Origin of the sequence: Mesorhizobium sp. M1365, from assembly GCF_040317865.1 — a bacterium.
In the GTDB taxonomy this organism is placed as follows: domain Bacteria; phylum Pseudomonadota; class Alphaproteobacteria; order Rhizobiales; family Rhizobiaceae; genus Mesorhizobium.
Genome location: NZ_JAMYLG010000004.1, coordinates 1 through 112,815, shown reverse-complemented (window position 1 = coordinate 112,815; position 112,815 = coordinate 1). Strand labels below are relative to the sequence as shown.

The 112,815-nt window shown below is 63.3% G+C and carries 104 protein-coding genes and 1 pseudogene (1 of these 105 only partly in view); 55 read left to right on the top strand and 50 right to left on the bottom strand.

Annotated features, from left to right (window positions below; translation table 11 throughout):
- Both NKH04_RS06655 and NKH04_RS06650 read right to left on the bottom strand, forming a co-directional pair.
- A protein-coding gene (locus NKH04_RS06655; RefSeq protein ID WP_023674116.1) for a histone deacetylase family protein crosses the window boundary here: on the bottom strand, window positions 1-661 show its 5' portion. 266 nt of this gene lie to the left of the window's left edge; 661 of the gene's 927 nt are visible here — the first part of the coding sequence; its start codon is at window positions 659-661; its stop codon lies beyond the left edge, outside the window.
- Between the two features lie 196 nt (window positions 662-857).
- Window positions 858-1,448: pseudogene (locus NKH04_RS06650) on the bottom strand (TetR/AcrR family transcriptional regulator); the annotation flags it as partial.
- A gap of 118 nt (window positions 1,449-1,566) precedes the next feature.
- On the opposite strand from NKH04_RS06650, the gene NKH04_RS06645 reads away from it, so the two are divergent.
- The gene (locus NKH04_RS06645) at window positions 1,567-2,790 is read left to right on the top strand and encodes an MFS transporter (protein WP_353044103.1); all 1,224 of its coding nucleotides are present in this window, start codon (window positions 1,567-1,569) and stop codon (window positions 2,788-2,790) included.
- Between the two features lie 58 nt (window positions 2,791-2,848).
- Here NKH04_RS06645 and ribB read toward each other — a convergent pair whose 3' ends face one another.
- Window positions 2,849-3,949 (bottom strand): 3,4-dihydroxy-2-butanone-4-phosphate synthase, encoded by a 1,101-nt coding sequence (ribB, locus tag NKH04_RS06640; protein WP_352449900.1) that lies wholly within the window; start codon window positions 3,947-3,949, stop codon window positions 2,849-2,851.
- A 197-nt stretch (window positions 3,950-4,146) separates the two neighbouring features.
- The gene (gene aroC, locus NKH04_RS06635) at window positions 4,147-5,247 is read right to left on the bottom strand and encodes a chorismate synthase (protein ID WP_353044102.1); all 1,101 of its coding nucleotides are present in this window, start codon (window positions 5,245-5,247) and stop codon (window positions 4,147-4,149) included.
- A gap of 275 nt (window positions 5,248-5,522) precedes the next feature.
- Here aroC and NKH04_RS06630 point away from each other — a divergent pair, with 275 nt between their 5' ends.
- A complete protein-coding gene (locus NKH04_RS06630; protein ID WP_353044101.1) occupies window positions 5,523-5,786 on the top strand; it encodes a DUF1344 domain-containing protein in 264 nt (87 codons plus the stop codon).
- Between the two features lie 63 nt (window positions 5,787-5,849).
- Here the strand turns inward: NKH04_RS06630 and NKH04_RS06625 are convergent, their stop codons facing one another.
- Both NKH04_RS06625 and fabI read right to left on the bottom strand, forming a co-directional pair.
- Window positions 5,850-6,437 (bottom strand): histidine phosphatase family protein, encoded by a 588-nt coding sequence (locus tag NKH04_RS06625; RefSeq protein ID WP_353044100.1) that lies wholly within the window; start codon window positions 6,435-6,437, stop codon window positions 5,850-5,852.
- A gap of 31 nt (window positions 6,438-6,468) precedes the next feature.
- A complete protein-coding gene (gene fabI, locus NKH04_RS06620; RefSeq protein WP_352449903.1) occupies window positions 6,469-7,290 on the bottom strand; it encodes an enoyl-ACP reductase FabI in 822 nt (273 codons plus the stop codon).
- Between the two features lie 566 nt (window positions 7,291-7,856).
- On the opposite strand from fabI, the gene NKH04_RS06615 reads away from it, so the two are divergent.
- The 4 genes from NKH04_RS06615 to NKH04_RS06600 all read left to right on the top strand — a co-directional run bounded on the left by NKH04_RS06615 (window position 7,857) and on the right by NKH04_RS06600 (window position 12,976).
- Window positions 7,857-9,443, top strand: a complete 1,587-nt coding sequence (locus tag NKH04_RS06615) for a hypothetical protein (RefSeq protein WP_353044099.1) — start codon at window positions 7,857-7,859, stop codon at window positions 9,441-9,443.
- Between the two features lie 84 nt (window positions 9,444-9,527).
- The gene (locus NKH04_RS06610) at window positions 9,528-10,550 is read left to right on the top strand and encodes a phosphatase PAP2 family protein (RefSeq protein WP_352449905.1); all 1,023 of its coding nucleotides are present in this window, start codon (window positions 9,528-9,530) and stop codon (window positions 10,548-10,550) included.
- Window positions 10,551-10,559: 9 nt separating this feature from the next.
- Window positions 10,560-12,107 carry a S8 family peptidase gene (locus tag NKH04_RS06605; RefSeq protein ID WP_353044098.1) on the top strand — a complete coding sequence of 516 codons (1,548 nt, stop codon included), beginning with the start codon at window positions 10,560-10,562 and terminating at the stop codon, window positions 12,105-12,107.
- 167 nt (window positions 12,108-12,274) lie between these two features.
- Window positions 12,275-12,976: an adenylate/guanylate cyclase domain-containing protein gene (locus NKH04_RS06600; protein ID WP_353044097.1), complete on the top strand. Its 702-nt coding sequence runs from the start codon at window positions 12,275-12,277 to the stop codon at window positions 12,974-12,976.
- Window positions 12,977-13,111: 135 nt separating this feature from the next.
- On the opposite strand, the gene NKH04_RS06595 is transcribed toward NKH04_RS06600, so the two are convergent.
- Together NKH04_RS06595 and NKH04_RS06590 are read right to left on the bottom strand one after the other, a co-directional pair.
- Window positions 13,112-14,038, bottom strand: a complete 927-nt coding sequence (locus NKH04_RS06595; protein WP_353044096.1) for a DnaJ C-terminal domain-containing protein — start codon at window positions 14,036-14,038, stop codon at window positions 13,112-13,114.
- A gap of 100 nt (window positions 14,039-14,138) precedes the next feature.
- Window positions 14,139-14,600 (bottom strand): RT0821/Lpp0805 family surface protein, encoded by a 462-nt coding sequence (locus NKH04_RS06590; RefSeq protein WP_352849875.1) that lies wholly within the window; start codon window positions 14,598-14,600, stop codon window positions 14,139-14,141.
- A gap of 39 nt (window positions 14,601-14,639) precedes the next feature.
- Here NKH04_RS06590 and pdxH point away from each other — a divergent pair, with 39 nt between their 5' ends.
- On the top strand, window positions 14,640-15,257 hold the full coding sequence (gene pdxH / locus NKH04_RS06585; RefSeq protein WP_352470672.1) for a pyridoxamine 5'-phosphate oxidase: 618 nt from the start codon (window positions 14,640-14,642) through the stop codon (window positions 15,255-15,257).
- A gap of 182 nt (window positions 15,258-15,439) precedes the next feature.
- The gene (locus tag NKH04_RS06580) at window positions 15,440-15,799 is read left to right on the top strand and encodes a hypothetical protein (protein WP_352681146.1); all 360 of its coding nucleotides are present in this window, start codon (window positions 15,440-15,442) and stop codon (window positions 15,797-15,799) included.
- A 72-nt stretch (window positions 15,800-15,871) separates the two neighbouring features.
- On the opposite strand, the gene NKH04_RS06575 is transcribed toward NKH04_RS06580, so the two are convergent.
- Window positions 15,872-16,624 (bottom strand): crotonase/enoyl-CoA hydratase family protein, encoded by a 753-nt coding sequence (locus NKH04_RS06575; protein ID WP_353044095.1) that lies wholly within the window; start codon window positions 16,622-16,624, stop codon window positions 15,872-15,874.
- Between the two features lie 53 nt (window positions 16,625-16,677).
- Window positions 16,678-18,441: an acyl-CoA dehydrogenase family protein gene (locus tag NKH04_RS06570; protein ID WP_353044094.1), complete on the bottom strand. Its 1,764-nt coding sequence runs from the start codon at window positions 18,439-18,441 to the stop codon at window positions 16,678-16,680.
- A gap of 123 nt (window positions 18,442-18,564) precedes the next feature.
- On the opposite strand from NKH04_RS06570, the gene NKH04_RS06565 reads away from it, so the two are divergent.
- The 3 genes from NKH04_RS06565 (at window position 18,565) to NKH04_RS06555 (ending at window position 20,741) form a co-directional block, all read left to right on the top strand.
- Window positions 18,565-18,945, top strand: coding sequence for a type II toxin-antitoxin system TacA family antitoxin (locus NKH04_RS06565; protein ID WP_353044093.1), 381 nt, complete (start codon window positions 18,565-18,567; stop codon window positions 18,943-18,945).
- Window positions 18,942-19,445 (top strand): GNAT family N-acetyltransferase, encoded by a 504-nt coding sequence (locus NKH04_RS06560; protein ID WP_353044092.1) that lies wholly within the window; start codon window positions 18,942-18,944, stop codon window positions 19,443-19,445. The genes NKH04_RS06565 and NKH04_RS06560 overlap by 4 nt, the downstream gene beginning before the upstream one ends.
- Before the next feature lie 138 nt (window positions 19,446-19,583).
- Entirely contained in the window at window positions 19,584-20,741 is a 1,158-nt protein-coding gene (locus NKH04_RS06555; protein ID WP_502913366.1) for a glycoside hydrolase family 25 protein, read from the top strand.
- A 20-nt stretch (window positions 20,742-20,761) separates the two neighbouring features.
- Here the strand turns inward: NKH04_RS06555 and purD are convergent, their stop codons facing one another.
- Complete coding sequence (purD, locus tag NKH04_RS06550) at window positions 20,762-22,039, bottom strand: phosphoribosylamine--glycine ligase (protein ID WP_353044091.1); 1,278 nt, start codon at window positions 22,037-22,039, stop codon at window positions 20,762-20,764.
- 156 nt (window positions 22,040-22,195) lie between these two features.
- Here purD and ubiA point away from each other — a divergent pair, with 156 nt between their 5' ends.
- Window positions 22,196-23,179, top strand: a complete 984-nt coding sequence (gene ubiA / locus NKH04_RS06545; protein ID WP_353044090.1) for a 4-hydroxybenzoate octaprenyltransferase — start codon at window positions 22,196-22,198, stop codon at window positions 23,177-23,179.
- A 258-nt stretch (window positions 23,180-23,437) separates the two neighbouring features.
- Here the strand turns inward: ubiA and NKH04_RS06540 are convergent, their stop codons facing one another.
- The 3 genes from NKH04_RS06540 to NKH04_RS06530 all read right to left on the bottom strand — a co-directional run bounded on the left by NKH04_RS06540 (window position 23,438) and on the right by NKH04_RS06530 (window position 26,620).
- Window positions 23,438-24,004 carry a DUF6101 family protein gene (locus NKH04_RS06540; protein WP_023674094.1) on the bottom strand — a complete coding sequence of 189 codons (567 nt, stop codon included), beginning with the start codon at window positions 24,002-24,004 and terminating at the stop codon, window positions 23,438-23,440.
- Between the two features lie 186 nt (window positions 24,005-24,190).
- Window positions 24,191-25,621, bottom strand: a complete 1,431-nt coding sequence (locus NKH04_RS06535) for an FAD-binding oxidoreductase (RefSeq protein WP_353044089.1) — start codon at window positions 25,619-25,621, stop codon at window positions 24,191-24,193.
- A gap of 18 nt (window positions 25,622-25,639) precedes the next feature.
- Complete coding sequence (locus NKH04_RS06530) at window positions 25,640-26,620, bottom strand: L-threonylcarbamoyladenylate synthase (protein WP_352470681.1); 981 nt, start codon at window positions 26,618-26,620, stop codon at window positions 25,640-25,642.
- Between the two features lie 159 nt (window positions 26,621-26,779).
- Here NKH04_RS06530 and NKH04_RS06525 point away from each other — a divergent pair, with 159 nt between their 5' ends.
- On the top strand, window positions 26,780-27,211 hold the full coding sequence (locus NKH04_RS06525) for a hypothetical protein (RefSeq protein WP_353044088.1): 432 nt from the start codon (window positions 26,780-26,782) through the stop codon (window positions 27,209-27,211).
- Between the two features lie 29 nt (window positions 27,212-27,240).
- On the opposite strand, the gene glyS is transcribed toward NKH04_RS06525, so the two are convergent.
- Complete coding sequence (gene glyS / locus NKH04_RS06520; RefSeq protein ID WP_353044087.1) at window positions 27,241-29,916, bottom strand: glycine--tRNA ligase subunit beta; 2,676 nt, start codon at window positions 29,914-29,916, stop codon at window positions 27,241-27,243.
- A gap of 260 nt (window positions 29,917-30,176) precedes the next feature.
- Here glyS and NKH04_RS06515 point away from each other — a divergent pair, with 260 nt between their 5' ends.
- The gene (locus tag NKH04_RS06515) at window positions 30,177-30,350 is read left to right on the top strand and encodes a hypothetical protein (protein ID WP_352501982.1); all 174 of its coding nucleotides are present in this window, start codon (window positions 30,177-30,179) and stop codon (window positions 30,348-30,350) included.
- Here the strand turns inward: NKH04_RS06515 and NKH04_RS06505 are convergent.
- Both NKH04_RS06505 and NKH04_RS06500 read right to left on the bottom strand, forming a co-directional pair.
- Window positions 30,347-31,384 (bottom strand): glycine--tRNA ligase subunit alpha, encoded by a 1,038-nt coding sequence (locus NKH04_RS06505; RefSeq protein WP_502913374.1) that lies wholly within the window; start codon window positions 31,382-31,384, stop codon window positions 30,347-30,349. The genes NKH04_RS06515 and NKH04_RS06505 overlap by 4 nt on opposite strands.
- Window positions 31,385-31,651: 267 nt before the next feature.
- Window positions 31,652-33,427 carry a tetratricopeptide repeat protein gene (locus tag NKH04_RS06500; protein ID WP_352470709.1) on the bottom strand — a complete coding sequence of 592 codons (1,776 nt, stop codon included), beginning with the start codon at window positions 33,425-33,427 and terminating at the stop codon, window positions 31,652-31,654.
- A gap of 322 nt (window positions 33,428-33,749) precedes the next feature.
- Between NKH04_RS06500 and NKH04_RS06495 the strand changes: the two genes are divergently transcribed.
- From NKH04_RS06495 to NKH04_RS06485, 3 genes are all read left to right on the top strand, one after another.
- Window positions 33,750-34,844 carry a helix-turn-helix transcriptional regulator gene (locus NKH04_RS06495; protein ID WP_353044086.1) on the top strand — a complete coding sequence of 365 codons (1,095 nt, stop codon included), beginning with the start codon at window positions 33,750-33,752 and terminating at the stop codon, window positions 34,842-34,844.
- Between the two features lie 123 nt (window positions 34,845-34,967).
- Window positions 34,968-36,317: a YadA-like family protein gene (locus tag NKH04_RS06490; RefSeq protein ID WP_353044085.1), complete on the top strand. Its 1,350-nt coding sequence runs from the start codon at window positions 34,968-34,970 to the stop codon at window positions 36,315-36,317.
- A 10-nt stretch (window positions 36,318-36,327) separates the two neighbouring features.
- Complete coding sequence (locus NKH04_RS06485) at window positions 36,328-36,960, top strand: hypothetical protein (protein WP_353044084.1); 633 nt, start codon at window positions 36,328-36,330, stop codon at window positions 36,958-36,960.
- Window positions 36,961-36,979: 19 nt separating this feature from the next.
- Here NKH04_RS06485 and NKH04_RS06480 read toward each other — a convergent pair whose 3' ends face one another.
- Window positions 36,980-37,585, bottom strand: coding sequence for a TetR/AcrR family transcriptional regulator (locus tag NKH04_RS06480; RefSeq protein WP_353044083.1), 606 nt, complete (start codon window positions 37,583-37,585; stop codon window positions 36,980-36,982).
- A 104-nt stretch (window positions 37,586-37,689) separates the two neighbouring features.
- Between NKH04_RS06480 and NKH04_RS06475 the strand changes: the two genes are divergently transcribed.
- Entirely contained in the window at window positions 37,690-39,123 is a 1,434-nt protein-coding gene (locus NKH04_RS06475) for an MFS transporter (protein WP_353044082.1), read from the top strand.
- 37 nt (window positions 39,124-39,160) lie between these two features.
- Here the strand turns inward: NKH04_RS06475 and NKH04_RS06470 are convergent, their stop codons facing one another.
- Window positions 39,161-40,177 carry a polyprenyl synthetase family protein gene (locus NKH04_RS06470; protein WP_352612355.1) on the bottom strand — a complete coding sequence of 339 codons (1,017 nt, stop codon included), beginning with the start codon at window positions 40,175-40,177 and terminating at the stop codon, window positions 39,161-39,163.
- A 426-nt stretch (window positions 40,178-40,603) separates the two neighbouring features.
- On the opposite strand from NKH04_RS06470, the gene NKH04_RS06465 reads away from it, so the two are divergent.
- The 6 genes from NKH04_RS06465 (at window position 40,604) to moaB (ending at window position 44,298) form a co-directional block, all read left to right on the top strand.
- Complete coding sequence (locus tag NKH04_RS06465) at window positions 40,604-40,828, top strand: putative signal transducing protein (protein ID WP_023674082.1); 225 nt, start codon at window positions 40,604-40,606, stop codon at window positions 40,826-40,828.
- A complete protein-coding gene (locus NKH04_RS06460; RefSeq protein ID WP_353044081.1) occupies window positions 40,828-41,628 on the top strand; it encodes a tRNA1(Val) (adenine(37)-N6)-methyltransferase in 801 nt (266 codons plus the stop codon). Before NKH04_RS06465 ends, NKH04_RS06460 begins: the two co-directional genes overlap by 1 nt.
- A gap of 87 nt (window positions 41,629-41,715) precedes the next feature.
- Window positions 41,716-42,573, top strand: a complete 858-nt coding sequence (locus NKH04_RS06455) for a S49 family peptidase (RefSeq protein ID WP_352501988.1) — start codon at window positions 41,716-41,718, stop codon at window positions 42,571-42,573.
- Window positions 42,574-42,654: 81 nt separating this feature from the next.
- A complete protein-coding gene (locus NKH04_RS06450) occupies window positions 42,655-42,840 on the top strand; it encodes a membrane protein (protein ID WP_023674078.1) in 186 nt (61 codons plus the stop codon).
- Window positions 42,841-42,866: 26 nt separating this feature from the next.
- The gene (locus NKH04_RS06445) at window positions 42,867-43,769 is read left to right on the top strand and encodes a 4-(cytidine 5'-diphospho)-2-C-methyl-D-erythritol kinase (RefSeq protein WP_352540158.1); all 903 of its coding nucleotides are present in this window, start codon (window positions 42,867-42,869) and stop codon (window positions 43,767-43,769) included.
- Window positions 43,756-44,298 (top strand): molybdenum cofactor biosynthesis protein B, encoded by a 543-nt coding sequence (gene moaB, locus NKH04_RS06440; RefSeq protein ID WP_352540121.1) that lies wholly within the window; start codon window positions 43,756-43,758, stop codon window positions 44,296-44,298. The genes NKH04_RS06445 and moaB overlap by 14 nt, the downstream gene beginning before the upstream one ends.
- 33 nt (window positions 44,299-44,331) lie before the next feature.
- On the opposite strand, the gene NKH04_RS06435 is transcribed toward moaB, so the two are convergent.
- A complete protein-coding gene (locus NKH04_RS06435) occupies window positions 44,332-45,306 on the bottom strand; it encodes a phytanoyl-CoA dioxygenase family protein (protein ID WP_353044080.1) in 975 nt (324 codons plus the stop codon).
- Window positions 45,307-45,494: 188 nt separating this feature from the next.
- Window positions 45,495-45,998 (bottom strand): glycosyltransferase, encoded by a 504-nt coding sequence (locus NKH04_RS06430; protein ID WP_352612343.1) that lies wholly within the window; start codon window positions 45,996-45,998, stop codon window positions 45,495-45,497.
- A gap of 151 nt (window positions 45,999-46,149) precedes the next feature.
- On the opposite strand from NKH04_RS06430, the gene NKH04_RS06425 reads away from it, so the two are divergent.
- Together NKH04_RS06425 and rnhB are read left to right on the top strand one after the other, a co-directional pair.
- A complete protein-coding gene (locus NKH04_RS06425) occupies window positions 46,150-47,304 on the top strand; it encodes a PA0069 family radical SAM protein (protein WP_254818651.1) in 1,155 nt (384 codons plus the stop codon).
- Between the two features lie 168 nt (window positions 47,305-47,472).
- Entirely contained in the window at window positions 47,473-48,168 is a 696-nt protein-coding gene (gene rnhB / locus NKH04_RS06420) for a ribonuclease HII (RefSeq protein WP_352470693.1), read from the top strand.
- Window positions 48,169-48,417: 249 nt separating this feature from the next.
- Here rnhB and NKH04_RS06415 read toward each other — a convergent pair whose 3' ends face one another.
- From NKH04_RS06415 to NKH04_RS06385, 7 genes are all read right to left on the bottom strand, one after another.
- Complete coding sequence (locus tag NKH04_RS06415) at window positions 48,418-48,909, bottom strand: F0F1 ATP synthase subunit B (protein WP_023674071.1); 492 nt, start codon at window positions 48,907-48,909, stop codon at window positions 48,418-48,420.
- A 10-nt stretch (window positions 48,910-48,919) separates the two neighbouring features.
- Window positions 48,920-49,495 (bottom strand): F0F1 ATP synthase subunit B, encoded by a 576-nt coding sequence (locus NKH04_RS06410; RefSeq protein WP_352969382.1) that lies wholly within the window; start codon window positions 49,493-49,495, stop codon window positions 48,920-48,922.
- A 64-nt stretch (window positions 49,496-49,559) separates the two neighbouring features.
- Complete coding sequence (locus tag NKH04_RS06405; RefSeq protein WP_320232093.1) at window positions 49,560-49,784, bottom strand: F0F1 ATP synthase subunit C; 225 nt, start codon at window positions 49,782-49,784, stop codon at window positions 49,560-49,562.
- Window positions 49,785-49,851: 67 nt separating this feature from the next.
- Window positions 49,852-50,610: a F0F1 ATP synthase subunit A gene (locus NKH04_RS06400; RefSeq protein WP_352969384.1), complete on the bottom strand. Its 759-nt coding sequence runs from the start codon at window positions 50,608-50,610 to the stop codon at window positions 49,852-49,854.
- Window positions 50,611-50,679: 69 nt separating this feature from the next.
- Entirely contained in the window at window positions 50,680-51,078 is a 399-nt protein-coding gene (locus NKH04_RS06395; RefSeq protein WP_352969468.1) for an AtpZ/AtpI family protein, read from the bottom strand.
- A gap of 255 nt (window positions 51,079-51,333) precedes the next feature.
- Window positions 51,334-52,518: a cell wall hydrolase gene (locus NKH04_RS06390; protein ID WP_353044079.1), complete on the bottom strand. Its 1,185-nt coding sequence runs from the start codon at window positions 52,516-52,518 to the stop codon at window positions 51,334-51,336.
- A 107-nt stretch (window positions 52,519-52,625) separates the two neighbouring features.
- Entirely contained in the window at window positions 52,626-53,945 is a 1,320-nt protein-coding gene (locus tag NKH04_RS06385) for an MFS transporter (protein WP_353044078.1), read from the bottom strand.
- A gap of 120 nt (window positions 53,946-54,065) precedes the next feature.
- On the opposite strand from NKH04_RS06385, the gene NKH04_RS06380 reads away from it, so the two are divergent.
- Window positions 54,066-54,983, top strand: a complete 918-nt coding sequence (locus NKH04_RS06380; RefSeq protein ID WP_353044077.1) for a LysR substrate-binding domain-containing protein — start codon at window positions 54,066-54,068, stop codon at window positions 54,981-54,983.
- Window positions 54,984-54,997: 14 nt separating this feature from the next.
- Here NKH04_RS06380 and der read toward each other — a convergent pair whose 3' ends face one another.
- Both der and NKH04_RS06370 read right to left on the bottom strand, forming a co-directional pair.
- Entirely contained in the window at window positions 54,998-56,431 is a 1,434-nt protein-coding gene (gene der, locus NKH04_RS06375) for a ribosome biogenesis GTPase Der (protein WP_353044076.1), read from the bottom strand.
- Between the two features lie 6 nt (window positions 56,432-56,437).
- Window positions 56,438-57,103 (bottom strand): tetratricopeptide repeat protein, encoded by a 666-nt coding sequence (locus NKH04_RS06370; RefSeq protein ID WP_023674063.1) that lies wholly within the window; start codon window positions 57,101-57,103, stop codon window positions 56,438-56,440.
- 204 nt (window positions 57,104-57,307) lie between these two features.
- Between NKH04_RS06370 and NKH04_RS06365 the strand changes: the two genes are divergently transcribed.
- A complete protein-coding gene (locus tag NKH04_RS06365) occupies window positions 57,308-58,300 on the top strand; it encodes a polysaccharide deacetylase family protein (RefSeq protein WP_353044179.1) in 993 nt (330 codons plus the stop codon).
- Window positions 58,301-58,328: 28 nt separating this feature from the next.
- On the opposite strand, the gene sbmA is transcribed toward NKH04_RS06365, so the two are convergent.
- From sbmA to NKH04_RS06350, 3 genes are all read right to left on the bottom strand, one after another.
- Complete coding sequence (sbmA, locus tag NKH04_RS06360) at window positions 58,329-59,606, bottom strand: peptide antibiotic transporter SbmA (RefSeq protein ID WP_353044075.1); 1,278 nt, start codon at window positions 59,604-59,606, stop codon at window positions 58,329-58,331.
- A 115-nt stretch (window positions 59,607-59,721) separates the two neighbouring features.
- A complete protein-coding gene (locus tag NKH04_RS06355; protein WP_353044074.1) occupies window positions 59,722-60,876 on the bottom strand; it encodes a YbfB/YjiJ family MFS transporter in 1,155 nt (384 codons plus the stop codon).
- 113 nt (window positions 60,877-60,989) lie between these two features.
- Entirely contained in the window at window positions 60,990-61,199 is a 210-nt protein-coding gene (locus NKH04_RS06350) for a hypothetical protein (RefSeq protein WP_353044073.1), read from the bottom strand.
- Between the two features lie 97 nt (window positions 61,200-61,296).
- Here NKH04_RS06350 and NKH04_RS06345 point away from each other — a divergent pair, with 97 nt between their 5' ends.
- The 3 genes from NKH04_RS06345 to NKH04_RS06335 all read left to right on the top strand — a co-directional run bounded on the left by NKH04_RS06345 (window position 61,297) and on the right by NKH04_RS06335 (window position 63,971).
- Window positions 61,297-62,211 (top strand): LysR substrate-binding domain-containing protein, encoded by a 915-nt coding sequence (locus NKH04_RS06345; RefSeq protein WP_353044072.1) that lies wholly within the window; start codon window positions 61,297-61,299, stop codon window positions 62,209-62,211.
- A gap of 80 nt (window positions 62,212-62,291) precedes the next feature.
- On the top strand, window positions 62,292-63,548 hold the full coding sequence (locus NKH04_RS06340) for an aminopeptidase (RefSeq protein ID WP_352981278.1): 1,257 nt from the start codon (window positions 62,292-62,294) through the stop codon (window positions 63,546-63,548).
- A gap of 57 nt (window positions 63,549-63,605) precedes the next feature.
- Window positions 63,606-63,971, top strand: a complete 366-nt coding sequence (locus tag NKH04_RS06335) for a DUF488 domain-containing protein (RefSeq protein ID WP_353044071.1) — start codon at window positions 63,606-63,608, stop codon at window positions 63,969-63,971.
- Window positions 63,972-64,127: 156 nt separating this feature from the next.
- Here the strand turns inward: NKH04_RS06335 and NKH04_RS06330 are convergent, their stop codons facing one another.
- The 8 genes from NKH04_RS06330 to NKH04_RS06295 form a co-directional block, all read right to left on the bottom strand.
- Window positions 64,128-64,481 (bottom strand): ArsC family reductase, encoded by a 354-nt coding sequence (locus NKH04_RS06330; protein ID WP_352502008.1) that lies wholly within the window; start codon window positions 64,479-64,481, stop codon window positions 64,128-64,130.
- Window positions 64,482-64,777: 296 nt separating this feature from the next.
- Entirely contained in the window at window positions 64,778-66,205 is a 1,428-nt protein-coding gene (locus NKH04_RS06325) for an aldehyde dehydrogenase family protein (protein WP_353044070.1), read from the bottom strand.
- Window positions 66,206-66,239: 34 nt separating this feature from the next.
- Complete coding sequence (locus NKH04_RS06320) at window positions 66,240-67,325, bottom strand: ABC transporter ATP-binding protein (RefSeq protein ID WP_352540135.1); 1,086 nt, start codon at window positions 67,323-67,325, stop codon at window positions 66,240-66,242.
- A complete protein-coding gene (locus NKH04_RS06315; protein WP_352540136.1) occupies window positions 67,315-67,923 on the bottom strand; it encodes a cupin domain-containing protein in 609 nt (202 codons plus the stop codon). Before NKH04_RS06315 ends, NKH04_RS06320 begins: the two co-directional genes overlap by 11 nt.
- A gap of 179 nt (window positions 67,924-68,102) precedes the next feature.
- Window positions 68,103-69,173 carry an ABC transporter substrate-binding protein gene (locus NKH04_RS06310; RefSeq protein WP_352540137.1) on the bottom strand — a complete coding sequence of 357 codons (1,071 nt, stop codon included), beginning with the start codon at window positions 69,171-69,173 and terminating at the stop codon, window positions 68,103-68,105.
- Window positions 69,158-70,036 carry an ABC transporter permease gene (locus NKH04_RS06305; RefSeq protein ID WP_352612327.1) on the bottom strand — a complete coding sequence of 293 codons (879 nt, stop codon included), beginning with the start codon at window positions 70,034-70,036 and terminating at the stop codon, window positions 69,158-69,160. Before NKH04_RS06305 ends, NKH04_RS06310 begins: the two co-directional genes overlap by 16 nt.
- On the bottom strand, window positions 70,033-70,920 hold the full coding sequence (locus NKH04_RS06300; protein WP_353044178.1) for an ABC transporter permease: 888 nt from the start codon (window positions 70,918-70,920) through the stop codon (window positions 70,033-70,035). Before NKH04_RS06300 ends, NKH04_RS06305 begins: the two co-directional genes overlap by 4 nt.
- Before the next feature lie 84 nt (window positions 70,921-71,004).
- Window positions 71,005-72,288 carry an NAD(P)/FAD-dependent oxidoreductase gene (locus tag NKH04_RS06295; protein WP_353044069.1) on the bottom strand — a complete coding sequence of 428 codons (1,284 nt, stop codon included), beginning with the start codon at window positions 72,286-72,288 and terminating at the stop codon, window positions 71,005-71,007.
- Between the two features lie 225 nt (window positions 72,289-72,513).
- Between NKH04_RS06295 and NKH04_RS06290 the strand changes: the two genes are divergently transcribed.
- The 6 genes from NKH04_RS06290 to NKH04_RS06265 all read left to right on the top strand — a co-directional run bounded on the left by NKH04_RS06290 (window position 72,514) and on the right by NKH04_RS06265 (window position 78,701).
- A complete protein-coding gene (locus NKH04_RS06290; protein ID WP_353044068.1) occupies window positions 72,514-73,671 on the top strand; it encodes a fumarylacetoacetate hydrolase family protein in 1,158 nt (385 codons plus the stop codon).
- Between the two features lie 78 nt (window positions 73,672-73,749).
- Window positions 73,750-74,544, top strand: a complete 795-nt coding sequence (locus NKH04_RS06285) for an SDR family oxidoreductase (RefSeq protein WP_353044067.1) — start codon at window positions 73,750-73,752, stop codon at window positions 74,542-74,544.
- A gap of 250 nt (window positions 74,545-74,794) precedes the next feature.
- Window positions 74,795-75,727, top strand: a complete 933-nt coding sequence (locus NKH04_RS06280; RefSeq protein WP_352473388.1) for a substrate-binding domain-containing protein — start codon at window positions 74,795-74,797, stop codon at window positions 75,725-75,727.
- Window positions 75,728-75,834: 107 nt separating this feature from the next.
- Window positions 75,835-76,821 carry an ABC transporter permease gene (locus NKH04_RS06275; RefSeq protein ID WP_352473389.1) on the top strand — a complete coding sequence of 329 codons (987 nt, stop codon included), beginning with the start codon at window positions 75,835-75,837 and terminating at the stop codon, window positions 76,819-76,821.
- 3 nt (window positions 76,822-76,824) lie between these two features.
- Window positions 76,825-77,619, top strand: a complete 795-nt coding sequence (locus tag NKH04_RS06270; RefSeq protein WP_352473390.1) for an ATP-binding cassette domain-containing protein — start codon at window positions 76,825-76,827, stop codon at window positions 77,617-77,619.
- A 59-nt stretch (window positions 77,620-77,678) separates the two neighbouring features.
- Window positions 77,679-78,701: a LacI family DNA-binding transcriptional regulator gene (locus tag NKH04_RS06265; RefSeq protein WP_352473391.1), complete on the top strand. Its 1,023-nt coding sequence runs from the start codon at window positions 77,679-77,681 to the stop codon at window positions 78,699-78,701.
- A gap of 548 nt (window positions 78,702-79,249) precedes the next feature.
- Here the strand turns inward: NKH04_RS06265 and NKH04_RS06260 are convergent.
- Window positions 79,250-79,831 carry a TetR/AcrR family transcriptional regulator gene (locus NKH04_RS06260; protein WP_031211029.1) on the bottom strand — a complete coding sequence of 194 codons (582 nt, stop codon included), beginning with the start codon at window positions 79,829-79,831 and terminating at the stop codon, window positions 79,250-79,252.
- Between the two features lie 253 nt (window positions 79,832-80,084).
- Here NKH04_RS06260 and NKH04_RS06255 point away from each other — a divergent pair, with 253 nt between their 5' ends.
- The 7 genes from NKH04_RS06255 (at window position 80,085) to NKH04_RS06225 (ending at window position 89,918) form a co-directional block, all read left to right on the top strand.
- Window positions 80,085-80,357, top strand: coding sequence for a hypothetical protein (locus NKH04_RS06255; RefSeq protein WP_031211028.1), 273 nt, complete (start codon window positions 80,085-80,087; stop codon window positions 80,355-80,357).
- On the top strand, window positions 80,351-83,530 hold the full coding sequence (locus NKH04_RS06250; RefSeq protein ID WP_352473392.1) for an efflux RND transporter permease subunit: 3,180 nt from the start codon (window positions 80,351-80,353) through the stop codon (window positions 83,528-83,530). Before NKH04_RS06255 ends, NKH04_RS06250 begins: the two co-directional genes overlap by 7 nt.
- 16 nt (window positions 83,531-83,546) lie before the next feature.
- Window positions 83,547-84,701: an efflux RND transporter periplasmic adaptor subunit gene (locus tag NKH04_RS06245; protein WP_352466107.1), complete on the top strand. Its 1,155-nt coding sequence runs from the start codon at window positions 83,547-83,549 to the stop codon at window positions 84,699-84,701.
- A 294-nt stretch (window positions 84,702-84,995) separates the two neighbouring features.
- Window positions 84,996-85,721: a GntR family transcriptional regulator gene (locus NKH04_RS06240; RefSeq protein WP_353044066.1), complete on the top strand. Its 726-nt coding sequence runs from the start codon at window positions 84,996-84,998 to the stop codon at window positions 85,719-85,721.
- Between the two features lie 50 nt (window positions 85,722-85,771).
- Complete coding sequence (locus tag NKH04_RS06235; RefSeq protein WP_352821837.1) at window positions 85,772-86,878, top strand: mandelate racemase/muconate lactonizing enzyme family protein; 1,107 nt, start codon at window positions 85,772-85,774, stop codon at window positions 86,876-86,878.
- A 203-nt stretch (window positions 86,879-87,081) separates the two neighbouring features.
- Entirely contained in the window at window positions 87,082-88,404 is a 1,323-nt protein-coding gene (locus NKH04_RS06230; RefSeq protein ID WP_353044065.1) for an NAD(P)H-dependent oxidoreductase, read from the top strand.
- A gap of 20 nt (window positions 88,405-88,424) precedes the next feature.
- Complete coding sequence (locus NKH04_RS06225) at window positions 88,425-89,918, top strand: xylulokinase (protein WP_353044064.1); 1,494 nt, start codon at window positions 88,425-88,427, stop codon at window positions 89,916-89,918.
- On the opposite strand, the gene NKH04_RS06220 is transcribed toward NKH04_RS06225, so the two are convergent.
- Complete coding sequence (locus NKH04_RS06220; RefSeq protein WP_031211026.1) at window positions 89,915-90,877, bottom strand: sugar-binding transcriptional regulator; 963 nt, start codon at window positions 90,875-90,877, stop codon at window positions 89,915-89,917. The genes NKH04_RS06225 and NKH04_RS06220 overlap by 4 nt on opposite strands.
- 308 nt (window positions 90,878-91,185) lie before the next feature.
- Between NKH04_RS06220 and NKH04_RS06215 the strand changes: the two genes are divergently transcribed.
- From NKH04_RS06215 to NKH04_RS06195, 5 genes are all read left to right on the top strand, one after another.
- Window positions 91,186-92,169, top strand: coding sequence for an ABC transporter permease (locus tag NKH04_RS06215; protein WP_502895673.1), 984 nt, complete (start codon window positions 91,186-91,188; stop codon window positions 92,167-92,169).
- A gap of 133 nt (window positions 92,170-92,302) precedes the next feature.
- Window positions 92,303-93,241, top strand: a complete 939-nt coding sequence (locus NKH04_RS06210; RefSeq protein ID WP_023674026.1) for a sugar ABC transporter substrate-binding protein — start codon at window positions 92,303-92,305, stop codon at window positions 93,239-93,241.
- A 33-nt stretch (window positions 93,242-93,274) separates the two neighbouring features.
- Entirely contained in the window at window positions 93,275-94,783 is a 1,509-nt protein-coding gene (locus NKH04_RS06205; RefSeq protein WP_353044063.1) for a sugar ABC transporter ATP-binding protein, read from the top strand.
- A gap of 127 nt (window positions 94,784-94,910) precedes the next feature.
- Window positions 94,911-95,675 carry an SDR family oxidoreductase gene (locus tag NKH04_RS06200; RefSeq protein WP_353044062.1) on the top strand — a complete coding sequence of 255 codons (765 nt, stop codon included), beginning with the start codon at window positions 94,911-94,913 and terminating at the stop codon, window positions 95,673-95,675.
- An 8-nt stretch (window positions 95,676-95,683) separates the two neighbouring features.
- Window positions 95,684-96,469, top strand: a complete 786-nt coding sequence (locus tag NKH04_RS06195) for an SDR family oxidoreductase (protein WP_353044061.1) — start codon at window positions 95,684-95,686, stop codon at window positions 96,467-96,469.
- 59 nt (window positions 96,470-96,528) lie between these two features.
- Here the strand turns inward: NKH04_RS06195 and NKH04_RS06190 are convergent, their stop codons facing one another.
- On the bottom strand, window positions 96,529-97,611 hold the full coding sequence (locus NKH04_RS06190) for a D-alanine--D-alanine ligase family protein (RefSeq protein WP_353044060.1): 1,083 nt from the start codon (window positions 97,609-97,611) through the stop codon (window positions 96,529-96,531).
- A gap of 469 nt (window positions 97,612-98,080) precedes the next feature.
- Here NKH04_RS06190 and NKH04_RS06185 point away from each other — a divergent pair, with 469 nt between their 5' ends.
- The 4 genes from NKH04_RS06185 (at window position 98,081) to NKH04_RS06170 (ending at window position 103,892) form a co-directional block, all read left to right on the top strand.
- Window positions 98,081-99,052 carry an ABC transporter substrate-binding protein gene (locus NKH04_RS06185; protein WP_352473408.1) on the top strand — a complete coding sequence of 324 codons (972 nt, stop codon included), beginning with the start codon at window positions 98,081-98,083 and terminating at the stop codon, window positions 99,050-99,052.
- A gap of 74 nt (window positions 99,053-99,126) precedes the next feature.
- On the top strand, window positions 99,127-100,206 hold the full coding sequence (locus tag NKH04_RS06180; RefSeq protein ID WP_353044059.1) for a quaternary amine ABC transporter ATP-binding protein: 1,080 nt from the start codon (window positions 99,127-99,129) through the stop codon (window positions 100,204-100,206).
- Complete coding sequence (locus NKH04_RS06175) at window positions 100,203-102,185, top strand: ABC transporter permease (RefSeq protein ID WP_353044058.1); 1,983 nt, start codon at window positions 100,203-100,205, stop codon at window positions 102,183-102,185. Before NKH04_RS06180 ends, NKH04_RS06175 begins: the two co-directional genes overlap by 4 nt.
- Window positions 102,186-102,344: 159 nt before the next feature.
- Window positions 102,345-103,892 carry an autotransporter outer membrane beta-barrel domain-containing protein gene (locus NKH04_RS06170; RefSeq protein ID WP_353044057.1) on the top strand — a complete coding sequence of 516 codons (1,548 nt, stop codon included), beginning with the start codon at window positions 102,345-102,347 and terminating at the stop codon, window positions 103,890-103,892.
- A 123-nt stretch (window positions 103,893-104,015) separates the two neighbouring features.
- Here NKH04_RS06170 and NKH04_RS06165 read toward each other — a convergent pair whose 3' ends face one another.
- The 5 genes from NKH04_RS06165 to NKH04_RS06145 all read right to left on the bottom strand — a co-directional run bounded on the left by NKH04_RS06165 (window position 104,016) and on the right by NKH04_RS06145 (window position 108,809).
- Window positions 104,016-105,197, bottom strand: a complete 1,182-nt coding sequence (locus NKH04_RS06165) for a M20 aminoacylase family protein (RefSeq protein ID WP_352821868.1) — start codon at window positions 105,195-105,197, stop codon at window positions 104,016-104,018.
- A 45-nt stretch (window positions 105,198-105,242) separates the two neighbouring features.
- On the bottom strand, window positions 105,243-106,016 hold the full coding sequence (locus tag NKH04_RS06160) for an amino acid ABC transporter ATP-binding protein (protein ID WP_023674014.1): 774 nt from the start codon (window positions 106,014-106,016) through the stop codon (window positions 105,243-105,245).
- Window positions 106,003-106,923: an amino acid ABC transporter permease gene (locus NKH04_RS06155; protein WP_352746205.1), complete on the bottom strand. Its 921-nt coding sequence runs from the start codon at window positions 106,921-106,923 to the stop codon at window positions 106,003-106,005. Before NKH04_RS06155 ends, NKH04_RS06160 begins: the two co-directional genes overlap by 14 nt.
- 8 nt (window positions 106,924-106,931) lie before the next feature.
- Window positions 106,932-107,762: an ABC transporter substrate-binding protein gene (locus NKH04_RS06150; RefSeq protein WP_502913373.1), complete on the bottom strand. Its 831-nt coding sequence runs from the start codon at window positions 107,760-107,762 to the stop codon at window positions 106,932-106,934.
- A 72-nt stretch (window positions 107,763-107,834) separates the two neighbouring features.
- On the bottom strand, window positions 107,835-108,809 hold the full coding sequence (locus tag NKH04_RS06145) for a substrate-binding domain-containing protein (protein WP_353044055.1): 975 nt from the start codon (window positions 108,807-108,809) through the stop codon (window positions 107,835-107,837).
- 109 nt (window positions 108,810-108,918) lie between these two features.
- Between NKH04_RS06145 and NKH04_RS06140 the strand changes: the two genes are divergently transcribed.
- Window positions 108,919-110,256, top strand: a complete 1,338-nt coding sequence (locus tag NKH04_RS06140; RefSeq protein WP_353044054.1) for an aminotransferase-like domain-containing protein — start codon at window positions 108,919-108,921, stop codon at window positions 110,254-110,256.
- A gap of 25 nt (window positions 110,257-110,281) precedes the next feature.
- Here the strand turns inward: NKH04_RS06140 and NKH04_RS06135 are convergent, their stop codons facing one another.
- Window positions 110,282-111,640 (bottom strand): trimethylamine monooxygenase, encoded by a 1,359-nt coding sequence (locus NKH04_RS06135; RefSeq protein WP_352473418.1) that lies wholly within the window; start codon window positions 111,638-111,640, stop codon window positions 110,282-110,284.
- A 259-nt stretch (window positions 111,641-111,899) separates the two neighbouring features.
- Between NKH04_RS06135 and NKH04_RS06130 the strand changes: the two genes are divergently transcribed.
- Window positions 111,900-112,622, top strand: a complete 723-nt coding sequence (locus tag NKH04_RS06130) for a helix-turn-helix domain-containing protein (protein ID WP_352473419.1) — start codon at window positions 111,900-111,902, stop codon at window positions 112,620-112,622.
- Window positions 112,623-112,815 lie beyond the last annotated feature (193 nt).

The window sequence follows — 112,815 nt, the reverse complement described above, 5'->3', positions numbered from 1 at the left end:
CGTCGCGGAAACTATCGCTGCCGCTCTGCGGCGCCAGCGGCGCGTTGACAATGTTGCCGGCGCCGGTTTCGCTCACGGCCCCGGTTCCCGGGTAAAGCGGCATCTGGTGTGTCGAGCAATAGAGCACCGATGGATCGTCCCAGAAAATGTCCTGCGTGCCGTTGCCGTGATGCACATCCCAGTCGACGACGGCGACGCGGTCGGCGCCATGGTTCTTCTGCGCGTAGCGTGCCGCGATCGCGGCGGTGTTGAACAGGCAAAAGCCCATTGAGGTGGTCTTTTCGGCATGATGGCCGGGCGGCCGTGCGGCGACGAAGACGTTTTCGGCACGGCCGGTGAAGACGTCGTCGACCGCGGCGTTGGCTGCGCCGATCGCGGTCACGGCCGCCTGCCAACTCTTCGGGCTGGCGGTGGTGTCGGCATCGATACGGGCGATGCCGGTGTCCGGAATCGCTGCGCGGACACGTTCGACGAATTCGGGCGGATGCGCGTAGAGGATGGTTGCCTCGTCGCCTTCGGGCGCCTGGACGCGATCGAGCGCCGCGAAGGCCTCGTCGTCAAGCACACGCTCTATGGCGCGCAGACGGTCCGGTCGCTCCGGATGACCGGGCGGTGTTATGTGCTCGAGAAAAATCGGGTGGGTGTAAAGTCGCGTGACCATGCCCCGATATAGGCGCGCCTCGCCGCTTTGGCCATGTTTTCGCGCGCTGGTGAGGCGATGTTCAACAGGGTTTAGGCAACCGGCGTCGGCTGAGCCCACCGCGAGCCGCCTGGGATCGGCGAAAAGAATGACCTCGGGCCGGTGATCGGTCAATCTGGGGCTGCTTCGCTGACGATCGATCAGGCTTAGGCAGCTTGCCGGTGCGATTGAGCAGCCCTTCCAGAAGAACCTTGAACGCCTTCACTGCCTTCTTCGACGTCGCTTCGGGATCGTTCGAATTTGCGATCCACTGCGCCCCATGCAACGAGGCGCCGCTGACCAGCCTTGCCGCGGCTTCGGGATCGACGGCGAGAATTGTCCCCTCGTCGCTCAGTCTTTGCAGGCTCTCCGTCATCGAGCGGATGCATGTGCTCTGGCTTGGCCATTGCGATGGATCGCCGAGCACCGCCGGCCCGTCACGAAGCACGATACGCTGGATCTCCGGCTCCAGTGCCATCTCGATATAGGCGGTGCATTCGTCGACAAAGCCCTGCCAGAGATTGCCCGGCTTGGCCGAAACGACCTTCAGCCGGGCTGCCATTTCGGCGTCGATCTCGGCGATAACCGCCTGGAGCAGGCCCTTCTTGTCGCCGAAGTGATGATAGAGCGCACCGCGCGTCAGCCCGGCCGATGCCGTGAAGTCATCCATCGAGGCTTCGGCATAGCCGAGCGTGCCGAAGGCCTGGCGCGCCGCTCCGATCAGCTTGGCGCGGGTTTCGGCAATCATCTCCTTGCGTGGTCTATGCATGCTCTGGCCCTATTAACATACGTCTCGTATGCCAATTGACATACGCCGCGTATGATCTATTTAAACTCATACGCCACGTATGTAATCGCCGAACCGGCCGTTGTCGAGGAACCAGACCATGCAAAATCCCTATTCCCAGATCTTTCGCGCGCCGGGCGCCAAGGGCTTTGCCGCCGCCGGCTTCGTTGCCCGGCTGCCGATGGCCATGGCTCCGATCGGGATCGTCGCGATGCTGTCGCAGACCGATGGCGAATACTGGCTGGCCGGTGCCGTCTCCGCGACATATGCGCTGGCCAACGCTTTCGTCGCCCCGCAGGTATCGCGACTCGTGGACCGCCTGGGCCAGACGCGGATTGTGGTGCCGACCACCATGATTTCCACGCTCGCTTTTGCGATCCTGATTGCAGCGGCCAATCAGCATTGGCCGATATGGACGCTATTCGTCTCGGCGCTGCTCGCCGCCGTCATGCCCAGCATACCGGCAATGGTGCGCGCACGCTGGACCGAGATTTTTCGCAACCGCCCCGAGTTGAACACGGCGTTCGCCTTCGAGTCGGCGGCGGACGAACTGGTGTACATCGCCGGCGCATCGCTGTCGGTCGGACTGAGCGTCGCGCTTTTCCCGGAAGCAGGAGTGCTCGCGAGCACATTGTTCCTCGCCTTCGGTTCGACGGCCTTCATCCTGCAGCGCACGACCGAACCGCGAGCCCGACCGGTGGAACACGGTTCGGGCGGCTCGGCAATCCGCCTGCGGCCGGTCCAGATCATCACCTTGGCCCTGATCTTCATCGGCGCGACCTTCGCCACCACGGAGGTGAGCACCGTGGCGATCACCAAGGAGCTTGGCCAGCCGGGCGCCGCCAGCTTCGTCATCGGCGTCTACGCGCTCGGATCGTTCGTCGTCGGCATCATCATCGGCGCCCTGAACCTGAAAGTGCCGCTGCAGATTCAGCTTGCCATCGCAATCGCCATCATTGCGCTTACCACGCTGCCGCTGCTCGTCGCCGACACCGTGCCGCTGCTGGCACTGGCCGTCTTCGTCAGCGGCGTGGCAATCTCGCCGACCTTCATCACAGCATTCGGCCTGATCGAGCGGCGCGTGCCCGAGGCGGTGCTGACCGAAGGCGTGACCTGGGTGATGACCGGCATCGGCATCGGCATGGCGCTCGGCTCGTTCGCCGCCGGCTGGGTGGTGGACGCTTTCGGCGCGCAGAACGGGTTCTGGGTATCGGTGGCATCGGGCACAATCGCGCTGGTCATCGTGCTCGCCGGCCAGCGCAGCCTTGCCGCGCCGGACTGCGACATGGCTGCATGCGACGCAGCCGCGGTCGCTGCGGAATAGTTTCCGGTGCGTCCGGCCCGAGCCGGGGCCGGACGCATACCAGCACCGTGAGCATGGCCTAAAGAATCTCGGTCTTGGCGATGTGGATGCCAAAACCTTCGAGGCCGACATAATGGCGCTCGCGCGAGGCGATCAGATTGATCGAGGAAATGCCGAGATCCTTGAGGATTTGCGCGCCGAGGCCGATCTCGCGCCATTCGTTTTCGCGGCGACGAGCCTCTTCGTGATCCTCGCGGTCGCCGGCAGCCGGGCGCTTGCGCTCCTGATGGGCGACGCCGACCGAGCCTTCGCGCAGATAGACGATGACGCCGCGCTGGCGCTCGCCCATTGCCTTCATGATGGCGTCCAGCCTGTGGCTGGTGCCGAAGACGTCGCTGACCACGTCCTCGGAATGAAGGCGCACCGGCACCTCGACGCCGTCGCGGATATCGCCGAAGACGACCGCCACGTGATGCATGGAGTCCCAGGGCAGCGTGTAGGTGAAGACCTGCGCCTTGCCGCCCGGCGTCTCGATGTCGGAGCAGGCGACGCGCTCGACCAGCGTTTCCTTGCGTTGCCGGTAGCCGATAAGGTCGGCAACCGAGATCTGCTTCAACCCGTGCTTTTCGGCGAAGGCCTGCACCTGCGGGCCACGCATGACGGTGCCGTCATCATTGACCAGCTCGGAAATGACGCCGACCGGCGGCAGGCCGGCGAGCTTGCAGAGGTCGACAGCGGCTTCGGTATGGCCCGAACGCATCAGCACGCCGCCTTCACGCGCGATCAGCGGAAAGATGTGGCCGGGGCGGACGAAATCGGAGGCGCCGACATTGCCGTTGGCCAGATTGCGCACCGTCAGCGTGCGGTCGTCGGCCGAAATACCGGTCGTGGTGCCGTGCTTGAAGTCGACGCTGACGGTAAAGGCGGTGGTGTGGGCGGAATCATTGTCAGCCACCATCGGCGACAGGTTGAGCCGCTTTGCTTCCTCGCGCGGCATCGGCGTGCAGACGATGCCTGAGGTGTTGCGGACGATGAACGCCATCTTTTCCGGCGTGCAATGGACGGCGGCGACGATCAGGTCGCCCTCGTTCTCGCGGCCGTCATCGTCCATGACGACGACGATCTCGCCGCGCTCGAAGGCGCGCAGGGCTTCGACGATCTTCTTCTGGTCGTAAGGCATGGGTGCTCGCTTCGCTCGCGGGAACAGGGGAGTAAGGGAGTAGGGCAGTACAGGAGTAGGGAAAAGGAAAAAATGCTGTCGTGGGAGCTGCGTAACCTACTCCCCTACTCCCCTACTCCCCTACTCCCCTACTCCCCTACTCCCCTACTCCCCTACTCCCCTACTCCCCTACTCCCCTACTCCCTACTCCCTACTCCCTACCCCCCTCCCGTTTGTCCCCGATGACGCAGATAATGATCCGCAATGGCGCAGGCAACCATCGCCTCGCCGATCGGTACGGCGCGGATGCCGACGCATGGATCGTGCCGGCCCTTGGTCATGATCTCGACGTCGTTACCGTCCTTGTCGATCGACTTTCGCGGCGTCAGGATCGACGAGGTCGGCTTGACGGCGAAACGCGCGACGATCGCCTGGCCGGTCGAGATGCCGCCGAGGATGCCGCCGGCATTGTTGGACAGGAAGACCGGCTTGCCGTCATTGCCCATGCGCATCTCATCGGCATTCTCCTCGCCGGTGATGCGGGCGGCCTCGAAACCGTTGCCGATCTCGACGCCCTTGACGGCGTTGATCGACATCAGGCCGGCGGCGATGTCCTGGTCGAGCTTGGCATAGATCGGCGCGCCAAGCCCCGCCGGAACGCCGTCGGCGACGATCTCGATGACCGCACCGACCGAGGAGCCCGCCTTGCGGATACCGTCCAGATATTTGGTGAAGACGGCGACGGACGCCGGATCAGGCGTGAAGAACGGGTTTTCGGCGTCGCCGACGAAATTCCAGTTCCAATTGGCGCGATCGATCGATTTATCGCCCATCGACACCAGCGCGCCGCGCACCGCCATGCCGGGCACGACTTTGCGGGCAAGCGCTCCGGCCGCCACCCGCGCCGCCGTCTCACGCGCCGAGGAGCGGCCGCCGCCGCGGTAATCGCGCAGGCCGTATTTGACCTCGTAAGTGTAATCGGCATGGCCCGGCCGGAACTGACGGGCGATGTCGCCATAATCCTTGGAGCGCTGGTCGACATTGTCGATCAGCATCGACACCGGCGTGCCGGTGGTGATCATCGTCTCACCGTCCTCGTCGAGGATGAAGCCGGACAGGACCTTCACCTCATCCGGTTCGCGACGTTGCGTCACAAAACGTGACTGGCCCGGGCGGCGCTTGTCGAGTTCGGCCTGGATCTCGTCGCGAGTGAAGCGGATGCCTGGCGGACAGCCGTCGACGACGCAGCCCAGCGCCGGCCCGTGGCTTTCGCCCCAGGTGGTGACGCGGAAAAGATGGCCGAACGTGTTGTGCGACATGGAACCAGCCCTGCCGGCGTCGGAGCCGGCTCAGCGCATGAGCCCGAAAATCGGAGCGATTTTCGGAAAGGATCATGCACAAAATCAAAAGTGCTACAGCGTCCCTTGCGCGTCCAGGAGGACGCGCGGCGCTGTCGCCTGCCTTCTATTGGCGTTTTCCACAGTGGTCAAACTGTGATCCCGCGGATTTAGTTTTGACACATTCGATTGGTTTCTGCTCAGTTCCGTTCCGTTGGACCGAGTCGCTGTACCGGCAATGATTAAAGAGGACGATGATGCGTATCCTGATTGGCGCTGTTGCCGCCACGCTGTTGATTTCCACCCCCGCCTTCGCCGGCCAGACCGAAGGCCTGATCAAGAAGGTCGACAAGGATGCGCTGACGCTGACGCTGGACGACGGCAAGTCCTACAAGCTGAACGCCGAAACCGACCTCGATGCGCTGAAGCCAGGCATGGACATCGTCCTCGCCTACGACGTGACCAATGGCGAGAACGTCGTCACCGATATGGAACTGCCGGACACCGGATCGACCGAGTAGGACGCGTCGATATTCAGCTGATGCCGGCCCGACCTGATCTCAACATACGCTACGTCATCGGTCTCAGAGCCACTCCAGGCGCCGGCCGTCCAGTCTGAGCACGCGATCCTGCGGCACTTCCATGCTGACCGCATCTTGTTCGGACATCCCAAGTACCAAGCGGAACATTACGCGCATGATGCCACCATGGGTCACGCAGACCGTCTGGCGATCGAGCGCGTCGACCCACGGCTTCACCCGTTCGAGCAGCATCTGGTAGCTTTCGGCGCCCTCGCCGGGCGGCTGGAAATTCCATTTATCGAGGCGGCGGCGCCTGGTCGAACCGGGATTGTTCGCCTCGAGTTCGGCAAAGGTGAAACCCTGCCAGTCGCCAAAGCTCAATTCCACGAGCAGCGGCTCGGTGCGATAGGCGTGCGGATCGAGCTTCATCGCCGCGCGCAGGCGCTCCATCGTCTCGCGCGTGCGCCGCATCGGGCTGGCGACAAAGTCGAAATCTTCGGGCTTGTCGATGAGTTCGGCCAGCCTGCGCCCGTTGCGGCTAGCCTGCTCGCGGCCGAGCTCGTTGAGGTCGGTATCGGCCTGCCCCTGCAGCCGGGCCTCGGCGTTCCACGCCGTCTGGCCGTGGCGCACGATATAGACGAGCGGGTACATCAGGTCTTCCGGAAGAGGTCAGGCGGTGGCGTCAGTCCTTGACCGTCGAAATATCCGGCGCGTCGACCGCCTTCATGCCGACGACATGATAGCCGGAATCGACATGATGGATCTCGCCGGTGACGCCGCGCGAAAGGTCGGACAGGAAATAGACGCCGGAATCGCCGACCTCCTCCTGCGTGACCGTCTGCTTCAACGGCGAATTGTATTCGTTCCATTTCAGGATATAGCGGAAATCGCCGATGCCGGATGCGGCAAGCGTCTTGATCGGGCCGGCGGAGATCGCGTTGACACGGATCTTCTTGGCGCCGAGGTCGACGGCCAGATAGCGCACGCTGGCTTCGAGTGCCGCCTTGGCGACACCCATGACGTTGTAGTGCGGCATCACCTTTTCCGCGCCGTAATAGGTCAGCGTGAGCAGCGAGCCGCCGTCGGTCATCAGCGCCTCGGCACGTTTGGCGATGGTGGTGAAGGAATAGACCGAAATATCCATGGTGCGCAGGAAATTGTCGCGCGTCGTCTCGACATAGCGGCCGGTCAGTTCGTCCTTGTCGGAAAAGGCGATGGCGTGGACGAGGAAATCGAGCTTGCCACCCCAGTGCTTGCTGACATTTTCGAACACCGCATCGAGGCTGGCCGGGTCGGTCACGTCGCAATGGCCGGCGACATGCGCGCCCAGTTCCGCCGCAAGCGGCTCGACGCGTTTCTTGAACGCCTCGCCCTGATAGGTCAGCGCGATCTCGGCGCCGTGGTCGACACAGGCCTTGGCGATGCCGTAAGCGATCGAGCGATTGTTGGCGATGCCAAGGATAAGGCCGCGCTTGCCGGCCATAAGGCCCCGTCCACCCGCCATGTCAGCGCTCTCCGCAAGGTTCTCTACGTTGTGGAGTGCCTATCGCACAGCCACAGTGCCCCTTCAAGCGTTCAAAGCGGACAGTTCGCGGGACAAAGCGGTTGCTCAGCAGTGCCGCGCGTCCTTTGGACGTGCAAAGGACGCTGTAGCGCTTTGACCTTGCGGTCGTGGGCCGGTGGGCAAACGCGACACCTGGTGTCCGTGTGGCACGGCGGAAGATGACCCTTTTGGCGGAAGTTCGTTGGCCAGCGGCCGAAGTCACGCTCATGACCCCAAGCCGACAATGGGACCGCTTACATCGAACGACCGCTTGATGTCGCTACCGAGTCCTTCCGTCACAGCAGAAATCCCGTCTCGAATCCTTTGCCACGTGTAGGTTTGACCTCACGGAAGCCGAGAATTACAGATAGACTTATATTAGTGGATGCTATATTAGGGTGCGGGGACGCGAGGGGCCGCTAGTGTACTCGGATTGCCGTCCTTTCCTTAGATTGATTGGGCCATTCGCGATTGAGAGCGCGGATGGCGCGGACGTCACGCCGCATGGCAGACGGTCTAAAGCGCTCTTGGCCATGCTCGCCCTGGCACCCAACGGTACGCGGAGCCGAAAATGGCTGCAAAGCAAGCTCTGGAGCACTCGCGGCGAGGAGCAGGGTGCAGCAAGCTTGCGGCAGGAGCTGTCCGAGGTTCGGAAGTCGCTCCGCAGCGCCGGCATTGATCTAATCTCGACCGATCGTGATGTGGTTCGACTCGACGTCACTTCGATCGGCATCGATTTGAACGATCCACCCGAAGGCTCTGCCACGCGTGATCTGCTTGAGGGCCTCGATATTCGCGATCCAGAGTTCGAGGATTGGCTTCGTGAGCAAAGAAGCCAATGGCCCCGGCCTCGCACAGTGCCAGCAAACGTCTTTCCTGTTGCCGCGGCAGATCAGTTGTCCGGACAGCGAAGCGCCTCACTTCTGAATTCGTCGCGGCTATGCTTGGGCCTAGTTCGCGATGCCAGGTGGACGGAGGGCTCCGCTAACAGGGCCGTCAGCGACCTTGTCCTGGATCTGGTGGTTCGATCGATCCTGAATTTCGAAGTGGTCGACGTCGTGGATTTTCAAGCGCAGGGACCGCTGACCCAAGCGCCTGACACAGCGCTACCAGACTGGCTGTTGCAAACCAGGGCAACGGTGGTGGGCGACAGAGTGGGCCTGACATTTGCATTAATTGCGCCCGGTGACAGCCGGCTCTTGTGGTCGCATACGGATTTTCTCGAGCCGGCCGACCTGACTGGCCCGGCGAGCCTGAAGCTGATGTCGTTGGTCAATCAGATCGTGTTTTCGATCCTCGAATTCGTTCTCGATCCTAAGTCCATCCGCGACGAGCCCCGACACCGGGCGTCTCGGCTTGCATTGACAGCGCTGCGACAGGTATTCCGCATGCGCGATGCGGACCTGGATTCGGCGGAGCGCATGCTCGCCGAAGCATATGAGCTCGACCCGCGTAGCACGTATCTGGCGTGGCAGCTGTTTGTGTTTGTCACCCGCTTTGGCGAGAGACGGGTCGGCCGCTCGGGCACCTTTCACGATCAGGTTCGGGAATGCGCCAGTCGCGCCGTCGAAGTGGCCCCCTTCAATCCTATCACCCTGGCGTTGGCCGCTCATGCCCATTCGTTCGTCTTTCGTGAATACGCACAGGCACTGGAACTCGCCGATCGAGCGATAGCCGCTAACCCGCTACAAGCCATTTGCTGGGACATGCGTGCCTTGACGCTCGGCTATCTCGGCGAAGTGAAGCGTGGCTATGAGGATGCGATGCGCGCACGTGCACTGGGCGGGCCTCCCCTGTATCGTTACTGCATCGATACCACGTGCTGCATCTTGGCAACTCTGAACGGGCGCTTCGAGGAGGGGATACGTCACGGCGAGCGTGTCCTTGCGCAGCAACCCACATACCTACCCGCTTTGAGATACTCGGCTGCCTGCCACGGGCATTTGGGGCAGACTGTGGAGGCAGTTCGAACTATCGAACGCCTGCGCGCCTGGGAGCCGGATTTCTCGCTCGAGCTGCTTTCGGAGGAGAATTATCCAATTGCAGGCGTACTCGGAGTTTCGGTTATCAAGAGCGGGTTGTCGCGGATAACGCTGCCAAGGTACGCACCCTAGCGCTGCGCACCGCAGGCGTTACGTCGAGGCTCCGACCACCAGTTGGCGCGGATCAAATTTGGAAGCTTTAGTTGAGGGGTGGACATGATGTCGACAATTGATCTCAATAACAAGTTGTTTAGCGCCCGATTCTTAGTAAGTGGATCGGCCATAAGGCAATATCCGCTGATATTGGGTGACGCAAGTCCTGAAAAATCTCTTGAGGAATACATCAAAAATAGAGGCGGCGAAAAACTGCATCCTTTCGCGTCTATGATGACCAAGAGCAGCGTTCTGTCGATTCAAGAAGAGCAGATCGTGATAACGATTTCTGATGACCCTGTGGAGGGTGCCATGCGCCTTTCGCCAGCCTTCCTGGCGGGGCCGAGCGCAGGTCGAGGTCGAGGCAGGGGCAGAGGGCGCGGACGAGGACGGGGACGCGGCAGGGGGCAAACGGCTTTCGAAACTGGCGAGGAGGCTTTGCCGGCGTGGCACGACAAGCGTGCCTTGCACAGGATCGGACTAAGCGTCGCCAACAAATATCTCGGTGCGATCTGGGAGGACATTCTTATCGATCCCCCGCCCGGACCTTCAGAGAGCCTCAGGGAGACAGAAGCGCTTATCGATCTGCAGAAGAGAAGGGAAGGTGACCCGCTGCGGCGCGAGGAGATCGTCCGCCAAGCATCGTTCGGGATTTTGGACTACACGGCGCCGCTCGGAATAGACACTCTCGCGGGCTTCGAGGGGACATGCGCATTGATCGTTGCGATCCTCGAACTCACGGAGGAGATCGGGCTCAACTACAAAGATCGATTCAATCGGCCACGGCCCAACATCATTGAGCCGAGGCTGCGGCCGGCGCTTCCGGTTCCCTCGCACGCTTCCTACCCGTCCAACCATTCATTTCAGTCATTTGCAGTGGCGAACGTTCTGCAACGGATGCTGCCTGAGCACGCCGGCGTAACCGCGGTTTATGAGCGCGCCCGCCGGGTGGCCGAGAACAGGGAATGGGCCGGGCTGCACTACGCCAGCGACACCGATGCCGGCGAGGAACTGGCTGCGCGCATTTCTCCGTACTTGGTGGACGCGATGGATGAAACGATCCGACGCGCCCAGAGCGAATGGTAGGTGGGTGCCATGATGGACGACATCAAGAAGGGCGAAGGCCATCTTTGTTATGACTGGTATCACTACCTGTGGCACCTGATCGCAATCGGCGCCTTACGCGATCGTCCGCGCATCCCTGAAGCGCGGTTGCCGCACGAGGCCGCATACCTGCTGGAGGCCGACGCCTGGGATTTGTTGGGTACTGACAAGCCCGGTTACGGCGAGGTCATTGCCCAGATCGATACGGGAGTGAACTCAAGCCATCCCAATCTCGAGCCTCGTATCCTTTCTGCGGTCAGCTTCGCCGCTCACCCTTTCGGGTTGAGTTACGTCACACCCAAGCAGCAACCGCTCGTCTTGCGAGGGCCGGAAAAAAAGCAGAGCAAGAGCTTTGTGGGCGACGATACCTGGGCGTGGGCGGCAAGCCTGATCAAATCGAGGAACAATGCGCAGGAAGTCGAGGTTCAGAAATCGCTGCTTCGAGCACTGAAAGATGGGCGCGGCGTAATTCAGGAGACTGCTGAGACCTCGCGTATGCGCTACTCAGCGCACGGGACCGCCTGCGCTGGGCTGATGGTCGGCGCCCCTGCGGCCCCGCCCACGAAGTTGAGGCAATTTAGCAACGGTGAAGGCGCAATACCTTATTGGGGGGTCGCCCCAGGCGCTGAACTCCTGCCGATCGAGATTTCAGCACGGCCCGACGCAGCGCAGCTCATTCTGGCGTTCCTCTATGCCCGCGACCAGAAGGTTTCAGTCATACACTTTCCCCGGGAAGTACCCGATCCATGGCGAGCGCACCGTTCCTATCCTGGATATGGCGACAGCAGATATACTTCGGTCGAACAGGCAAAGCCAATTTGGGATTATTTCGAGACGCTTTTCGAGGCGATCAGCGAGGAAATCCCCATCATCTGCGCAGCCGGCAACGATGGCTACGACCATCTGATTTACCCGGCGAGCAAGGCCGGCGAAAGCAATGGCGTGGTTGCGGTGGCGGCCGCCACTTATCGGGCGAGACGTTCAGCATATTCCAACTACAGCGGCGATCCGACCGACAATTCCGTCACCATTTCCGCGCCGTCCGACGACCAGGAGGTGTGTACACGCTGCCAAATACGACTGGACCGTGAGTCGCTGCGTTCACGTGACCACAATTTCGAGATCTACGAGAAGCTCCCCCAGGTTGAATACGCGCCGCAGGGCGTGCTCACCACGGACATCCCGGGCCACCACGGCTATTCCGGCGGACAGCTGGAAGGAATCCAGCCACCGGGCGTCGAAAGCAGAGACCGCGCCGGGCTCTACACAGTATTTGGCGGAACATCTGCAGCCTCGGCCATCGTCGCGGGAGCAGCCGCTTTGTTGCAGTCGAAACATCGCTCCACCGGTAGGCCGCTCAACGGCATAGAGGTTAAGGCGAAGATGACCCAGTCAGGCGCAAAGGAGGTTTCATGGCCTTGGCTTAAAAAAGCTGACGTTCCGATTCTACCGGACAGCCCTAATTGCGAGAGAAGGGTGCCTTCGTTCGATCAGCAGTTTGGATCGGGGCTGCTTGACCTCCGTAAGTTGCTGAGCTGAGGGTCCCGCCGAATTTTGACTAAAAGGTCGGCTGCAAGCCGCCAAAGCCGAGCCCGAATGGATTTCTGACGTAATTCTGACGTGCCCGCCACGGCGGGCTTACGATCCGCCTACGCCGTCCAGTCATATTCGAGCGACATTTGAAACCGCTCGGGGGCCGGACTCCAATGCATCCGATCACTGCCTATACGAATCCACAGACTGACCGCGTGCTCCCGTCATTCGGCATGGGTGAAACGAAATTCCAGCGCGCCATCGCCACGATCATGTTTACCGACGTGGAGGACTCGACCGGCTTGGCGAGCGCACTTGGCCTGATCGAAACCACGCGGTTCATGATCGAGCACTTCACGTTGACCCGCCAGGTCGTGGTGGCCAATGGGGGGATCGTTCAAAACTTTACAGGCGACGGCGTGCTAGCTCTCTGGCTGGGGAGCGAAATGACGCCCAGCGAAACGGCGCTAAAGGCGCTGGCCGCCGTCGCGGAACTGGTACCGGAAATCTCGCTCGGCAACGCTTGGAAGCGTTCAATGGGCTCCCTGTCGCGCCGCATCAGGATCGGCTTACACTCCGGCGAGGTGATGTTCGTCAACGATCGCCAGCGGGATTTCTCTTTTCTGGTCGGCTCGGAGGTAAATTTCGCCCGCCACGTCGAGCAGGCTGGCAAGAGGGAGAATGGCGCAGGCGTCGATGCGCTGGTGATGGTCAGCGGTGCGACCCTCCACCTTGCTGGCCTGGCGACTGCATCGATCGACCCCTACAAGCTTGTGCGGCTAACCCCCGCCGAACTGGCTCATCGCCAGTCGGAGGACTGGCCTCGACCGTGTTCGCGAAGCGGAACTATGGCGCGTGCAAATGTCGGCCTTTGAGGCGTTAGCTGACGTTGAACCTACTTCGGCCAAATGGCGGCTCCTGGCGCTGGTTGCTCGTTTCCTGTCAATAACCGACGCGGCATGAAACCACTCACGCCCGCTTACGACGTCAAGCGCCAGCCTTTTCGACCGTCAGCCCTTTCGCCTGCGCATCAGTGACTCGAGCTCGGCGTCGCCGCCCTCCGGCAGCATCAGCCGCACGTGTGCGTAGAGATCGCCGTGACCGCCGGCCTTTTCCGGCAGGCCCCTGCCCTTCAGCCGCAGAACCTTGTCCGAGCTCGACCAAGGGGGAACGTTGACCGCAATCCTGCCGGTCGGGGTTTCGACCGCCACCTTGGCGCCATGCACCGCATCGGCCAGTTCCACCGGCAGGTCGACATGCAGGTCGCGGCCTTCGACGCGGTAGCGCGGGTGCCGGCGGAAACGGATCTTGACCAGCGCATCGCCCGGCTGCCCCGGTCCTTGCTCACCCTGGCCTTTCAACCGGATGGTCTGGCCGTCCTCGACATAGGCCGGCAACTTGACCGCCATCTTGCGGCCGTCGGGGAACATCGCCGTCACTTTCTCGGCGGTTGCGGCCTCCTCGATGGTGACGTCCAGCGTCACGTTGAGGTCGGCTGCAGTCGGCATCCGCCGGCCGGCGCCCATGCCGGCACCGCGCTGCTGGCTGAAAGCATCGCCGAAGATCTGGCTGAAGATGTCGCTGTTGCCGTCGAACGGGTCACCACCGGGACGGCCCGTGCGGAATTCGAAATGCGCGCCGCCCGGCCCTTGCTGCCGGCGGAAACCGGCGAAAGGATCGGCGCCGCCGGCCGCACTCTCGAAACCCTGAAACCGCGGTTTGCCTTCGGCGTCGATCTCACCGCGATCGAAAGCCGCCCGGTTCTTCTCGTCGCCGACGATCTCGTAAGCCTGATTGGCGGCGGCAAAACGCTCCTTTGCCTTGGGATCCGGATTCTGGTCCGGATGATACTTCTTGGCGAGCTTCCGGTACGCCGATTTTATGTCCTTGGCCGATGCGTTCTTGGCAACGCCCAGCACCTCATAGGGGTCGCGCATGCTTACTGCCCTGGAGAAGGAGTGAGTCCATAATCGCCTCCTATATGCGCTCGCATAGGAAGGAATTCCAGTGGCTTACCACCATGTCGCCGGCGGAAAATCAGAGCGCCTTGAAGTCCTGTATGCGCCAGATGCTGCCGCCGGCCAGGCATATTTCGCCTTTGAACAGCGCGACGCCGTCGAAGCTTTCGCGCGATGCGGTGAAGCGACGACATGTCTCACCGTTAGCCCTGAATTCTGCGAGCTCGGTGATGGAGCCGCGCGAGCCGGTGTCGGCATTCGCCCAGGGAATGGCCTGCCCGGCCAGTTGCTCGACGTCGGCGGAGGACACGGCGTTGCGGATCGTAGCCTGGTCGGAAGCGCGGTCCTGATCGAGCGGCGTGACTGAGGCCGGCGTGCTCGAGGTCAGTATCGAGCGGTCCACCTCCGCCTGCTCCAGGCTGAAGCCGCCCCCGCCACAGGCGGCAAGCGGCAGGATGATTGTCACGATCATGGCTTTGGCGCTGGCCGAAGCGATAACGCTCCATTGCCCACTGTCAAAAGCTTGCGCGATACGCGACAATCGGCAATCTCCCCAGCCGGCGACAAATTTGGGAAAACTATGAGCGAAACCGGGTTAACAAGCGGTGACTTTACCGAGGCGGCGGAGCCGTTCCGGCTTTTTGCGGCGTGGCTCGACGACGCTACGAAGAGCGAGATCAACGACCCCAACAGCGTCGCACTGGCGACGGTCGATGCCGAGGGCATGCCGAATGTGCGAATGGTGCTGCTCAAGGGGTTCGATGAGGGTGGTTTTGTCTTCTACACGAATTTCGAGAGCGCCAAGGGCCGCGAGATCCTTGGCAGCATGAAAGCAGCGATGTGCTTCCACTGGAAATCTCTGCGCCGGCAGGTGCGGGCGCGGGGCCCGGTGGAGATCGTCACCGACGCCGAAGCCGACGCCTATTACGCGACCCGTCCGCGCGGCAGCCGCATCGGCGCCTGGGCCTCCAAGCAGTCGCGGCCGCTGGAAAGCCGCTTCGCGCTGGAAAAGGCGGTTGCCGAATACACGGCGCGCCATGCGATCGGCGAGATCCCGCGGCCAAAACACTGGTCGGGCTTTCGCATCGTGCCGCAGAGCATCGAGTTCTGGCACGACCGTCCGTTCCGGCTGCACGACCGTGTCGTGTTTTCGCGCAACGCCGAGGGCGGCTGGGACAAAATGAGGCTTTATCCGTAGGGCACGACGGTGGAGCGCCGATCTCCCCCTTGTGGGCCCTTGTGGGGCAGATCGGCAGCTTCCGCACCGGCGCCCATTTTTTCAGCCCTTCTTCCTGGTCATGAAGGCGGCCAAGGCCGGGCCGCTTCTGGCGGATTTCCAATTCCCACGATCACGATCTCGTGTGCGTGAAACGTTCCAGCTTGCCGGAACGAACCAGGAAAGGGCTCAACGCGCCGCTGGCGCAAATTCAGGAGGAAACAATGCATTCACTCAGGTTGGTCACGATGGCCGGTCTTGCCTGTCTCTTCGCTTCGCAGGCCTTTGCGGAGGATGCGATGGGGACAATGACGGTGATGAAGGGTGGGGAGGTCATGGCGATCATGCCCGATGGGCATATGGGCACCATGATGCCCGACGCGAAGATGAGCGCCGAAATGATGAAAATGGCGAAACCGATCAAGCATTGCATGATGTTGATGACCGACGCCAAAGGCAAGACATTCATGATCGACACGTCTTCGGCAAAGGCCCAGGCCGAATGTAAAAAAATGGCGATGTGACAAAGAGATCATGGCAAGAAAACCCGCCGGTTGCTGCCGGCGGGTCCACGATGCGAGACAAGGCCAGAAGGTCTAGGCCTTCTTCCTGGTCATGAAGGCCGTCAAGGCTGCGCGGGCCTCGTCGGATTTGAGCCGCTCGCGGAAATGCTGGCTTTCCTGGCCGATGCGCTCGACAAGGGCGTCGCGCGAGCCGCGCATCAGGTCGCGCGCGATCTTCAGCGCTTGCGGCGGTTTGGCAGCGATCTGGCCCGCCGCCGCCAATACCGATGCTTCGAGTGCCTCTTCCTCGACCACCTCGTAGATCAGCCCGGCGGCCTTCGCCCGCTCGGCCGAAAAGCCCTCGCCGAGGCCAAGCAGCGCGAAGGCGCCTTGGCGGCCGAGGATCTGCGGCGCGAGCAGGCTCGAACCGGCCTCCGGCACAAGGCCGAGATCGACGAAGGGCGTTCGGAATAGTGTGTGCGGCGTGGCGAAGGTCAGGTCGCAATGCAGGTTGAGCGTGGTGCCGATACCGACCGCAATGCCGTCGACACCGGAAACCATCGGCTTTTCCACCTTGGCCAGCGCCATCAGGAAATCCCAGACCTCGGAACCGCCTTCGCCGCCCGAGGCGAAGACCATGAAATCGGCAAGGTCGTTACCGGACGAGAAGGCACCGGGCACGCCGAGAAAGACATGGACGCGGATCGCCGGATCCGCGTCGCCGCCGGCAAGAGCCGCCGACATCGTCGCGTACATGGCGCGGGTCAGGGCGTTCTTCTTGTCCGGACGGTTGATGCGGATGATCTGGATGGCGCCCTGGCGTTCGACGAGGATGTGGTCTGTCACGGATTGGTCCTTTGTGAATTTCGGGCCTTTGTGAATTTCGGCGCGTGCGAACGTCAGGCTGAGATCAGCGCCTTGCCGGCAACGGCAAGGCTGTCGGCGCCGCCGACGACGCGCTCTTTGAGCGCGGCCACTTCGCCAAGCAGGTTCTCGGCGAAGAACCGGCAAAGCGCGATGCGGTTTTGGTCGGCAAGCGCGCCGCGCGCCAGATAGGCCCCGCCTGCGGCAAGCGAGATCAGCCTGAGATAGGGTGTGGCGCCGGCCAGCGCCTCGTCCGAACGGCCTTCGGCCTGCAGGTCTTGCAGGAAACGGGTTGCCTGGGAGAGCTCGTCGAGCGCCTGGTCGAGGCGATCGGCGGTGCGGCCGAAGCCTTCAAGGTTCGACGCTCGCACCGCAACGGCGACGGCGTTGATCTCGGCGATGTAGCCATGCACATGCCGACCGCCGCCGAGCGGCAGCTTGCGTGTCACCAGATCGATCGCCTGGATGCCATTGGTGCCTTCGTAAATGGGCGCGATGCGCGCGTCGCGATAAAGTGCTGCGGCCCCTGTCTCCTCGATGAACCCCATGCCGCCATGCACCTGCAGCCCAAGCGAGGCGACCTCGACGCCGACGTCGGTCGAAAAGGCCTTGGCCAGCGGCGTCAACAGATTGGCGCGTTCCTGCCAGTGCTTTGCATCTTCGCTCTGCGACGCAAGATCGATGGCGTGGGCGCAGGAATAGCAGATGGCACGGGCAATCTGGGTCAGCGCCTTCATGGTCAGAAGACTGCGCTGGATGTCGGGGTGATGCACGATCGGCGCCATGCCGGCACCGCCATAGCTTGCCGCCTTGCCTTGCCGGCGATCGTTTGCATAGGCGAGCGCCTTCTGCGTCGCCGCCTCAGCGACCGCGACACCCTGAATGCCGACGGCAAGGCGCGCATTGTTCATCATGGTGAACATGCAGGCGAGGCCCTTGTTCTCCGCGCCGACCAGCCAGCCGATCGCGCCGGGCCTGCTGCCTTCGAAGCCATCGCCATAAATCATCGTGCAGGTCGGCGAAGCGTGGATGCCCAGTTTGTGCTCCAGCCCGGAGCAGAAGACGTCGTTGCGCCTGCCCAGCGCGCCATCGTCTCCGACGAGGAATTTCGGCACCAGGAACAAAGACAGGCCGCGCGTGCCGGCCGGCGCGTCCGGCAGCCGCGCCAGCACCAGATGGATGATGTTGTCGGTGAAATCGTGCTCGCCATAGGTGATGAATATCTTTTGCCCGAAGATGCGGTAAGTGCCGTCGCCGGCCGGCTCGGCGCGGGTTCGCAAGGCATTCAGGTCCGAGCCTGCCTGCGGCTCGGTCAGGTTCATGGTGCCCATCCATTCGCCGGAGACCAGCTTTTCCAGATATTTGGCCTTGAGTGCCTGCGAGCCATGCTTGTCGAGTGCTTCGACCGCGCCCATGGTCAGCGTCGGGGCGATGCCGAACGCCATCGAGGCGGAGTTCCACATTTCGAGCGCGGCGACGCCGAGCATGGCCGGCAGCGCCTGGCCGCCATACGCTTCAGGCGCCGACAGCGCATTCCAGCCGCCGCCGATCCAGCGGCGATAAAGTTCCTTCCAGCCGGGCGGGGTAGTGACGGCAGCACCGTCGAGCACCGCGCCGTGCTGGTCGCTGATCGTGTAGAGCGGCGCCACCTCCTCGCTGGCGAAGCGGCCGGCCTCGGCCAGAATGGCGTCGACGAGGTCCTCACCGAGATCGGCAAAAGTGCCGGCATCGAGCGCCGGCTTCAAGCCGGCGACATGCTTCAGGGTGAAGGCGATTTCCTCGACCGGTGCCCGATACATGGCGCTCGCTCCTCCTCTGTCCGGCTCTCCTCAGTCCGGCAGGTCAACTCAAGATCCGTGCCGACGCTCCCCGTCCACCTTCGTTTTACGTAAACGTCAAACTTTGTCACGCGGATTTTGCAGTTGCTGGCTCGTCTGCAAAATTATTTAGAGCCGGACGACGCACTTGATTTGTACGGCTATTTCCCGTACAAGGCAGCATCAGGGGTGACGATAATGCCAAACCAACAGACCCGCACCGCCCGTCTCGAAGCCCGTATTTCGCCGGATATGCTGGACGTTGTGAAACGTGCCGCCGAAATCCAGGGCCGCAGCGTCAGCGACTTCGTGGTCGCCGCCGCTCAAGAGGCGGCGCAGCGCACTATCGAGAACACCACCATCATGCGTATCTCCATCGAAGATCAGCGCGCCATGATGGAGGCGATTCTCAATCCGCCCGAGCCTAATGAGGCACTGCGCAAAGCTGCCGACGCCCACAAACGGCTGGTCGTCGAAACCCGGTGACTTTCGCCGTCATTATCGAACCGCTCGGCGGATCGCATGATCGCAAGGCGTTCAGCTGCGGGGTACCGGCGCTCGACCGCTACATTCGGGAGCAAGCCAGCCAGGATGTCAAACGCCGAGTCGGCAATTGCTTCGTTGCCGTGGATCGCGATGGCGGCGCGATCGCCGGATATTACACTTTGGCGGCGTCGAGCATACCAATCGCGTCCTTGCCTGACGAACAGACAAAACATCTGCCACGCTACCCGGTTCTGCCCGCGATATTGGTCGGCAGGCTGGCCGTCGATGCCCGATACCAGCGGCGGCGGGTCGGGTCGGCGCTGATCGTGGATGCGCTACGATGTAGCGTTAGCGCTGCCCCAGCAGCCTTCGCGTTGATTATCGATGCCAAGGATGACCAGGCGGTCGCGTATTATCGCAGGCATGGCTTCACCTCGTTTCAGAGCCGCCCGCTATCACTGTTCCTGCCCATAGCAACAGCGTTGAAGCTATTTGGCTGACAATCGCAACCATCGCTTTGCTCTTGAGGAGCACCAAGGATCGCTTCTCCAGCGCTCCAACTCGCCCACTCGGCACCCGAAGCATTTCCTTAACCATGGCGGTTCAGGATTTGGCTTTGGCCAGCAAGGATCTGCTGTTTGAAAACGCCGGCGCGCCCCCTTGTCCGCTCAGCGCTTCTCCTTGTCGCGGCCGCGATGACCCTGATGCTGACGCCGGCAAAGGCCTCGGATTTCTCCGAACCGTGGAAGGATGCCGACCGGGCGCTGGTCGTCGACGCCTACGAATACAATTCCATCGACTGGACCAGGCTTGCCACCGACAAGCGTCTTGTCGGCTTCATCAACAAGGCATCCGACGGAATGCCGCCACCCTATTTCTGTTTCGGCGACGAGACCGAGACGCGGCTGTGCAAGACGCTCTGGAAACGCCATGCGATGGCACAGGAACTGTTCCAGACGCGCAAGGTGGTGGCCAAGGCGCTGGGCCTGAAATGGGGTGCCTATCATCTCGCCCGCCCCGGCAACCCCGTGGGACAGGCCAATAATTTCATCAATTTCGTGAAACCCGGGCCGGATGACCTGCTTGCCCTCGACATCGAGGACGATGATCCCACCCAATGGATGTCGCTCGATGATGCCGAGGAATTCGTGCGCCATGTGCATCGTCGGGTTGGCCGCTTTCCAGTGCTCTACACCAACGGCACGACAGCCCGGCATATCGCCGACAACAAGTATAAATACCCGCTCCTGTCCCGGCTGCCGCTGTGGTATGCGCGCTACAAGCCAGACATCGGCGTGCATTTTCCGATGGGCAACTGGCAGGGTTATGCGCTCTGGCAGTTTTCGGCGGGAGCAAATTGCGGCCGGTTCCGCTGCCCTTACAGGGTCGTGGGCACACCCAACGATATCGACGTCAGCGTCGCGCCGATGAACGCCACGGAATTGCGCGCGCAGTGGCCGTTCGGCGGCCTGATCGACGTGCAGCCGGATTATCTCGCCTCGATACCGGTGCCGCTCTCACGCGAGGCGGGGCTCGCCGGCGGCACCATCACTTACGCAAGCGTGACGCCAGCAAGCTTCGAGGAGATGGTCGCGGTATTCAGGGCGCGCCTGGCCAGGTTCAGCAGCGGCTTTCAAATGGCTGCGGTGAAGGCGGCGCCGGCCCTGCCGCGCGGGATTGCCGAATATGTCGCCTGGACGCGAAACGAAAAGCGTGCGGCATCGGTGCCAGGATTTGTCTCCACCGCCGATGCGGTCAGCAGCGTCTCGACCGAATTCGACCACGGCTTGCGCTGAGGCCGAAGGCCGCCCGAGCATCAGTCCGCCTGCTCGCGCGCCACCGCCAGCCAGCCAATGTCGCGGCGGCAAAAGCCTTGCGGCCAGTCGATCCGCTCGAGCGCGGCGTAAGCCTTCTTCTGCGCCTCGCCGACCGTGCGGCCGGTCGCCGTGATGTTGAGCACGCGACCGCCATTGGCGACGAGGGCGCCGCCGTTGATGGCGGTGCCGGCATGAAATATCTCGACGCCCTCACCCGCCGCCGCCTCGACGCCGCGGATGACCGAGCCCCTTTCCGGCGTGCCGGGATAACCCCTGGCTGCCATCACCACGGTGAGCGCCGCCTCGTCGCGCCAGCGCACCGAGGTGTGCGCCAGCTGGCCGTCGGCGGCTGCGTTGAGCAGGACGAGCAGATCGTCCTTCAGCCGCATCATCAGCACCTGGCATTCCGGGTCGCCGAAACGGGTGTTGTATTCGATCAGCTTCGGCCCCTTGTCAGTAATCATCAGCCCGGCAAACAGCACGCCGGAAAACGGAGCGCCTGTTTCAGCCATGCCGCGCATGGTCGGCTCGACGATCTCGCGCATGGTTCGGTCGATCATTTCCGGCGTCATCACCGGCGCCGGCGAATAGGCGCCCATGCCGCCGGTGTTGGGGCCGGTGTCGCCGTCACTGAGGCGCTTGTGGTCCTGCGCGGTGCCGAAGGGCAGCGCGGTGGTGCCGTCGCACAGGCAGAAGAAACTTGCTTCTTCGCCGACGAGAAACTCCTCGACCACCACTTCCGCGCCGGCCTGGCCGAAGGAGCCGTCAAAACAGGCGTCGAGCGCGGCCAGCGCCTCGTCAAGCGTCATGGCGACGGTGACGCCCTTGCCGGCAGCGAGGCCGTCGGCCTTGATGACGATCGGCGCACCCGTCTTCTCGACATAGGTCCTGGCCGAAGCCAGATCGTCGAAGCGGCCATAGGCGGCGGTCGGGATGCCGTATCTGGCGCAGAGGTCCTTGGTGAAACCTTTCGAGCCTTCCAGCCGTGCCGCTGCCTTTGACGGTCCGAAGACACGGATGCCCTCGGCGCGCAGGTCGTCGGCAATGCCGGCGACCAGCGGCCCTTCCGGCCCGACCACGACTAGGCCTATTTCATTCTCGAGGCAAAACCGGGCAACCGCCGTGTGATCCGCAATATCGAGCCTCACCAGCTCGGCTTCGCGGCCGATGCCCGGATTGCCGGGCACCGCGTAAAGTTTGGTCAGCAGCGGCGACGCCGCGATCTTCCAGGCAAGCGCATGCTCTCGTCCGCCGGAGCCGATCAGCAAAACACGCATGCCCAGATTCCTTGCCATTTCACGACCAGGACTGCGCTATTGCGCCGCGCGCGACGGGTCAAGACATTTGGCTGCCGAAGCGCCGATTGCGCGTGGCCAGCGTGCGGGGGCTGCTTGACGCTTGACGGCATTCGCCTCTGCTGCCACTCCAGCAAAATGGAAACCGTCCAGTCGAAAGCGGCCCAGGGCCGCGTCGCCGATGCGCCGAGCGGCCACTGGGTCTATCGCGTGCTGCCGCGGCGGTTGTGGCCCTATGCGCAGCTTGCCCGGTGGGACCGGCCGATCGGCTGGCAATTGCTGCTGTGGCCATGCTGGTGGTCGGCTGCGCTTGCCGCGAGCGCCTATCCGCGTCCGACGGACCCGCTTCTCTCTCTGCTGCCGTCGCCGTGGTATCTGCTGCTGTTTTTTCTTGGCGCGTTCGCCATGCGCGGCGCCGGCTGCACCTACAATGATTTGGTCGACGAGGACATCGACAACCAGGTGGAACGCACGCGCTCGCGGCCGCTGCCGGCCGGCAAGGTCACGCGCCGGCAGGCCTGGATGTTTGTTGTCGTGCAGGCACTGGTCGGCCTTGCCGTGCTTTTGCAGTTCAACAGCTTCGCCATCTTGCTCGGCATCGGCTCGCTGGTCATCGTCGCCATCTATCCGTTCATGAAGCGATACACCAATTGGCCGCAACTCGTTCTCGGCCTTGCCTTTTCCTGGGGAGCGCTGATGGGATGGGCGGTCGAGTTCGGCGATCTCGATGGGCCGGCAATCATGCTCTATATCGGCTCGATCCTGTGGGTGATCGGCTACGACACGATCTATGCGCATCAGGACAAGGAAGACGACGCTATTGTCGGCGTGCGCTCGACGGCGCGCCTGTTCGGCGACAACACCAAGGCCTGGCTGGCCGGGCTTTATGGCGGAGCGCTGGTCTGCTTCGCCATCGCCTTTGCCTCGGCACAGGCACCGGTGCCTGCACTTGCCGGGCTGATCGCCGCCGGCGCGCATCTGGCGCGGCAGATCGGCGTGCTCGACATCGACGATCCGGACCAGTGCCTGAGGCTGTTCAGATCGAACAACCAGGTCGGCTGGCTGATCTTCCTCGGCCTGATCGGCGGCGCGGCCTGGGTGGCGCTGAAGCCGCTGGTTTAAGAGCCAGCGGTATCGATTCGGCAGCTGCGGAATCGACCTTTCTCCAACTGCTTATGCCGCCCCTCATCGCCCTGCCGGGCACTTTTCCCCGTATAGTGACGGGGAGAAGCACGCCTTCGCAACGGATTTCGCCAATCTCAAGCGTTTGCAGAAAGAGTGCCGAAATTGCGGCCAGTGTCCCTTCTCCCCGTCACTATACGGGGAGAAGGTGGCGGCAGCCGGATGAGGGGCAGCGCCAACTTGCAAGCTGATTTCAATCTACTCCCGCGAAATGAGCTCCTCGCCGCCGATGACCAGCCTGAGGCCGAGGTCGCCGGCGCGGCGGCGGGCGAGGAAGCGCGGGCGGCGCATGGTCGAGACGCGACCCTTGCGGCGGTCCTGCGCCGGCAGCGCCTTGATGGCGGCGCCGAGCGATTCCTCCAGGGTGCGGGCAATGCCGTCGGCCTCGATCAGCAGCATCGGCAGGCGGTAGGCGTCGGCCCAGGCGCGCCAGTCGGCGGCGACGTCGTCGAGATCGTCGGCGACCAGCAGCGGCACCGACAGCATCGGGTCGTTGTGCAGAAGCTCAAGCGTCACTGTGACATTGCCATCCGGATCCTCCATCGCGCGGGCGGCGACGCCGCGAAACGCGTTGGCGGGCAGAGCGATGATCGCCGGCACGCCGCTCATCTCCAGCGTGCGGCGGATAACCGCGCCGCGCTGGTCGATGGTGAAGGTAACGTCGCCATAGTCGTCGCGCGTGGCGTAGCTCACCACCTGCGGCAGGCGGAATGGGTCGAGGCGCATATTGCGCCCGGCCCAGACTGGCTTCAGTCCAGTGTTCATATCGTGCCTTTCCTGTTTCTCCTGAGAGCCGGTGTTTCCGGTTCTCCGGGCCGGTTTTCCCAGCCTCGTTTGTGGAGAAACATTAGCGCGGGCTTCTTATCCTCGCGCTTAAGAAAGTCGGTTAAATTTTGCTGATCCGGGGCAGATGGTTATCGGAATGCGAACCGGCGCAGGCCGGCGAAAGGATCAGATAACCTTACCCGGATTCATGATGCCGGCCGGATCGAAGGCGGCCTTCACCCTGCGCATCAGCTCAATCGCCATCGGCGGCGCCGTCGCGATCAATTCGTCCCGCTTCAACTGGCCGATGCCGTGCTCGGCCGAGATCGAGCCATGAAACACGCGCACGACGTCGTGCACGGCCTTGTTCATGACGTGGTAAAGGCCGAGAAACGCCTCGTCATCGCCGTCGACCGGCCGGGAAATGTTGTAGTGCAGATTGCCGTCGCCCATGTGGCCGAAGCAGACGACGCGCGCGCCGGGACTGACCGATTGCACGGCGCCGGCGGCCTTTTCGATGAAGGGCGGGATTGACGCCACCGGCACCGAGATGTCGTGCTTGATCGAGGCACCTTCCGGCTTCTGCGCCTCGGGCAGCACCTCGCGAAAATTCCAGAACGCATCGCCCTGGGCCATGCTTGCCGCGATCACCGCATCGCCGACGATGCCTTGCTCGAGGCCTGCCTCCAGCACCTCCTCGATCAGCGCCCCGGCATCGTCGGCCGAACGGCCCGACGAGATCTGCATCAGCACATACCACGGCCAATCGCCGGCAAGCGGCCGCACCACGCCTTGTGCGTGGGCAAGCGTGAAGTCGTAGGGCCTCTGGCCGATCAGCTCGAAGGCGGTGAGCGCTGCCCCTGCACGGTCCATCGCAAGACTGAACAGCGACAGTGCCGCCTCCGGCGATGACAGGCCGGCAAACGCCACCTCGCGCCCCTTGGGCTTGGGGAACAGCTTGAGCACGGCGGCGGTGATGATGCCGAGCGTGCCTTCCGCGCCGACGAACAGGTTCTTCAGATCGTAGCCGGTATTATCCTTTTTCAGCTTGCGCAGATCGTCGAACACTTCGCCGGTCGGCAGCACCACTTCGACGCCGAGGCAGAGCTCACGCGCATTGCCGTAGGCAAGCACGCCGGTGCCGCCGGCGTTGGAGGAGAGATTGCCGCCGATCTGGCAGGAGCCTTGCGCGGCAAGCGACAGCGGAAACAGCCGGTCGGCGGCATCGGCCGCTTCCTGCAGCGCCTGCAGGATGACGCCGGTTTCGACCGTAACCGTGTTGGACAGCGTATCGATTTCGCGGATGCGGTTCAGCCGCGACAGCGACAGCACGATCTCGCGGCCGGATGCGTCCGGCACCTGGGCGCCGACCAGCCCGGTGTTGCCGCTTTGCGGCACGATGGGCGTGCCGGTTTCGGTCGCCAGCCGCATGATGCTGCTGACCTCCTCGATGGTCCCCGGCCTCAGCACCAAAGCCGTCCTGCCGTGCCAAAGTCCGCGCCGCTCGGTGAGGTACGGTGCGATGTCCCGCTGATCGCGCAGCGCATATTTGTCGCCGACGATTGCCGCAAAGCGGGCGACGACGGCGGGGTCGAGATCGGGGGAAATGTCGTTCATGGGTGGAAACTATGGTGCTCAATCCATCTTGTCACGCGGGGCGATCTTGTCACGCGGGGCGGCGGCGCGCGAAAGCCGGTCATTGATCGCCTCGCCCAGCCCGTCGAACGGGATCGGCTCGACGGCGATGGTTTTGGCGCGACTGCTATCGAGATCCTGCAGATGAGCGAAGAGATTGCTTGCCGCCTCGCGCAGGTCGCCGGTCTCCGACAAATTGCGCAGGGCGGCTGCGTCGCGCCAGCCTTCGGCACGGCGGCGGCCGAAGGCCAGCAAGGCTTCGCCCGGTGCGACCTCCGCAGCATTGAGCCGCACCGCCGCACCTGGCGCATAGTGCGAGGCAAGCATGCCAGGTGCCTCGATGACCGAAGCGCCGCGCAGCAACTTTGACCCGGCCACTGCTTCGATCTCTTCGGCGGCAATGCCGCCCGGCCGCAGCAGCCGCAGCTTTCCAGCTTCGACCTTGACAATGGTCGATTCCAGCCCGACCGGCGTCGCGCCGCCATCGACCACAAGCTTGATCCGGGGACCGAGATCGGCGGCCACGGCCTCGGCCGTCGTGGCGCTGATCCTGCCCGAGGAATTGGCGCTTGGCGCCGCCAGCGCGCGGCCGAACCTGGCGATCAGCTCGCCGCCAAAGCCTTTCGGCATGCGCAGCGCGATCGTTTCCAGACCGGCGGTGACCAGCGGATGAATGCCGCTGCCGGGCCGTTGCGGCAGCACCAGCGTCAGCGGCCCCGGCCAGAATGCCTGCGCCAATCTTTCCGACAGCGGATCGAACAGCGCGATGCGCTCGGCCATCGCCGGGTCGGCTATATGGGCGATCAGCGGGTTGAAGCGAGGTCGGCCCTTGGCTTCGAAGATGCGGGCCACGGCAACGCCATTGGTCGCGTCGCCGGCCAGCCCATAGACGGTCTCGGTCGGGATGGCGACGACGTCGCCGCTCTCGAGCAGCGCCAACGCCCTTTCCATCGCCTCGCCGACGGCACGAATTTCAGCCACTGTCGTCACCTCACGGATGCGGGTGCCTAATACGCTGACGCCGACGGAGCAAGTCCGGGCGTAGGCGAATCGCAAATCACTAAAATGCTCCGTTTCCCCGCAAGCCGGCATCAACTGCCCTCGGCTACGGTGCCGTCTTGTTGGGCAAGGGGAATTATCATGCTTTCGATGCGTATCCTTGGAGCGCTTGGTCTGGCGTTTATGGCCGGCACGGCACAGGCCTCGTCGCTCATTTTTCTCGGGCAAACGACGGCGACGCCTTCGGTTGTAAGTGCCGGCGCGCTCGAACGGGCAAAAACACCGTCGATCGTCGCGCTCGGCGAGAAGTTGCCTTACGTCAATGAAAACGTCACCGATGAAAAGGTCGCGGCGATCCCGAGCCAGCCGAGTCATGGCTTCGACGGAAGCCCGATGATCATTCGCGGCGGTATCGTCGGCGATGCCTTTGCAACGCCGGCGCCCAAGGTCGCGCCGGCCATCGCTGCCGCGCCCGCCGCGGACAGCAAAGCCGACCCAAAGGTCGCCAGCAAAACCCCTGAACCGGCTGCGCAGCAGCCTGCCCCGCTAGCAGCTCCCGACCAGCCGAAATAGCGCCACAAGCGATGATTTTTTTCCGGACGTCAGCCGGCTATCTTGGAGAAATCCGCGACCCGGTCGGTCGCCGCGCGGATGCGGGCGAGCAATGCCAGGCGATTGGCGCGCACCGCCTGGTCCTCATCGTTTACGAGGACTTTATCAAAGAATGAATCAACCGGCTCGCGCAACACGCTAAGCGCCAGCATGGCGGCGGAAAAGTCTTCGTTTTGAATTGCTTCGCCGGCTTGCCTCTCGGCCTGATTCACCGCCGCGAACAAGGTTTTTTCGGCGTCCTCCCGGAACAGCGCCGGCTCAACGCTGCTTGCGATCGCTGTCGCCTTCTTCTCTTCGGCAGCCACGATGTTGGCCGCGCGCTTGGTGCCGGCAAGCAGGTTTTTTCCGTCCTCGCTGTCGAGGAAGGACCCGAGTGCTTCGACGCGGCGGACGATTTGCAGAAGGTCGTCGTTGGACGATTGGCCGATCTCCCCCCTAGAGGGGGAGATGCCCGGCAGGGCAGAGGGGGGCGCGACAGAATGAGAGGCTGGCGGGACAGCGCCCCCCTCTGTCGGCTTCGCCGACATCTCCCCCTCCAGGGGGGAGATTGGGCGCGAACCTGCCGCCAACACCGCGTCGATCAGATCATGCCGCGCGCCCTGATCGCGGAGATAGACTTTTAGGCGATCGTGGAAGAAGGACAGGAGGTCGCGATCTGCGTCGCGGCTAGGCTTCTCATTTTCGAATGCACCGGTTTCAAATAGCTGTTGGCACAGCGATCGCGAGAATGTTGAAAAGGGGAAAGGTACTAATATCCCCGCTATTTGCACTGTAATTCCCGTTTCAGAGTTCATAACGCGCGGCCAAATTTTGCCTTTGTGCTCAAGCCATTCACGAAGTTCGCTAGGGGACAAATCGAGGCGCGCAATTTCGCGTGCAAGCGTTGTCTCGTGTTCGGCGTAGCTTTGTGCCGCAGTGTCGATCAGATCGAAAAGGCGGAGAGTTAACCCATTCTCCAACACCAGTCGCACCACCCCCAGCGCCGCTCTTCTGAGCGCATAGGGATCTTTCGATCCGGTCGGCTTTTCATCAATAGCCCAGAACCCGACCAGCGTGTCGAGCTTGTCGGCAAGCGCCACGGCCACCGAAACCGGATCGGTCGGCACGCGATCGGACGGGCCCTGCGGCTTGTAGTGTTCCTCGATCGCGGCGGCGACTGAAGGATGCTCGCCCTGCAGCAGCGCGTATTTGCGGCCCATGGCGCCTTGCAGTTCCGGGAACTCGCCCACCACTTCGGTGGTGAGGTCGGCCTTGGCGAGCACGGCGGCGCGGCGCGCCAGCGCGGTAATCTCCCCCCTCGAGGGGGAGATGTCGCCGAAGGCGACAGAGGGGGTCGGCACGTCCTGACGCGACGCCCTATCGCGGACAGAGGATGCCGGCGCTTCACGCGAGGCGACCCCCTCTGGCCTGCCGGCCATCTCCCCCTCAAGGGGGGAGATCGACTGCGCCACGAGTGGCGCCAATTCTTCGGCCAACCTGGCAATCCGCTCCACCCGCTCGCCCTGCGTGCCGAGCTTGGCATGAAACGTTACATTGAGGTGGTCGAGGCGGGCCATGCGCTGGTCGAGCGGCTTTTTGAGATCAAGTCCGACCTTTTGCGCCGATGCCTGCAGCTGGTCGAGATCCGGCAGGTCGCCCTGGTCGGTCTTCCAGAAATAGAGCGCGTCGGACAGGCGCGCGCGCACCACCTTGCCATTGCCATGGGCGATCTCCTTGCCGCCATCCTTGGCCTCGATATTGGCGGTCAGGATAAAGCGGTTGGAAAGCTCTTCGCCCGCGCCATGTGGCCGCGTCACGAAGCACTTCTGGTTGGCGCGGATGGTGAGCCGGATTACCTCGGCCGGAATGGCGAGAAAATCCTGCTCGAATTCGCCCATCAGCACGACAGGCCATTCGACCAGGCCCGACACTTCCTCCAGCAGCCCCTCGTCCTCGACGAGGTCGAGCCCGCTGGCGAAGGCGAGGTTCCTGGCATCGGCAAGGATGATCTCTTTGCGCCTGTCGGCATCGAGCACGACCTTGGCCGCCTCAAGCCTGGCGACATAATCGTCGAAGCGGCGCACCGTGATGGCGCCAGGCGCATGGAAACGGTGGCCGTAAGTGATATTGCCTGAGCGGATGCCGTCGATCTCGAAATCGACGACCACCGGCTCCTCGGTTTCTGGGCCGAAGGTGCACAGGATCGATTGCAGCGGCCGCACCCAGCGCAGCGAGCCGGGCTTGGCCGAAGCCGGCCCCCAGCGCATCGATTTCGGCCAGGGGAAGTTGCGGATGATGCCCGGCACCAGCTCGGCGATGATCTGCTCCGCCGGCCTGCCCGGCCTGGAAATATGGGCGACGTAGAAGTCGCCCTTCTTCGGATCGGAATGAACATGCGCCTCGGCAATCGAGGCAAGGCCGGCCTTGCGCAGAAAACCCTGCACCGCCGGCTCGGGCGCCTTGGTCGAGGGCCCCTTGATCTCCTCGCTGATGTCCTTCGAGCGGGCGGTCAGGCCGCGAATGTCGAGCGTCAACCGGCGCGGCGTCCAATATTCGCGCGCCGCCTCATAGGTCAGCCCGGCCTCGACCAGCCCGTCGGTCAAAAGCTTCCTGAGATCGCCGGCAGCCTTGCGCTGCATGCGGGCGGGAATCTCTTCCGAACGGAGTTCTAAAAGCAGGTCGGGCATCGAAGGAACTCATGGACAAAAATAGCCGCCGCTTCGCGGCGACCTCCCCATCGAGGGGGAGGTAAGCGGGGGCATAGCAACTCGGCTGGCCGCTGTCACCCTTCCCCGCTCGATCGGGACGTCTAACGGCGATTTCCGAAAAAATTCAGCGCCTGTCGGACACGCGCCGGTCCGCCCGTCCTTGGATCAAAGATTTCCCTGAACCGAACGCAGCGCTGAAGCGACCAACGCTCAGGCAGAGAGCTATTGGCTGACCGACCATGAGAACGGCATCGACATTCCTGCAGATCCTCGCGCTCAGCGCCTGCTTCACGGCGCAAGTTCATGGGACGTTCTCGATGCCCGGCGTCAGGCAGGCGCTGCGGACAATAGCCGGTGCAAGCGGCCAAGGCACGTTGCCAATCAGCGCCCCTGCCGAAACCGCCTGGAGCTAAGCCGCCATTCCGCCCGCCTGCGTCAGCAGAAACGCCTCGCCGCAGGCCTTGGCCAGATTGCGCACCCGCAAAATATAACTCTGGCGCTCGGTGACCGAAATGACGCCGCGGGCATCGAGCAGGTTGAAGACGTGGCTGGCCTTGATGCACTGGTCGTAGGCGGGGAATACAAGGCGGTGGTATCCCTCCCCCTTGAGGGGACCAGACAAAGTCTGGCCGGGAGGGGTCGCCCGCGTAGTGCTGGACGCCTGACCTGCAGTGCCTTCTGAGGTGACCCCCTCTGCCCGCTTCGCGGGCATCTCCCCCTCAAGGGGGGAGACAGGCGCGCCGGCTTCGAGCAGCGCCTTGCACTCGGCTTCGGCGTCCTCGAAATGCCTGAGCAGCATTGCGGTGTTGGCAAATTCGAAATTATGGCGCGAATATTCCTGCTCGGCCTGCAGGAAGACGTCGCCATAGGTCACCTTGTCGGCGCCTTCGCGGCCGTTGAAGTTGAGGTCGTAGACATTGTCGACGCCCTGCACATACATGGCCAGCCGTTCCAGCCCGTAAGTGAGCTCGCCCGCCACCGGTGCGCATTCGATGCCGCAGACCTGCTGAAAATAGGTGAACTGCGACACCTCCATGCCGTCGCACCAGCACTCCCAGCCGAGCCCCCAGGCGCCCAGCGTCGGGCTTTCCCAGTCGTCCTCGACGAAGCGGATGTCATGCAGCAGCGGATCGATGCCGATCGCGGCCAGCGAGCCGAGGTAAAGCTCCTGCAGATTGGGCGGATTGGGCTTCAGGATCACCTGGTATTGGTAATAGTGCTGCAGCCGGTTCGGGTTCTCGCCATAGCGGCCGTCCTTGGGGCGGCGCGAGGGCTGGACATAGGCCGCGTTCCAGCGTTTTGGGCCGAGCGCGCGCAATGTCGTTGCCGGATGGAATGTGCCCGCGCCGACTTCCATGTCGTAAGGCTGGAGGACGACGCAGCCATAGTCCGCCCAATAATTATGCAACGTCAGGATCAGCCCCTGGAACGAGCGGCTGGGGTGCATGTGGGCAGGAATGGTCACGGCGGCCTCGGCGGGAAAGGCGGGATGCCGGCACGTCCTAGATGCCTGGCCAGCAAGCGTCAAGGCAGAGGGGGTCAGGCCTTTGAAGGTGTTCCCTTCTCCCCTTGTGGGAGAAGGTGGCCGAGCGAAGCTCGGTCGGATGAGGGGTGTTCCAGCTTGGCACCGACGGCAATCCGTCCGACACCCCTCAACCGTCTCGGCGCTGCGCGCCGATCCACCTTCTCCCACAAGGGGAGAAGGAAAGAAGGGTCACCCCTTAGGGGCGGGCGCCGGCAAGGGCTTTACGTTCGGGGTTTCCTGCGCCGTGTTGGATTCGATCGGCGGCAGGCCTTTCATCAGCTTTTGCTGCAAGGCGGCAAGCACATCCGGGTCCGGCTTCAGGTCGCGGGCCTGGTTCCACTGGAAGGTGGCTTCCAGCTTGCGGCCGACGCGCCAGTAAGCGTCGCCGAGGTGATCGTTGAGCACCGGATCCTCCGGCTTCAACGAAACGGCGCGTTCCATTTCGCGCACCGCATCGTCGAACTGGCCAAGGCGGTAATAGGCCCAGCCCAGCGAATCGACGATGTAGCCGTCGCTCGGCCTCAGGTCGACGGCCTTCTGGATCATCGCGAGGCCTTCCTTGAGGTTCATGTTCTTGTCGACCCAGGAATAGCCGAGATAGTTCAGGACCTGCGGCTGGTCGGGGTAGAGCTCCAGCGCCTTGCGGAAATTCGGCTCGGCCTTCGGCCATTCCTTCAGTCGCTCATAGGCGATGCCGCGCTGGTAGAAGATGTTCCAGTTGGCAGCGGTCGGCGTCTTCAGCACCTCGACTGCCTTGTCGTAAAGATTGGCGGCGGAGCGGAAATCCTCCTTCGAGGAATAGACGCCGCCGAGCGCCAGATAGGCGCGCATGTCGTCTGGATGCGCATCGACGATGGCCTTGAGGTGAGTGATCGCCTCGTCGTTGCGGTCGAGATCGGCAAGGTTGAGGCCAAGCTGCAGGTCCGAAAGCTGCTTCAGCGGCGAGCCGGCGGGAATGCGGCGATAGAGCGCGATGGCGCCCTCGCCGTCTTTCAACTGCTCGGCAACGGCGGCAAGCTGAACGAGCGCCGCGTCGTTGTCGGGCCGCAGCGCCAGGGCATATTGCAGATAAAGCCGCACGAACGGCTCGCCGCCGCCACGGTTGAGCGCGGTGGCGAGATCGAGCAGGATTTCCGAGGCGCCGTCCGACGGACCGGCAACGAAGGGCTCGATCTTTTCGCCCTTGTTGATCTTGTCGCGAAGGGCCGCAATCTCGACCTTGCCGGGCGCAAACGCCTCGGCCTTGTCGAGCACCGACAGCGCCTTGGCCTTGTCGCCTTTGCGGGCGAGGAAAGAGGCGTAGGCCTGCGCGTTGCGCATCCATGTTTCGGGGGCCGCACCGCCGGCGGCCGTGTCCTGCACGGTGGCGGTGTAGAGCGCATCCGCCCTGTCGGGCAGGCCGGAGGCGTCGGCAATCAAGGCGCGGTGGAAGGACTTGAACAGGCTGAACCAGTCGGGGCCTTGCAGCTTGTCGATGGAAGCCATGGCCTCGCCGGCGTCACCCGCACCCTGCTTGGCCCAGCCGGTCATGACGCCGGAGATCAGCCGGTCGAGATCGGATTCGAGCGACAGCTTGAGCCAGTATTCGGCCTTGGAGAAATCCTTCTTGTGGAAGGAATCGATGGCCAGCGCCAGGCGCGAGAAGCGCTCGACATCGGGAACCGCCTTGAGCTTGTCGGCATAGACCAGGGATTCATCGAAGCGCCCCTGCGCGATCAGCGACAGCATCAGGCTCTGCTGCAGTCCCGTATCGTTCGGATCGAAGGCAAGCGCCTGCTTGTAATAGGAAATGGCGCTGTCGAGGTCGTTGTCGCCGTCGGCAATCCTGGCGGCGAGATAGGCCCCCGAGAAGGATGTGATCCTGACCGGCTCGGCGGTCTGTTTGGCATGCGCCGGCAAAGCCGAGATCGCCATGCCCGTCGCGATTGCCAGCCCCGTCAGCCAGCGCGCATATCCTTGCCGCATCATATCCCTTTCAGCCAAACGCCATCTCCGCGTCAGCGGGATCGCCGTAGACTCGATTTTTACAGGTAAAGCATGGCCTTTTTGGGGTCGTGCTTCAACCCGGCCCGAATTCACAATCGGGTCAAGCAATTAATAAACCATGCCGAAAGGGCCTGAACTGCGACTCTTGACCGCGTGGCGTCCGCTTTGGCGGTGCCTGCGCGGTGCTATTTCCCGACGCCGTAAGCGATCCCTAAGCGCCAGCGGTTGAAAGCTTCCGCCATGCAACTTTGCGTGGCAGGATGAGATTTCAATTCTTGCTTCGTCAGCCATGGGGGCGCCGATGCTGGAAGTGCCGCGCGACGAAGAAGCCTTCGCCATCGTCGATCGTATCTACGAAGCAGCGTTCGCCGCCGAGCAGTGGCCGGGAGCGTTGGAAGCGACCAGTGCGATCACGCGCTCGGCAAGCGGCTCGATTTTCATGATCAGCGATCATTCCCCGCTTCGCGCCATCGGCGAGGCGCAGGCCGAGCCCTTGATCGACGCTTTCATGGCAGATTGGAAATTTTCCGAGAGCGTGCAGCGCATGTGCAGCACTCAGCCGGCAAGCTTTGTGCGGGTCGACGACTTCATGACCGGCGATGAGATCGAGCGGGACCCGATCTACGCATGGGCAAGAAATTTCGGCGTCGGATCGCCCGTCTGCACGTCGATTCCCATGCCGAGCGGAGAGCTGGTGCTGTTCGTCTTCCAGCGCTGGCTGAAGGACGGCAAGTACGATCAAGCGGCGATCGACCTGCTGAACGGACTGCGTCCGCATCTGGCGCGGGCCGGCCTTGTTGCCGCGCGTCTTGGCATGGAACGCGCCAGGACCGCCGCATCGGCGCTGGGCGAAATCGGACTGCCGGCCGCTGTCATGAGCGGATCAGGCCGTGTGCTGACGGTCAACCGCCTGCTGGAAGATATGAAGGACGTGTTCATCCCCCAGGCCGGCGGCGGCATGGTGCTTGCGGACCTGTCTGCAAACGCGCTTTTCCAGCAAGCCATCATGCACAACGCCGACCATCGCGTTGTGCGGTCCATCCCTGTCCCAGCCGTCGAGGGGCGGCCTGCGCTGATCGTACACCTTTTGCCGTTGCGCCGTGCCGCACATGACATCTTTTCGGGCGCGGATATCCTTGTCGCGGCAACTGCCGTCAGCGTCAGCGCGACGGTGCCGTCGCCCGATATCCTTTCGGGCCTGTTCGACTTGACGCCGGCGGAAGCCCGGCTTGCGGTTGTGCTTGCCACCGGCCGGTCCGTGCAGGAAGCCGCCCTCGAAATCGGCGTCGCCGTCAAATCGGCCCGTACTTATCTCGATCGAATTTTTCGGAAAACCGGAACCAGTCGCCAAAGCCAGCTCGTGGCGCTGCTGACGAGCGCGCGGCCGTTTTCGTGATTTCGGTCAGTCAACCGGCCCGACGTTGCAAGATTGCAACAGCCAGGACTGAAAACGCTGCAAGAACAGGGGGAATGCCGCGAAGTGTAGGCATTTGCCGACTGTCCGGCCGTTGCCGGCTTCATGCATGGTCCATCTCATCGGGAGCTTTGCGATCGGCCGGCGCCGTTCTGGAAAGAAGGGGATAATTCGATGAAGAGCCGTGTTGTAGAAGGCTTTGAGTGGTCGGCTGCATTGGGGGCTGCCGGCATCCTGATGTCGTCCCGCGTGCCGGTTCGCGGGGCCGGAGCTTTGGTGATAGCCGCGGCAGCCGGCCTGGTGGCCCTCGCGCCGACTCCGGCGGCTGCGTTTGTGTGTGAAGATATAAATTATGGCGCAGATGGCGCCGGGGCTTCGCCCACCGGTATGGCATGCGGAACTATCGCCCAAGCTGCGGGCGGATCCTCGACGGCGGTCGGCGGTAGAGCCGTTTCTGATGGAGACCTCAGTACCGCTCTTGGCGATGATGCGTGGGCCGGGGGAATCTCGGGTCCCATCAACCATAACAATGCAAGCACGACGGCTATCGGCGCCCGTGCTCAGGCTGGTGCGGGAGGCCCTAACCAGGCCAACGCTACCGCTCTTGGCGCCTCGGCCAAGGCGAATGCGGTGAATGCCACCGCCCTCGGCACCGGTGCGACGGCCAATTTTGCCGATTCAGTCGCCGTAGGCCAAGGTGTGACCACGACACGCGCCAATCAGGTGGCTATCGGCAACAGCAGCGCCACCTACACTCTGTCGGGCATCAACAGCGCAGCCAGCAGGGAGGCCCAGAGCGGACCGAAATACCTGGTGACATCGGACGCTGCGGGCAATTTGGCGACGGCTTCCGTCAATATCGACGAAATCGAAGGGCTGGCCGACGACGTGGCAGCCCACACCGCCCAGATTGCCTCGCTCAACACCACAGTCGGCAATCATACCATGCAGCTTGCCGATCACGAGACGCGCATTGTCAACAACACCAACCAGATCAACGCGCTCAACACGACGGTCGGCGATCATACGATCCAGCTTGCCGATCACGAGGCGCGTATCACCAACAATACCAACACGCTCAACCTGCACACCGCGCAGATTTTCAGCCTCGACAGTCGCACCACGATCAACGAGGCTAACATCGCCCTGCTCGACGGCCGCGTCAGCGCGCTGGAGGGCGGGTTGCAGAACCTTGGCGAGCAGGTCAGCGAAAACCGCTCGGAAGCCCGCGCCGGAACGGCGCTTGCGCTGGCGACAGCGGGATTGCGTTACGACGACAGGCCCGGCAAATTGTCGTTGGCCGGCGGCTTTGGCCATTTCAAGGGCCAGTCGGGCCTGGCGCTCGGCCTCGGCTATAGCACGAGCCTGGATTTGCGCCTCAACGCCGCCGTGTCGGCCTCGACAAGCCGTGGCGATGTCGGCGTCAGCGTTGGCGCATCGTGGACGCTGAACTGATGCAGCCGGCATGACCGCAAAGTTGCCGGGATCGGTGCGGCCGACGGGCAGAATGTTGCTGGCCGCCTTGGTGCTGACGGCAGCCGTTCCGCAGCTTGTCCAGCCTGCCCTGGCGCAAACGTCGAAAACCCAGAAATCGGCCAAGCCCCAGGCGCCGAAGCCGGCCAATATCGACCGCAACGGCGTGCTGATCCTGGTGCGCGGCTCGCTGCTGGCGCTCGACCATGCCAACAAGACGGGGAATTACACGGTGCTGCGCGATCTCGGCGCGCCGGGCTTCCAGACCAACAATGCGGCCAAGCTTGCCGAGATCTTCGCCAGCCACCGCAATGACGGCATCGACCTCGGCGGCGTCGCGGTGCTGGAGCCGCAATTGACGCTGCTGCCGCAGATCGAGTCCAACGGCATGTTGCATATGGCCGGTTTCTTTCCCTCGGTGCCGATGCAGGTCAATTTCGAGCTGTTGTTTGCGCCGGTCGAACGGCAATGGAAGGTGTTCGGCATCTCGGTCGCGCTCAGCAAGGCCGGCCCCGAAGCGCCGGCGACGGAGCCGCAACCGCCAAAGCCTGTGGCCACCGAAATACCCGACCCGCCGACGCCGGCGGTCAATCCCAGAAGGGCCGCCGAACAAACCGGCAAGTGAGGCGTCACGGCCCTGAAACTCAGGACGTTTGCGAAAGGCTTGCGTCGAGCGCCTGCATGGCGACGGTGACAAGATCGTGCAGCCGCTCTTTCGGCACGCCGTCGCGTGCCTGCACCGAAAGGCCGTGCATCAGCGTGGCGTAATAATCCCCCAACGTCTCGGCATCGGTATCCGGCTTCAATTCGCCATCGCGCACCGCCTGCTTCAACCGCTCGACGATCGATGCGGTACGCGCCAGCCGATGCTCCGCCAGCCATTGCAGCACGGCGTCATTTTCGACGGCGCAATTGGTCGCGGCCGTCACCACCATGCAGCCCTGCGGCTGCCCCGGCCGCGTATAGATTTCGACGGCGTCGCGAAGCATGCGCTCGATGACGCGCCGGACATTTGGTTCTTCCTGCAGTGCGCGTGTGGCGAAGCCGCCCTCATTGGCCTCGTAAAGTGCCACCGCTTCGCGAAACAGATCCTCCTTCGAGCCGAAGGCGGCATAGATGCGCGCCGATGCGAGACCAAGCGCCGATACGAGATCGGCCATCGAGGTGCCCTCGTAGCCGCGTCTCCAGAAAGCGTCGCGGGCTTTCTCCAGCGCCTGGTCGCGGTCGAACTCCCTTGGCCTTCCCGCCATGGCGGTCTCCAATTTTTGTCGATCAACAAATAATCCGCTTGACTTCGGATTGCAAATCTCAATTCTTTGTCGATCATTAAATAATTGTCGACAAGGAGACCGGCATGAGTTCACTGGATCAAGGCGCGCCGCTCGGGGCGATAACGCAGGGAGCAAGCAGGGCGAAACATGGCGCAACGCTGGCGCTGCTCGCCTTCGCGCAGCTCATCATCTCGCTCGACCTCAACATAGTCTTCGTGGCGTTGCCGGAGATCGGCGCCGGCCTCGGATTTTCAGGCCAGACCCTGCAGTGGGTGGTCAGCGCCTACACCGTCTTCACCGGCGGCTTCCTGCTGTTCGGCGGCCGGGCCGCCGACCTGATCGGCCAGCGCCGCGTCTTCACCTTCGCGCTCTGGCTCTACGCGCTCTCATCTCTGGTCGGCGGCCTCGCCTGGTCGCCGGAAATCATCATCGCGGCCCGCGCCGTGCAAGGCATCGGCGCCGCGTTCCTGTTTCCTGCGACGTTGTCGCTGATCAACCGCCTGTTCGCCGAGGGACCGGAACGCAACCGGGCGCTCGCCGTCTGGGGCGGCGCGGGCGCCAGCGGCCTGACGCTCGGTTCGCTTGCCGGCGGGTTTCTGACCAGCGCCTTCGGCTGGCCGTCGGTCTTCTACGTCAACGTGCTGTTGGCCGGGATCGCCATCATCGCGGCTTTCGCCATCATCCCGCGCGATCGCAAGCGGCACGAGCAGCGCAGCTTCGATCTGCCGGGCGCGCTGACCGTCACCGCCGGCGCGACGCTGCTTGTCTTCACCCTGGTTCAGGGGCCCGAATATGGCTGGGGCTCTGGCGCAATCATCGTCAGCGCAGCACTGGCGGCATTCTTCCTGATCGCCTTCACCGTGATCGAGGCCAACAGCGCCGACCCGCTGATGCCGCTGCGCCTGTTCCACAACCGCAGCCTCGTCGCCGGCATGACGATAACCTTCCTCTACATGGGCACTTTCGGCGCGCTGCCCTACTTCCTCACCGTGCTGCTGCAGAACGTGCACGGCTTCACTGCCTTGCAGACGGGCCTCGCCTTTCTCGTGCCGTCGGTCGCCATCGCCACCGGCACGCAACTCGGCGAGCGTCTGGCAACGCGCTTTTCGACGCGCAGCACCCTGGTCGGCGGCATGATCGTCGGCGCGGTCGGCACAGCATTGATGGTATCAGGCGCGACTGCCGACAGCAGCTATCTGGCCCTCGTACCCGGCCTGATCGTCTCCGGCGTCGGACAAGGCATCGTCTGGACCGCAATGTGGATTGCCGCCGCTTCCGGCGTTGCCCATGACCAGCAAGGCGTCGCCTCGGGGATGGCTTCGACGACGCTCAATGTCGGCAACGCCATCGGCATGGCCGTGCTGATTGCGATTGCGAACAGCCAAATCGGCGAATTGTCCGGCGATGCGTTGAAAATTGCCGTCGCCGACGGCATCCAGGTTGCCTTCCGGCTCGCGGCGGGCGGCATCGTCGTCAGTTTGCTGGCAGCAATAGTGCTTCCGGCAAAGGCTCGATGAGAACAGGCGGCGTCCCGGCCTCGCGCCGCGACGCCTGTCAATTCACCCGGCTGATGCAGAAATCGATGACGTCGATCAGTGCAGACTTCTGCGGCGTCGCCTCGAGCGGCGCCAGCGCGTCGCGGGCTATCTCGCCGAAATGGCGGGCGCGCCCGATGGTGTCGGCAATCGCCCCGTGGCGGAGCATCAGGCCGATGGCCTTTTCCAGCCCGGCATCGTCGGCGGCATTGTCCTCGATGGCGCGTTTCCAGAAGCTGCGCTCGGCCTTGGTGCCGCGCCGATAGGCGAGGATCACCGGCAGCGTCACCTTGCCCTCGCGGAAATCGTCGCCGACGTTCTTGCCGAGATCCTTGCTGGTGCCGCCGTAATCCAGCGCGTCATCGATCAGCTGGAAGGCAAGGCCGAGATTCATGCCGTAGGAGCGGAGTGCTGCGCGATCGTTGCGCGTCGCCTGGGCGATGACCGGGCCGACCTCGGCGGCAGCCGAGAACAGCGCCGCGGTCTTGGCCTTGATCACCGCGAAATGCTCGTCCTCGGTGGTCTCGAGGTTTTTGGCGGCGGCAAGCTGCATCACCTCGCCTTCGGCGATGATCGAAGCAGCGCTGGACAGGATGTCGAGCGCTTCAAGCGAGCCGACATCGACCATCATGCGAAAGGCCTGGCCGAGCAGGAAATCACCGACCAGAACACTGGCCTGGTTGCCCCAGATCATGCGCGCCGTCTTCTTGCCGCGCCGCATGCCGCTTTCGTCGACGACGTCGTCGTGGAGAAGTGTCGCGGTATGCATGAATTCGACCGATGTGGCGAGCTTGACATGGCCGTCGCCGGAATAGCCGAACATCTGGGCCGCGGCGAGCGTCAGCATCGGCCGCAGCCGTTTGCCGCCCGACGAGATCAGATGGTTGGCTATCTCCGGAATCATCTCGACATCGGAGCCGGCCTTCGACAGGATCAATTTGTTGACGCGCCCCATGTCGGCCACGGTCAGGTCGATGAGGTCCTTTATCGAGGCGGCTTCGCGCTTCCCGTTTTCAATGTTGAGAACGACACCCACGGCAAAACTCCCAACCTCGATATGCACGACGGCAACATGGTCCCTGAACAGACTCTAGGGTGTCACCCACCGGCGCGGCAAGAGGCGAATTGGCGCGCCGGCTCTGGTACATGATCACGCCTACGTTTACATCAACGCCGCAAACTGCGAGTTTAGGGCCATGATCTATCGATATGATCGAAATGGTGTGAGGCCATCTGTCCGGATACGCGGAGCGAAGGCGCAGGAAGCCATTCGGCTTTCAAGTCCTTCGCGACAAAGTAGCCGGGCAGATGGACCACATCCTCCGGACGCCGAAACGGCTGCAAGCTGCGTCGTCGAACCGCTCGGCCGGGGGAAAGACCCCGACCTTCACGCTTCTCCTCGCATCTTCTTGCCGTTTCAGGCGCCATTTCGACCATATCGATAGATCATGGCCCTAATCCGATGATAGAGCTCATCCGCACCAACGACGCCGTCATCATTTCGTTTGTCGAATCGCTGATGCGCGATGCCGGCATCGGCTGTTTCGTCGCCGACCAGAACATGAGCGTCCTCGACGGCTCGATCGGCATCCTGCCCCGCCGTGTCATGGTGGACGCCGACAAGGCCGATGCGGCGCGGCGCATCCTGACGGATGCCGGCATCGCTAACGAGATCCGCCAAAAATAATGTCCCCGTCGCCCGCTGCCCTTGTCCCGGACATGCCGGCTCATACGGTCGATGCCTTTCATCGCGGTCGCTTCTGGCTGGTGCAGCCGAGAAAGGCGGGCCACCGCGCCGGCATGGATGCGATGATGCTGGCGGCTGCCGTGCCGTCCTCCTTCGCCGGGCGGCTTGCCGATTTTGGCGCGGGCGCTGGTGCGGCCGGCCTGGCGGTCCTGTCGCGCTGCCCCGGTGCCGCGGCCGTGCTCATCGAGCGTTCCCCGGAAATGGCGGCCTTCGCCACCACCACGCTTGCCCACCCCGGCAATGCGCATCTCAGCGACCGCGCCTCGGTGCTCGTCGCCGATGTCGCGCTGTCGGGCCGGGCGCGAACGGCCGCCGGACTTGAGGACAACAGCTTCGATTTCGTCATCATGAACCCGCCGTTCAATGCCGCCGAGGATCGCGCGACGCCCGATCCGCTGAGAAAGGCCGCGCATGTCTCGGAGGATGGGCTGTTCGACAGCTGGATCCGCAGCGCGGCCGCGGTGGTCAGACCGGGCGGCGGGCTGGCCGTCATCGCCCGGCCGGAACAGCTCGGCGCCATCCTCGATGCCATCGCCGGCCGCTTCGGCGATGCCGAGATGCTGGCCGTCCATCCTCGCCCCGAAGCGGCGGCGATCCGCATCGTCGTCCGGGCAGCACTCGGCGCACGCGGCAAACTGTCGATCCAACCACCGCTGATGCTGCATGCCTATTCAGGCAATGGCCCTTCGGAGCGGGCAGAGCTGATCAATAACGGGCTGGCGTCGCTTTTCGGAGACTGATCCATTCTGATTGCCGGGGTGACGGCATTGCCGTTGCCCGGCGAATTCCTACATGCCTCAAGCAAATCGACCGGAGACCGCCCCCTCGTGAAACGCCTTTTCAACCGCCTGCTGCCGAAATCCTGGCGCTCCGCCGTCGTCACCATTCCGGTCATCCGGCTGCACGGCACGATCATGCCCGGCGGCGGCCAGTTCCGGCCGAGCCTGTCGCTCGCTTCCACCGCCGGCCTTCTCGAAAAGCTGTTTTCCTTCGACGCGCCGGCGGTCGCCATCTCGATCAACTCGCCAGGCGGCTCGCCGGTGCAGTCGCGGCTGATCTTCAGGCGCATCCGCGACCTGGCGAGCGAGAAGAACAAGAAGGTCCTGGTTTTCGTCGAGGACGTGGCGGCGTCGGGCGGCTACATGATTGCGGTCGCCGGCGACGAGATCTTTGCCGACCCGTCCTCCATCGTCGGCTCGATCGGCGTGGTGTCGGCCTCGTTCGGCTTTCCGGAGCTGTTGAAGAAGATCGGTATCGAGCGCCGCGTCCACACCGCCGGCCAGAACAAGGCGGTGCTCGACCCGTTCAAGCCGGAAAAGAAGGAGGACGTCGAGCGCCTGAAGGCGCTGCAGCTCGAGGTCCACGAGACCTTCATCGACCTCGTCAAGGACAGGCGCGGCAGCAAGCTCAAGGACGATCCCGACCTGTTCACCGGCCTGTTCTGGACGGCCAAGAAGGGGCTTGAACTCGGACTGGTCGATGCGCTCGGCGACATGCGCAGCGTGCTGAAGAGCCGTTTCGGGCCGAAAACCCAGCTCAAGCTGATCACCGCGCCGCGCGGCCTGTTCGGCCGCTTCGGCCTGTTCGGCTCGAGCTTTTCGGCGCCCGATATCGCCGCCGCCGCGGCAAGCGGCGTCATCGATGCGGCGGAAGAGCGCGCGCTGTGGGCGCGCTTCGGGCTTTGAAAAGCCGGTGAAAGCGTCTAGCATAAATCATCAACCGACCCGACCGGCGGCCTTGCCGGCCTTGCGAGGGAGGAGTTTGACATGCCGCAGATCATTTTCTTCGCCGTCGTCGGCATTGCCGCCTATTTCGGCTACCGCTCCTTCGTCAGGGAAGCCGAGCGTGTGACCGCCAAGGTGCGGCGTACCGAAAAGCAGGCCGCCAACGGTACAATGGGAACATTGGTCAAGGACCCGAAGACCGGCGAATACCGTCTGGCCAAGGATTGACCGTCGTCCCCCTCGCGGCCGAGCCAGTGAACGCCGAGGCCGGCATCCGGGTTTCGCATGCGCACGCCAAGATAAATCTCGCGCTGCACGTCACCGGCCAGCGCGCCGACGGCTATCACACGATCGAAAGCCTGGCTGTGTTCACGCGCTTCGGCGACCGCATCGAAACGGAACTTGCCGACAGCGATGGGTTTTCCATGTCCGGCAAATACGCCTCCGCGGTGCCGGTCGACGACAATAATCTGGTGGTGAGAGCGCGCGATGCACTGCGGCGCGAGGCCGGTCCCCAGCACGCACCGGCTGTCGCCATCAGGCTCGAAAAGAACCTGCCGGTTGCGTCCGGTGTCGGCGGCGGGTCGAGCGATGCGGCGGCTGTGCTGCGCGCCCTGGTCCAGACCTGGAGCCTCGACATCGGCGATGCCGAACTGGCGCGGATCGGCCTGTCGCTCGGCGCCGACGTGCCGATGTGCCTCGCAGCCAAGCCGCTGATAGCCCGCGGCATCGGCGACGAGCTGACGCTCGTGCCGGGTTTCCCGGCGCTGGGTCTGGTGCTCGTCAATCCCGGCACTGCCGTCTCGACGGCCGACGTGTTCGAAGCGCTTGGCCGCCGCGACAATGCGGGACTGCCGCCGCTGCCGCGCAACCTCGACTTCCACAGCATCCGCAACTGGCTGGAGATCACCCGCAATGATCTCGAGCCTGCGGCGCGCGCAATCCAGCCCGCGATCGGCAAGGCGCTTTCCGTGCTCAACAAGGCCGGAGCCGGTTTTGCCAGGATGTCCGGCTCCGGCGCCACCTGCTTCGGGCTGTTCGAGACCGGCAATGTGGCCAAGCGCGCGGCCGTCGATATTCGCAGCCGCCATCCCGACTGGTTTGTCGCGGCGACGCGAAGCGTGACATCGGAGGTTGATGCCCATGGCCAGGATTGACGAGAGCCGCCCCTTCGTTCCCGTGCACATCGCAGTACTGACCGTTTCCGATACGCGCAGCCTCGCCGACGACAAATCCGGGCAGACGCTGGCCGACCGCATTGCCGAGGCCGGCCATGTCCTGGCCGCCCGCGACATCGTCACCGACGACCGCGACAAGATCCGCGACAAGGTCCTGGGCTGGTCAAGGGACGAAGCGATTGATGTCGTCATCACCACCGGCGGCACCGGCTTCACCGGCCGCGACGTGACGCCGGAAGCGCTGGAGCCGATCTTCGAAAAGCGCATGGACGGCTTTTCCGAAGTGTTCCACCGCATCTCCTACGACAAGATCGGCACTTCGACGATCCAGAGCCGGGCAACCGGCGGCGTCGTCAACGCCACCTTCGTTTTCGTGCTGCCGGGCTCGCCCGGCGCCTGCAAGGACGCCTGGGACGGCATCTTGAAGCCGCAGCTCGACTATCGGCACATGCCCTGCAACTTCGTCGAGATCATGCCGCGGCTGGACGAGCATTTGCGGCGCGGCTGAGACGAACCGAAGTATCAGCCAAGCGACCTCGGTTTAGCGAATGACCGGCTCGCCGTGAAAACGCCGGCGCGACGGCGGCGACACGCCGAAGCCAACCTCCATCATCAGCCGCGGCGTGAGCGTCGGCACGGTGCCCATATGGAAGCCGAACGGATCCTCGACAAAGCCGAGGCCGGCCGGCCCGGTCAGCGTGACCGGGCTCTGCTCGCCGTAGACGCCCAGCACCTCTTCCGCCGAATGGCCGACCAGCAGCGTCAGCTGATGCTTCAGGATGCGGCGGTTATGGGAGCCGCGGACATAGACATGCGGCCCAGTATCGGCGTCGACCGGCACCAGGTAGAAAAAGAACTTCAGCATGCGCCAGTCGTCGAGGTCGAAATGGTATTTGCCGAGCGAGGCCATGTTCTTGTCGGCGTCCGAGACGCCACCGGTCGGAAAGCTCCACCAGACGCGGGTGGTGATCAGCTTGGCCTGGCTGCCGAGATAGTGCGCTGCGATATCGAGAAGCAGCGGATCGCGCTGCACGGCGACCGCAGCGTTGCAGTCGAGGACCCATTCGAAATAGTGACCGCTGAGCAGCGGGCGGCCGAAATGCTTTTCGGCATCGGCGTGTTTTTTGGGCAGGAATTCCAGCCGACGGTCGAAATTGCCGAAGCATGGCGTGCGCTCGGCGAAGCGGACAATCTCCTCATGGATGGCGGCCGGCAGCATCAGGCCCGAATAGAGCCCCTCCGTCCGCAGCGCGCCGACGACGGCATCGCGATCGACGCCGGCGAACATCGTTTCACCGACATTGCGCGCCGGCGGAACGGGCTTTGCACCGCGCCAGTGCAGGCGCCGCGCCGGCATGGTGCGGGCCAGCATGAACATCGGCAGCCATGCCGGATTCTCGCGAAGGTCGGAAAGATAGGTCGGGATGCGGGCGGCGATGCGGCGCAGCGTGCCGCCGTTTCGTGCGATCGCCTCGAGGCTTGCAGCGCCGGACTTGTCAGGGCTTGAAAGGGTCATCGGGGTCCTCAAAATGTCGAGGGAACAGCATCGACGTTAGTCGTCGCCGCTCCGGCACACCCCAAACCCTATTCGCCCATATCGCCGGGAATGGTAACCCCCGGCCAGATTTTGTGCAATGCACAATAAACGACGACCCGCCAGAAAATGTGCTTGGGCGGAGTTCCCATAACCGGGACCGTAAGCCGTCACTTCCGCGGCGCGACCCAGATCTCGGCGTGGAGCCTCCTGGTCGCCAGGCCGCGGGCGATCGCTTCGGCGCTGCGGGCGTTCTTCGACAGCGCCGCGGCCTGACGCTTGCTGATCACCAAGCCTTCGGCGAGAGCGCGATTTCCGGCAAAGACTCGCGACAGGAACGGCGTGCGGCTGCCGCGTGCCCGCGAGAACCGCGCCGCCATGGTTTGCCTGGCGGTATGGGCGACGACCTCGTCGATCCAGCCCTCTCCCAGCCGCGCGCCCGGTTCCAGCAAGAGCAGCCAGTCGCCCTTGGCCTGCCTGATGCCGGCGGCGATGCCGCCGCTGACATAGTGGCAGCCGGCATGTTCGGCGACGCGGTGCGTCTGATCGGTCGAGCCGGTGTCGCAGACGAGAACGTCGCGCACCACGCCTTCGACCGCGCCGCCGATCAGCGAGGCGAGCGTGCGGGCAAGGCCCTCCTCGTCATTCAGGGTTTCGATCAGGACGCTGAGCATGTTTAGCCGAATAGCGGAAAGCGGTGGGCAGCGCCAGTTTTTGCGGCGCACCGCCAGAAAGTTCTTGCTTTGTTCTCATCGATACGATAGGAATACATTCATGAGCAGAGCGATTCGACAGCGGGCGGACAGTCCCTGGGAAAGGGCCAAGATGGAACAGATCGTGCGTGCCGATATTGCAGCCTTCGGCGCTGGCAGGGCCGAAATGGCGAATGCGATGATCGAGCAGAGCGGCATGCGTGTCCGTCCGGACCGCAATCGCGGCAGGTCGGCGGGCATCAATCCGTCCGGCCGTTTCGAGCCGGTCAGCCGGCATGTGTTCGACGATGGATGGAATTCGCTGGAGGAGCTGCCGCCGTTCAAGACCGAGGTACAGGTCGAGAAGCCGCGCACCATCATCACGCGCAACGAATCGCCCGACATCTCCTTCGACCGCTCGATCAATCCCTATCGCGGCTGCGAACATGGCTGCGTCTATTGTTTCGCGCGGCCGACGCACAGCTTCATGGGCCTGTCGCCGGGGCTGGATTTCGAATCGAAGCTGTTTGCCAAGCCGGATGCGGCGCGGCTGCTCGACAAGGAATTGTCCAGGGATAATTACCAGCCGCGCACCATCGCCATCGGCACCAATACCGATCCTTATCAGCCGATCGAGAAGCAATACCGGATCATGCGCGAGATCCTCGAAGTGCTGGAGGCGCGCGGCCATCCGGTCGGCATCGTCACCAAGTCGGCGCTGGTGACACGCGATATCGACATTCTGTCACGCATGGCCGAACGCGGGCTGGCCAAGGTGGCATTGTCGGTGACGACATTGGACAGGATGCTGGCCAGAACGATGGAGCCGCGAGCGTCGACGCCGACCAAGCGGCTGGAGGCGATCAGGCAGCTTTCGGACGCCGGCATTCCGGCCTCGGTGATGGTCGCGCCGATCATCCCCGGACTGACCGACCCGGAGATGGAGCGCATCCTCGATTCGGCGCAGGCAGCGGGCGCGCGCGAGGCCGGCTATGTGCTGCTGCGCCTGCCGCTGGAGGTCGCGCCGATCTTCAAGGACTGGCTGCTGCGCCATTATCCCGATCGCTATCGCCACGTCATGTCGCTGATCCGTTCGATGCGCGACGGCAAGGACTACGATTCGGAATGGGGCAAGCGCATGAAAGGCTCCGGTCCCTATGCCTGGCAGATCGGCCGGCGTTTCGAGATCGCTGCCAAACGGCTCGGCCTCAACGCCGAGCGGCGCTCGCTCAGGACCGACCAGTTCGTCCCCGCCGCCAAGGCTACCGAGCAGCTGATGCTGCTGTGACAAAGCGTCTCGCGCCAGCCGGTTGAAACGGCCGGCAACGGGCAAAAAATCCCGTCCGGCCTGTCCTGTCCCCGGGCTTGCAGACGGTAGCCCCCTCCTGGTCCGGTGCCCCGCCCGACCCGGAGGGGACTTGCGGAGAATCGGAGCCGATGCGAACCTCGCCGCACCATGGCTCGCCCGCGTTCCGATTCTCCGCTTCTCTTCGAAATCGTCGAGAAACCCGACTTCTCGTTCGAGACGAGGGCGATGGCCGAAGGCCTTTGGCCGGTGGCGGGGATGGACGAGGCCGGCCGCGGCCCGCTCGCCGGGCCGGTGGTGGCGGCAGCGGTGGTGCTCGATCCCGCCAACATCCCCGACGGCCTCGACGATTCCAAGCGGCTGACGCATTTGCAGCGTGAGGCGCTGTTCCTGAAAATCCTCGGCTCCGCGCTCGCCGTATCGATGGCCTCGGTCAGCGCCGAAGGCATCGATGCCTCCAACATCCTCAAGGCCAGCCTGGAGGCGATGCGCCGTGCCGTGGCCGGCCTGTCAATCCGGCCGAAGCTGGCACTGGCCGACGGCCGCGACGTGCCGCCCGGGCTGCCCTGCGAGGGCAAAGCACTGATCAAGGGCGACCAGCGCTCGCAGTCGATCGCCGCAGCCTCGATCGTCGCCAAGGTGATGCGCGACCGCATGATGTGCGGCTGCGGCAGCCATCATGCGCGTTACGGCTTCGAACTGCATATGGGCTACGCCACTGTGCGCCATCGCACGGCGATCGATCTGCACGGGCCAGTGGCGCGGCTGCACCGCGCCTCCTTCGCGCCGTTCCGGTTCGGCGGCACCGAGGTGCTGGAGGAAGAGGGTTTTTCGGATTTGGATTGAGCGATTCGGCAAGGTGTGATCTCCCCCCTCGAGGGGGAGATGGCCGGCAGGCCAGAGGGGGTCGCCTCGCGTGAAGCGCCAACGTTCTCTTTCGTTCCATAGGGCGTCGCGCCAGGACGTACCGACCCCCTCTGTCGCCTTTGGCGACATCTCCCCCTCGAGGGGGGAGATTACGCGCTTGGCCGCTTTCGCTAACAAAAAAGCCGCCAGGTTTCCCGAGCGGCTTCGATGACTTGTTGATGCAGCCGTTCAGTTCAGCTTCGACTTCAGATCCTGCAGGGAGGCGTTGAACAGGTCGGCGCCGGCCTTGGCGTCGATCTTGCCGGCCAGCAGCGCCCGCGCGGCTTCGACCGCGATGTCGACAGCGCTGGCACGCACTTCGCCGATCGCTTCGCGCTCGGCCTGGCCGATCTTCTGCTCGGCCAAGGCGGTGCGCCGAGCGACATAGTCCTCGGTCTTCTTGTGCGCCTCGGCGGCAAGCATGTCGGCTTCGCGCTTGGCGGCGGCGACGATGGCCGCGGCCTCCTGCTCGGCTTCCTTGCGCTTGCGCTGGTATTGGCCAAGCAGCTGCTGGGCTTCTTCGCGCAACCGGCGCGCTTCCTCGAGCTCGGAGCTGATCTTGTCGGCACGCGCATCGAGCGCCTTGGCGATCATGCCCGGCACCTTGATGTAGATGGCGATGCCGAGGAAGATTACGAGGGCAACAGTTGCCCAAAGCGTCGCGAGAGATGTGGCGTCCATGATGCGCTCCTCACCCGGCCACGGATTTGACCGCGGCCGCGATTTCGGCCTTGCTGGCCTTGCCGCCGACAAGCGCCTCGACGATGGCCGAAGCGGTGTCCTCGGCGATCGTGCCGACTTCCTTCATGGCATTGGCCTTGATGGAAGATATACGCGCCTCGGCCTCGCCAAGCTTCTGGTCAAGCGCTGCCTCGATCGTCTTGCGGGCAGCTTCGGCTTCCGCCTTGGCCGCATCGTTGGCCTGCTGGCCGATCGCATTGGCCTTGCCCTTGGCTTCCGCCAATTCCTGCTCATAGGCGGCAACGGCGGCATCGGCCTCGCTTTTCAGCCGGGCAGCATGGTCGAGATCCTGGGTAATGCGGTCGTTGCGCACGTCGATGATGCCGCCAACGCGCGGCATCACCACCCGTTTCAAGAAGAGATAAAACAGCCCGAAGGTGATCGCCAGCCATAGAAGCTGCGAGGGGAATGTCTCCGGATTGAATGGCGGAAACGTGCCGTGCGCCTCGGCGGGCACGCCGGTGCCAGCGCTGCCACCTTCGACGGCGGGCGCGGACTCTTGCGCAAAGGCAGATGTCACGAACATCGCATTCCCCTGTCCATACAGTCAGGGCGCACCTTGCGCCCCCTCTTCGTCGGCCCGGTGTTTCTTACTTGAACACCAGCAGGAAGGCGATGAGAAGGGAGAAGATGCCCAGCGCTTCGGTCACGGCGAAGCCGAAGATCAGACGGCCGAACTGGCCATCGGCGGCCGACGGATTGCGCAGCGCGCCCGCCAGATAGCTGCCGAAGATGTTGCCGAGGCCGATGCCGGCGCCACCCATGCCGAGGCAAGCGATGCCCGCGCCGATTGCAGCTGCTGCGTTTACTTCCATGTCAAACTCCTTGTGGTTCCATTGTCGTTGCAGTTTGTAATGACGGTAAATCCGCCGGTGAAATTCCCTAGTGACTGGGATGCAAAGCGTCGTTGAGATACATGCAGGTCAGAACTGCAAAGACGTAGGCTTGCAGGAAAGACACCAGCACTTCCAAGGCCGTCAGCGCTACCGCCATAGCCAATGGCAGGATCGAACCCGCCACGCCAGCCGCGCCAAGCGCGCTCAGCGAAACGACGAAGCCGGAAAAGACCTTGAGGGTGATGTGGCCAGCCAGCATGTTCGCGAACAAGCGGACAGAAAGGCTGATTGGTCGCGACAAAAACGAGATGACCTCGATCGGTACGACGAGGAACATCATCACTAAAGGCACGCCCTGCGGTACGAACAGCTTTAGAAAGCCGAAGCCGTGCTTCATGAAGCCGTAGACGATGACGGTTCCGATCACCAGCGCAGCCAGGCCGAAGGTGACGATGATGTGGCTGGTGACGGTGAAGAAATAAGGAAAAAGCCCGAGCAAATTGGCGACGAGCACGAACATGAACAGCGAAAACACCAAGGGGAAGAACTTCATGCCTTGGGTTCCGGCTGAATCGCGCAGCATGTTGCCGACGAATTCATATGCCATCTCGGAAACTGACTGCAGGCGGCCGGGAATGAGGCTGCGGCTCGATGTGCTGAGGTAGAGAAACGCCGCCGCGACAGCCACCGTCGCGACCATGAACAGCGCCGAATTGGTGAAGGACAGGTCATAGCCGCCGATGTGAATCGGAACAAGCGGATGTATCTGGAACTGGTGGATTGGATCGACCTTGTCAGCAGCCACTTTTAATCCCCATCAAAGTCGCACGCGACTCTACTATGCGTTCATTGCGCCGGTGAGTGGCGCGCTAATTCATTCTTTCGGATCGCGCGGTTTATCGCTTTGTCCGAATTCTGCCATAAGCCCTGCTGAGCGCATGACATTGAGCACGCCGGCGCCAAAACCCAGCAGCAAAAAAACGATCAGACCCCATGGCGTTGTCCCCGCCAGACGGTCGATGATCCAGCCGATGCCGGCACCAACCACTATCCCGGCGATGAACTCGCTGGACAGCTTGAGCGCCTGGCCGTACCCGGCCGCACTGCCCGCTTTCGCGTCGTCTTTCCCCTCGAGCCGGTCCGGCCGCCTTGTCGCAAGCGATGCTTCAAGGTCGCGCCGGCGGCGCTCAAGATCGTCGTCGCGGATGTCGGCTTCATGCTGCTTGCCGCGGCCGGTTTTGCCGGTTCCGTCTGGCCCATTCTTGTCGGCCACGCAACCCCCCTGCCCGGTCAGACCGTCACCGTCCGTCCGCTTCTTAAAGTCGCCGGCAACATAGTTAGAGGGTCAGCGCCCGTCAAGCCACGGGCAGACGTTCAAGCTCAAGTATTTTTCCGTTATAAATCAGATACTTGCCTGGGTGCGACATCGTGCCCGACACAGTCTCCGGCGGGCCGTGGCCGAATCCCCGCGGCGATGCGTCTTCGATCGGCCGCTCTCGCGGGAAAGATGCAAGGGCTGCCCGAGCGCTCAGCTCCAGCCGCCACCATAGGTGCGGTAGAAGATGTGCAGGCCGATCCTGGTCATTTTCTGCATCGTCCGCGCCCAGCCCGGATGGACGTAGTTGGCGTAATAATGGGTCGACGAGCCGACTTCCGGAATGAAGATCTTGCCGGCTGTGACGGCCATGGCGACATCCTGTGCGGTCTTGTAGGCAGCGGGGTTGTCGATGCGCTTCTTCCGGCCGTCGCAGGCGAAGGAAAACTGGCAGCGGTTGAACCAGTTGTCGTTCTGGTAGACGACGCCGCAGATCGAGTTCGGATAGGCCGGGTTGCGGACGCGGTTGAGGATGACCTGGGCAACGGCGGCCTGGCCGCGCACGGATTCGCCGCGCGCTTCGAAATAGATGCCGTTGGCGAGACATGCCTGCTCCGGCTTGGAAAAGACGCTCGCCGGCAGCGGCGTCTGCATCCAGGAATGGTCGCCCTTGCTCAGCGGCGGAATGAAGCGACCGTCGTTTGGGTCCTCGTCCTGCAGCAAGGCCTCGAAGGGCGACGCTTGTGCATAATCGGGAGCGGACGAGGCGTAGGCGGTCGCCAGCACGTCCGGATGATCATTGTTGACCAGCGCGGCAAGCATCGCCGGTACGCCGGGATCCGGCTTCTTGTCGATGCGCGTGTGGAAGGCGGCGGCGATCTGGATTTCCTTGCCTTTGATCTCGGGCTTGGCGAAAGCCATCCTCAGGCCGCTGTCCATGCTTGGGCGGAGCAGCGAAGAGGTGCGCTCGAAGATCGAGCCGGCATTGAAGTTCTTCGGCGGCGAGACGGGCGAGACCTGGATGATGCGGCCCTTCTTGTCGGCACGCGTGATGCGGTTCTCGTCCGGCGTCGTGCCGGCGATGCCGCCCTTGCCGCGAAACGAAACGGCGCCGATGCCGGGCAACTGGACACCGGACCCGGAGAGCGAGCCGGTGCTGCTGGAATCGAGGAAGGGCATTTCGGCTGCGTGAACGGAGCCGGCGACGGATTTCTCGACATAGGCGTTCCAGCGGACGCTCGGCGCCTCCAGGCCGGAGACGAGGCTGGTCATGTCCTGATAGGCAGCGACCGTTGGAAAGCCGATCCAGATGCCAAGGCCAATAACGAGGGGAGACAGGAAGGAACGCTTTTTCTCACCGGCGGCGGCGACAAGCCGCGTCAAAACACGTCGATGCACGGAACTCTCCAGAAACGCGACGGACCCCACTGGAGAGCTACAATGATGCATTAACCTTGATGGGGCGTTAACAGCTTAGAACGTTGTTTTCCCATCTCGTGTCGAAGTCAGGCGCTTTTGCGGCTATCCGTTGGCGGAAGAAAGATCGGCCACGCGATCAGCGCGCAAATAGCCGCACCCAGCCAGACGCCTGCCCACGAGCAGAGCACGAGAAGCCCGGGAATGGCGATCGGCACCAGAAAGAAGGCGATGAAGACCAGACTGTTGGCGAGGCCGAGCGCCGTCCCGGCCTGGCTGGCGCCGGCCAGCGTCGCAAGCTCGGTGTAGGCAACGCCGTGCCAGGAGGAGACGCAGATGCCGGCCACGACCAGCACAGCAACGATCGCCGGCGACAGCATCGGCGCTTGGCCTGACAAGAATTGGGCCGAAAACAAGACGAGCGCCGCAAGCACGGTGAAGGCGGCCACGCTCAGCATGCTGCACAGACGCAGGAACGACCGGCGGTTGCCGTGACGGTCGGTGTAGCGGCCACTCCAGACACGCATGACCATGGCGCCGACCTGCACGGCAGCCAGGCTAGCGCTGATCACAGCTGTTCCCATGCCGGCGAAATCATGCAGGAACACGGAAGCAAAGGTGAGCACCGCCACCTGCGGAAAGCAAAGCAGGCCGATGGCTGTCGCGATGCGCCAGACGGCTGGGTTGCGCAGCGGCGCCGGGCCGGCCGGCTTTGCCGCGCTGCTCGAACGGGCGTCGTCATGCGCCGGCGGCTGATGCAGCCAGCGCCAGGCGAGCGAGGTCGAGACCGCGGATGCAGCCGCCAGAAGTCCGAAGACTGCCGTGAAGCCATGGGCTGAAGCGAGCGACGGCAGCACCAGCGCGCCAAGCCCGCCGCCAAGCGGCACCGCCGTCTGCCTGATGCTCATGGCAAAGCCGCGCTCGCCTTCGCCGAACCAGGCCATGATGGCGCGGCCGCTGGAGCCGTTGACGCTGCCGCCGAGCAATCCGGTGACCAGCAGGGCAGCGGCGAGAAGCGCGATCACGGGAATATGGGCCGGTGACGGCACGACCAGCGCGGCCATGACAAGCAGCCAGACCGCGGTTGCGCCGAGCCCCGTCAGCAGCACGCGGCGGTCGCCCCAGCGATCGGTCAGCAGCCCCCACGGCAATTCGCTCAGCGCCACACCCAGGCCGAGAAGACCAAGCGCCAGGCCGAGCTCGCCATTGGAGAGATGATAGCCCGAGCGCAGGAACACCGCCGTGGCCGGAATGCCGGAGAAGGTCGCGGAAAAGCAGGCATTGGCGGCGACGCCGATGCCCAGCACCTTCCAGCGATGATTGGCTCGAAGCACCGCCGCCTCTGACGGGGTGGTAACGGCGGCCGGGCGAAGCGGTTTGCATTCTGCTCGTGTGGCGACAGCGGACATGGTTCAGCTCCTGCATGGGTCGGCTGCATTCGGTCTTGACGCGCTCTCTCTACCGCCATAGCTTCGTACTGAATATCAGGAAATTTTTGACGTAATGTCCCGAATATCAGGATTATTGGCATGCGACGCGTGACATTCGATCTCGACGTTCTGCGCAGCTTCGTTACCGGCATGGAGCTGGGCAGCTTCGCCAAGGCCGCCGACCGGCTCGGCCGCTCGACCTCGGCAATCAGTGCGCAATTGAAGAAGCTGGAGGAGCAGGCGGCGACGCCGATCTTCCGCAAATCTGGACGTGGCCTGGCGCTGACGGACGCGGGCGAGATTATGCTCGGCTACGCGAGGCGGCTGATCGAGCTCAATGACGAGGCCGCCTCCGCCATCCACGATGTCGATCTGGAGGGTTGGGTGCGGCTTGGGCTGCAGGAGGATTTCGGCGAGGCGGTGCTGCCGGAGGTGCTCGGGCGCTTCGCCCGCGCCCATCCCAAGGTCAAGATCGATGCCAGGATCGCACGCAGCCACGAGCTGGCCGAACGGATCATCTCGGGCAGCCTCGATATCGCGCTTGCCTGGCACAATGGCGCGACGCTGCCCTACAGCCGGCATGTCGCCGACGTCCAGATGCGCTGGATCGGCCCGGCAAAACAGATCGAGACCAGCCTGCGCGATGGCGAGGCGTTGCCGCTGGTGGCGCTCGAAGCGCCGTGCCTGCTGCGCAGCGTGGCGACCGAAACGCTCGACCGCGCCGGACTGGCATGGCGGATGGCCTTCTCCAGCCCGAGCCTTGGCGGCATCTGGGCAGCCGTCGCCGCCGGGCTCGGACTGACGATCCGCACCGATATCGGCCTGCCGGCCAGCGTCAGGGCGATGACGCCGGAGATCGCCGGGCTGCCCGCCTTGCCCAAGATGGCGCTGTTCCTGCATCGCAAGGAGGCCGAGCCCGACGCGGTCGCGGCGCGGCTTGGCGACATCCTGCTGCAGGCAGCGCTGGAAGCCTTGCCCCAGACGCAACCGGCGCCCGTTCTGCGCAACGTGGCGTAAAGGAGAAGTGGCGCTCAGCGGCGCTTCTTTGCCTTGCCGGCGAAAGGATTGTCCGAGGTGCGCAAGGCGATGCGGATCGGCACGCCGGGCATGTCGAAAGCCTCGCGCAGGCTGTTCGAGAGATAGCGGACGTAGGATTGCGGCATCGCATCCGGCCGTGAGCAGGAGACGACGAAGCCCGGCGGCCGCGTCTTGGCCTGCGTGACATATTTGATCTTCAGCCGACGCCCGGCGACAGCGGGCGGCGGATGATGCGTCAGGATGCCTTCCAGCCAGCGGTTGAGCTTGCCGGTCGACACACGGCTGTTCCAAACTCGATGCGTCCGGATGACGGCATCCATCAGCTTGTCGAGGCCACGCCCGGTCTCGGCCGACACCGGCACCGCCTGCATGCCGCGCGCCTGCGGCAGCAGCCGCTCGGTTTTTTCGCGCAGCTCGGCCAGCAGCTCCTGGGGATGGTCGACAAGATCCCATTTGTTGAAGGCGATCACCGGGGCACGGCCCTCGCGGATGATCAGATCGGCGATCTGCAGATCCTGCTTCTCGAAGGGAATGGTGGCGTCGAGCACGATGATGACGATCTCGGCAAAGCGGATGGCGCGCAAGCCGTCCTGCACCGACATCACTTCGAGCTTTTCGTGGATCCTGGCCTTGCGGCGCATGCCGGCGGTGTCGAACAATTTTAAACGGCGGCCATGCCAGTCCCAGTCGACCGAAATGGAATCGCGAGTGATGCCGGCCTCAGGGCCGGTCAACAGCCGCTCCTCGCCGATCAGCGCGTTGATCAGCGTCGACTTGCCGGCGTTGGGGCGGCCGACGACGGCGATGCGCATCGGCTTGGTGTCGTCATAGCTCGGCTCGGCGTCCGGGTCGGTGATGTCCTCGCCGATCAGCACCTCGCTGGCGGCGACCTCATCCTCGCCGGCCTCTTCGTCCTCGCCGAAGGCGCGCGCCTCGCCAAGTGCCGCGATCACCGCGTCGCGCAAATCGGGCAGGCCCTGGCCGTGTTCGGCCGAGACCGGGATCGGTTCGCCAAGGCCGAGCTCCCAGGCCTCCAGCATGCCGCCCTGGGCGCCGCGCGCCTCAGCCTTGTTGGCAACGACGACAACCGGCTTGCCGGACTTGCGCACGATCTCGGCGAACGTCTTGTCGTCGGGCATCAGCCCGGACTTGGCATCGATCGTAAAAAAGATCAGGTCGGCCTCGCGGATGGCGATCTCGGTCTGGGCGCGCATGCGGCCGGGCAGCGTCGAGGCAGCCGCATCCTCGAAGCCGGCGGTGTCGATGACGTCGAAATGCAGGTCGTAGAGCTTTGCGGCATGGACGCGGCGATCGCGTGTGACGCCGGGCGTATCGTCGACAAGCGCCAGCTTCCTTCCCACCAGCCGATTGAAAAGGGTCGATTTGCCGACGTTAGGCCGGCCGATGATGGCGACTTTGAAGGTCATGGACTATCACGACACGCCGCCCGAGCCGCGGATCAGCTCGGACATCAATGTCGCCCGCTCGCGCGTGTTGCGCGGGGCGCCGTCGTCCGCGGCGATCTGGTCGAACAGCTTCAATGCATCCGCCGCCTTGCCTTCCTTCCAGGCGGCAAGGCCAAGCGCCTCGCGCGCCGTATGGCGCAGCGTGTTGGTGTCGGCGGTGAGCGCCTCGACGCGGCTGGAGACATCGGCGAAAGAGCCGTGGTCGACCAGAAGCAGCGCTGCCCTGAGACGCGCCATGTCGCGAATGCCGGACGGGATCTTGGTGTCGGCGGCGACCTCGTCGAAATCCTTGACGGCGGCGTCGACGTCGCCCTTGTCCGCCTTGACGGTTGCCGCGCGCATGCGGGCGAGCAGCGGATAGGCGCCGTAGCCGTCCTTCTCCAACGCCTCCAGAGCGGCAAGCGCCTCGTCGTTCTTGCCGTCATTGGCAAGCTTCAGCGCCTGCGAGAAGGCATCGCCGGAGCGGTTGGCGCGGGTCTCGTCCCAATAGCGGTAGCCAACGACAGCGGCAGTGCCGAGCACCACCAGCACGGCCAGCACAAGCAAGGCGGGACCGAAACGGTCCCACAGCGCATGCGCCTGGTCGCGACGAATCTCTTCGTTGACTTCGCGGATAAAACTGTCGTCCGACATGGATCAAAACCATTCATGCCCCGGCCGGGGCGGTTGATGAGCCCGCGTTTTAGCGAAATTTTGCCGGCATGGAAGGGGTTCGGCAGGAAAATCGCCTATTCACGAGGCAGTCGCCGCCAACGGCGGCCGACAGGTCGATCGTACCCGTGCCATATTTCACCGGTAGGCGTCGCTTCTACATTCCCTAAATCAAGTCAGATGCCTTTGCCCCGTTTGTCCCGCGTTATTGCGTTTTCCATTGCCGTGTTTGCTGCCGGCGCGGCTTGCGCCGACCCGCCGGCGCCGCCGGCAAAACCGAAGCAGATCGTCATCATCTCATTCGACAGCGCCCGCGACATTTCGCAGTGGCAGCGCAGCCGGGCGCTGGCCGCACGCACGGGTGCGCATTTCACCTATTTCGTCTCCTGCGTATTCCTGCTGTCGCCCGAGACGCGCAAGGAATACACCGCGCCCGGCAAGACAGAAGGCAAATCGAACATCGGCTTTGCCGCCTCCAAACAGGAAGTCGCCGACCGGCTCGAGCAGATCAATCTTGCCGCCTCGGAAGGCCACGACATCGGCAGCCATGGCTGCGGCCATTTCGACGGCAAGGACTGGAGCAAGGCCGACTGGCTGAGCGAGTTCGGCTCGTTCAAGCATATTCTCCAAAACGCCTATTCGATCAACGGCATTGCTCCTGAACCGAAGGGCTGGCGCGATCTTGCCCGCAAGTCGGTGGTCGGCTTTCGCGCGCCTTATCTGTCGGCAAACAAGGCGCTCTACGAGGCGCTGCCCGCGGCCGGCTTCCTGCTCGACGCAAGCGGCGTCTCGCGTGGGCCGGTTGAGCCACCGACCGTCAACGGCATCACGCGCTTTTCGCTGCCGCAGATCCCGGAAGGGCCGAGCTCAAGGCGGGTGATCGCCATGGATTACAATCTCTATGTCAGACATTCCGGCGGCTTCGAGCGGCCGAGCATGGCGGAAAAGTTCGCTGACCGGACCTATAACGCGTTCCGCGCCGCCTTCGATGCGCAATACCAGGGCAAGCGCATTCCGCTTGAGCTCGGCTTCCATTTCACGCTGATGAATGACGGCGCCTACTGGAACGCGCTGGAACGCTTTGCCGGCGAGGTCTGCGTCAAAGCGGACGTCGAGTGCATCAGCTTTCGCGATTATGTTTCGCGGCGAGGCGAAAGGCAGGCGGCGGTGGGCGGCTGAGCCGCAAGTGATCGCCGCCCGATACTTTTTAGCTTACCGGCTGATCCTCAGGGCGCAAGCCGGCTTGCTCACGTTCGAGATAACGCTGGTCGATTTCGGGCAGTGGCTCGCCCTCGAGCGTCGCCTCAAAGGCGCGCAGGCGCTTGTAGATCGAGATCAGTTCCACGACCGTCGGCCAGGCATTGACCAGATACTGAAATGAAGATCGGACCTGCTCAAAGGAGTTGAGAATCTGGTTCAGAGCGCCGAGCTTGATCTTTCCCGCGACCATCGTAGGAACAAGAACAATATATGGAAATATATTGTCGATCTGTAGATAGAATATTCTAGCCACGTTAAAATATAAGTAGTGGAAATATTTACGAAAATAGATGCCTCTTACGCTTCTAAAAAGGTCAGCGACAGTTGGCGGTTGGGCGCGATCTGCATCGTCCTCACCATAGACCAATTCTTTGCGGTAGGCTGCCTCGACACGTTGGGTGCGGAATTCGAGACCCGGCAGTTTGATTCCTACCGCAGCTAAGAAAGTAGTTCCGAAGGCCGACCAAAGGATTGCTACAACGACCAGGGAGTAAGGCACCGTGCCGACAATCGGCAGTTCCGTGACGTTTTCAGAGAGATGCAGCAGCACGGGAAGGAACGCTATCAGTGTCATGATGGACCCGACTAAGCTTACGCCCAGATCCTCCATCGTGCTGGAGAAGCGCATCGTGTCTTCTTGAACACGCTGGGACGCACCTTCGATGCGCCTCAATCTTTCCCAGTTGGTCATGTAGTATTCGTTCATTGCGGTGCGCCAACGAAATATCCAATGACTTACAAAAAACCGGTTGAGGGCGCCAACGGTCACAGCCAGAAGCGCAATCCACATGATTGTCAGCAGTTGGATATAGAAGTCCCACGGCGTCGTAGAGTACGGTGTGCCTAAAGCCTTCTGAATAAGATCGTAGAAAGGGCCATACCAGTCATTGAAGGCGACATTTACCTGCACCTGGTAATAGATCACAAAGAGAATCAGTGAGGTGCCAAGAATCGACCAATTCCGCCATGGATGAGGTCGGTACCAGGCCCAAAAGCCGTAGAAGATGAGGACGACAGCCGCAAAATATATATAGAACCAGAGAAATGGCTTCGACCAAAAGAGCGACACGCCAATGATCTTGTCGACGCCGGCGGCCATCGGGGGCAGTCCAAACACTGCTCCAAGTTGCTCTCCTCCAAAAAACCAAAACAGAACGGCCGCGAGGCTCCAGACGGCGACCGAACTGAAGAACAGCTTCGGCTGCGGAAAAAACGATACGAACACTGTGGCGAAATCCTCGGTCGATGCGCAAATCAGCGGGGTTCAGCGGGCATAAAGTCACACATTAGTGGGAAAGAAAATGCCCGTGCCCGATGCCCGCAACCGAGCAAGACCATAATCATGGCGATTTTGGCGCAGCCGACCAGGCGATCGTACCGGAAGCGAGCAGGACGGCGGCGGCCACGATCGAGGCAAGGAAAAAGTTACCGGAGGCCTGCGCAAGCAGCCCGGCGACGATCGGGCCGATGATCTGGCCAAGGCCGAAGGCGGCCGTCATTACCGCCAGCATCCGGCGTGGTGCTTGCGGAGCAAGCTGCCTGCCGGCCTGCAGGCCAAGCGCGGTGATGGCGATGAAGGTGCCGCCGACAAGAAGGCCGCCGAGCAGCGGCCCGGTGCGCCCGCCCATGGCGACGCTGGCGCTGACGCCGACCACCTCGACCAGGCACCCCAGCGCGTATGTGGCATAGAGCCCGATCCTGGCCGTAAGCTTCTGCCACAGCCAGACCGAGGGGAAACCGGCAAGGCCGGTGACCATCCAGACCACCGCCTCGAAGACGCGGCCGCCGCCGCCCTGGCGGACGATGGCGACCAGGAACGTTGCCGTGACGATGTAGCCGAAGCCGAACAGGCCGTAGGCGACGATGATCTTCACCAGCGACCGGTCTTTCGGCAGTGCCGGCTCGCTCCCGGTGGTACTGTTCGCGGCCGAGGTGCCGCCGGCCAGCAAGGCGACGGCGGCAAAGCCGCAGGTCGAAATCACCGCCGACCACAGCCAGCCCGCCGCCCAGCCGGCATGTTCGGTGACGAGGAGCGCCAATAGCGCCGAGGACGCCGCGATGCCGAGGCCGACACCGCCGAAATACAGTGCTTGTAGGTCGTTTCGACCGGCCGCGGCGAGATGACCGAAAACGATGCTGGTCATGAAGACCAGGACAAAGGCGCTTGCACCGCCGGCAAGAAAGCGGATGACGAGAAAGGCGGCCATCGTGCCGCTCAGGCCCATCAGGCCGGCGAGGATCGCGGTGGCGGCAAGGCCGGCCAGCATCAGCTGACGCTCGCGGCCTTGCGCCCAGCCGCCGGTGGCGGCAAGCGCGCCGACGAGGTAGCCGAGATAATTGGCCGATGCGATCCAGCCGGCATCGGCCGGCGACAGGCCGAGCTCTTCCATCATGCCGGGCAGGATCGGCGTATAGACGAAACGGCCGATGCCCATGGCGACGGCCAGGGCGATCATGCCGGCGATTGCCAGGCGCAACGGCGAAGCGATGTTCATCGCGATGCACCATAGGTGCGCCTGCCGGCGAGACAATCCGCCTTTTATTGGGCCAGAAGGGCTGCGCAGCCGCGTCGGCGGCCGGCTCACCTGAAGTGCCAGCAAGTCCTTGTTCAGCCGTAGCAGGTCCTTGGCGGAGCCGTCTCGAAGCGGGTACGACGCGCGGTCAGCCTGAACGGCATGTCGGCGAGTTCGCGCTCCGACATGGTGTCGAGCACCGGATGCGACAGCGGATCAGTCACCCAGCTGGTGGCCTCGCTGTCATCCTGGTGTGGCTGCGTTCCGATCGGGGAAAAGGCGCCGAGCCATGATAAAATCTTCATCGGATTTGCCTCCTCACTCTGCGTAGCCCACTTAGAATCCGCCGTTCGTTAGCGTCTGGCAATTGAGATTTCCGCCGCTCCAGTTTAGAAAAACTGTATGGCCACTCTGAACCGCGTCCATCTCAACGGCTTGCGCGCCGTGGAAACCGTTGCCCGCCTGGGCTCGCTTGCGGCGGCGGCCGGCGAGCTCAACGTCTCGGTCAGCGCCGTCAGCCAGCAGATCAACCGGACAGAAAAGCAGCTCGGCCGGGCGCTGTTCGAACGAACGCCAGCTGGCCTGGTGGCGACCGAATTCGGCACCGTCTTTAGCGCGCGGCTCAGCGCAGGCTTCCGCGAACTCGCACAGGCGGTGGCGCTTGCCGACGAAACCTCGGAGTGCACGCTCGTGGTTTCGGTGGCGCCGGCTTTCGCCTCGAAATGGCTGCTGCCGCGGCTGTCGCGGCATTTTGCCCGCCATCCGAACGTGCTCCTGCGCATCGATGCCTCGGTGCGGCTTGCCGATCTCGATCGTTCGGACATCGACGTCGCCATTCGGCTCGGCGACGGCAAATGGCCGGGCGGGCGGGCCGAATTGCTGCTGGCGCAGGAGGTGTTTCCGGTCTGTGCACCGGTCATCGCCAGCAAGCTGAAATCGATCGAAGACCTTGCTTTGACCTGTGCGATCACCGACGAAAGGTCGATGATCAGTTGGGAGAGCTGGTTCGAAGCGGCCGGGGTGAAGCCGGTCACCTTCATGAAGGGCGCGCGCTTCACCGATCCGATGCTGTGCCTGGAATCGGCGATTGCCGGTCACGGCGTCATGCTCGGCTGGCAGTTGCTGGCCGCCGACGCGCTGGCCGACGGCCGTCTCGTCGCGCCGTTCGGCATACGCGCCCAGAGCGGGCTCGGCTATTGGCTGGTGACCTCGGCCAGCAAGAGCGAAAGCCGCAAGGTCAGGGATTTCAAGATCTGGGTGCGCGAAGAGATCGAGGCGACGATGGCGCAGTTCAGGTCGCTCGAGAGCGCCAGCTGAGCCTGCTGGCACATCAGAGTGGAAAGGTCGGCAGCGCCGGTCTATGTAAGAAACAGTCCCCAATCACGGCAGGCAGGATCATGACCACACATTCGCGCGGCGTTTCCGCAAGCATCGACCCGGTGAAGCTCGACAGGCTGGCGGAGGTCGCCGTCAAGGTCGGGCTGCAATTGCAGCCGGGGCAGGATCTGGTGCTGACCTCGTCTATTGCCGCGCTGCCTTTGACGCGGCGGATCATCGAGCACGCCTACAAGGCAGGTGCCGGCCTGGTGACGCCGATCTTCAACGACGATGAGATCACTCTCGCGCGCTTCCGCTACGGCGCCGACGCCGGTTTCGACCGCGCCGCCGGCTGGCTCTACGAAGGCATGGCAAAAGCCTTCGCCAACAATGCGGCGAGGCTCGCCGTGCGCGGCGAGGATCCGTCGCTGCTTTCTTCTCAGGACCCGGCAAAGGTGGCGCGTGCCAACAAGGCGAATTCGATGGCCTACCAGCCGGCGCTGGAGAAGATCACCGGCTTCGACATCAACTGGAACATCGTCGCCTATCCCGATCAGGCCTGGGCCAAGCAGGTATTCCCGGACGACGCCGACGACGTCGCCGTGGCCAAGCTCGCCGACGCTATCTTTGCCGCCTCGCGGGTGGATGTCGAAGACCCGATCGGCAATTGGACGGCGCACAATGCGGCGTTGAAGAGCCGCACCGAATGGCTGAACGGCCACAATTTCCACGCGCTGCATTTCACCGGCCCCGGTACCGACCTGACCGTCGGGCTGGCCGACGGCCACGAGTGGATGGGCGGCGCCTCGACCGCCAAGAACGGCATCACCTGCAACCCCAACATCCCGACCGAAGAGGTTTTCACCACGCCGCATGCAAGGCGAGTCGAAGGCCATGTCACCAGCACCAAGCCGCTGTCCTATCAGGGCACCCTGATCGACGGCATTGCGGTGCGTTTCGAGGCGGGCCGCATTGTCGAGGCCAAGGCCACGAAGGGCGAGGATGTGCTGCAGAAGGTGCTCGATACCGACGAAGGCTCGCGCCGTCTCGGCGAGGTGGCGCTGGTGCCGCATTCCTCGCCGATCGCCAAGAGCGGGCTGCTGTTTTTCAACACGCTGTTCGACGAGAACGCCGCCTGCCACATCGCGCTCGGCCAGTGCTATTCGAAGTGCTTCGTCGACGGCGCCTCGCTCGGCCAGGACGAGATCGCGGCGCGCGGCGGCAACAAGAGTTTCATCCACATCGACTGGATGATCGGCTCGGACAAGATCGACATAGACGGCGTCCATAAGGACGGCAGCCGCGTGCCGGTGATGCGCAAGGGCGAGTGGGTTTAGGCCCGGGATCTCTAAACGAAGGGCAGCAAGCAGCGGCGCCTGCTGGCCCATGCGGAATTGGCAATGGAGCTCGCGGTAAAGCGCATCTATGAGCCGCCGGCGCCCGATGACGGGCAGCGGGTGCTCGTCGACCGCATATGGCCTCGCGGCGTCCGCAAAGAGGAAGCGGCGCTGACGCTATGGCTAAAGGACATCGCGCCAAGCAATGGGTTGCGCAAATGGTTCGGCCATGAGCCGGCGCGCTGGGCGGAGTTCCAGCGGCGATACCGCGATGAGCTCGACCGGAACGGCGAGGCGGTCGGCCAGCTGTGCGCTCTGCTCGACAAAGGCCGGGTGACGCTGCTCTACGGCGCGCATGACGAGAAGCACAATAACGCGGTGGCGCTGGCGAGCTATTTGCGTGGGAAAACCACAAGCGTTTGATACGATCAATATGCAGGCAGGCGGCATGTCGCCGGCTATCGCCAATATCCAAGGTTGCAGTGGTGAGCGGAGCGCCGAAGCTGCCAATCTCCACCCTTGTTGGGGGAGATGTCCGGCAGGACAGAGGGGGACGCGACGGATCATGGCGGGTCGGTCCTATTTCCCACTCACCGCCTGCTGATAAACATCAGGCTTGAAGCCAACGAGAACCCTGTCGCCAAGTTCCAGCACCGGACGCTTGATCATCGTCGGTTTGGCCAGCATAAGCGCCTTGGCCTTGTTCTCGTCCAAGCCCAGTCTGTCCTCGTCCGACAGTTCACGGAACGTTGTGCTCGCCTTGTTGAGCAGGATTTCCCAGCCGACCTTGCCTGACCAGCCGTTCAGCCGATCCGCTTCAAGCCCGTCTGCCCTGTAGTCGTGAAAGCGATAGGCAACATCATGGCTCGCCAGCCAGGAACGCGCCTTCTTGACCGTATCGCAATTGGTAATGCCGTACATGGTGATCGTCAAAACGGATCCTCGGACCGGTCGAATCTAGCGGCACCCTAAAACCGCGCCTCTGACTTTTCCAGCGGCCTCGCCGGCCGTCGGCGATTTTCACGCTTGCCACGAGGAGATGGGCTTTCACGACGGCTGGGGCACGGTGGCGGATCAGTTGGCCGGCTATCTCAAGACGATCTGAGGCGACCCTGCTTCGCACTCACATTGCGGCCACGAAGCCGTCGTGGCCGTTCAACCGAACGCCGGTGCCGAGGCACCAACGCTCGCAACAAACTTGACGTTGGCGTAATGCCAACGTTGAACGCTCAGGCGCCGTAGCCGATGATGCCCTTGATCTCGAGGAAATCGTGGATCGCCCAGTCGGCGTATTCGCGGCCGTTGCCGGACTGCTTGTAGCCGCCGAAGGGCGCGAACGTATCCCATTCCGGATAGTTGATCGACACCTGCCCGGCGCGTAGCCGGCTGGCAATCTTGCGGGCGTGGTCGATATCCCCGGACTGCACATAGGCAGCCAGGCCATAGACGGTGTCGTTGGCGATCTTCACCGCATCATCATCGTCATCGTAGGAGATGACCGACAGGACCGGCCCGAAAATCTCCTCCTTCTCGATGGTCATGCCAGGCCTGACGTGGCCGAAAACGGTCGGTCGCACATAATAGCCACGGTTGAGGTGTTCCGGCCGGCCGGGGCCGCCGGTGACCAGCGTCGCACCCTCGGCGATACCGGCCTCGATCAACCGCTGGATCTTGTCGAACTGGACGTTGCTGACCACCGGCCCGAGCTTGGTCTCCTCCGAGCGCGGGTCGCCGACCTTGTGCCGTTCGGCGGCCTTCCTGGCGATCGTCAGCGCCTCGTCGTGACGGGCGGCCGGCACCAGCATGCGGGTCGGCGCATCGCAGGACTGGCCGCTATTGCCGAAGCAGGCGTTGACACCCTTGCGCACCGCCGTCTCGAAGTCAGCGTCGGGCAGCACGATGTTGGCCGATTTGCCGCCGAGCTCCTGCGCCACGCGCTTTACCGTCTCGGCCGCCGTCTTGGCGACGATGATGCCGGCCCGGGTCGATCCGGTGAACGAGACCATGTCGACATCGGGATGGCCAGCCATGACCTGGCCGACATCCGGACCGGTGCCATTCACCATATTGTAGACGCCCTTCGGCGTGCCGGCGGCGTCCATCACCTCGGAAAAGATGATGCCGCTGATCGGCGCGATTTCGGAAGGCTTTAAAATGACGGTGCAGCCGGCGGCGATGGCCGGCGCTACCTTGCAGACTATCTGGTTGAGCGGCCAGTTCCACGGTGTAATCAGCGCGCAGACGCCGATCGGCTCCTTGACCACCATGGTGGTGCCGCGCTTCTCGCTGAATTCGTAATCCTCCAGCGCCTTGATGGTGGCTTCCATATGCGCCCTGCCCGCCCAGGCCTGCGCCTCGCGCGCCCACCTGATCGGCGCGCCCATTTCCTGGCTGACCGCCTGGGCGATGTCCTCGTAGCGCTCATTGTAGACTTCGAGGATACGCTTCAGCAGCTTCAGGCGCTCGGCCTTGGTCGTTTGCGAAAAGGCCGGGAATGCCGCCTTGGCTGCAGCCACGGCCTTGTCGACATCGGCTTTCGAGCCGACCGAGATTTTGGTGTAGGCCTCTTCAGTGGACGGATCGATGACATCCAGTGTTGCCGGAACCACGGGGCCGACCCATTTGCCGCCGATGAAAAAATTGAGATGATTGCTCATGGGTCGTGCTCCGGTTTTCTGGAAATGAGTGAGACTAGCTAGGCAGCATAGGGCAGTTGGCGCCACGGCGCAGGCTGATATGCGCCACGTCGCCGACGCTGAATTGAAAACCCTCTGTCCGGCGCGGCGCGTCGATCACCACCTGTGTCCCCTGCCCCAACTCTGCATGAAGGCGCAAGGTGCGGCCGTGAAAGACGATGCTGTTCACCCGCACCGGTACAGTGCCGGCCGTGGCCTCGGTCGTCGCCAAAAGATCCTCCGGACGCACGCCGATGGTGCGCACCGTGCCCTCGCCAGGCAGTTCGCCCGTCTCCGAAACCGCTTCCAGCGGCAGGGCGCCGGCGGCGAACCGCAAGCGCTCGCCATCGCGGCCGACAAAGCGCGACTGCAGAAGGTTCATCGTGCCGATGAAGCTGGCGACGAATTTGGTGGCGGGCCGGTCGTAAAGGGTCGCCGGCGGCGCAATCTGCTCTATGCGGCCCTTGTTCATGACGACGATGCGGTCTGAGATCGACAGCGCCTCGGTCTGGTCGTGCGTGACCATGACGAAAGTGGTGCCAAGCCGCGACTGCAGCCGCTTCAGTTCGACCTGCATCTGCTCGCGCAGATGCGCATCGAGCGCCGACAGCGGCTCGTCGAGCAGCAGCACACGCGGCTCGCAGACGATGGCGCGGGCAAGTGCGACGCGCTGGCGCTGGCCACCCGACAATTCGGACACGCGGGCGCCGGGCTTCTCGGCAAGGCCGACCATGTCGAGCGCTGCGCCGACGCGCTTTGCCTGTTCGGCACCGGAGAGCTTGCGCAGCGACAGGCCGAAGCCGACATTTTCGGCAACGTTCATGTGTGGGAACAGCGCGTAGTCCTGGAACACGGTATTGACAGGACGGGCGAAGGGCCTGAGCGCCGTGATGTCGCGGCCTTCGAGCAGGACCTTGCCGTTCGACGGGCTCTCGAAGCCGGCGATGACACGCAGGCTGGTGGTCTTGCCGCAGCCGGACGGTCCGAGCAAGGTCAGGAACTCGCCGCGGGCAATGTCAAGATCGACGGCGTCGAGCCCGACGATGCCGCCGGGGAAAATCTTGGAGACCTTGTCCAGCCGGACGAGAGGATCAGGCGCCATCGCGAACCTCGGACGGCTTGGTGGTGTTGACCCACAGGATCTGGCAGCGCTCGCTGCCCGGATTGCGGAAGGCATGTAGCAACGTGCTCCTGAAGGCGAAGCTGTCGCCGGCCTTCAGCCCGTATCTGGTCGAATCGACCACCAGCTCGACCTCGCCCGACAGGACGAAGCCGAATTCATGGCCGGCATGGGCGTAAGCTTCGGCGGTGCCGCCACCGGCGTCAACGGTCACCAGCATGCCGGTCAGCGTGGCGGCCGGCGGCGACAGCAGCGCCTTGGCGATGCCTTCCGATTTGACCGGGATCTGACGCCGGCTGTTGGCGCGCACACAATAGAGATCGTTGCCGACATCCTTGCCGTCAGCGATCAGCGCTGACGGCTCTATATCGAGGGCGGCGGCAAGCGGCCAGATCACGCGGACCCGCAATGACGACATGCCGCGCTCGATCTGGCTTAGCGCACCTATCGAGACACCTGCCTTGGCGGCAAGTTCGGCCAGCGAGAGATTGCGCTCCAGCCTGAGCGCTCGCACGCGCCGGCCGACCCTGACGTCGGCGTCGTCCTTCGGCTTCTCAGCCGCTTCGTCCAGCATGTCCATTCGTTTGTCCTTGTTTGGTTAGGTTTTCCCTTCTCCCCTTGTGGGAGAAGGTGGATCGGCGCGAAGCGCCGAGACGGATGAGGGTGTTGGCCGGAGTGCTGTCGGTGCCATCTGGAACACCCCTCATCCGTCGCCTTCGGCGACACCTCCTCCCGCAAGGGGAGAAGGAAGAACCAGGCTCAGCCGCCTGCCTTGACCTTCTCGAACATCTTGGCGAGTTCGTCATTCTGCTTCATCGGCCCGGTGAAGATCGTGGTCTTCAGCATCACCTCGGGATCGGAAGGCAGCTGCAGTTTCTCCAACTCCTCCTTTGGCACGGCGGCGAAAGCCGAGCTGGTCGAGCTGCCATAGCCGTAAGCCTGGATCAGATACTTTCCGGAATCCGTTTCCAGCCGGCTGTTGATGAAATCATAAGCAAGATCGACGTTCTTGGCGTCCTTGAGCATGACGAAGCCGCAAGCCCAGGTCAGCATGCCTTCCTTCGGCTTCATGAACTCTACAGGCACGCCCTGCTTCTTCAGCGAGGTGGCCGAAGCGTTCCAGGTCATGGCCGCGACCAGCTGGCCGCTCGCCAGTGCCTGTTCGACCGAGGTCATGTCGGTGGTGTAGTTCGAGAGCAGCGGGCGCTGCTCGCGCAGTTTTTCCGCCACCTTGTCCATCTGTTCCGGTGTCATGTCGAATGGATTGACGCCGGCCAGAAGGGCCGCCACCACCGGTGTGTCGTGGACGGCATCGATGGTCGCCATGCGCCCGGCATATTGTTTGTCCCACAGCAGGTTCCAACTGGCTTCCGGGTTCTTCACCAGATCGGTGCGGTAGAGGATCGAGGTATTGCCCCAGTCCCACGGCACCATCCAGACCTTGCCGTCGCCGGCCTGCAGGTCGGGCAGGTTCTTGAAGACCGGGAAGATCGAATCCCAGTTTTTGATGCGCTTGGTGTCGATCGGCTGCAGCAGGCCTTCCTTGTTCCAGCGCGCCACCTTGTCATAGCAAGGGTGCGCGACATCGGGGCGGAAGCCGGCCTTGACCTTGGTGAAGGCGTCATCGTCGTCGCCGAACATCGAGGCTTCGACACCATCGGGGTGCGCGGCGAGGAAGCTCTTGTTGAAGTCGGGCAGTTCATAGCCCGACCAGGTGAAATATTGCAGCTTGTCGCCGGCAAAGGCGGCAGTCGATGCAAGCGCCAGCGCGAAGGCAGCCAGTCCGGTTTTCGCTGTCTTTGCCGTTATCGATTTCAAGTCGAATGCCATTGCAGTTCTCCTCTTTCGGTTTCTTCTGGTTTTGACAGGCTGGCGGGCGCTGGCCGCCGGGTGGCGGCAAGCCCGCGATGGCGCAGGATTTCGGCGAGTGCGGCGATGACGAACGACACGGCCAGGATCGCCGTGCCGAGCGCCATGACGGTCGGCAGCGATTTCGGGAAGCGCAGCTGGCTCCAGATATAAAGCGGCAGCGTCGGCTCGGTGCCGGCAAGGAAGAAGGCGACGATAAACTCGTCGAACGAGGTCAGGAAGGCCAGCATGAACGCCGAAATAATGGCGGGCAGGCTGAGCGGCAGCATCACCCGTCTGAAGGTCGTCCAGTCCGAGGCGCCGAGGTCGAGCGCTGCCTCGCGGATGGTCTTCGGGATGGCGGCGAAGCGGCTGCGCATGACCACCACCGTCGTCGGCAGCGCCACCAATACATGGCCGAGCACAATGGCAATGCGCGACGGCCCGAAACCGGCGAGATTGACCAGGATCAACAGCGAGATGCCGACGATGACGCCGGGGATCAGGATCGGCAGCCGCGCAATGGCACTGATCGTGGCGGCCAGCGGCGAGCGACCGTAGAGGTCCATATAGGACACGGTGATGCCGCAGAGTGTTGCGCCGCTGGCGGCAATGGCGCCGATGACGAGGCTGGTGGCAAGCGCACCGGACAGCGCCGAATTGCCGTAAAGTGTGCCGTACCACTCCAGCGTGAAGCCTTGCAGCGGAAATGCCGCCTGGATCGAATTGTTGAAGGAAAACAGCGGGATCAGCAGTATCGGCAGATACAGGAACACCAGATAGGCAAGGACGTAGGCTCCGAGCCAGCCGCCGCCCTGTTTTGCATCGACACGCGCCGTGTTCATGTGCGGCTGCCGTACCGGCGGTCGGCGAAGCGCACCACCAGCACCACGGCGAGAATGACCAGCATGACGGCGACGGCGAGTGCGGCGCCGAACGGCCAGTCATTGGCCTTGCCGAACTCGGCCTGGATCAGTGTGCCGATCATTGTACTGGCAGGGCCGCCGACCAGCGCCGGCGTCACATAATCGCCGACGGTCGGCACGAAGACGACGAGAGCGGCCGCCAGCACGCCCGGCATCGAATTGGGCAGCACGATGCGGCGGAAGCTGGTGAATGGTTTTGCGCCGAGATCGGAAGCGGCCTCGAGCAACGATTTCGGGATGGTGTCCAGCGCCACATAGATGGGCAGGATGGCGAACGGCGCATAAGCGTGGGCGAGCGTGACGACGACCGCTGCCGGCGTATTAAGGAAGGCCAATGTCGGCTCCGACCAGATGCCGCTTTCGATCAGCGCCGAGTTCAACACGCCATTATAGGCAAGCACGATCTTCCAGGCGAAGACGCGCAGCAGATAGCTGGTCCAGAACGGCAGGGTCAGCAGGAACAACAGCAGCCCGCGCCGCCGCCCGCTGTGAAAGGCCAGATAGTAGGCAACGGGATAGGCGGTGACGACGGTTGCCAGCGTCACCAGGCCGGCGATGCCCAGCGAGCGCAGCGTCACCGTCCAGTACAGCGGATCGGTGGCCACGGTGACGAAATTCGCAAGGGTGAAACCAGCCCCCAGCAGCGAGCCGTCATTGCCGCGGAAGGCGAGGAAAAGCACGAGGCCAAGGGCGAAAAGGATCAGCAAGAAGGTGACCAACCCGCCGGGCAGCAGCATGGCGAAGCGAAAACCCGGCGAAGACCGGGTTTCCGGCAGCGGCTGCGTTGCGGCGAGGGTCGACATCGACTGCCCATCATAACTTGAAATCGACCAAGCTTTTTTCATATTCATGAAGCTGTCAAGCTGTTTCACGCTTGGGCATGAACGTCAGCGTTCGAAGGCGTCCAGCATCCGGTACCAGGCGATGGTCGCGGCAACGCCGACCTGCCGAAAGGCGTGAAACGGGATCGGTCGGATCGGCGCGACCGAGAACGGCAATTGCCTGGTGTCGCCACTCGACAGGTAGGAGGCGATGCGCTCGCCAAGCGCGGTCATCAGGCCGATGCCGCGGCCCTGGCAACCGACGACCGCCAGCAGACCCTTCTCTGGCTCGTGGATATGCGGGAGATGGTCCGGCGTCATTGCCACCCGGCCGAACCACCGCTTTTCAATGGCAATGTCTGACAGCGCCGGATAAAGCCGCAGCAGCGCGCGCTCCAGATGCGCCCAGTCGGCCGGGCCGTTCGGCAAGGCCATGCGGCCGCGTCCGCCGAGCACCAGCCGGCCATCGGCACTCTTGCGGTAATAGACGAGGATGCGGCGCGAATCCGACACTGCCTGCCCTTCCGGCAGGATAGCCGCCGCGAGATTGGACGATAGCGGTGCTGTCGCGATCTGGAAGGAATGCAGCGGGACGATCGTCTCGGCGAGGCCGGGAAGCAGGCCGCCGGTATAGGCGTTGGTCGCCAGGACAATCGCCTTGGCCTTGAGTTCGGCGCCGCTTTCCGTAGAAACGTGCCAAATGCCAGCATTCTGGCTGATCTGCATCACGTTCTGGCGTTCGGCGATTTTCACGCCCGCCGCTACAGCGACGCGCGCCAGTTCCGACGTGTAGGCGAGCGGATCGATGACACCGGCGCGGCGATCGAGCCAGCCGCCGAGATAGCCTTGCGCGCCTGTCATCGTCGCGATCTCCGTCGCGCTCAGCAGCCGGACATCGGCGCCGCGCGCCCGCCACTGCCGATCCCGGCTTGCCGCCGCTTTTAGCGCGGTCTCGGTATGCGCCGCCTGGATCCAGCCATTGCGGACGAACGGCACCGCCAGTCTTTCGTCGCGGATCAATTCGAAGACGGTGTCAGCGGTCGAGGCGGCAAAGTTGACGAGCGCTTCGCCGCGTTCGAGACCAAAATGCTCCAGCAGCCAATCCGGATCGTATTTCAGGCCGGGAATGACCTGACCGCCGTTCAGGCCGGATGCGCCATTGCCAATTTCGCCGGCCTCCAGCACCTGGACGGCAAGGCCGAACCGGGCAGCGTGCAAGGCTGTCGACAGCCCCATGATACCGCCGCCGACGATAACGACATCGACGCATTGGCCGGCGGGAAAAAGCGATTGGAACGCGGTGGCTGTCCGCGGCTTCTGCCAGATTGGATCGGAAAACCGTACGGGCAAGCGTCACCTGGAGATTTCAGTAGGTGAAAACCCTAGCGACGGTTTCATTATTTTGAAAGAGCGTTTTCCGTCGCCATTGGCGCACGTCAGGCTCGATCAAGGTCCAGCTATGCGAAGACCGCTTGAAAGAATTGACAAAGCTCGCCCTGCAAGCGGGATAGACCTTTGGCGGGAATTTGTTGAAAGTGCCGCGGCCGAAGGACAAGACAACAGGAAATGTAAGCCATGACGAACGCCGCACATTTGCCCGCCGAAGGCCTCTTCGTGGGCCGCGCCCGGGCGAGCGATGCTTCCCATCCGCTGGTGGTCACGGTGCGTGACGGCACGGTCTTCGACATCACGTCAAATGTGGCACCGACCGTGCGCGACGTTTGCGAATTGCCGGACCCGGCGAGGCACGTCCGCTCGGCCAATGGGAGGCCGATCGGCCCACTCGATGCCATTGCCGCCAACAGTTTCGAGACAGCGCGCGATCCGGGGAAACCGTACCTGCTGTCCCCCGTCGACCTGCAGGCGATCAAGGCGTCTGGCGTCACCTTTGTCGTCAGCCTGCTCGAACGGGTGATCGAGGAGCAGGCGCGCGGTTCGGCGGAAAAGGCCGACGCCATTCGCGCCGACATCGCCGGGCTGATCGGCCACGATCTGTCGAAGCTCAAGCCCGGCTCGCCGGAAGCGATGGAGATCAAGGGCAAGCTGATTGCGCGCGGCGCCTGGTCGCAATATCTGGAAGTCGGCATCGGCCCCGATGCCGAGATCTTCACCAAGTGCCAGCCGATGGCCTCGGTCGGCTTCGGCGCCGATGTCGGCCTGCATCCGGTTTCGACATGGAATAATCCGGAGCCGGAGATCGCCATGATTGCCGCCGGCAGCGGCAGGATTGTCGGGGCGACGATCGGCAACGACGTCAATCTGCGCGACGTCGAGGGGCGCTCGGCGCTGCTGCTCGGCAAAGCCAAGGACAACAACGCTTCGGCAGCACTTGGCCCCTTTATCCGGCTGTTCGATGAGACGTTTTCCATTGGCGACGTGAAGCAGGCGATCGTACGCCTGAAGGTCGAGGGCGAGGATGGGTTCTCGCTGGAGGGCGCCAGTTCGATGGCCGAGATCAGCCGCTCGCCGGAAGAGTTGGTCGCCGCCGCCATGGGGCCGCATCATCAATACCCCGACGGGCTGGCACTTTATCTCGGCACCATGTTCGTGCCGTCGAAGGATCGGGGCGAAACAGGCAAGGGCTTTACCCACAAAGTCGGCGACATCGTCACCATCTCGTCGGAGAAATTCGGCGCCTTGGTCAACCGCGTGCGGCTGTCGCCCGACTGCCCACACTGGACCTACGGCGCCAGCCACCTGATGCGCGACCTCGCCAGGGCCGACCTCATCTAGTCCCGCAGCCTAACATCCGATAGATTCTAGAATTCTCTGATTGGAAATTACCTGCTCGTCGGCATTCGGGAGAGTCCATTGATCGTCGCTCTTGAGGGCAAGACCCTTGTCGTTACCGGCGGAACGCAAGGGCTTGGCGAGACCATCGCCCGGCTGGCCTCAGCCGACGGCGGCGAAGGGATCGCCATTGTCGGCCGCAATGCCGAGCGTGGCAGACGCATCGCCGAAGAGCTTTCACGACCAAGCCGGCCCGCCGTCTTCATCCAGGCCGATCTTGCAGATCCGGCCGCGCCTGCAGCTGTCATGGCGGAAGCGATCAAAAGACTCGGCCGCATCGATTGTCTGGTGAACGCCGCGGCCCTCACCGACCGGGCCTCGCTGGAAACTGGCACAATCGACGACTGGGACAGGTTGTTTTCCGTCAATGCGCGCGCGCCGTTCTTCCTCATGCAGGCGGCCGTAGCCGACATGAAGACACGGCGGGCGGCGGGGGCCATCGTCAACATACTGTCGGTGAATGCGCATTGCGGTGCGCCGGACCTTGCCATCTATTCCGCAACCAAGGGCGCGCTTTCGACGCTGACCAGAAACATTGCCAACGCGCATCTTTCCGATCGCATCCGCGTCAACGGCATCAACATGGGCTGGGTAGCGACGCCGGCCGAACAAGAGATGCAGGCGCGCACGCTGGGCAAGGGCGAAAACTGGGCAAAGATTGCCGCCGCCGGCCTGCCGCTTGGTCGATTGCTGACCATGGACGAAGTCGCCCAGCTAACGCTGTTCCTGCTCAGCGACGCCTCCGGGCTGATGACCGGGACGCTTATCGACCTAGAGCAATACGTGCTCGGCGCGCCGCCGCGCAGCATTGCATGACGGTCGCAAGGCCGATCGTCGGCCGCCTGGAAAATATCAGCCAAACTGATGCAATCTGATGGGATTGCTGATGGCGTGGTGCCTTGCGCCAACGTCCATTGGCAATCGAGGCTTGCCATCGATCGAAAAAGGGAATGCTCTAATGCGCCCAGGTCGACGCTGGCAAATGCGCTCACGGCTTTGGCCGCGCACGGTTTTTGGCCGCGATCGTCGTCGGAGGAGGAGTTCGGTTCAAATGGGAGGAAATCAAATGCTGACGAGGCTAAGACTGCTTGTACTTGGCTTGGTGGTGGCGCTGGCCATTCCGGCCGCGGCACAGGCCAAGACGTTCTACTGGATTTCGCATGGCGGCCCGGCCGATCCGGTCTGGACCTACTTCCTTGCCGGCGCCAAGCAATGGGCGGCGGACACCGGCAACACCGTCAATACGTCGTTCCACAATGGCGACGTGGCGTCGCAGCAGGAGGCTGTTCGCGCCGCGATTTCCGCCAAGGCCGACGGCATCACCACGACCAGCCCTGATCCGGGCAGCCTTGTCGAGATCGCCAAGGAAGCGCGGGCGGCGAACATCCCGATCATCAACTTCAACACGCCCGACCCGAAGGCGGACTTCAACGCCTATGTCGGCGGCGACAACGTCACCTTCGGCAAACATTGGGCGCAGTATCTGGTCGACAAGGGCCTTGTGAAGAAGGGCGACTTCGTCTGGATGCCGGTCGAGATTCCCGGCGCCACCTATGGCGTCCAGGAAGAGGAAGGCATCAAGAGCGTGTTCGAGCCGCTCGGCATCACCTACGAAATCACCGAAGCGACGCTCGACCAGGCCGAAGTGATCAACCGCATGGTCGATTACCTCACTGCCAACAGGGCCAAGGTCAAGGCGGTTATCGGCCTCGGCGACCTTGTCACCGGTTCGATCAAGCGGGTGTTCGACCAGGTCGGCGTCAAGCCGGGCGAAATCCCGGTCGTCGGCTGGGGTAACTCGCTCGACACCACCCAGGAAGTGCTGAACGGCTACGTCAATGCCGCGCAGTGGCAGGATCCGCAGGCGACCAGCTACGTCGCGCTCTCGCTCGCCAACATGGCGGCGAGCGGTATTCCGCCCGGCTTCGACGTGATCACTGGCGCGCTCTACGAGAAGGACACCGCGGCAGTCTACGACAAGATCCTGTCCGGCAAATAAATCCGCGATCGAGTTGGTCACGGCCGCTTCTGCGGCCGTGACCGTCTCAGCATTCCGCCGAAGCCGGTTGCGGTCGCGGCCAAATCCAATCCTATCGCGGGTCCAAGGTGGAAAATCGTTCTCTTATCCAACGCTCGATCGCGCGGCCCGAGTTCGGGCCGTTCGTGCTGCTCGTCATCGAGATCGCCGTGTTCTGGGGCATCAACCACGACTTCCTGTCGCCGCAAAACATCTCGAACACGCTGGCCTTCACGGTCGAGCTCGGGCTGATCGCGCTGGCGATGACGCTGTTGATGACATCAGGCGAATTCGATCTCTCGGTCGGCTCGGTGTTCGGCTTCTCGCCGGTCCTGATGTGGACGTTGTTCAACAGCGGCGTCGCCTCGCTGGAAGCTGCTTTCGTCATTGCGCTGGTGGTCGCTGCGTTCATTGGACTGGTCAATGGCTGGTTCGTGACGCAGCTCAAGATCCCGTCCTTCCTGGTGACGCTGGGCATGCTGCTGGTGGTGCGCGGCACCGCTTTGTTCGTCACCAACGGGTTTCCGCAGCGGACCTGGAGCGCCGAGGGCAGCTGGCTGGCGGAAGCGCTGGTCGGCGATTTCTTCATCGGGCCGTTCCGTATCTACATGTCGCTGTTCTGGTTCATCGCCGCCGCAATCGCGCTCGGTTACGTGCTGACGCAGAGCCGGACAGGCAACTGGATCCAGGCAGCCGGCGGCAACCCGAGTGCTGCAAGGGCGCGCGGCGTCAATGTCAGCGGTGTCAAGATCGGCCTGTTCATCCTGTCGTCGATCCTGGCCTCGCTTGCCGGGGTCATCTCCTCGCTGCGCACCTCGGCGGCCAACCCCAACAGCGGCACCGGCTACGAGCTCGAAGTCATCGCCATGGTGGTGATCGGCGGCACGGCGCTGACAGGCGGGCGCGGCACAATCATCGGCACGGTGCTCGGTATCCTGATCCTGCGCGTGATGCGCAACGGCATCGTGCTGATCGGTGTGCCGGGCCTTGCCTATAATATTTTCATCGGCGCCATCATCCTCGGCATGATGGCGCTCCATTCATGGCTGGAACGCCGGCATCAGGCAGGGACTTGAACCATGGCCGAACCGCTTGTCCGCATGGAAAATATCCGCAAGTCCTATGGCCGCGTGCAGGCGCTGGTTGATGCCAATTTCCATGTCAACGAAAGGGAGATCGTCGGCCTGCTCGGCGACAACGGCGCCGGCAAGTCGACGCTGATCAAAGTGCTGTCGGGCGCGGTCCCGCTGACCAGCGGCGATATCTTCATCCGCGGCAAGAAGGTGAATTTGCGCACTACCAGCGACGCCATCGCGCATGGCATCGAGACGATCTACCAGGACTCGGCGCTGGTGACGCAGCTGTCGATCGCCCGCAACCTGTTTCTCGGGCGCGAGCCGATCAAGCCGCCGCGCTTCCTCAATCGGATGGACCAGGAGGCAATGAACGTGGTTGCCCGCGACCTGCTCAAGCAGGTCGGCATCTCGAAGAACATCCCGCCGACGACGCCGATCGGCTCGCTCTCCGGTGGCGAGCGGCAGGCGGTGGCGATTGCGCGCGCCATGCATTTCGACAGCGACCTCATCATCCTCGACGAGCCGACCAACAATCTCGGCGTCGCCGAAACGCAAGGCGTGCTGAGCTTCGTGCGCAGCGCCCGCGATTCCGGCCATTCCTGCATCTTCATCGCCCACAACATCCATCATGTCTTCCAGGTGGTCGACCGCATCGTCGTCATGCGCCGCGGTAAGGTGGTCGCCGACGATATTGACCCGAAGAAGACCAGCGTCGCCGAAGTCGAACGTGTCATCACCGGCATGTCGGACAAGGAGATCCATGACGCGCTGGTCGAGGGCACGCAACGGCCCGGCTGAGCAGCCGGGGGTCGGGCTGATCGTCGAGGCACTGGATCGCATCGCCACATGGTTGCGACATGAAAGCCACCGTTTCGGATATTGCCAGGAGCTGCGGCCTGTCGACCGCGACGGTCGACCGCGTGCTCAACAACCGGCCGGGGGCCAGTGCCGCCAACCGGCAGCGCGTGATGGAGGCGGCCAAGCAGCTCGGCTATCTGCCGGTCGTCGACCAGGTCGCGTTGCCATCGCGGCCGGCGCATCTCGAATTCTTCCTGCCGATCGGCAGCAATGCCTTCATGGCCGATCTGGCCAGGCACATCGAGGATTATGCGGCGCGCCTGCCGCTGGTCGCCTCCTGCCGCATCCACAAGCTCGCCGGCATCTCGCCGAGCGCCTTGCAGGCGGCCGTCGAAAACCTCTCGCTCAAGGCGAACGGCGTCGGCGTCATCGCCATCGATCATCCGAGAACGCGCAACATCTTGCGCGAGATCGTCGAGGCCGGCATCCGCCTGGTCACGCTGGTGTCCGATGTTCCGGGTGCGCCCCGCTCGGCCTATGTCGGCATCGACAACCGGGTGGCCGGCCGCACCGCGGCGCTGCTGATGGGACGGTTCCTCGGCGGCCGCCAGGGCCATCTGGCGATGGTCGTCGGCTCACGCTCCTACCGCGGCCATGAGGAACGCGAGATGGGCTTTCGTTCCGTGCTCGGCGAGGAGTTCCCCAATCTGACGGTCACAAGCGCCGTTGAGATCAACGATGAGCCGGAGGCCAGTTATACCGCGACCATGAAGGCGCTGCACAGCGAGCCGGAGCTGCTCGGCATCTACTGTATCGGCGCCGGGCGCTCGGGCGTGGCAAAAGCATTGCTCGAAGTCAGGCCGCAGACGAAGCCGGTGTTCATCTGCCATGATCTGACGCGCGAGACGCGCGGCTATCTGGTCGACGATCTGCTCGACGTCGTCATCGACCAGAATGCGCGGCTGATCGCCGAACAGTCGGTCATTCGCCTGCTCGGCTCGATCGCCTCGTCGGCGCCCTATCTGACGCGGAAATTCATCGAGCCGCGCCTGATCTTCAAGGAAAATGTCCCGGTGCAGTGATGCCACGCGAGGGCGATGGTCGCTCGGGCCTCGATGGTTAAAATTCGGTTGATACCGCAAATCTGCACATCACCTATGCAACTTTTGTGGTTGCCGAATCATTGGGCAATCGATAATTTCGCAGGTGTCGGCCATCTACTCCTCCCAGATGCGATGCCGACGCTGAGTGCGGTACACCTCCTCCCGTGCCGTATTCGAAATCGAGCCCGCTGCCACCTCCTCCCGGCAGCGGGCTTTTTTTGTTCCAGCTCCGGGATAGCGGCCAATGCTTGCGGTCGGGACAGCACCGGACACGTTTGCTGATCCGCGGATCGATGAGCTTCGCTGCGACCGCCGCGGCTTATCGGGCGGAATCCTGTCACACTTGTCACTCTCACCGGTTCGCCGGCGGCCCTATCCTGCCTTACGACCAGCAATCAACGCCGCGCCGGCCATGGTGCGGAGGATCGGCACAGGAGACGCGAGATGGCACATCGCGATGGGACAGACATCACCCGGCGGCGCGGCCCGCAATCGAAACGCCACGTATCGTTTCGCCGCTTGCGAGATTATCTTGCCCTGAAAGACGTGATCAGGCCTTCCGCCATGCGGACGAACTGCGCGCTCGGGCCCTCGGCGCCGACGCTTTGCAGGCTGACGCGGGCGCCCTCGAGCAACAGCGACAGCGTGTCCGCAAGAAGCTCGGCCTGTCCGATGCCGGCATCGCGACACAGCGAGACCAGCCGCTCGCGCTGCGCTTCCTTGAGTTCCTTGATCACTTGCCTTGCCGGATGATCGGCCTCGCTCAGCTCGATGGCGGCGTTGGCCATGTCGCAACCGCGACGGTCCGACATCAGGCAATCGGCCGCCATCCGGACCCAGGCATGCAACTGCGCCAGTTTGTCGCCCGGATTCTCGGCCTCGAACTTTTCCCACATCGCGTTGGCGCTGCAGGCGGTCGCCCGCAGACATTCGATGATCAGGTCGTCCTTGGACTCGAAATGCCGGTAGAGCGTCATCTTGTTGGTGCCGGCGGCCTCGGTGATGGCGTCGATGCCGACGCCGCGAATGCCATGCTTGTGAAACATGTCCCGTGCCGTCTCCAGGATCCTGTCCCGGGGGCGAACACGCTCCACAACACCGTCTGTCATCAAAACCTCCGTGATTGCGTTTCCCGAAATTCCCTCGGTGCACCTCTTGACTAGGGTGTTACCGGTCTGTAACGTTAGAGATGTTACTTACCTGTAACACCCGCATTGCATCATGTCAAACTCGCAAGTGCCGGCCACCAGCCGCGCCCCGATCGGCAAGGGGACGAACCGCACCTTACGGCCTCGGCCGGCGAGCAAGAAAACACCCGATCCGCGGCTTGCCGCGGATCACCAAAAACCAGGAGCCGCTTCGATGTCGCAGCGCAATGATCTGACGATCGATGAAGTCGTGAGGGATCCGATGATCCGCATGCTGATGAAGGCCGACCGCGTCGACCCGCGGTCTTTCGAGGCGATGCTGCGTGCGCTGGCGGATGAGCAGGCCGAGCGCCGCAATGCGCCGCGCCGCCTTGAAGATTTCGGCTTTCTCGAAGATTCCGGCTCAACACGCAGCCGGCGGCTGTCCAGGGTAGCTAGGGCGTTTGGCCGGGCCAGAGCATCGGGCGAGGCTTGCATCTCATGGTAAACTTCTTCATTCATCGTCCGATCTTTGCGTCGGCGATCGCCATCATCATGGTGCTCGCCGGAGCGATCTGTTATTTCCTCCTGCCCGTCTCGCAGTTTCCCGACATCACGCCGCCCCAGGTCGTGGTCAGCGCCCATTACCCGGGCGCCAGCGCGCAGGTCGTCGCCGACACGGTGACGACGCCGCTCGAACAGCAGATCAACGGCGTCCAGGGGATGACCTATATGTCGTCGTCGAGCTCCAATGACGGCTCCTCGACGATCACCATCACCTTCGACGTCGGCTACGATCTGAGCACGGCGGCCGTCGACGTCCAGAACCGCGTTTCGCAGGCGGCTTCCTCGTTGCCGGCCATCGTCAACCAGGGCGGCGTGACGATCAAGAAGCAGAACCCGAACTTCGTCCTGATCGTCGACCTCACCTCGCCGGACGGTTCCGTCAACCCGGTCGCGCTGAGCAATCTCGCCTATCTGCAGGTGGTCGATCCGCTGAAGCGCCTGCCCGGCGTCGGCGACGTGCAGATCTTCGGCGAGCGGCGCTATTCGATGCGCATCTGGCTCGACCCCGACAAGCTCGCCAATCTCGGCATTACTGCCGTCGACGTGCAGAACGCCGTCGCCGAGCAGAACGTCCAGGTGGCGGCCGGCAAGATCGGGCAATCACCGGCTCCCGCCGGCACCGCCTTCGAGATGCAGGTCAACGCCGTCGGCAGGCTGAGCGATCCCAAGGAGTTCGGCGACATCGTCGTGCGGGCCAATACCGCCAACGGCTCGCTGGTCAGGCTGCGCGACGTTGCGCGCATCGAGCTCGGTGCGCTGCAATATTCGTCGTCGGCCTTCTTCGGCAAGGACCCGACGGTGGTGCTCGCGGTCTACCAGATGCCGGGCTCCAACGCGCTCGATCTGCAGCAGCGTGTCAAGGACAAGATGCAGGAGCTGTCGGCCCGTTTCCCGAAGGGCGTCAGCTACGCCATGCATTACGATACGACACGTTTCGTTTCGGCCTCAATGCACGACGTGCTGATCACGCTCGGCGAAGCGCTGGTCCTGGTCGTCGCCGTGGTGTTCATCTTCCTGCAAAGCTGGCGCACCACGATCATCCCGACGATCGCAATTCCGGTGTCGCTGGTGGCGACGCTGGCCGTCATGCATATGCTTGGCTTCTCACTGAACATGCTCAGCCTGCTCGGCATGGTGCTGGCGATCGGCCTCGTCGTCGACGACGCCATCGTCGTCGTCGAGAATGTCGAACGCCAACTTGAGGCCGGCCTCAAACCGCTGGCTGCCACGCGTACCGCGATGGCAGAGGTTACCGGCCCGATCATCGCCACGACCGCCGTGCTGATGGCTGTGTTCGTGCCGGTTGCCTTCATTCCCGGCGTGTCCGGCCGGCTCTACAACCAGTTCGCCCTGACTGTGGCGATCTCCTTCGGCATCTCGGCCTTCGTCTCGCTGACGCTTACCCCGTCGCTCAGCGCTGCCTTCCTGCGCCACCGGCCGGAAACACAGTTCGTGCTGTTCCGCTGGTTCAACATGGGCTTCGAACGGCTGGCGCATGCCTATGCGAATGGTGTGCGCATTCTCATCCGCCTGCGCTGGATCATGCTTGGCGTGTTCGCGGCCGGACTTGTCGCGACCTATTTCGTCTGGCAGCGCCTGCCCTCGACCTTCCTTCCGGTCGAGGACCAGGGCTATTTCTTCGTCGTCATCCAGCTCCCCGACGGGGCCTCGCTGGAACGCACCGACGCGGTGGCGCAAAAGGCACGCGACATCCTGCAGAACACGCCCGGCGTCGACATCGTCGGCTCGATCAGCGGCTTGAACTTCCTGACCAGCGCCGCGCAGTCGAACTCGGCGGTCGAATTCGCCATCCTGAAGCCATGGGACGAACGCGGCCCCGACCAGAGCGCCTCGAAGCTCGTCGCCGATGTGCGCAACAAGCTGCTGCAAATTCCGGAGGCTTTTGCGCTGAGTTTCGACCCGCCGTCGATCCCGGGCATCGGCACCACCGGTGGCTTCGAGTTCCAGGTCGAGGACCTGACCGGCCGCGGCAGCGTGGCGCTCAACGATGCGACGCAAGCGGTGATTGCCGAGGCGCGCAAGCAGCCCGAGCTCAACCCGCAGCAATTGTTCTCGTCGTTCTCGACCTCGACGCCGCAGTTCAACTACGATCTCGATCGCGCCAAGGCGAAGCTGCTCGGGCTCAACCTGCCGGACGTGTTCAATACGCTGCAGATCTATCTCGGCTCGCTCTATGTGAACGATTTCAACCTGTTCGGCCGCACCTTCCGGGTGACGATCCAGGCCGACAAGGACTCTCGCGCCGGTCCGGCCGACATTTCGCGGCTCTATGTCCGCAATGCCTCGGGTGGGATGGTGCCGCTGAGCACGCTGGGCAAGCTTGTGCCGATCGTCGGCCCCGAGACCGTGCCGCATTACAACAACAATGCGTCGGCCCTGATCAATGGCGGCGCCGCGCCCGGCTTTTCGTCCGGCCAGGCGGTGGCGGCGATGGAACGTGCCGCTGCCACGGCGTTGCCGAGAGATTTCGGTTACGAATGGACCGGCATCACCTATCAGGAGCTCAAGGCGGGATCGATCGCATCCGTGGTCTTTGGTCTCGCGATCGTCTTCGTCTTCCTGATCCTCGCCGCGCAATATGAGAGCTGGGCGATGCCGTTCATGGTGCTGCTGGCGGTGCCGCTCGCACTTTTCGGTGCGTTCGTCGTGCTGTGGCTGCGTGGCATGCAGATCGATGTCTATTCGCAGATCGGCTTCGTCATGCTGATCGGACTGGCGGCCAAGAACGCGATTCTGATCGTCGAGTTTGCCCGGCGCCGGCGCGAAGAAGGCCTCAGCATCGTCGACGCCGCGATGGAAGCGGCGCGGCTTCGGCTGCGACCGATCCTGATGACCGCCTTCGCCTTCATCCTCGGCGTGCTGCCGCTGATGTTCGCTACAGGTGCAGGTGCCGCAAGCCGGCAGTCGATCGGCACCACCGTCTTTGGCGGCATGGTCGCGGCGACGATCCTGTCGCTGGTGTTCGTGCCGGTCTTCTATGCGGTGATCGAGCAGCTGCGCGAGCGCCGCAGCGAGAGCGAACCGGTTTCCGAAGCGACCGAACAACCAACTGCCGAACCCGCCTTCGAGCCATTGGCCGAAGCCGCCGAATAGGACTGGAGAATTGATCATGCGTAAATGGAAAATCGCGCTGGGAACGGCCGTCGCCCTTGGGGCGATTTCGGTGGCGAGCGTTCACCTGCTCGACATGGGCAGCCTCAGCCTCAACGCGGGCACAGCCGGGGCGGCGACACCCAAGCCGGAAGCCTTTGTCATGCCGGTGCCGGTGGTGAGCGTCGTCAAGAAGACGATCCCGATCTATCTCGACTACGCCGCCCGGGTGGAGCCGATCCGCAGCATCACGCTGCAGGCGCGCGTGCCGGGTTATCTGCAGGAGCAGGTTGCCACCGACGGCAGCGACGTTGCGAAGGGCGACCTTCTCTACAAGATCGCGCCGGAGGATTTTCAGGCTGCCCTCGAGCAGGCGAAGGCGCTTATCCAGCGCGACACGGCGACGCTCGACTATGCGCGCTCCAATCTCGGGCGCGGCAGCGAACTCGCCAAGAGCGGCTATCTCGCCAAGGACGTGTTCGACCAGCGCACCAGCACCTTGCGTGAGGCTCAGGCCTCGCTCGCCGTGAACCAGGCCGCCTTGCGGACCGCCGAGCTCAACTTGAGCTATACCGAAATACGTGCCCCGTTCGCGGGACGCATCGGACGCAGCCAGGCTTCCGTTGGAACGCTGGTCAGCGTTGCCGGCACCGTGCTCAATTCGCTGGTGCAGCTCGATCCGATCTACGTCACCTTCAATCCGAGCGAAACGGACCTGACACAGATCGAGGAAGCCCGGGCCGCGGGACCGATCAGTGTCGACGTCCTGCTTCCCGGTGAAACGGAACCGCGCCAGAAGGGCGATCTTACCTTCATAGACAACACGATCGATCGCTCGACCGGCACGATCACGGCACGGGCGACGATCGGCAACGGCAAGTTCACGCTGCTGCCCGGCCAATATGTCCGCGTCCGGCTGCACGTCAAAGAGCAGCCCGATGCGCTGATGGTACCGCAGACGGCACTCGGCTCAGGCCAGCTCGGCAAATACCTCTATGTCGTCGGCAAGGACAACACGGTCGACCAGCGTATCGTTTCGCTCGGACCGACCAATGGCGATCAGGTCGCCATCTTGAGCGGTGTGGCCGAAGGCGACCGGGTGATTACCGGCAATCTGCAGAAGATCGGCCCGGGAATGCCGGTCTCGCCGCTGCCCGAGAAACCGGCCACCTGATAACCCCCATCAGGTCCGGTTCCGCGGCGCCCTCGGCTCCCACGCCAAGGGCGCCGTTTTGCTATGTTTCGTTCTACGCAATTCCTTGGGGAAAGCGCTACATACGCCGGCTTCGAGAAGCCGGTGTGATGTTCAGCGATGAAGAACGGGTCGGTCTTTGCGGCCGTGCGGCCTGACGGCCTTGCCGGCGCCGCAAGCCAGCCGGCCAAGCGGAAGTCAAGAAATCCACAACCCGCCTCTTGTTAGATTGTCGACAATCTGCTTGTCTTGATTTCGGTTCCCTGGAGCAGCCGAATGACAAAGCTGGATTTCAGTCCGATCGCGGATACGACACGCAGGGCCGAGATCGTAGGGCTGCTCCGGCGGGCGATCCTGACCGGCCAGCTGGAACCTGGACAGAAGCTCAACGAACTCAGGATTTCCGAGCAGATGCGGGTGAGCCGCGCGCCGCTGCGCGAGGCGATGCGCGAGCTGGTGCAGGAAGGCATCCTGACCAGCATTCCCTACGCCGGAACCTTTGTCATCGACGTCACCGCCAAGGACATCGACGACGCCTATTCGCTCAACAAGGTGCTCGACGAGTTCGCCATCGCGCGGACCTGGCCGCTTCGCGACCAGCGCTTCTTCGACGAACTCGACCGGCGTCATGCGGCGGTGAAGCAGGCGACGCGCGACCTGGACACCACGCGGCAGATCGAAACAGCGCTGCAACTGCATGGCCTGATCCACGAATGGGCCGACAATTCGGTGCTGCTTGAAACGTGGCAACGGCTGACCAGCCGGCTGCAGATGTATTTCGCGTTGCACCAGCGGGCGCGCAACGAGCCGGTGCCTGCCGAAGACGTCCACGAGACCTATGTGCGGCTGCTCAAGGGCACCGACATGCCCGCTGCCCAGCGCCATGCCAAGGAGCACATCGATTTCGATTTCGAGGCATTGCTCGCCTATGCGCGCGGGCTGGAACAGCGCGGCTCAAAGGGCGCCGGCGCCGATCGTGCCGGCCGACCTAAAGGCGGCTGAGCCCGACAAATTTGACGGACATCCCGGAACACAGACAACGGACAGAAAACGTGCAGATCAAAACCATCAAGGCCTACCATGTCGTACAGCCTTTCGTTGACGGGCCTTACCGTATGTCCAAGGGGCGTGTCGCCGATGCGTTCGACGCGGTGATCGTCGCCGTCACCGCCGACAGCGGCCTCACCGGCTGGGGCGAGATGGCGCCGCTTGGCAATTTCTATTCGCCTGCCTTCGCTGCGGGTACTCGCGCCGGTGTCGTCGAGATCGCGCCGCATCTCATTGGCCATGACCCACGCGGGCTTGCCAGTATCAACAGGCTGATGGACACGGTGTTCAAGGGCCATCCCTACATCAAGTCGACGCTCGACATGGCGTGCTCGGATCTTGCGGCGCGCGCCGCCGACGTGCCGCTGGTCACCCTGCTCGGCGGACGCGAGAGCGTGACGGCCGAACTCTACAAAGTCGTCACCCACGGCACGGTCGACGCGATGGCCGCACTCGCCAAGCGCATCGTCAAGGACGGCTTTCACCGGCTGCAGGTCAAGGTCGGCGGCAACGTCCATGACGACATCGAACGCGTCACAGCCGTTGCCGCCGCGGTGCCGAAGGGCACCGTCATCTTCTGCGACGCCAATGCCGGCTGGACGCCTTACCAGGCGCGCCAGTTCGTGGATGCGACGCGCACCATCGACTACACGTTCGAGCAGCCCTGCACGACGATCGACGAATGCCTGTCGGTGCGCCGCTCGCTCGACAAGCCGATGGTGCTCGATGAATCCGTCGCCTCGCTTGATGATATGCTCGATATCCATCGCAAGGGCGCGGCCGACGGGCTGACGCTGAAGATCTCACGCCTCGGCGGCGTCACCAAAACGCGCCAGATCCGCGACCTTGCCGTCGACCTCGGCTTCATGATCACGGTCGAGGACACTGGCGGCGCCGAGATCGACACATCGGCTATGGCGCATCTGTCGCTGTCGACGCCGGAGGAGCGCCGGCTGCACGCCATCGCCTTTCATGAGTGGGTGACGGTGCGCACCGCATCCAACATGCCGCCGGTTTCGGGAAGCCGTATGGGCATTCCGGATGGGCCGGGCCTCGGCATCGATGTCGTTCCCGGCCTGCTCGGTGCGCCCTTCTTCGAAATCGGCAGCTGAGCTGCAACAAGGCTGCACCCAATCAAGCTGAATATGCCGCGTCCCTCTGACTGCCGTGCGGATTGACCGCTCATCCAATCGTCTTCGGCCGATTGCAGAACGACAATGCCCAATTGCCGGTTGAAATATTTTTCATTTGCAAATAGAAATGTTCAAAACGTTGATTTGGACGCTGCGGCGCGTCAGGAACTGGAGGAAGCGACATGTCCCATCCGCAATTTGCAGCGGAACTTCTGCAGCGCGCTGAACAGCAGGGGCCGATCACCATCGGGCTTGCCGGCGCCGGGCAGATGGGCACCGACATCGTCGTCCAGGTCGCGCTGATGCCGGGCATGCGGATCGGCGCTATTTCCGAAGTCAGGCCGCAGGCAGCGATCGACGCGGCGCTGCTCGCTGGCCATGACCGTTCCGACATCGTCCAGGCCGGCAATGCGGCCTCGATCGACCGCGCCATCGAGGCCGGCAAGATCGCGGTGACCGAAGATTTGCATGCGCTGGCGGCGGCCGGCCGGATCGACGTCATCATCGACGCAACGGGCAATCCCAATATCGGCACGCTGTTCGCGCTGGAAGTGATGAAGAACGGCAAGCACATCGTCATGCTCAATGTCGAGGCCGATATCACCATCGGCCGCTTCCTCAAAGACGAAGCGCGTAAAGCCGGCGTCGTATATACCGGTGCGGCCGGCGACGAGCCGGCCTGCACACTGGAGATCATCGGCTTTGCCAAGAGCCTCGGCTTCAACATCATCGCCGCCGGCAAGGGCAAGAACAATCCGCTGAAGATCGACGCCATGCCGGCCGACTACGAGAAGGAGGCGGCCGAGCGCAACATGAATGCGCGCATGCTGGTCGAATTCGTCGACGGCTCGAAGACGGCGATCGAGATGGTGGCGATCGCCAATGCGACCGGGCTGGTGCCCGATGTGCCAGGAATGCACGGCCCGACCGCGACGCTGGAGGAGCTCGCAAGCGTGCTTTGCCCACGCGAGGATGGCGGCGTGCTGCACCGCAAGGGCGTTGTCGATTACTCGATCGGCAAGGGTGTGGCGCCCGGCGTGTTCTGCATCATCGAGACCCGGCACCCGCGTGTGCTGGAGCGCATGATCGACCTCAAGGTCGGCAAGGGCCCCTATTTCACGATCTTCCGGCCCTATCATCTGACCAGCCTGGAAGTGCCGCTGTCGGCGGCGCGCGCCGTGGTCTACAAGCGGGCCGACATGGAGCCGCTCGACCATCCTGTGGCCGAGGCGGTCGCGGTCGCCAAGTGCGATCTTGGCGTTGGCCAGTCGCTCGGCATGATCGGCGAGAACGACTATCGCGGCTTCGCCATGACCTGGGGGGATGCGCGCGCCCGTGGCGCCCTGCCGCTCGGCCTTGCCGAACGCGCCAAGGTGGTCAAGCCGCTCAAGACCGGCGACTTCCTGACCTATGAAAATTGTGTACCCGACGATTCGATGGTGATAACCCAGATCCGCCGCCGTCTCGACCAGTCGGACGGACGGTTCGTTACAAACGCAGCCTGACCCCGCCGGATCTCCGCCTGATGGACGATGTCGTAATCGGGATCGACGCCTCGACCACGGCCGTGAAGGCGATTGCCTTCACCCGCGCCGGCGAGGAGCTGTTCCAGGCGCGCGAGCCGTACCCGCTTTCAAATCCGAAGCCCGGCCATTTCGAGCAGGAGGCCGAACAGTGGTGGACGGCGCTGCTTGGCGCATTGAAGCAGGTCACCGAGGCGGTCGGCGCTGCGCGGGTGGCGGCGGTTTGCATCGCTCACCAGCGAGAGACCTTCACGCTGGTGAACAGCGCCGGCAAAGCACTCATGCCGGCAATCCTGTGGCTGGACGAACGCGCCCGGCCGCAAGTTATCAGGCTTTCGGCCGAACTCGGCCGCGAGGCGATCCGCGACTGGAGCGGCAAGCCGCCGGACCCGACGCCGGCGCTCTACGCCATTGCCTGGCTTGCCGAGCACCAGCCGCAAGTGCTTCGCCAGGCAGCGGCACTGGTCGACGTGCACGGTTTCTTCGTCCAGCGGCTGACCGGGCGATTGGTCACCAGCACCGCAAGTGCGGATCCGCTCGGGCTGCTCGACGTCGAGAAAGGTACCTGGCATCCCCGCCTCGTTGCGGCCGCCGGACTGCAGATGGAGCAATTGCCCGAGCTGGTCGCGCCAGGCGTGGTCTGCGGCAGTCTTTCCGCAAGCATAGCGCAGCTGACCGGCCTGAGGGCCGGCACGCCGGTCGTTGCCGGCGCTGGGGACGGCCAGGCGATGGGCCTGGGCATGGGCGTCTACGGCGAGGGCAAGAGCTATCTCTCGCTCGGCTCCGGCGTGGTCAGCGGCTGCTATTCCGGCAAGGTGAAAACCTCGGACGCGTTTCGCACGCTGGTTTCGCCGACCGGCTCCGGTTTCATGCTGGAGACCGTGCTGCGCTCGGGCATGCAGCTGGTCGACTGGATCGTGCGAACCACCGGTTCGCCCTCGGCGGCAGCGCTGGAGAAAGTGGCGCTGGATGTTGCCGCGGGCAGCGAGGGCCTGCTCATCATGCCCTATTGGGCCGGCGTCATGAGCCCGTATTGGGACGGTGCCGCGCGCGGCGCCATTGTCGGCCTGTCGCTCGATCACCGGCCGGAGCATCTCTTCCGCGCTGTCCTGGAAGGCATCGCCTTCGAGCAGGCCGTCGCCACCGAGGCCATGGAAGCCCAGGCCGGCGGACCGGCGGCGATGATTGCCGCCGGCGGCGGCACCAATTGCGCGCTGCTCATGCAGATCATGGCAAGCGTGCTCGAGCGGCCGCTCTCGGTTTCGCCGGTCAACGAAGCCGCCGCACTCGGCGCTGCCATGCTGGCGGCAGCGGCTGTCGGCTGGTTTGCCTCGCCGGAAGCCGCCGCGCAGGCAATGGCTGCCGCTCCCACCAGGCATGTCGATCCGGTCGACGGGCTTGTCGCCGCCTATCGCAGCCGCAAGGAAATCTACCGCGACCTTTATCAGGCGACGCGCGACATCCACACCCGCCTCAGCGCTCTCGGCGAAATCTAGCGGTTGAGCAGGCCCTTGGCCGCGTCTTCGTCGGTGATCAGAACCGATACCTTGGTGTTGGCGAGCGCAGCCCGCATTACCGCTACCTTTTCGCTGCCTCCCGACACCAGGATGATGCTCGGGATATCCGACAGATCCTGCAGCGGATAGGCGCAGACGCGGCGGTTGACCTCGTGGTCGACCGGGCGGCCCTCGGCGTCGATGAAATGACACAGAATATCGCCGACGGCACCGGCCGCCTGCAGTTCCTCGAGTTCGCTTGGCTTGATGAAGCCGTAATTGGCGATCGGGCTGTCGTTGGAAAACGAGCCGACGCTAAGCACGGCGATGTTTGCCCGGCGTGCACGGAAGACGACGTCCTGAACGCTGCGCTGGCTCATGAAAGCGTCGCGCTGCTCCGGCCTGTCGGCATAGACCGGCACCGGCAGCAGGAAGCACTCCGCGCCGATCTTTTCGGCGAAATCCCAGGCGCTTTCTGTCGGGTTAAGCGGCTGGGCATGGGTGAGGCCGCCAAGCATCGAAACCACCGTCGTCCTGGCGATGGGCCGCCGCGGCAATTCATTGATGGCAAATTTCAGTGTCCGCCCCCAACCCAGTGCGATGACATCGCCGGCATTCACATGGTCGGCCAGGTAGGCGGCGGCGGCGTGGCCGATCATCAGCGGCGCGTTGCTTCGGTCGGCCGCCGACGGCACGACAACAGCCTGGCTGAGCCCGAACCGCTGCTTGAGGCTTTCCTCCAAAATCACGCATTCGACGACGCTGTCGCGGATGCGAAACTGGACGACACCCTCTTCGCGGGCGGCGGAGAGAATGCGATGCACCTTGATACGGCCGACGCCGAGAATTTCGGAAATCCGCTCCTGTGTAAGACCCTCGACGTAATAGTGCCAGGCGGCGCGGGCCTTGAGTTCGGCGTCGGGGAAGCGCGAGGCTCTTTCGTTCTCTACGATCGTCATCTGTTTGCCTTGCCGCAGCCGCCGGCTCTGCTCATGATATTCCAATCCGGCGACTTCGAAATGCCCAAGATTTCGGAGACCTTGCGTAAGGCAAACCGGCGGACAGCGCAAACCCGTCATCGAATGAAGCGGCAGGCCTTGACAATTTTCCGACGAACAGTTTAGCTGAACAAAATTGCATGTTAAAGATAAATTGTTCACAGGGAGGGGCCTGGTGAACAAAGTGGCCCGGTGATGCAGCGCCGGATTGCTGTGGAGGAGACAAAGTGGCTGTGAGCAACGACGCAAGCAATTTGAAGGCAGGCGAGTTGAAGGCAGGCTCTGGCGCGCAGGCTACGGCGGGCGCAAGGTTTTCGGCTGTCTTTGCCGGAACCATGGGTCCGCTGATCGGGCTGGCGCTGCTGTGCCTGGCGCTCTCGCTGACCACCGACACGTTCCTGACCATCCGCAACATCCTCAACGTGCTCGACCAGGTCACCGTGCTCGGCATCATGGCGATCGGCATGACGCTGGTCATCCTGATCGGCGGCATCGACCTGTCCGTCGGCTCGGTGCTGGCGCTGGCTTCCATGGTGATGGGCTTCGTCGCCCATCCGGACTATCTCAATCTCGGCCTGCCCGCCGGCATCGCCGCGGCCCTCGTCGTCGCCGGTCTTTGCGGCCTGGTTTCGGGCCTGCTGGTGACGGTCACCAAGCTTCCGCCCTTCATCGCCACGTTGGCGATGATGTCGGTGGCGCGCGGCCTCGCCAACATGATCACCGACGGCTCGCAGATCGTCGGCTTTCCCGACTGGTTCACCAGCCTGTCGATAATCCGCCATTTCGGATTCCTCTCGGTCACCGTCGGGCTGATGATCGTGCTTGCCGTCATTTTCGCGATCTTCCTGAATTATCGCGCTACCGGCCGTAGCCTGTACGCAATCGGCGGCAGCGCCGAAGTCGCCCGGCTGTCCGGCATACCAGTCAAGTCGCTGACAAACTGGGTCTATGCGATCTGCGCCGTGCTGGCCGGTCTCGCCGGCATCGTGCTTGCCGCCCGGCTCGATTCCGTCCAGCCGAGCTCCGGCCTTGGCTACGAACTCGACACCATCGCGGCGGTGGTGATCGGCGGCGCCAGCCTGTCGGGCGGCGTCGGTTCGATCGGCGGCACAGCCATCGGCGTCCTCATCATCGGCGTGCTGCGCAACGGGCTGAACCTGCTCGGTGTCTCGCCCTTCATCCAGCAAGTGGTTATCGGCGTGGTGATCGCGCTGGCGGTGGCCACCGACACGTGGCGGCGCCGAGCACAATGAAGAATGGGGCTCGATGAGATTCGCCCCGATATTCGGGCGAAAACGGATCGGTGATCCGAAACTGGGAGTTGTTCGGCCAAGGGGCGCCGCGATGCGCGGGCAGGACAGATTGAACATCAACGGAGGAATAAACATGCTGACCAAACGTTCATTGCTGCTTGCCGCCGCGGCCGTCATCCCGCTGCTTGGCCTGTCCGACATGGCCTCGGCCAAGGAGGCCAAAAAGCTCGGCCTCGCCGTCGCCAATCTGCAGGCCGACTTCTTCAACCAGATCAAGCAGTCCGTCGAAGCCTACGGCAAGGAAAAGGGCATCGAGGTCGTTACCGTCGACGCCAAGGGCGATTCGGCGACCCAGGTCAGCCAGGTGCAGGACCTGATCACGCAGAACATCGATGCGCTGATCTATATTCCAGCCGGCGCCACCGCCGCCACCGTGCCGACCAAGACCGCCAAGGCTGCCGGCATCCCGGTCGTCAATGTCGACCGCAACGCCGATGGCGCGCCCGGCGATACCTTCATCGCAACCAACAGCGTGGCATCGGCCAAGGCGGTTTGCGACTACATCGCCAAGCAGGCCGGCGGCAAGGGCGAGCTGATCATCATCCACGGCCAGAAGGGCACGACGCCCGAGGTCGACCGCTCGAAGGGCTGCGGCGAAGCGCTGAAAGGCTATCCCGACATTAAGGTGGTCGGCGAATTGTGGAGCGAAGGCTGGCATCAGGACGAAGGCTTCAAGCTGACGCAGGATCTGTTGCAGTCGCATCCAGATGTGTCGATCGTCATCGGCCAGGCCGATGCGCTGGCGCTCGGTGCGGCGCAGGCGGTCAAGGTCGCCAATCCCGGCCATAAGGTCTGGGTTGCCGGCTTCGACGGCGATGTGGCGGCGCTCAAGGCACTGAAGGACGGCGTCTTCGACGTGACCGCGACGCAGCAAACCCAGGGCATGGGCCGGCTCGCCGTCGACGCAGCAATCAAGCTGGTGGCCGGCGAGACCATTCCCGCCGAACAGCTGCAGGATGCGACGCTGACCACCAAGGACAATGTCGAGCAGTTCATCGCCAAGCATCCCTGATTGAGACCAGTCCGGCAGTCGACGAGCGCAACGATGTCCACCGATCCTCGCCACACGCACAGCGCCAATAACGGGCTCGTCGTCAGCGGCCTCTGCAAAAGCTATGGGCCGGTGCAGGTCCTGGCCGATGCGAGCTTCGAGGTGCGGCCGGGCGAGGTCGTGGCGCTGCTTGGCGAAAACGGCGCCGGCAAGTCCACCGTCTCGAACATCATCGCCGGCTCGACCAAACCCGATGCTGGCACCATCTCCTGGCGGGGGAACCCTTATTCCCCCGCCAATCCTGCCGCGGCGATCGACGCCGGCATCGGCATGATCCACCAGGAGCTGAAGCTCTTGCCCGATCTGTCGGTCGCCGAAAATGTCTATGTCGGCCGCCTGCCGATGCGTGGCGGCCGCATCGACCGCGCGGCAATGAATGCACGGGCATCGGCCCAGTTGAAGCGCCTCGGCCTCGATGTCTCGCCCGAGCGCAAGGTGCGCACGCTGCGTATCGCCGCCCAGCAGCAGGTCGAGATCGCCAAGGCGCTGACGCTCAATGCCGAGCTGCTGATCTTCGACGAACCAACGGCAGCCCTTGGCGGCGAGGAAACGGAGCTCCTGTTCCAGCAGATCCGCAAGCTCAAGGCGGAAGGCATGTCCTTCATCTATATCAGCCACCGGCTGGACGAGATCGCCCAGATCGCCGATCGCGTGGTGGTGATGCGCGACGGGCGCATCGTCGCCCGGCACGAGCGCGCCGACATTCCGGTGCGCACCGTCGTCGAGCAAATGGTCGGCCGCAGTGTCGAGCGGATGTTCCCTACGGTATCGGCGCCGGGCAACGACACGCTGCTCGAGGTCGAGAACCTGTCCTCGCCGGAACGCAGCTTTCAAAATGTCAGCTTTTCAGTGCGGGCCGGCGAAATCCTCGGCATTGCCGGGCTGATCGGCGCCGGACGCACGGAGCTGGTGCGGGCGATCGCCGGTGCCGATCCGATCTCATCGGGATCGGTGCGCGTCGCCGGCAAGCCGGTGCATCTCAATGGCCCGGCGGCGGCGATCAAGGCCGGCGTCGTCCTGGTACCGGAAGACCGCAAGGCGCAGGGCGTGGTGCTCGACCAGACGATCGGCGAGAACCTGGCGATCGGCAATTTCGACCATGTCGCGCCGAATGGCTGGGTGTTCCCGAAGGCGGTGCAGAAATTCGCCGAGGCCGGCATTCGCCGGCTCGGCGTCAAGGGCCGGCCGAACCAGGCGGTCAGCAAGCTCTCTGGCGGCAACCAGCAGAAAGTGATCATCGCCAAATGGGTGTCGCGCCCGCCCAAGGTATTCATCCTGGACGAGCCGACGCGCGGCATCGACGTCGGTGCACGCGCCGCGATCTATGATGTCATCGCCGACCTTGCCCGCTCCGGCATGGCGGTGGTGGTGGTGAGCTCCGACCTCGAGGAAGTTCTCGGCCTGTCGCATCGCGTGCTGGTGCTGAGCCGCGGCCGGCAACGCGGCATTCTCGACCGCAGCGAAGCAAGCAATATCGCCGTGATGGAACTCGCCACGAGCTAGGAACAGCCCATCGAAACAAAGCGCAGCAGGTGGTATCCTCCCGGGCACCAGACCGCGCGGGGCGCCAGCAACAGAGTTGGCGCCCCTTTATTTCCGGAGGACGGCGGTTGGAGCAGAGGGACCGACGATGAAATTATTCGACCTTCATGGTGACGTGGCACTTGTGACAGGCGCCGGCAGCGGCATCGGGCAGGCAATCGCCATTGGGCTGGCCGAGGCCGGCGCCGACATAGCCTGCTTCGGCCACGCCTCGAAAGGCGGGCTGGAGGAGACCGCGCACCGGATCACGGCACTCGGCCGCAAGGCGCTGGTGCTGAACGGCACGGTGACTTCAGAGGCCGATCTCGCGGCCGCGATCGAGCGTACGGAGGCAGAACTCGGCGCGTTGACCATCGCCGTCAACAATGCCGGCGTCGCCGGAGCTGAGCCGGCAGAGACGCTGTCGCTGGAGAAATGGCAGAAGCTCTATGACGTCAATGTCAGCGGGGTGTTTCTGTCCTGCCAGGCCGAGGCCCGCGCCATGCTGACGCGGCGCAAGGGCTCGATCATCAACATCGCGTCGATGTCGGGCTCGATCGTCAATCGCGGCCTGACCCAGGCCCATTACAATTCGTCGAAGGCCGCGGTGATCCACATGTCGAAGAGCCTCGCCATGGAATGGGCCGATCGCGGCCTGCGCGTCAATGTCGTCAGCCCTGGCTACACGCTGACGCCGATGAACAAGCGGCCGGAGGTCGCCGACCAGGTCAGGATCTTTGAGCGCGACACGCCGATGGGCCGCATGGCGGCGCCGGAAGAGATGGTCGGCCCGACCGTGTTCCTGGCCAGCCGCGCCTCGAGTTTCGTCACCGGCATCGACCTGATCGTCGATGGCGGCTTCGTCTGCTGGTAGGAGAAAAGATGCAGAAGCGATTCCAGGGAAAAACGGCGGTCATCACCGGCGCCAGCGGCGGCATCGGCGCGGCAATGGCCAGGCGCTTCGCGGCGGAAGGTGCCGCGGTCGTCGTCAGCGCCATCGACGCGCGCGTCGAAGAGGTCGCCGCCGATCTCAAGGCTGCGGGCGCCAGGGTCGCATCGCTGCGCATGGATGTGACGAAGAAAGACGAAGTCGTCGCCCTCTATGACCTGGCCGAGCAGGAGTTCGGCCGCGTCGATATCTCCGTGCAGAATGCCGGTGTCATCACCATCGCCAGGATAGAGGCTATGACCGAGGGCGAATGGGACAAGGTGATGGCTGTCAACACCAAGGGCGTGTTCCTGTGCTGCCAGGAGGCGATCGCGCGCATCCGCAAGCATGGCGATGGCGGCCGGCTGATCAACACCGCATCCGGCCAGGCGCGGCAGGGCTTTATCTACACGCCGCATTATGCGGCCTCGAAATTCGGCGTCGTCGGCGTCACCCAGAGCCTGGCCAAGGAAGTGGCGAAGGAGAAGATCACCGTCAACGCGATCTGCCCCGGGATCATCGACACCGATATGTGGGCCTATAACGACGCCGCATGGGGAAAGTTGATGGGCGAGTACAAGCCCGGCGAGTTGATGGCCGAATGGGTGAAGAACATCCCGATGGGCCGCGCCGGCAGCGGCGAGGATGTCTCCGGCCTGGTCAGCTTTCTCGCCAGCGACGATGCAGCCTACATCACCGGCCAGACCATCAATGTCGATGGCGGCCTGATCATGTCGTGAGCGGCGGCGCGCGGGCCAACGTACCATCCACCGGGATCTGAAAGCCCGCTTCGCTGCGTTCAGACTGGTCGGCCGGCCCGTGCCAATCCATGCTCCACGAGCCGGTCGATGATTTCGGAATAGCTGACGCCGCTCGCCGCCATTGCCTTGGAATACATGCTGATATCGGTGAAGCCGGGGATGGTGTTGATTTCATTGACCAAGAACTGCATGTCCGGCGTCAGGAAAAAGTCGATGCGGGCCATCCCGTCACAGCCGACGGCTCTGAAAGCCCTTGCGGCCACGTCCCGCATGGCTGCCTCGACCTCCGGCGGCAGTTCGGCCGGCACTCTTAGCGCCGCGCCGTTCTCGTCGATGTATTTGGCATCGTAGCTGTAGAAATCGTGGCTTTCGGCCGGCACGATCTCGCCTGGCCGCGAGACGAACAGGTCGCCTGCCGGGTCCTCCAACACGCTATATTCGATCTCGCGCCCACGAATGAATTCCTCGGCCAACAGCTTGCAATCGTGCCGGAAGGCTTCAGCAAGCGCTCCATCGAATTCCTGGCTGGCATGGACTTTTCCGACGCCGACAGACGATCCCTGACGCGCCGGTTTGATGAAGAACGGCAGGCCGAGTTCGCCTTCCAGTGTGGCGAGGGCGGGCGCCGCACCTTCATGGATCGTCACTGAGCGCGCGATTGGCAGCCCCGCCGCTTCCAGGAGCCGTTTGGCGATGTCCTTGTCCAGCGCGGTTGCCGAACCCAGGATGCCGCAGCCGGCGAGCGGCACCCGAGCCACCTCGGCCACCCCCTGTACCGAGCCGTCTTCGCCATGAGGGCCGTGCAGTACGGGAAACAGGATGTCGATCTGCGGCAGGTCATAGGGCGTGCCGTCGGCCGGGATCGCCATCATCCGTCCGTGCCCGCCCGGAACCAGGCAAACTTCCAAACCGCCCGCAGGCTTTGCGAGCGTACCATCCTGGAAGCTGCTCAGCAGCCACTGCCCTTCGCGCGTGACGAAGATTGGGACGGCATCGTATTTGGCGGGCAGCAGCGCACGCATGACATTGGTTGCTGAAAGCACCGAAACGTCATGCTCGGCGGAACGTCCGCCAAAGAGCACGGCGATGCGCAGTCTGTTCAAGGAAGAGGTCTGCTGCATTGTATCGGTACCCTATCTTGCGGCTCGCATACGGGATGATCGGCAACCTTGGCTTTTTTCGAACCGATCTGCGGGTCCATGTAAAAAGACGGGCCGTGAAATTGGCACCGGCGTTATTCGTTGCGCGACATGACCGTTGGTATATATAATTTCATCTCATGAAAGTGGCTCTGGGCGAGTTGCCGAGCCAACAGCCGAGATCATGGGACTTTGATGGTTTGCCCCTCAAGACCGGCGATCGATCCGTGGATGACTGCTTTGGCAGCAATCCTTCGGCAGTCATGACGCGGCCGGTCCCGCCACATCTTCACCAATTTGGGCACCACCCCCGTTTTGCGCCGGCATCCGCTTCGGCAGCATTGTGGCGCCTATGGCCTTGCGCAACGACCAACTTTTCCAACACAATCAAAAAAAGACGCAAGACGGGAACTAACGATAATTTCCACCAGAGCTTGACAGGAGAACAAGCATGTCACTTCGGAGCATGATTTCGAATTTCTCAATGGGAGCCTTAACACTTGCCGCAGCCGCACTGACATCTTCGGCCTATGCGGCGGCGCCGGAATCCAACGACCCGATCAAGATCGCGCTGTTCGATTGGACCAGCGTCAATCTGAACGCCAAGATCCTCGGCGGCATCCTCGAAAAGCTCGGCTATACCGTCGAGTATCCGACCGCCGACTATCTCTCCAGCCTGACCACCGGCCTGACCAATGGCGACATCGATGTCGGCCTGGAATTCTGGGACACGACGGCCGGCGAGGCGATGAAGGCCTCGGACGCGACGGGCCAGACCGAACGCCTCGGCAAGCTCGGACCCAAGGCCAAGGAAGAATGGTGGTTTCCCGAATATATGAAAGAGAAATGCCCCGGCCTGCCGAACTGGGAAGCGCTGAAAGACCCGAAATGCGCCGAGGCCTTCTCGACGGCCGAAACCGCGCCGAAGGGGCGTTATCTTGGCGGACCCGTGACATGGGAAGGTTTTGACGACGAACGCGTCGAGGCGCTGAAACTGCCCTTCACCGTCATCCATGCCGGCACCGACGCGGCGATGTTCGCCGAACTGGACTCGGCCTATCAGCGCAAGGCGCCGATCATGCTGTGGATCTATTCGCCGCATTGGGCGCCAGCCAAATACAAGGGCGAATGGGTCGAATTCCCCGACTATACGACAGAGTGCTACACCGACCCGAAATGGGGTGTGAACCCCGACGCGAAATACGACTGCGGCAAGCCGCATGGCGAGATCTGGAAATATTCCTGGGCCGGCATGAAGGACAAATGGCCTGTCGCCTACAAGGTCGCGAAAAACTACACGGTCGACACCGACGAGCTCAACAAGATGAGCGGCGAGATCGATCTCGAAGGCAAGACGCCGGAAGACGTCGCCGCCGCCTGGATCGCCGCCCACGAAGCCGACTGGAAAGCCTGGGCCGAGTGACCGTCTGACTGGAAACGCGACGACCCGGCCATTCAGGGCCGGGTCTCGATCCCCTATTCCAGAAGGACGATTGCATGAGCGATACGATTGAACAGGCGGTGAAAGCAACGGGCAAGGATGCCCGCCCGATAAAGCTTGCCTGTCGCAATGTCTGGAAGCTGTTCGGGGCGGACGCGGCCAATTTCATCCGCCGGCGCGACGGCAAGGCCAGCCTGGCGGACATCGCCGCTGCCGGACTGGTTGGCGCGGTGCGCGCCGTCGATCTCGAAATCCGCCAGGGCGAGATCTTCATCATCATGGGACTTTCGGGGTCAGGCAAGTCGACGCTGGTGCGCTGCATGTCGCGGCTGATCGAGCCGACCCACGGCAAGGTCGAGTTTGAAGGCAAGGACCTGCTCAAGATTTCCGATGCCGCGCTGATCGAACTGCGACGCCATCGCATGGGCATGGTGTTCCAGAATTTTGCCTTGCTGCCGCATCTCAACGTACTGGAGAACATCGCCTTTCCCTTGGGCATCCAGGGGCAGGACCGGCCGACGCGCGAGAAGCGGGCCCGTGAAGTCATCGACCTGGTTGGCTTGCGCGGCCGCGAGCATTTCTATCCGCGCGAGCTTTCCGGCGGACAGCAGCAGCGTGTCGGCATCGCCCGCAGCCTCGCCACGAAGCCGGAAATCTGGTTCCTCGACGAGCCGTTCTCGGCTCTCGATCCGCTGATCCGCCGTGAGATGCAGGACGAGCTGATGCGGCTGCAGACCATGCTGCACAAGACCATCGTCTTCATCACCCATGATTTCGACGAGGCCATCCGGCTGGCCGACCGGATCGCCATCATGAAGGACGGCGAGGTCATCCAGATCGGCACGCCGGAAGAGCTGGTGGTCAACCCGGCGACCGACTATGTCGCCGAATTCACCCGCGATGTCGATCGCGCCAAGGTGATCTCGGCGCGCCGCCTGATGCGCGCCTGCGACGGCGCCGAGTACGGCGGCACGGTCGCGCCGGATGCCAAGATATCAAGTTTTTCGGCAGATATCGTCTCTGCCGGCAAGCCCTTCGCGGTGGTCAACGGCACCGGCAAGCCGATCGGCGAAGTCACGCCGCAGGCGGTGATCGATCTTCTCGCCGGCATCGAGCGTCGTGGGGCCGGCGGATGACCGTCACGGCAAGCGCCAGCGCAGCGAGGCCCCGGCCGGTTCAAACCTGGCTGGCGATCTGGGCCTGTGCGCTCGCCGCCGTGGATATTGTCTTTCTGCTGCAGGAAAGCCTGCCCTGGGCGGTCAATTACCCGGCCGGCGCGATCGTTCCTGTCGCAGACTGGGTCGGTGCGCTGATGAACTGGGTGAAGTCGAACTTCTCCTGGCTGACCCGCTCGATCACCGCGGTGCTTGGCGTGCCGCTCGATTTCGCGCTCGGTCTTCTGGCCAAGAATTTCAAGATCGGCCATGGCGCGGATATGATCGTCTTGCCGCGCCTGTCCTGGGTCGGCGTCTGCGCTGCCGCCTACCTTGCCGGACGCGCCGCCGGCGGCTGGAAGCTGGGTGCGCTGGCCGGCGGCTGTTTTCTCTACATCGCGCTGTTCGGGCAGTGGAGCAGCGCCATGCTGACGCTGGGCTTGATCTCGATCGCCGTGCCGTTTTGCATTGTCACCGGGCTGTTCGCCGGCATCTGGGCATGGCGCAAGCCTTGGGCGGAGAGGTTGTTGATCTCCCCTGCCCTCGATCTGATGCAGACGATCCCGACCTTCGCCTATCTGATCCCGATGCTGCTTCTGTTCGGCAACAGCCCGGTCTCGGCAATGATCGCGACGGCAATTTTCGCGACGCCGCCAATGGTGCGGGCGACGATGCTCGGCCTGTCGCGGGTGCCGTCAGAGATCGACGATTTCAGCGAGATGGCCGGCTGCACGGCACGGCAGAAGCTGTGGCGGGTGCTGTTGCCGTCGGCGCGGCCGACATTGATGGTCGGCGTCAACCAGGTCATCATGCTGGCGCTCAACATGGTGATCATCGCCTCGATGATCGGTGCCGGTGGGCTCGGCTATGACGTGCTTTTGGCGTTGCGCGCGCTCAAGGTCGGCGAGGCGATGGAAGCTGGCCTCGCCATCGTCGCGCTGGCAATTGCACTCGACCGGCTGAGCCAGGCGATCGCGCACAATCACGCCAAGGGCAATGTCCGCCACCAGGCCAGCACCAGTTTCTGGCGGCGCTATCCCAATCTGGCGCTGGCTGTTGCCATCCTCGCCGTCGCCACGCTGCTCGGCCTGTTCGTGCCGGCGTTCGCCGCGGTGCCGAAAGCGATCACCTTCACCACCGCGCCTTTGTGGAAGGCGGCGGTGAACTGGATCACCATCAACTTCTTCGACACTATCGAAGCGTTCCGCGTGGCGCTTATCCTCAACGTGCTGAACCCGGTGCGCGCCTTCTGCGAGGGTTTTCCGTGGCTGGGCGCGGTGTGTCTCCTCGGCCTTGCCGGCTACCAGCTCGGCGGCTTGCGCCTCGCCGCCCTGGTCGCGGCTTTGACAGCGTTCTGCGCCGTCACCGGACTTTGGGAAAAGACCATGGCCACCGTCTATTTGTGCGGAATCTCGGCCTTTATCGCCTGCCTGATCGGCATCCCGATCGGGCTGATGGCATCGCGCAGCGACCGCTTCGAAAAGACCGTCACGCCGGTCATCGACACGCTGCAGGTGCTGCCGTCGTTCTGCTTCATCATTCCGGTGGTCATGCTGTTCAGGGTCGGCGACGTCACCGCGATGATCGCCACCGTCGCGTTCGCCGTGGTGCCGGCCATCCGCTACACCAATCACGGCATTCGACAGGTGCCGCCGGCGCTGATCGAGGCGGCGAAGGTTTCGGGCTGCACCAGGCGCCAGACCTTCTTTCGCGTGCAGCTGCCGCTGGCGTTGCCCGAGATCATGCTCGGCGTCAACCAGACCATCCTAATGGCGCTGGCGATGATCATCATCTGCGCCATGGTCGGCACGCGCGATCTCGGCCAGGAGGTGTTCATCGCCCTGTCCAAGGCCGATTCCGGTCGCGGCATCGTCGCCGGCCTAGCCATCGCCTTCATCGGCATCGTCGCAGACCGGCTGTTCAACGCCTGGACGGCGAAGGCTCGGGCAAGGCTGGGATAGTCCGGAATAGGACGGCCTCAGGAAGCTGCCGCCAAGCGCGCCGTTAACGAGGCACCGATCCCTACGCCTAAAGACATAGCCATTCGGGATTATTGCTCGTTTTTGCCTCACATCGTACGGCTGCCATGGGACGGGTAGGCTCAACAGGAGAGCGGATAAATGTCTAAACGCGTTCCCTTTACTACCGGTGATCTGGCAGATCATCAGCGGGGTATCGATGACGCCCTCACAGGCGATCCGAATACGAATATCTTGACCGGCGACGCTGGCGGCAGCCTGCTCGATTTCTCAAGAGGCGGCAACGACACCTTTACGGAAACCGCACCGTCGACTTACACCTTCTACGGCGACGCGGCTCGGAGCTTGTTCAATTTTGCTCGGGGCGGTGACGACACCTTCACGGTGTCGAGCTCCTCCACCACCACTGCTTACGGTGACGCGGGCGACGATATGTCGGACCACAGCAAGGGCGGCAACGACACTTTCACGGGCGCCGCGCAAGCCAGCAACATTTTCTTCGGCGACGCCGGCGGCAACATGATCGGCCATGCTCAGGGCGGCGACGACCGTTTCACGGCCTTTCCCAACTCCTTCAACACTTTCTACGGTGACGCCGGCGTCGATATGTCCGACCACAGCAAGGGTGGCAATGACACCTTCGAGGGCACCAGCGTGGCCGTCAACATTTTCTTTGGCGACGCCGGGAACAACATGTCTGGCCATGCTCAAGGTGGCGACGACCGTTTCACGGCCAGGAGCGACTCCAGCAACGCTTTCTACGGGGACACCAGCGGCGATATGTCGGACTACAGCAAGGGCGGCAACGACACTTTCAATGGCGCTAGTGACGCCAACACTATTTTCTACGGTGATGCCGGTCGCAGCATGTCTGGCCATGCTCAGGGTGGCGACGACCATTACACAGACTTTGGTGGCACGATTCAGACCAAAACCTTCTTTGGCGACGCGAGCCTACATATGTCCGACTTTGCTAAGGGCGGCGACGACACCTTCACGAGCGTGGGTGGGTTCGTGATAAGTTTCTATGGTGACGCGGCCGGCATCATGTCCGACTCTGCTAGCGGGGGCGATGACGTGGCCGTGCTGCAAGGCACCCATAATTTCGCCTATGGCGACGCTGGCGCGATGGCCGGCAATGCTGTGGGCGGCAATGATATCCTAACCGGCGGCAATAAGAGCTCTGGTCCTGATGTTCAAAGCGAGTTGTATGGCGACACATTCGCTATGTCCGGGTCCGCCGCGGGCGGCAACGACATTCTTACCGGGGGCCACAACAGCGAAAGCGGCCAGGTCCGCAACTTCCTGTGCGGCGACGCTCTGCAAATGTCCGGTTCGGCTCTGGGCGGAAACGATACCCTGTACGCTGGGAGCGCGGCACCCGGCTGCACCGTCGTCAACGACATGTGGGGTGACGGGCAACTGAGCGAACTGGCTCAGGGCGGCAGAGATCAATTCATATTCAAGGACGATGGTTCAATGACGGTCGGAACCCAAAACACCATCTACGATTTCAGCCAGACCCAAGACGACACCATTGTATTTAGTGGCGTGGAGGGCGTGCAATCGTTCGATGATCTCACAATTGCGCAAAGTGGAACCGACACCATCGTTACCGCAGGAGTCGATCAAGTTACTCTCGCAAACTTTACAAGCCCGCTGACGACGGGTGACTTTTTGTTTGTCTGAAAGCGAAGCTCTTATCGCATTCGAAGAGGGGGAATGCGTGAGAATTCGTTGAGCATCGTCGCGCGGCCGGTCGCCCCAATAATGCTCGACCGGCCGATCGACAATCCAAGCCGCAGTCATGGATCAGGCGGCCAGGAATCTCTCGGTCAAACGAGCCCAGAGCGCTGCGCCGACGGTCAGATTGCCGTCGTTGAAATCATATTTCGAGCTGTGCAGGATGGCTGAATCCTCGCCGTTTCCGAGGCGCAGAAAGCAACCGGGTTTGTGTTCGAGGAAATAAGAAAAGTCTTCGCTGCCGGGGATCAACGGGCAGACGGACACCTTGTCCTGACCGACGAGTTCGACAGCGATGTCTGTCGCAAAGGACGTCTCGCGCTCGGAATTGACCACCACCGGGTAGCCGCGCTCGTAATCGATCTCGACCGTTGCGCCATGCGCCTGCGCCACAAGTGCTGCGATATTGCGAATACGCTGCTCGAGCGTGTCGCGGATCTCGGCCGAGAAGGAGCGGACGCTCAACGTGATTTCGGCGTGTTCCGGAATGACGTTGGAGGCCGTGCCTCCGTGAATCGTGCCGACGGTGACGACAGCGGTCTCGATCGGGTTGACGTTGCGCGACACAACCGTCTGCAGGGTCATGACGATGTTGGCGGCAGCGACGATCGGGTCGACCGTCAGGTGCGGACGCGAGGCGTGGCCGCCACGCCCGGCGATCCTGATGGTGACGGTATCGCTCGCCGCCATCAGCGGCCCGGCGCGCATCAGGAACGAACCCGTCGGCGCGCCCGGGTGGTTGTGCAGCCCGAATATCGCATCGCAGGGAAAGCGCTCGAACAGGCCGTCGGCGATCATCGCCTGCGCCCCGCTTCCCTTGCCGGCTTCCTCGGCCGGCTGGAAGATGAGGTTCACCGTGCCGTTGAAATGCCGTGTGCGCGCCAGGTATTCGGCGGCGCCGAGCAGCATCGTGGTGTGGCCGTCATGACCGCAGGCGTGCATCTTGCCGCTGGCCTGGCTGCCATAAGGGAGATTGGTAGCTTCGGTGATCGGCAGGGCGTCCATGTCGGCACGGATGGCGATGCTGCGGCCGCTGCCCTGGCGCAGGCGACCGACGACACCGAGCCCGCCGACATTGCGCGTCACCTCATAGCCCCAGCTTTCGAGCCGTTCGGCAACGTATGCAGCCGTTTCGTGCTCCTGGAATGAAAGCTCGGGATGCGCGTGCAGGTGCTGGCGGGCCGCTGCAAGCTCGGCGGCCTTGTCGGCGAAGTCGGAAATATCGGCGAACTGGTTGGAGGTCTTTGGCATGGAAGGTCCTTTGCCGGCCGAGCAGGTGCCGCGCCGGCTTTGCTTTTAGATGAAACGGCTCAAGAAAGCCCGCGTGCGCGGGTGCCTGGGTTTGGCGAGAACCTCGTCCGGAGGCCCGGCCTCGATCACATTACCGTCGTCCATGAACACCACCCGATCCGCCGCTTCGCGGGCGAAGCCGATCTCATGCGTGACCACGATCATGGTCAAGCCCTGCCTGGCGAGATCGCGCATGGTGGCGAGCACCTCTCCGACCAGCTCCGGATCGAGCGCCGAGGTCGGCTCGTCGAAGAGCATCAATTTCGGGCGGATGGCGAGCGCACGCGCGATGGCGACGCGCTGCTGCTGGCCGCCTGAAAGCTGGCGCGGATAGGCGTCGATCTTGTCGGCAAGACCGACACGGGTCAGCAGTTCGCGGGCGTAGCCGATCGCCTCCTTGCGGTTCTCCCGGTGAACGCCGACCGGAGCCTCGATGACGTTCTGCAGGGTCGTCATGTGCGGATAGAGATTGAACTGCTGGAACACCATGCCGATCTTGCGCCGCTGAGCGGCGATCGCGCGGTCGGAAAGCTTGTCGAGGCGGCCGTCGTGCAACCGGTAACCGATCTGCTCGCCGTCCACCTCGATCGACCCCTGGTCGATCGCCTCGAGATGATTGATGCATCGCAGGAAGGTCGACTTTCCGGAGCCGGACGGTCCGAGAATGACCACCACCTCGCCAGGCGCGACGTCCAGATCAATGCCCTTCAGCACTTCGAGCGGGCCGAAGGCCTTGTGAACGTTGCGCGCCCGGACCAGAGGCGTGTCATGCGCGCTCATTGGCGGCCTCCAGGGTGGCGGTCGCCGTCTTCTCGCGCGCGCCGCGGTCGCCGCGGCTGTAGTGGCGTTCGATCGCGCCTTGCGCGACATTGAGGACCGAGGTGATCAGCAGGTACCACAGCACTGCAACCATCAGCAGCGGAATGATTTCGAAGGTGCGGTTGTAGATCGACTGCACCGAGTAGAGCAGGTCGGCCATGGCGATGACGCTGACAAGCGACGTCGCCTTGATCATGCTGATCAGCTGATTGCCGGTCGGCGGCACGATCGACCGCATCGCCTGCGGGATGATGATGCGTCGCAAGGCCCGCGCGCGGGTCATGCCGAAGGCTTCAGCCGTTTCGGCCTGTCCCTTGTCCACCGACAGCAGCCCGCCACGGATGATCTCGGCCATGTAGGCGGCCTCGTTCAGCGCCAGACCAAGAACGGCGGCGGTCAACGGCGTGATCAGGTCGTTGGTGTTCCAACTGGCGAAGCCGATGGAAATGCGCGGAAACAGCGTCGAAAGGTTGTACCACAGGATCAATTGCACCAGCAGCGGCGTTCCCCGGAAGAACCAGATGAACAGGCCGGAGAGAAAGGATGCCAGCCTGTCGCTCGACATGCGCGCGATGGCGAGCAGCAGGCCGAGCACGATGCCCAGGATCATAGCCACGACCGTCAGGCCGAGCGTCACCGAAAGCCCCTGCATGACCGTCGGATCGAAGAAATACTGGGCGACCACCGGCCAGCCGAAATTCGGGTTGACTGCAACGATATAGGCGAAGCCGGCCGCCACGGCGACGGTGAACGCCCAGAGCGCCAGCCGGACGAGCGGAAACGGCCGGTGGGCTCGTTTGACGTCGCGCAGCGCGTCGTCGGGACGTCGCGGCAGCCCGGCCGCGTAGGCAGCGGTGGCATCGGTCATGGCAGCCTCTACTGGCCCTGGTTGATGCCTGGCGCGTCGATCATGTTCTTCTCGAGGCCCCACTTCTTCATGACCGCGGCGTAGGTGCCGTTCTTCATCAGGATCTTGAAGGCGTCGAGCAGCACGCCGCCCAGCGGCGAACCCTTCTTGACGACGGCGCCTTGGTAGATGTCCTTAAAGCCGTTGGCCTGGCCGACACCGGCGAGTTCCAGCTGGCCCTTCGCCTGCTCGACGAAATAGGTCAGCGGCGCCTGCGAGGAGAAGAATGCGTCGGAGCGTTTCGACCGGACGGCCAGTATCGAGCTCGGCTGGTCGGTGAAGGATTGCACCTCGACGGCCGGCTTGCCGCCCTCGGTGCATTTCTGCGCCTGCTGCTTGATGACCTTTTCGGCCGAGCCACCCGACATGACGGCGATGCGCTTGCCGCACGCGGTGTCGAGCGAGGTGATGCCTTGCGGGTTGCCCTTCTCGACGGCGAAGACGACGTATTCGCGCACCCAATCGATGAAGTCGTTGGATTTCTGCCGGTCGGGATAGTCGCCGACAGGCCCCATCGCGAACTGATAACGGCCGGCATTGATGCCGCTCAGCAAAGCCGGCAGGCCGGCGACCGAGGCATGATCGATCTCGACGCCGAGCAGCTGGCCGATGGCGTCGGAAATGTCCCTGGTCGCCCCCGACAGTTCGGTGCCGGTGACGATCTCATAGGGCGGGAACGAGCCGTTGTTGACGGCTGTGATCTTTCCCGCCGTGCGGATCTCTTCCGGCAGCCGGGCCCGCAAATCCTCGTTCACCGATTGCTTCTGGATATCCTGGGCAAAGCTGGCCTGCGCCAGCATGGTGACGAGCGAGGCGAATATGAAGCTGATTGTCCTCATGGCATTCTCCTTCGTGTTCTTCGTTGTGCGTTGTCAGGCTGCGGTGGCCCGCGATCTGGCCTCGAAAGGAAACAAGGCTTCGGCGGAAATCGGTTCCGCCAGAATGCCCTGGGCATGGAGCTCGGTGACGAAATCCTCGATCATGCGCCGGTTGGCCGGCAGGCCGCTGGCGTTCCAGGAGGCAGGCAGGTCGCGCCCCGCATGAAGCAGCTCCTCGAGGATCCAGGGCGAGGTATCGGCATATTTTCGGCGCTTTGCCGTCCAGACGCGCTGGCTTTCGTCGATCAGCCTGGCGAGTTCCTGCGGCAGCCAGGGGTGCTCCCTGGCCACTGCGGCCTTGACGGCGACCAGATGCATGCCCGGGACATAACCGACGTCGGCGAAATAGGCGCGTTCGGCCGCGCGAAAATCGCGCAGCACTTGCCGGAAGCCGGAAGCCGGGCCGAAAAAGCCGTCCGGCATGAAGGGCGTGAAAACGGCGTCGAGCTCGCCTTGCGACAGCAGCTCCATCATCGGGCGCTCGCCTGGTGCTGCTTCGATGCGCCCCGGCCTGCCGAATCCGTCGAGGCGGTCGGCGATCGGGTGCTCCGATGTCAGCCTGCCGGCGAACCAATAGGCATCCTCGACGCCGACGCCTTCCCGGCGAAGCGCCGCGCGCGTCCATGTGTTGCCGGAATCGCGCCAGCCGGTCACGCCGATGCGTTTGCCGGCAAGGTCGGAAAGCCGTTCCAGCGGGCTGGCCTCGACCGTTATGATGCAGCGATGGCGAAAGCCGCGCATGATGAAGCACGGTATTCCAACCACCGTATCCCTGCCCGAAGCCATGGCCGACACATAACGGCTGAATGAGACCTCCGCCGCATCGTAGTTCGGATCGGTGCCGAGATCCGGAATGAGCGTGGCGACGCGGTCAACCTTCACCGACAAGCGGCTCGAAGCGACGTCACCCAGCACCAAAGGGGTGAGATAGTCCCAATCGCGGGTGGCTATAGTGATGGAAACGGGCATCGGGATGAACTTCAACGCTATGTTTGACCGGCGATTGGTAAATGTTTATTTTTGGCCGATCAAATGTTATTATGTTATTGAACATTAGCTTTAACGGTTGCGGGTGCCGATGGATTTCGATGCAGGATGGTTCGCCGAGCGCCTTGGCGACCGCACGATGCGCGGCATCGCACGCGAGACAAGTGCGCTGATCAGAAGCGGCGCGCTGCCTGTCGGCGCAAAGCTTCCGCCGGTGCGCGATCTGGCCTATGTGCTTGGCGTCAGCCCGGCGACGGTCTCGCAGGCGTGGAGCGAGTTGCGGCGCTACAAGATCATCGGCGGCCGCGGACGCAACGGCACCTGGATCATGGGCAACCGCTTTGCCGCCCGGCCCGAGCGCCACATGAGCGGCGGCAATTACGGACAGGATGTTCTGAACCTGGCGATCGCGGAGCCCGATGTGAGGCTCTTGCCGCCGCTCGACATCGCGCTGGCGCATGGTGCGCGCGCCGAAAAGCTCAACAGCTACGAGCGGGTGCGCATCCTGCCCGAGCTGGAGGCGGCAGTGCGCCCGTCATGGCCGTACGATCCCGGCGCGTTCCTGGCCACCAATGGCGGTTACAACGCCATCTACACCTTGCTGCATGCGCTGGTCCCGCCGGGAGCGCCGGTGGCCATCGAGAACCCGACGGCGCTTCGCCTGCTCGACATCCTCGAGGATCTCGATGTGCCGATCATCCCGGTAGACTGCGACAGCGACGGTCCCTTGCCGGATGCACTTGCCAACGCTCTGCGGCAGCGGCCCGTCGCGTTCCTGTTCCAGCCGCGCGTCCATTCGGTGACCGGCGCCTGCATGTCGTCGGCGCGGCTGGAAGTCATCGGCGACCTGCTCGCCGGCACCGACGTGCTGATTGTCGAAGATGACGGCGTCGGCGATATTGCCTCGGCGCCGCGCATTTCGCTTGGCCGGCGTTTTCCCGATCGCGTCGTCCATATCCTGTCCTATTCCAAGACCCACGGCCCGGATTTGCGGCTCGCCGTGCTGTCCGGATCGGCGACGATCGTCGAGCAGATCCAGTCCTACCGCAGCTTCAGCTCGGGATGGACCAGCCGCATCCTGCAGGCGGCCACCGCCTGGCTGCTGCACGACCCGGCCACGGCCGCCCTGGTGGAGCAGGCGAAGGAGGTATACCGCGGCCGTCGCGAACGGCTCGCCGGCGAACTGGCCAAACGCAATGTCGATATCGACGCCGGACACGGTCTCAGCGTCCTCATTCCGGTTGCTTCGGAACCTTACGCGATGGTCACGCTGGCCGCCCACGGCATCGCGGTCCATGCCGGGGCGAAGTTTTCGACCGGAAAAACGAACGCTGTCCGAGTCGCGACCAGCATTCTGGACGAGGAGCACCTCGAGCACGTCGCAAATTCCCTGGCGCTGGCGGCCGACCCGGCGCGGGAAATTGTCTGAGGCAAGTCAATCGCCGTTCGGACTGCTACTCCGCCGCCACGCCCTTCATCTCGAGATAGCTTTCCATCGAATCGTCCATCGCCTGCAGCCAGGGCGTATGATGCAGCGGCGCCATCGTGCCGGTCATCAGCGAGCGGTAGGCATGGTCGCGGAAGCCCATAATGTCTTGCGCCTTGTGGTGCTCCCACTCCATGAAGGTCTGATTGACAGCCTCGACATCGAAGCCGGGATAGTCGGTCTGCTCCATCAGCTCCCTGGTGTAGTCGCCCTGGAACCAGATCATCTGCTCGGCGTCTTCAAGTGTTTCCTCGCGTGCCCGCCATTTCCGGCCGTGCTCGGCCATGGCTTCGGCCGAGGGCAGATTGATGCGGCCCATGATGACGTCGCGGGCGAACCAGGCCTGCGCGTCGAACATGTTGAAGGTGTAGAACTGGTCCTGCATGCCGATATAGGACAGCTTCGGGTTTTTCTCCCAGACGACGCCCTCGTAGAGCCCGTCCGGCCACATGCGGTTGGCGGTCTTCAGCTTCAAATCCTCGGTGAGGAACGGGAAGGAATGGAGGTAGCCGGTGCACAGGATGATGGCGTCGACGTCTTTGGTGCTGCCGTCCTTGAAATGCGCCGTCTTGCCGACGACCTTCTGCAGAAGCGGCACTTCCTTCCAGTTCTCCGGCCATTTGAAGCCCATCGGCTTCGAGCGGTAGCTGGAGGTGATCGATCTGGCGCCGTATTTGTAGCATTGCGAGCCGATGTCCTCGGCTGAATAGGAGCGGCCGATTATCAAAATGTCCTTGCCCTTGAATTCCATGGCGTCGCGGAAATCGTGGCTGTGCAGGATACGGCCGTTGAAGGTCGAAAAGCCCTCGAAATAGGGAACGTTGGGCACGGAGAAATGGCCCGAGGCGACGACGACATGGTCGAACTCTTCCGAGTAGGTGACGTCGCTGGTGCGGTCATGCGCGGTGACGGTGAATTTTTTTGTCGTTTCGGAGAAGGTGACCATGCGCACCGGGCTGTTGAAGCGCACCCATTGGCGAACGCCGGATTTTTCGACGCGGCCCTTGATGTAGTCCCACAGCACGGCGCGCGGCGGATAGGAGCCGATCGGCCGGCCGAAATGCTCCTCGAAGGTGTAGTCGGCGAATTCGAGGCATTCCTTCGGGCCGTTCGACCAGAGGTAACGGTACATCGAGCCGTGCACCGGGTCGCCGTGCTCGTCGAGGCCGGTGCGCCAGGTGTAGTTCCACAGGCCGCCCCAGTCGGACTGCTTTTCGAAGCAGACGATCTCGGGAATGTCGGCGCCCTTGTCGGCAGCCGACTTGAAGGCCCTGAGCTGAGCCATGCCGGACGGCCCGGCTCCGATGACGGCAACACGATCTTTCATTGCGGGCCTCCCGATCTCATTTCCCTAACGAAACAAATTTCACTGACAGGACAGTAATTGCCCCTTCGATGCTGTCAACAGGGCTTGTCGCGAAACCGCGTTTCGCCCAGCTGGATTTCCAAGCGACGCAGTAGCTCGGGCGAAATCCAGACATTGCGCAATTCGACACGGGTGGCTTGCCGTGGCAGTTGCGCTTCTGTATCGGCACCGAATATGTTCACCGTGAGTGAAATGAATCGGCAAGGTCCGGGGTGGCAACATGGCGAAAAAAGCATCCAGTCTAAAGCCCGCTGCGGCCGTCGTCGCCGCCAAGGCCAAGCCGTCGGTCGCTGCAATCGATCCGCGCAAGATACGCGCGCCGCTCACCCAGAACCCGCACGCCATTCGCGACACCCGCGAAAAAGTCCTGGAGGTCGCGATCGGCCGCGAGGTGCGGGCCTTCCGCAAGAAGCTCGGCATCACCGTCGCCGATCTGGCTGCCGCCACCGACATTTCGCTTGGCATGCTGTCGAAGATCGAGAACGGCATCACCTCGCCATCGCTGACCACGTTGCAGGCGCTGTCGCGGGCGCTCGGCGTTCCCGTCACCGCCTTCTTCCGCCGCTTCGAGGAAGAGCGCAGTGCCGTCTTCGTCAAGGCCGGCGAAGGCCTCGACGTCGAACGCCGCGGCACGCGCGCCGGCCACCAGTACAATCTGCTCGGCCATATCGGCTCCAACACCAGCGGCGTCGTCGTCGAACCCTATCTGATCACGCTGACCGAGGATTCCGACGTGTTCCCGACCTTCCAGCATGAAGGCATGGAATTCCTCTATATGCTCGAGGGCGAGGTGGTTTACCGGCACGGCAGCAATCTCTACCCGATGAGGCCCGGCGACAGCCTGTTCTTCGACGCCGATGCGCCGCACGGACCGGAAGTGCTGAGCGTCCTGCCGATGCGGTATTTGTCGATCATCTGTTATCCGCAGAGCAGCGCGGGGTGAGCCGGAGATGAGGGCGCGCAAGCAATCCTGGATCGCTGCACTCCACGGCCACGGTAACGGCATGGATCCTAGGGTCTCCGCTACGTCCGTAGCGGAGACCCTAGGATCCATATGTGGACGGCGCCCTGCCTGCAACGGTTGTTTTGCGTCGTTTTCGATCGCTTGCGTCCATATGTCCGGCCTTTGAGCACGG

Excerpts from the sequence above, each read along its gene's own strand:
- NKH04_RS06645 (WP_353044103.1), top strand. The coding sequence starts at position 1,567 with ATGCAAAATCCCTATTCCCAGATCTTTCGCGCGCCGGGCGCCAAGGGC.
- ribB (WP_352449900.1), bottom strand. The coding sequence starts at position 3,949 with ATGCCTTACGACCAGAAGAAGATCGTCGAAGCCCTGCGCGCCTTCGAG.
- aroC (WP_353044102.1), bottom strand. The coding sequence starts at position 5,247 with ATGTCGCACAACACGTTCGGCCATCTTTTCCGCGTCACCACCTGGGGC.
- NKH04_RS06630 (WP_353044101.1), top strand. The coding sequence starts at position 5,523 with ATGCGTATCCTGATTGGCGCTGTTGCCGCCACGCTGTTGATTTCCACC.
- NKH04_RS06625 (WP_353044100.1), bottom strand. The coding sequence starts at position 6,437 with ATGTACCCGCTCGTCTATATCGTGCGCCACGGCCAGACGGCGTGGAAC.
- fabI (WP_352449903.1), bottom strand. The coding sequence starts at position 7,290 with ATGGCGGGTGGACGGGGCCTTATGGCCGGCAAGCGCGGCCTTATCCTT.
- NKH04_RS06610 (WP_352449905.1), top strand. The coding sequence starts at position 9,528 with ATGATGTCGACAATTGATCTCAATAACAAGTTGTTTAGCGCCCGATTC.
- NKH04_RS06605 (WP_353044098.1), top strand. The coding sequence starts at position 10,560 with ATGATGGACGACATCAAGAAGGGCGAAGGCCATCTTTGTTATGACTGG.
- NKH04_RS06600 (WP_353044097.1), top strand. The coding sequence starts at position 12,275 with ATGCATCCGATCACTGCCTATACGAATCCACAGACTGACCGCGTGCTC.
- NKH04_RS06595 (WP_353044096.1), bottom strand. The coding sequence starts at position 14,038 with ATGCGCGACCCCTATGAGGTGCTGGGCGTTGCCAAGAACGCATCGGCC.
- pdxH (WP_352470672.1), top strand. The coding sequence starts at position 14,640 with ATGAGCGAAACCGGGTTAACAAGCGGTGACTTTACCGAGGCGGCGGAG.
- NKH04_RS06570 (WP_353044094.1), bottom strand. The coding sequence starts at position 18,441 with ATGTATCGGGCACCGGTCGAGGAAATCGCCTTCACCCTGAAGCATGTC.
- purD (WP_353044091.1), bottom strand. The coding sequence starts at position 22,039 with ATGCGTGTTTTGCTGATCGGCTCCGGCGGACGAGAGCATGCGCTTGCC.
- ubiA (WP_353044090.1), top strand. The coding sequence starts at position 22,196 with ATGGAAACCGTCCAGTCGAAAGCGGCCCAGGGCCGCGTCGCCGATGCG.
- NKH04_RS06540 (WP_023674094.1), bottom strand. The coding sequence starts at position 24,004 with ATGAACACTGGACTGAAGCCAGTCTGGGCCGGGCGCAATATGCGCCTC.
- NKH04_RS06535 (WP_353044089.1), bottom strand. The coding sequence starts at position 25,621 with ATGAACGACATTTCCCCCGATCTCGACCCCGCCGTCGTCGCCCGCTTT.
- NKH04_RS06525 (WP_353044088.1), top strand. The coding sequence starts at position 26,780 with ATGCTTTCGATGCGTATCCTTGGAGCGCTTGGTCTGGCGTTTATGGCC.
- glyS (WP_353044087.1), bottom strand. The coding sequence starts at position 29,916 with ATGCCCGACCTGCTTTTAGAACTCCGTTCGGAAGAGATTCCCGCCCGC.
- NKH04_RS06515 (WP_352501982.1), top strand. The coding sequence starts at position 30,177 with ATGAGAACGGCATCGACATTCCTGCAGATCCTCGCGCTCAGCGCCTGC.
- NKH04_RS06505 (WP_502913374.1), bottom strand. The coding sequence starts at position 31,384 with ATGCACCCCAGCCGCTCGTTCCAGGGGCTGATCCTGACGTTGCATAAT.
- NKH04_RS06500 (WP_352470709.1), bottom strand. The coding sequence starts at position 33,427 with ATGCGGCAAGGATATGCGCGCTGGCTGACGGGGCTGGCAATCGCGACG.
- NKH04_RS06495 (WP_353044086.1), top strand. The coding sequence starts at position 33,750 with ATGCTGGAAGTGCCGCGCGACGAAGAAGCCTTCGCCATCGTCGATCGT.
- NKH04_RS06490 (WP_353044085.1), top strand. The coding sequence starts at position 34,968 with ATGCATGGTCCATCTCATCGGGAGCTTTGCGATCGGCCGGCGCCGTTC.
- NKH04_RS06485 (WP_353044084.1), top strand. The coding sequence starts at position 36,328 with ATGACCGCAAAGTTGCCGGGATCGGTGCGGCCGACGGGCAGAATGTTG.
- NKH04_RS06480 (WP_353044083.1), bottom strand. The coding sequence starts at position 37,585 with ATGGCGGGAAGGCCAAGGGAGTTCGACCGCGACCAGGCGCTGGAGAAA.
- NKH04_RS06475 (WP_353044082.1), top strand. The coding sequence starts at position 37,690 with ATGAGTTCACTGGATCAAGGCGCGCCGCTCGGGGCGATAACGCAGGGA.
- NKH04_RS06465 (WP_023674082.1), top strand. The coding sequence starts at position 40,604 with ATGATAGAGCTCATCCGCACCAACGACGCCGTCATCATTTCGTTTGTC.
- NKH04_RS06460 (WP_353044081.1), top strand. The coding sequence starts at position 40,828 with ATGTCCCCGTCGCCCGCTGCCCTTGTCCCGGACATGCCGGCTCATACG.
- NKH04_RS06450 (WP_023674078.1), top strand. The coding sequence starts at position 42,655 with ATGCCGCAGATCATTTTCTTCGCCGTCGTCGGCATTGCCGCCTATTTC.
- moaB (WP_352540121.1), top strand. The coding sequence starts at position 43,756 with ATGGCCAGGATTGACGAGAGCCGCCCCTTCGTTCCCGTGCACATCGCA.
- NKH04_RS06435 (WP_353044080.1), bottom strand. The coding sequence starts at position 45,306 with ATGACCCTTTCAAGCCCTGACAAGTCCGGCGCTGCAAGCCTCGAGGCG.
- NKH04_RS06430 (WP_352612343.1), bottom strand. The coding sequence starts at position 45,998 with ATGCTCAGCGTCCTGATCGAAACCCTGAATGACGAGGAGGGCCTTGCC.
- NKH04_RS06425 (WP_254818651.1), top strand. The coding sequence starts at position 46,150 with ATGGAACAGATCGTGCGTGCCGATATTGCAGCCTTCGGCGCTGGCAGG.
- rnhB (WP_352470693.1), top strand. The coding sequence starts at position 47,473 with ATGGCTCGCCCGCGTTCCGATTCTCCGCTTCTCTTCGAAATCGTCGAG.
- NKH04_RS06415 (WP_023674071.1), bottom strand. The coding sequence starts at position 48,909 with ATGGACGCCACATCTCTCGCGACGCTTTGGGCAACTGTTGCCCTCGTA.
- NKH04_RS06410 (WP_352969382.1), bottom strand. The coding sequence starts at position 49,495 with ATGTTCGTGACATCTGCCTTTGCGCAAGAGTCCGCGCCCGCCGTCGAA.
- NKH04_RS06405 (WP_320232093.1), bottom strand. The coding sequence starts at position 49,784 with ATGGAAGTAAACGCAGCAGCTGCAATCGGCGCGGGCATCGCTTGCCTC.
- NKH04_RS06385 (WP_353044078.1), bottom strand. The coding sequence starts at position 53,945 with ATGTCCGCTGTCGCCACACGAGCAGAATGCAAACCGCTTCGCCCGGCC.
- NKH04_RS06380 (WP_353044077.1), top strand. The coding sequence starts at position 54,066 with ATGCGACGCGTGACATTCGATCTCGACGTTCTGCGCAGCTTCGTTACC.
- der (WP_353044076.1), bottom strand. The coding sequence starts at position 56,431 with ATGACCTTCAAAGTCGCCATCATCGGCCGGCCTAACGTCGGCAAATCG.
- NKH04_RS06370 (WP_023674063.1), bottom strand. The coding sequence starts at position 57,103 with ATGTCGGACGACAGTTTTATCCGCGAAGTCAACGAAGAGATTCGTCGC.
- NKH04_RS06355 (WP_353044074.1), bottom strand. The coding sequence starts at position 60,876 with ATGAACATCGCTTCGCCGTTGCGCCTGGCAATCGCCGGCATGATCGCC.
- NKH04_RS06350 (WP_353044073.1), bottom strand. The coding sequence starts at position 61,199 with ATGAAGATTTTATCATGGCTCGGCGCCTTTTCCCCGATCGGAACGCAG.
- NKH04_RS06345 (WP_353044072.1), top strand. The coding sequence starts at position 61,297 with ATGGCCACTCTGAACCGCGTCCATCTCAACGGCTTGCGCGCCGTGGAA.
- NKH04_RS06340 (WP_352981278.1), top strand. The coding sequence starts at position 62,292 with ATGACCACACATTCGCGCGGCGTTTCCGCAAGCATCGACCCGGTGAAG.
- NKH04_RS06325 (WP_353044070.1), bottom strand. The coding sequence starts at position 66,205 with ATGAGCAATCATCTCAATTTTTTCATCGGCGGCAAATGGGTCGGCCCC.
- NKH04_RS06320 (WP_352540135.1), bottom strand. The coding sequence starts at position 67,325 with ATGGCGCCTGATCCTCTCGTCCGGCTGGACAAGGTCTCCAAGATTTTC.
- NKH04_RS06315 (WP_352540136.1), bottom strand. The coding sequence starts at position 67,923 with ATGGACATGCTGGACGAAGCGGCTGAGAAGCCGAAGGACGACGCCGAC.
- NKH04_RS06310 (WP_352540137.1), bottom strand. The coding sequence starts at position 69,173 with ATGGCATTCGACTTGAAATCGATAACGGCAAAGACAGCGAAAACCGGA.
- NKH04_RS06305 (WP_352612327.1), bottom strand. The coding sequence starts at position 70,036 with ATGAACACGGCGCGTGTCGATGCAAAACAGGGCGGCGGCTGGCTCGGA.
- NKH04_RS06300 (WP_353044178.1), bottom strand. The coding sequence starts at position 70,920 with ATGTCGACCCTCGCCGCAACGCAGCCGCTGCCGGAAACCCGGTCTTCG.
- NKH04_RS06290 (WP_353044068.1), top strand. The coding sequence starts at position 72,514 with ATGACGAACGCCGCACATTTGCCCGCCGAAGGCCTCTTCGTGGGCCGC.
- NKH04_RS06280 (WP_352473388.1), top strand. The coding sequence starts at position 74,795 with ATGCTGACGAGGCTAAGACTGCTTGTACTTGGCTTGGTGGTGGCGCTG.
- NKH04_RS06270 (WP_352473390.1), top strand. The coding sequence starts at position 76,825 with ATGGCCGAACCGCTTGTCCGCATGGAAAATATCCGCAAGTCCTATGGC.
- NKH04_RS06265 (WP_352473391.1), top strand. The coding sequence starts at position 77,679 with ATGAAAGCCACCGTTTCGGATATTGCCAGGAGCTGCGGCCTGTCGACC.
- NKH04_RS06260 (WP_031211029.1), bottom strand. The coding sequence starts at position 79,831 with ATGACAGACGGTGTTGTGGAGCGTGTTCGCCCCCGGGACAGGATCCTG.
- NKH04_RS06255 (WP_031211028.1), top strand. The coding sequence starts at position 80,085 with ATGTCGCAGCGCAATGATCTGACGATCGATGAAGTCGTGAGGGATCCG.
- NKH04_RS06250 (WP_352473392.1), top strand. The coding sequence starts at position 80,351 with ATGGTAAACTTCTTCATTCATCGTCCGATCTTTGCGTCGGCGATCGCC.
- NKH04_RS06245 (WP_352466107.1), top strand. The coding sequence starts at position 83,547 with ATGCGTAAATGGAAAATCGCGCTGGGAACGGCCGTCGCCCTTGGGGCG.
- NKH04_RS06240 (WP_353044066.1), top strand. The coding sequence starts at position 84,996 with ATGACAAAGCTGGATTTCAGTCCGATCGCGGATACGACACGCAGGGCC.
- NKH04_RS06230 (WP_353044065.1), top strand. The coding sequence starts at position 87,082 with ATGTCCCATCCGCAATTTGCAGCGGAACTTCTGCAGCGCGCTGAACAG.
- NKH04_RS06225 (WP_353044064.1), top strand. The coding sequence starts at position 88,425 with ATGGACGATGTCGTAATCGGGATCGACGCCTCGACCACGGCCGTGAAG.
- NKH04_RS06220 (WP_031211026.1), bottom strand. The coding sequence starts at position 90,877 with ATGACGATCGTAGAGAACGAAAGAGCCTCGCGCTTCCCCGACGCCGAA.
- NKH04_RS06210 (WP_023674026.1), top strand. The coding sequence starts at position 92,303 with ATGCTGACCAAACGTTCATTGCTGCTTGCCGCCGCGGCCGTCATCCCG.
- NKH04_RS06205 (WP_353044063.1), top strand. The coding sequence starts at position 93,275 with ATGTCCACCGATCCTCGCCACACGCACAGCGCCAATAACGGGCTCGTC.
- NKH04_RS06200 (WP_353044062.1), top strand. The coding sequence starts at position 94,911 with ATGAAATTATTCGACCTTCATGGTGACGTGGCACTTGTGACAGGCGCC.
- NKH04_RS06195 (WP_353044061.1), top strand. The coding sequence starts at position 95,684 with ATGCAGAAGCGATTCCAGGGAAAAACGGCGGTCATCACCGGCGCCAGC.
- NKH04_RS06190 (WP_353044060.1), bottom strand. The coding sequence starts at position 97,611 with ATGCAGCAGACCTCTTCCTTGAACAGACTGCGCATCGCCGTGCTCTTT.
- NKH04_RS06185 (WP_352473408.1), top strand. The coding sequence starts at position 98,081 with ATGTCACTTCGGAGCATGATTTCGAATTTCTCAATGGGAGCCTTAACA.
- NKH04_RS06180 (WP_353044059.1), top strand. The coding sequence starts at position 99,127 with ATGAGCGATACGATTGAACAGGCGGTGAAAGCAACGGGCAAGGATGCC.
- NKH04_RS06175 (WP_353044058.1), top strand. The coding sequence starts at position 100,203 with ATGACCGTCACGGCAAGCGCCAGCGCAGCGAGGCCCCGGCCGGTTCAA.
- NKH04_RS06170 (WP_353044057.1), top strand. The coding sequence starts at position 102,345 with ATGTCTAAACGCGTTCCCTTTACTACCGGTGATCTGGCAGATCATCAG.
- NKH04_RS06165 (WP_352821868.1), bottom strand. The coding sequence starts at position 105,197 with ATGCCAAAGACCTCCAACCAGTTCGCCGATATTTCCGACTTCGCCGAC.
- NKH04_RS06160 (WP_023674014.1), bottom strand. The coding sequence starts at position 106,016 with ATGAGCGCGCATGACACGCCTCTGGTCCGGGCGCGCAACGTTCACAAG.
- NKH04_RS06155 (WP_352746205.1), bottom strand. The coding sequence starts at position 106,923 with ATGACCGATGCCACCGCTGCCTACGCGGCCGGGCTGCCGCGACGTCCC.
- NKH04_RS06150 (WP_502913373.1), bottom strand. The coding sequence starts at position 107,762 with ATGCTGGCGCAGGCCAGCTTTGCCCAGGATATCCAGAAGCAATCGGTG.
- NKH04_RS06145 (WP_353044055.1), bottom strand. The coding sequence starts at position 108,809 with ATGCCCGTTTCCATCACTATAGCCACCCGCGATTGGGACTATCTCACC.
- NKH04_RS06140 (WP_353044054.1), top strand. The coding sequence starts at position 108,919 with ATGGATTTCGATGCAGGATGGTTCGCCGAGCGCCTTGGCGACCGCACG.
- NKH04_RS06135 (WP_352473418.1), bottom strand. The coding sequence starts at position 111,640 with ATGAAAGATCGTGTTGCCGTCATCGGAGCCGGGCCGTCCGGCATGGCT.
- NKH04_RS06130 (WP_352473419.1), top strand. The coding sequence starts at position 111,900 with ATGGCGAAAAAAGCATCCAGTCTAAAGCCCGCTGCGGCCGTCGTCGCC.